The sequence below is a fragment of the Paenibacillus cymbidii genome (assembly GCF_004764705.1).
In the GTDB taxonomy this organism is placed as follows: Bacteria; Bacillota; Bacilli; order Paenibacillales; family NBRC-103111; genus Paenibacillus_AN; species Paenibacillus_AN cymbidii.
Window position 1 is genome coordinate 1 of sequence record NZ_SHLX01000026.1, and the last position, 115,343, is coordinate 115,343.

The following is a 115,343-nucleotide window of genomic DNA, read 5'->3' on the forward strand; positions in this document are numbered from 1 at the left end:
TCGCCTTTTTTAGGATCGCGAGTTCCTCCTGCAGATCTTGATTCTGTTTTTCCAGTTTCTTCAGCTTCTCGTGGTCCACATATAATTGGGACTTTTCACCGACGTCTGTGAACTGTTTTCGCCATCCGCGAATACTACTCACAGGAATATCCAGCTCTTTGGAAACTTCGGCTGGTGTTTTCCCGGTTTCTTGCATGTGTTTGATCGTTTGGCGTTTGAACTCCTCATCAAAATGTTGGCGGATATTTCCCATGACACACCTCGACCTTTCGTTTGTTTGTATTGTATCAGGTCGCTGTTACAGTGTGTCTACTTTCTAGTCTAAATTCATTACTACCGAATTAACCTAAGAAATTAAATGTACTTTTGCAGTTAAGCAGCCCCAATCATCTGTTTGGGGTGATTTTAAGTGCATTAATGCAGCTGGAGTAGTCTGCGGGGTGCGGTTGCGGGGTGCGGTTGCGGGTTCCGGGTTCCGGGTTGCGGGGTTCCGGGTGCGGTTCTGCTTCCAGCTATGTCCACGAACAAAACATGCGGAAAACCCCCGGGCGGTATCCCACCCGGGGCTTGCATGGCGCCGCAACGCGGCAACCTCATGATTTGCCGGCGAGCGGCAGCCAGTTCAGCACTTTGACGATTTGCCGGTCCCAGTAGCCCCATTCGTGCACGGCCGGCTCTTCCTCATAGTAATAGTCGAACGGCAGCGTCCGCACATAGTCGCGGAACCGCACGTTGTCGGCATACAGGAAATCTTCCGTCCCGCAGCTCTGGTAAAGCTTCGGCATCGGACCGCCGGAAGCGGCGACCGTCTTCGCCAGGTGGAACAAATCGTTCATGCTTCCTTCCAGTTTCTTCCTGCCCTCGACGCCATAAATGATGTCGAACTCGTAGGGAGCTTCCTTCTCCCGGGTGACGATATCGAGCGCGCCGGACAAGCTTGCCGCCGCGGCAAAACGGTCGGGCCGATTGAGCGCGAATTTGAACGCGCCGTACCCGCCCATCGACAGCCCGGCGACGAACCGGTCCTCGCGCCGCTTCGAGAGCGGGAACAATCCTTCGACAACAGCCGGCAGTTCTTCCGCTATGTACGTGTAATGCTTGTAGCCGTGTGCCATATCGGCGTAAAAGCTGCGCATGCCGAACGGCATGATCACCGCAATATTGTGCGCATCCGCGTAACGTTCGATCGACGTGCGGCGCTGCCAGATCGAATCGTCGTCCGACAGGCCGTGCAGCAAGTACAATGTCGGGAACGGTCCTTCGCCTTTGGGCACCAGCGCATGGATGGAAGCGACCATCCCGAGCGTATCGGAATTGAACCGGGCTTGCATGGAAATCATGGGAATCCTCCTGCTTGGGTATGAATAATCGATGCTCCTATTGTACCCGATTCCGGCCGCTTTTGCCTATTCCGCCAACCCGTTCTTGAACGCGTAAATCGCCGCTTGCGTACGATCCTCGACGCCAAGCTTGGCGAGAATGTTCGTCACATGGAACTTGACCGTTTTGACGCCGATGTACAGCTCGTCCGCCACTTCCTGGTTCGAGCGGCCGCCGGCGATCAGCCGCAGCACTTCCATCTCCCGGTCCGTCAGCTCATGATGCGGCGCGGCCGCGGGCTTCGGCTGGCGGAAGCGGTTCATGATCTTCGACGCCACCTGCGATTCGAGAATCGACTGGCCGTTGGCAGCGGCACGAATCGCCTGGGCGATTTCGCTTGCGCGAGACGTTTTGAGCAAGTAGCTGAAGGCGCCCGCTTCGATGACGGGGTACATCTTTTCGTCGTCGAGGAAGCTGGTCAGCACGATTACTTTGCAATCCGGCAATTGGGCGAGCAGCCGGCGCGTCGTTTCGATGCCGTCCATGCCTTCCATGACGAGATCCATCAGCACAACGTCGGGCTTGTACTCCAGCGCAAGCCGGATGCCCTCCTTGCCGTTGCCGGCTTCGCCGACGACTTCGATGCCGTCTTCGGTGCCGAGCACGGCGGCAAGGCCGATGCGCACCATTTCGTGATCGTCGACGAGCAGCACTTTAATCGGGTTGTCCATCGTTTGCTTCTCCTCCTCCTTCGCCCAGGGCGACCGCCGCCATGACCGGGACGCGAATATCGATGCGGGTTCCTTTGCCGGGGGCGGTAATGATGTTCAGCGAACCGCCGATTTCGTTCACGCGCTCCTTCATCGACAGCAGCCCGTACGAGGCGTGCTTCTGCGCGTCCATTTCGAAGCCGATGCCGTTGTCGCGAATCGTCAGCCGGATCGTTTCCGTCGGCCGCTGCAGCCGGATTTCCATCTTCGACGCTTTGGCGTGCCGCAGCGTATTGGACAATGCCTCCTGCACGATGCGAAACAGGTGATCTTCGATCCCTTTGGACAACTGAATGTCCTCGTCCATGTCGAAGGCGATGTCCATCGGCACCTTCGCCTGCAGCTCCAGCAGCAGCTCGCGCAGCCCTTGCGAAAGCCGTTTGCCTTCGAGGTGCACCGGGCGCAAGTGCAGCAGCAGCGCACGCATCTCCGATTGCGCGACGGACGACATTTCCTCGATCAGGTAAATTTGCCGCTTCGCTTTCTCGAAATCTTTGTCCAGCGTGCGGCCAACCGCCGTCGCCGTCATCGAAATCGCAAACAACTGCTGGCTGACGGCGTCGTGCAAGTCGCGGGCCAGCCGCTGGCGCTCTTCGACGACGGCCGTCAGCCGAGCCTTTTCGGTCAGCTGCGCATTGTTCGTGGACAGCCGCTGCAGCGACGATACTTGTTCTTCCCATTTCTTCGTTATCCGGTTCAACTGCTCGCCGAGGCGGGCGATTTCGTCTTCACCGAGCGGCGGCACCGTACGCGCGAAGCTGCCTTTCTCGAGAAACAGCATCGTCTCGCGCAGTTGCTCGAGCCGGCTGTTGATCCGGCTGCCGCTCCAGTACCCGAACGCCGCGCACAACACGACTACGACGCCGATCAGCAGCAGGCTGACGCCGACGCCGGCGCTCCATGACGGGAACGGACGAATGTAGTCGTAAAAATTCAACGTATAAATGATCGCCGCGAACAGCAACAGTCCGAGCACAATCGCTTCGCCCGTGCTTCGCCAGATCATGCTGGTCAGCCGTTTGCCCACGATGGTTGTTCCTCCCCGCGCCGGTTACACGACGGTAATGTCAACATCTCCTACGACGTAGGAAATGATCAGTTTCACTTTTGTATCGCTGGTCTCGAAGCCGGGCGATTGCCAGACGATTTTGTTGATCATGCCGGTCTCGCGCCTGTCTTCCACATCGAGCTGGCCGAACAGCACCGAGCTTTCAACCGCGATGCCCAGCTCCTCGGGTACAATCAGGTCGATGTTGCCGACGATGCCTTGCAGCATGATCGTCGTTTCCTTGTTTTCGATGATGGCCAGCGACAGGTCCATATGCACCTCGCCGACCACGAACCAGAGGCTCATGTCGCGCATAACCCACGGCGAGTCGTCCCAGCGAATGTTTTCGAGCAGCTTCTGTTTCTGGATGTACCGGTCGTTTTTGTGCATTTGTTTCGATTTGATGTAAAAGAAGCCGAGCGAAATGAGGATGAGCGATAAAATGAGCAGCAAATGATGGCCGAGCAGCACCAAAATGCCGACCACGAGCAGGAACAGCCCTTTTTTCCGGAACCCGTATGCATAAAACACGTACAACCCGAGCAGTACAAGCAAGACGGCCATCAGCGTCGCAAGGCCGAGGAGCTTGAACAGCAGCAAATACACGCCGGCGCCGATCAGAATCGCATAGGTGCCGCGGTGACGGTTTTGTTTGGAATTGTCCATGCTGCTCGCCCCCTCTCCCGCTGTGCCGGTCGCAGATCGAAAAGCCATACGGGCGTAATCACCCTATGGCTTTTCCCACAATAGCATATCACACATGGCTTTCTTGCTTCAAAGCTAATTTTACGCCTCGTTCTGCGCTTCGCCTTGCGGCGCTTCCGCCGCCGGTGCTGCCGCGGCCGGCTGTGATATGCCCAGCTTGTTCTTCAGCAGGCGCAGCTGTTCGCCCACTTTGTCCTGCTTCGCCTGATCGGCCGCCGATGTCGGCGATACCGCTCCGGCAAGGCCCGTTCCCGGAATATAAGGACGACGGCTTACTTCGGCTTCGACTTCCATTTGAATGATTTTTTCTTCCATCCGGTGGAAGCCGCGGACGGCGCTGCCGCCTTCGATGACATTGACCGACGTAACTTGCGCCATTTGCTTCTTCGCTTTGGCCAGTTGGGCGCGGGATACGAGTTCGCTCCGCTTGTTGCGCAGCTTGTAGAACTCGTCTTTCATGCCGTGCAGTTGGGCAACCAATTCTTCGGCCTGCGCCTTGGCGCTTGCGTGCAGCTCCGTGTATTCGGCGATACGGCCGTCGTAGTACAGCTTCTCTTCCAGCGCCTGGCGAGCCGCCGCTTCCTGGCCGGCGCGCAGCGCGTTCGCCGCTTGCTCCTCGCGGGTTGCGGCGATGCGGATCGCTTCGCGCAGCCGCTCCTCCAGCTTGCGTTCGCTGGCGATTTGGCGGGCTACCGTTACCTCCGCCCGGGCGATTTCCTCTTCCATGTCGCGGATGTACTGGTTGAGCATAATGATCGGATCTTCCACCTTGTCAAGCACCTCGTGGATCGATGCCTTCGTCATATCTTTGATGCGTGTGAATACTCCCATTTTATTCGTCTCCCTTCTCGTATTTGGCCAATTTGGCGCGAAGTTCTTCCAGTTCTTTCTGCATCGCTTTCTTCTCGATGTCTTTCATCATCTCGTCGATCGGATGATGGGCGGCCGGCGCCGGCGCTTGCGGACGCTGCGGTGCCGGGCCGTACATGCTGCCGGCGCTGCCGCGGAATCCCGGCGACGGCGGCGTTGACGGCGGAGGCGGCATGTGGCCGTACATCGCGAACCCGTCGTAGCCCGGTTCTTTCGGAATGACCATGCTGGCGACAATGTAAATCAGGATAACCGAACCGCCGGTAAAAACAGTTACGATGACGACGACCAGCCGCAGCAGCGTGGCGTCGAGATTCAGCATTTCCGCCAGTCCGCCGCACAGGCCAAACAGCTTCTTGTCTCGGCTCGAGCGGTACAGCTTTGTCATCGGTTCGTCCAACCTTCCTGCTCCAGTTTGCGACGCAGCTTGCCGAGTTCGGTGTCGAGCGCCTGCTGAATTGTGCTGCCGGCGTGATACAGCGCCTCCCGACCGAACATCCGCACGTCGCGGAGCGATCTTGCTTCAGCTTCCATATCGGATACGCGTTCTTCGAGCCGCCCGAACATGCGCGGATTGTGACGGCCTGCGTTCGTCATGTTCAAATGCTCGTTCATCCGCTGCTGCAGCCGGACAGTCTCCATCCGCGCCATGTAATACTGGCGTTTCGCCGCGACTTCGTCGAAGTCGCTCTTGAGCTGCCGCAGTTGGTCCTCAAGCTCGATGATCGACTGCTTGCTTTGCTCGTACAGCTCGCGGTATTGCGCGCTCTTCTCCTCGTGCAGCAGCTTCTCCTGCAGCGCCAGCCGCGCCACTTCGTCTTCGCCCGCCTTGAGCGCGGTGATCGCTTGCTGCTCGCGTTTCTCCTTGTACTGCTCGGCGGATAAGTATTGTTGGCGCAGCGACTGCGCGTGGCTCATGCACTGGGCGTACAGTCGTTCGGTTTGGCCGATCTGCTCCCGCTGGTCGTGCAGGAAGCGGTCGATCATGCGAACCGGGTCTTCCGCTTGCTCCAGCTTGTCGTTGATAGTCGCGACCGTCATGTCGCGCACTCTTCTTGCGATGCTCATTCGCGTTTCCTCCATTCGTCTTCATGGTTGCCGGTGTGGCTGCGGTTGCTTGCGCCGTCCGCTTCAGGCGGATTTGTTTCTCAGCATCGAAAATCCGAATACGATCAGCCCGATGGCGATTGCGATGCCGATCAGACTCGACAGCTTGCCGAGCAGCAAAACCGCGCCGAGCACGATCAGCACCCATCCGATCAGCGACTTGCCGTTTTTGACGCCGATATAACCGAACCCGATAAGTGCGATCGGGATAATGTAGGCGAACAGGCCGCCGAAGTGGATGCCGATCTTGCTGAGCAGCATGAGCGCGCCGAACGCGATCAGCAGCAGCGCGAAGCCGGTCCCTTTGTTCAGTTTCATATTATCACCGCCTTTCGGTTGTTTCTCTCGCTTTCATGTCTTTATTCTAGGCGAATCCGGATTCCGGCAAAACGGACCTGCGATGGTTTTTGCGACTGGACCAAGGTCGGGGAGGCGTTCGGTCCGAAGGGGCAATTCCGGCTCAGACCATACGCGGCGCGGGAAGTGGGGAAACTGCAAGCGCTCCGCCACCCTCGCTTCTCCGCTCCAGTTAGACCATCGCAAAGCAGACACGTTGCCCAAAGCGCAGTATTCTCCCCTTCGCCAACTAACTAATTTGCTTTTTGTACCTCTCCTCCAATGTAGCCTCTTGTAAAATAGGCCATATTTTATTGCCTATTTCGCCAGAAACGGGTCATCTCGCAAAAATAGCCAGCGAAATCACTGGCTATTTCATCTAAAAGGCCCGATTTGGGGGCCTGACCGAGCGAATAAGCCATGTTTTCACTGGCTATTTCCTCCGAGGCACCTCAAATTGGGCAAATAAGCCATTTTTCATCGGCTATTTTCGCTGCAAATCCAGATGCGACAACAAAAAGCGGCCGCCGCCGATTAACCGGCAGCAACCGCCCTGTTCCCGCATCAGAAATAGTCGGGCAAATACGTCGTGCGCCGCGGCAGCGCCGCTTCGAGCAAAGCCACGGCCGCTTCGCTCGCGGCAAGCCGCCCGATCCGCGCCAGCTCGGCCGGGCGCTTGTAGCCCATTAACAGCGACGCAAGCGTCTGGATGTCGCACGCCGCCGCGTCATCGCCGGAGCCGGCCGCCTCCGCATCCGCAGCCGCCGGCCGCGTGACGCGGGCCTCGCCGCCGGGACCGGCGCCGAACGCAACCTCATAAGCGCCGTCGTTCCACAGCGCAAACTCGTCGCGCAGCCGCAAGCGCAGCGTGCCGCCCGCAGCCGCCGGCGCAAACGGAAACAACCGCAACAGCGCCTCCGCATCAACGACGCGGGCCATGAAGTACGGCTCGACCTCCTGCTTGATGCGCGGATCGGCGAGCAGGAACGGCAAGTCGTCGTCGCTCGGCGCCTTCAGCTCGACCTTGCGCAGCATCGAGTCGTGGTTGGCGATAAACCGCCACAGCCCGCGCCGCGCCTCTTCGTCGAGATGCACAAGCTCGTGTACGGTCATGACGGAATCGCGCACAAGATAACGCACGTACCCGCGCGCTTGTCCGGCCTCGTTGTCGTAAACGGCGGAAAATCCTTTTTTCCGGGCAAAAATACGATCCGTCCACCAACGCTCGTCGCGGGCAATCGCGCCGTTGTAATCGGCGGCATACGCCGCATAAACCTCGCGCAGCTCCCGCCAATCGTCCGTCCGCCGCATCTTGCCCGGCACAGCCGCAAATGTCGGCAACTGGGCAGCTTCGATCGTATACGATTTGATGTCGACGTACGTCTCCCAGCCGTATTTGCGATAAAAACCAAACTCGAACGGATGCAGAAACGACAGCGTCTGCCCGCCCGCTTTCATGCGCTCGAGCGCCAGCTTCAGCAAACGCGCAACCAACCCTTGGCGGCGGAATTCCGGCCATGTCGCGACGCTGGCCACGCCCCCCAGCGCAAACGGCTTGCCGTGCAGCCACGTGTGCAGCGGCAGCAGCGACAGTTTGGCGGCAAGCGCGCCATCGACAAAACAGGCCCACACCTGCTCCGGATTCGTCGTCTCCACTCGTCGCGCGCGTTCCTCGTCGGTCAGTTCATATTGGAAGGCAAATTCGCTGAGCCGCAGCGCTTCCGCCACTTCCTCGCGCCGCAGCTGCCGAATGTCGATCATCGCTTCTCCTCCTCCGCCCCAAGGCGGCCAGCCTGTTTCAACTTTCGCGCACGGTCACTTTCACCGGCGACCACTCGCCGGCAATCACCTGGCCATGCACGGACACGCTGCCTTCCGGCGTAATGTCCTTCTCCGTCATGATCCCGAGCGCGATGCGGAACTGGTTGAATTTGACCGGCACGCCCGTCTCGCGGCGCACCTCGCGGCCGTTCAGCTCGAAGACGACTTCGTCGTTCCGACGGTTATACGTGATTCGGTACGTGTTGAACTCGCGCTGCCGGAAATCCTGCCCCTCGCGGAAAATGCAAAAATATTTCGGCTTGTCCGTCTCCGGCACCGTTACCCCCGGGAACTGCAGCACCGCATACACGCTGGCATACGTATCGTTGCCGACAAAAAAGTCGAGCGCGCCGCCCGTCGTAAAATCAAGCAGGTTGAGCGACACGAAGCCGTCGTACAAATCGTTCGGCGCGGTGTTTTGCGTGCGGGCGCGGATGTCCAGCTCGAAGCTGATCTCGCCGTCCTCCGGCACTTCCACCGGCTGGGCCGAATAATACATATGCTTCGCGTTGTCGAGAATTTGCACCTTGTCGTGGCTCCGCGACAGCGGCGCGCGCACATATAGAATGCCGTTTCGCACAATAATGACCGCATTGGGCTCGCGATAACGCCAGAAGCTGCCGTCCTGCAGCGGGAAGCCGCCGGTTTGCCACACGTCGCCTTCCGCCAGAATCGTATGGAAATCGCCGACGAGCCACTCTTTTTCCTTTTCCATGTCGAATCCTCTCCCCGGTTGCAAAATAGGTGCTAAAGCTGCAGCAGCCCGTATACGAAAAGACTGGCGATCATCACCGCGCCGCAGCGCATGACCGACTTGACCGCGGCGCCCATCAGCGGCAAATAGGCGGCCGAAGGATTGGTAGCGCCGAAGGAGCGGTACAGCCGGATGAACGGCAGGCCGACCAAGAGGCCAAGCAGCGCATACCACGGCAAAGCGCCGACCGTCACCGCCACGACAAGCGATACCAGCGCCAGCAGCAGCAGGCTGACGGAAAACCGCAGCGCCAGCGCTTCGCCGAACACGACCACGAGCGTACGTTTGCCCGCGGCGCGATCGGCTTGCCAGTGCAGGAAATGGTGGTTGAACAGCACCAGCGTCGTCAGCAGCCCGACCGGCAGCGAAATGAGCAGCGCCCGCATATCGAGATGCGACGTCTGGGCATAATAACTGCCGGCGACGGGCAATACTCCGAACGACAGCAGGATGGCGATTTCGCTGTAGCCTTTGCCGCGATAGCCGAAGCGCAGCGGCGGCGCCACGTAGAAATACGCCAGCAGCCCGCCCAGCACGGCGTACACGAGCACTTCCCAGCCGCTGATGAGCGCAAGCGCGATGCCGCAGACGGCAGCCAGCGCAAACAAGCCCCAGGTGAGCGCGGCGAACGTGCGCTCCGGCATTTCGCCTTTGGCGAGCAGGCCGGAATTGGTCGGGATCGCGCCGGCCGTATCTTTGGCTGCCGTATCGACGCCGCTGCGATAGTCCCACAAATCGTTGATCATATTCGAAAACAGGTGCGCGCTGGCCGCCCCGAGCAGCGTAATCAGCAGCACCAGCGGATGAAACGTCCCTTCCCACGCATAAGCGCCGGCAGCGCCGAGCAGCACCGGAACAAGCATAACCGGCAGCACGCGACTGCGCGACGCCTTGCGGAAGCGCGCAAAAGTTGTCATCGTTTCCCCTCCCAAAACGACAGTACCAATCCCATTTAAGCACACGCCATCGCCAGTGTCTACACGATTCGACGCTTTCCAACAAGATCACTTTGGCGGGAAAAAACAGCGGCCAACGTCCCTCGCAGCGATAACCCGGCCAAGTCTTCCGAAGCGGACGGCGGACTTGTCTTCGGATCGCGATGAAACAGGCGTTCAAAACAAAAAAGCCTCGTCTCCGTTTGCGGCGGAGCAAGAGGCCTATCCATTTGGACAACGGTCGAATTTGATTTCACGCTACGTGTCAGCGGGAATCCCCGCCGCGGTATTCCTTCGGCGTCAACCCGGTCATTTTTTTGAACAGCTTGTTGAAATACATCACATCCGGATAGCCTACCGTCCGCGCAATTTCATAGATTTTCAAATCCGGGTAATCCTGCAAAAATTCCTTCGCTTTTCCGATACGCAGCCGGTTCAGGTAATCGGTGATCGTTTCGCCCGTCTTCTGGCTGTATTGATGGCTGAGATAGCTCGGACTCAGGCCCACCAGCGCGGATAAACGCTTCAGGTCGAATGGCGCGCCATACTCCTTGTCCAGCAGTTGATGAACTTTGGCCACCACGCCTCCGTTATCGCCGCTTTCGGGTTGCGCCGCCGCTTTCGCCGTTCCGTCCTCGCCGCTTTCGCGATCCTTCGCCTTGCGGAATGTCTCCAGCAAGCGGAACAGCTCAACCTTCTCGACCGGTTTGAGCAAATAATCGGTTATGCCGAGCCGCAGCGCCTCGCGCGCATATTCGAATTCGCTGTAACCGCTAAGCGCAATGACGTACAGCTGCGGAAGCTTCTTCCTCAGCTCCCGGACCAATACCAGGCCGTTCATCACCGGCATCTCGATATCGGTAATCAGCACATCCGGCTTGCCCTGTGCGGGCGACAGCGACCCGATCATCGCATCCATGCCGTTTGCGTAGGAACCGACGATCGTCTGCTGTGTCGGACACTTGGCGAGGATGCGCTCGAGCCCGGTGCGAATGCGCTCCTCGTCGTCAACGATCGCCACGCGCAGCGTCATGGCCATCCCCTCCCGTTTCCGCATGCCTTGCCCGTTCCTCGACGGTTCCGATACCCGGCGCTTCGTCCTTGACGGGCAGGCGTATCAGGACGACGGTTCCGCCGCCTTCCGCACTCGACACCGACAAGCCGTAGGCGGCTCCGTAATGCAGCTTGATTCTGTCGTTTACATTGCCGATTCCAATGCCGCGGCCGCTGCCGTTTTGTTCGCCGCCGCCTCCGCTCAACTTGACATTCAGCCGCTTTACCGCTTCCGGACTCATGCCGCTGCCGTCGTCGGCGACCCGAAGCAGCAGATCCTCGAACGCGATTTCCGCGGATATCCGGATCGTGCCGGGGCCGCGCTTCGATTTGAACGCGTGGTGGATCGCATTTTCCACGAGCGGCTGGAACAGCAATTTGATGCACCGATACTGCAGCAGCCGGTCCGAAATATCCGTTTCCAGCACGAATCGGTTGGAGAACCGCAGATTTTGCAGCTCCAAATAGCGGTTCAGATGCCCAAGCTCATCGCCGATCGTCACGAGAGCGTTGCCTTGCTCGATGCCGTAGCGAAGCAGCTTGCCGAGCACGAAGATCATGTCGCCGATCTCCTCGTCGTCCTTTGCCTCCGCCGTCATCCGGATCATCTCCAGCGTGTTGTAGATGAAATGCGGGTTGATCTGATGCTGGAGCGACTGCAGCTCGGCCTCCCGCTTGCGCTCCTGCGTCCACTTCACCTCCTCGATCAGCCTTTCGATGCGAACTAGCATAATATTGAAGTGAGTGCCAAGCGAGCCGATTTCGTCGCTGTACTTGACCTGGAAGCGGACGCCGAGATTGCCCCGCTGCACCTCCCGCATCAGCTGGCGAAGCTTGCGCAGCGGACGGGTAAGCGCGTATGTCAACACGATTGAAATGAACAGCGCGAAGGCGATTATCGTCAGCGTGCTGGCGTTCGTAAAGTTGCGAATCGCCGCCGCCTGGCGCGTAATTTCGGCGATCGGCACATAAACGTACATCTTCCACCCGGTCAGCGCGGATGTATCGTACATGACGATATAATCGACGCCGTTCCAGTTGATCGAAACCGTACCGCGTTGGCCGCGGGCCCCGCTCAAATCGATGACCTCGCCCAATTCCCTGGCGATCAGCTTTTGATCGCTGTCGTACACGATATAACCGTTCTCGTCGACCAATGTCGTTTTGCCCTTGGTCAGCTTGTCCATGTCCGCCATCCACCGCTCGATGCCGCCAAGCCTGGTATCGAACGCAATGAATCCGACAGGCAGCCGGCTGTCGAGGTCTTTCAGCTGTCGAACGACAGTGAAGGCATAGTAGGCGTAATTGCCTGCCGTCAGTTCTCCGACCGGTACGCCCTGGGTGCTGATGAGCCGGGGCGACCCGTCGCCCGCGGCCGCCGCCTTGGCCCATTTCTGCCGCATGTCGTTCAAGTCGCTGCGCTTGCTGTGCGATTTGACATTGTAGAATACATTGTCGTAATTGTCGAAGGCGTATACCGAGACGGTATCGGGTTTGATTTTGTTCAAATAAAGCAGGTATCGGTCCATGAAGTAGCTTTTGTCCACGCTCATGAGCGGGCTGCCCAGATACTTCATGAAATCCTCGTTCGATTGCCGGCTGGACATGTACAGCGGCATGGCAGACATATTGAACAGATCCGTCACGTAATCGTCGAGACGATTCAAATTGTTGGCCGCGATGTACGCGACATAATCCGTCGTCAAGCCTTGGCTTGCATGGGAATAGTTGCGATAGGACACATAACCGACCATCAGGATTGGCAGTGAAATCAGAAACACGAAAATGACGATCATCTTGCTTTGCATCGAAAGATTGGCGAACGAGGCTTTCCATCTTGCCGTCCGGTTCGCGCCGCGCGGAAAGCCGGCTGTTACGTTTCCGTTTCGCCCGTTTCCCGTCATGCCGTCTCCTCCTTGCCGGAGTTTGTTTGCAGGTACGGTTATTTTACCGCTCCGGCGACAATTCCGGCAAATACATATCGCTGCGCCAGAAGGAATCCTGCGACAAGCGGGAGCATGATGAGCAGCACGGCCGCGGAAACGTACTGCCACTCCGTTGTCCGGTCCGACACGAAGCGCATCAGGCTGGTCGACACGACGCCGAGTTCGCGAGCCGGCATGTACAGATAGGGGATATACATGTCATTGTAGATGTTGATGGCCTTGATAATCATCATCGTCACAATCGCCGGCGTCATCAGCGGCAGTACGATCGTCCAGTAAATCCGGAGCAGGCTTGCGCCTTCCATCATCGCGTTTTCATCCAGCTCGTACGGAATGGCGCGAATAAATTGCAGATAAACGTAAAGCTGCATGATATCGGCCCCCACGTACAGTGCTACAGGCGCATACAGCGTATTGAAAAGCCCGAGATGTTTAATTACCGTAAAGGTCGCCACCTGCGTCGTAATCATCGGAATAAACGACATCGCGATGTAGACGCCCATAATGAAGGATTTGGCCCTGAATTGAAACCGGCCGAGCGCATAAGCGGCCATCGTGCTGACAAGCAGGTTGCCGATCAGCGACAGCGCGATAATCGAGAGCGTATTGCCAAAGGCATGGAACAGTTCGCCCTTGCTCAGCACGAAGCGGAAATTGTCCAGGTTCAGGAAGCTTGCCGGCCAGGAGAACGCAGGCGAATGGGCAAATTCCTGCTTACCCTTGAAGGAGCTGAGCACCAGCACATAAGGCGGAAAAAAGATGGCAAGGGCGGCCAGCCAGAGCGCCCCGTGCTTCAGCGCGCTGCCGGTCCAATGAGGCTTCATGCTCATTCGTCCCACCTCCGCATGATCATTCGCTGCAGCGAAAGCACCAATACCACCAGCACGATCAGGATGACGCTCATGGCGGATGCCAGACCGAAATGGCTGAATTTGAAGGCGGTGGCGACCGTATGCGTCACGAACGTTTCGCTGGCGCCAAGCGGCCCGCCTCCCGTCAGCAGAAACGGCAACTCGAACGCTTCCAGGGCCCCGATAATCGTCAGGAACAAATTCAGCTCGATGATGCGCACGATGCTCGGCAGCGTAATATGCCGCAGCATTTGCAGCCGGCTGGCGCCGTCGATGCGCGCGGCTTCCGTCATATCCGTCGGGATCGACTGCAGCGCCGCCAAATAAACGACCATATTGAAGCCCATGAATTTCCATAATCCGACAAATCCTAGCGCGTGATTGACAATGGCGGGGTTGCCCAGCCAGCTGATCGACACGTCGCGGAACGAGATGGCCGACAGCAGGGCGTTAAGCGAGCCGATCTCCGTCTGGTACATATACTTGAACATGAACGCGACCGCCGTTCCGTTCAGAATGTACGGCAGGAACAGGATGACCCGGTACGCGTTGCGACCGCGCAGCCGCGAGCCGAGCACAATGGCGAACATCAGCCCGGCCGCGTTCTGCATCAGCCCCCACAGCAGGTAGACGGCGTTGTGGCCGAAAATCTTGAACAGCTCCGGTGACTGCAACACTTCCCGGTAATTGTCCAGGCCTACCCACTTCAGGTCCGCCGTAAATCCGTTCCAGGAAGCGAAGCTGAGCCGGATCAGCTCAAGCGCGGGATACACGCCGAATGCGGCCAGCAGCGCCAAAGGCACGAGCAGGAATCCGATCACGATGGCCGTCTTTTGCTGCTTGTAGCTGAGATTGAACATGGCGCGTTTCCTTTCCGAAGAATCGGCAGCCAAACGAATTGGCGGCTCCTGCCGGTTGTTCGTTTGGCTGCCCGCTGCCGCTTGCGCGGCTTCCCGCGGCGAATAGGCGGGGAGTTATTTTCCTGCCGCCTTCTTCGTGTCGGCGTACAGCTTGTTATATTTGTCGAACACGGTCTGCATGTCCTTGGCCACTACCGCTTCCTGCAGCATCTTGGTCGGATCGAACTGCATCTTCTGCTCAATCTCGATCGAAGGCTGCAGCTGCGCGCCGGACGTTACGTAAGTCGGCTTCCAGGAGTTGAACTCGGTCAGCTGCGGGATGCCGGAAGCCCGGTCCTTGAGCGCCGGAAGCAAGCCGGCGTCGTCGGCGTAGGCGCTTTCTTCGATGATGAACTTCAGCCATGCCTTGGCCGTCGGCAGGTTTTTGCTCTTGGCGCTGACGGCGATGCTGTAGTCGCTGGCGATCAATGCCTTGTAGGTGCCGCTGTTGTCGTACGGGAACGGCACGAAACCAAAATCCTTCGGATTGCCGCCGCCGGTCGACGCCATTTGCGGGAGCAGCCATTGGCCGATGTAATACATGCCCGCCTTGCCCGTAGCGATTTCCTTTATGCTGTTCTCCCAATCGGTCGAATAAATATCCGGCTCAACCCACTTGTTGTCGATCATCTTCTTCAGAATGCCGAATCCTTTCCCGAACGGACCGTCAGACGTAAACGGGTTGGCGGTATTGAAGATGTAGTTGTGGTAATTGTCCGAGCCGGCATAATAGCTGACCGCATCGAAGTAATACCCGAGCGTCCAGGCGTCCTTGAAATCGGTGGCCATCGGGGTGATGCCGGCCGCCTTCAGTTTTGCCGCCGCGGCGTACAGCTCATCCAGCGTTTTCGGCGGACCGGACAGGCCGGCTTTGGCGAAGGCCGCCTTGTTGTAGATCAGGCCGCCGGTCACGCCGCCCGTCGTTACGTAATACAGATGGTTGTTGTAGGTCCCGTTCTGCTCGAGAATGATTTTGCCTTTCAGCCCCAGGTCGTCCAGCGGCGCGTACAGCGAAGCGTAATTTTCCTGAACGGTATCGACGGGGGAAAAGACGTCCGGCGCCTCATTGCCCGCAAGCCGTACCTTGATCGTTTGTCCGTAGTCCTTGAGCCCTTCGATCTTGACATTGGTGACGCCCGGATATTTGGCTTTGAATTTGGCGACGTAAGCGTCGAACGTGCCATTGTCGACCAAGTCCGTCCGGTGCGTCGCCCACGTAATGGTGCCCTTGACGTCGGCATTGCCGCCGCTGCCGGCATCCGACGGTTTGGGCGACGCCGAAGCCGATGCCGCTGCGGACGGCGATGCGGACGACGATGTCTTCGGCGAAGCGCCATTTTCTCCATTTTCTTTCCCGCTGCAAGCCGCCAGGATGCCTGCCACCATCATGCTGGCGACAAGCGCCGACCCGATCCCTTTTTTGTTCAAGCTATTCTCCTCCTTCGCTTGGTCGCTTCGGAAAAGCCGCCATGCCCGCTTCCCGAAGGTCACCTTAATCTTAACGAAATGACAGCGCTTCAAAAATGGTTGTAATTTCGCTTTCTTGTCTTTTGTTTCGGTGCGGCCTTGCGGTTGGCTTGCGGAGAACGTCCATCTTCCATTTTGCCCTGTATTTATCGCATGCCGCATTCCCGGACAAAAAACGGGCTGTCTCCCGTCGCATTGCGCGACAAGGAGACAGCCCCTAATGCGGCTCGCGCCGCACATATTTTTGCGGCGTGACGCCTTTGTACTTTTTGAACAAGGTGCAAAAGTATTTTTCGCTCTGGATGCCGACCGCTTCCGCCAGCTCGGCGTTGCTGTACTCGCGCGCGCGCAGCAGCTCGGCCGCCTTGTCGATGCGCCGCCGGCCGACGTATTCCGAGAAGCCTTCGCCGACCTCGCGTTTGAACAGCTCGCTGAAATACGTCGGGTTCATGCACACATGCTCCGCCACCTGTTCGAGATAGAGCCGCTCCGTCAGCCGGTCTTCGATGTAGCGCCGCGACTTGCGAATTTCGTCGCGCTCGCGTCCGCCTCCCCGTTCGGTCGTTAAAGCGGCCCGGCACGCGGCGGCAAGCGCCGCCAGCCATTCGCCGCAGTCGCGATCGTCCGGCGACGCGGCGGCGGCGAACTCAAACGCCGCCCAGGCCCCGGGCGGCAGCTTGCGGCGCATGCGCTCCGCCCATTCCTTTCCCGCGGCAAGCAGCGCCGCCGGCTCGGGAGGAGCGGCGGCGAGCGCCGCACGAAGCCGGGCAAGCGCCGCTTCGGCTTCCTCTGCGAAGCCGCCGTCCAGCGCCCGTTCCAGCGCGGCCAACAACGTTTGCGCTTCCGCCGCCGCGCCGTAACCCGGCCGGAACGACGATGCGACAACACTACCGCCATCCGCGTAGAACGCGCCGTCCAGCCGGGCGCTCGTTTCGCGCAGCGCCTCCGGCAGTTGACGCAGCTGGCGGAAGGTGTCGCCGGGGGCGACGGTCGCGGGCAGCTTCAAATAGGAACGAATGCTGTCCGCCATCGTGCGCGCCATATGCGAGGCCGTATCGGCTAGCAGCCGGTCGACGCCTGCCTGCGGCCGGAACAGCACGGCCGCGAACCGGCTCGCCCCCAGCTCGCAGCAGAAGCCGCCGAGTCGTTCGTCTTTCATAATCTCTTCCATAATGTTGAGGATGGCGAACCGGTACAGCTTCTGGTCCGGAATGGCCCAGGAGCGCTGGAATGCGGCAAAACTGTCCAGCTTGAGCAACACACAGCCGTAAGTTCCCGCCGCCGCAAGCGGCTCGCCCAGCAGCAGCGCGTCGCGCATGCCGACCAGCGTTTCGGGCGGCGTCGCGCCCGCCGCGATCTCCTCCAGCACGGTCCGGCGCAGCCGGTACACGTGTTCCCGCCGCTCCCGGCCGAGCCGGGCCAGCTCGCTGCGGTCGCGCTCGTGCGCCTCCGCCTTGTCGCGCGCCTTGCACAACGCCGCGTACAAGTCGCGCTCGCTGAGCGGCACCTTGACCAAATATTCGAGCACATCCATCGAAATCGCCTGTTTGGCATAAGCAAAATCGGAATAGGCGCTAAGCAGCAGGAAGGCCGTATGCGGCAACTTCGGCTTCAGCGCGGCAATCAGATCGATCCCGCTGCGGCCGGGCATGACGATATCGGTGATGACGATATCCGGCGACAGCCGGAGCGCCATCTGTTCCGCCTCGTTCGCCGACGTCGCCGCGCCAGCCAAACGAAACGCCGCGCCCGAAGCCGCCCAGCCGGCGAACATTTTCTCCAGCCGGCGCAAGAGCAGCGGCTCGTCGTCCACGATCAAACACGAATAAGTCCTCATGCCGATTGCCCCCTGCGCATCGTTTCGTCCGGCACGCGCAGCCGAATCGTCGTGCCCGTTCCCGGCCTGCTTTCGATCGTTGCGCCGAACGGCTCGCCGTAATCGAGCCGGATGCGTTTGTGAATGTTGTACAAGCCGATGCGCTGCCGCCCCGCCGTCTCTTCCTCCGTCCGGCCGCGTTCGAGCACGCTGGCGGCCGTCTCCTCGTCCATGCCGACGCCGGAATCGACGATGTCGATTTCGATCGACGCGTCGCCGCAGCGGGCGCGAATCGCGATTTCGCCTTCGACGAGCCCGCCGCAATAGCCGTGGAACAGGCTGTTTTCGACAAGCGGCTGCAGGATCATCCGCGGCACTTTGCGCACGAGCAGCTCGTCCGGAATGTCGACGACGAGGCGGAAACGCCGCTCGTAGCGAATATTTTGAATGTACATGTAGTTCTGCACGTTGGCGAGCTCCTCTTGCAGCGCGACCTTGGACGGCGAGCGTTCCACCCCGTACTCGAGAATGGCGATCAGCGCCGCCACGATGCCGTCCACTTCCTCGTACCGCTCCAGATCGACCACGTTGCAGATCGCGCCGAGCGTATTGTACAGAAAATGCGGGTTGATCTGCGCTTGCAGCACCTGGATTTCCAGCTTGCGCTTCATTTGTTCGCTGGCGTTCAGGCCGGCGATCAGCTCGCGAATCCGCTGCAGCATGTCGTCGAACGACGCGGCCAGCTCGCCGAATTCGTCCGTGCGCCGGTTCGCTACCCGCACGTCGAGATTGCCGCCGCGCACGAGGCGCATCTTCTGCGTCAAATACCCGACCGGCAGCCGGATATACCGCGTCACCAGCGCCGACACGACGAGGCTGAGCAGCAGGCCGATCGCAAGCAGGCCGGCATAGTACGTCTGCAGCTTCGCCAGCGACGCCTGCATGCGCGTTTCGTCCAGCACCGCAAACACCGTCCAGTCGAAGCGGGTCAACCGTCGTTTGACGACGGTCAGCGGCGCGCCGGCGTCAAGCCGCGTCGTCAGCACTTCGTCCTTCGGCGTCGTCAGCGCCTTGGTCGTCAACTCGCCGACCGTCAGCATGTAGTTCGTCTCGCGGAAAGCGGCGTTCGACTGCGGCGACCGCGCCACCTTGTAGCCTGACGCGGTGACGATGCCAAGCTGGTAGTCGTCGCTGCGGCTGATTTTGAGCAGACGGTCCTCGAGCCCGCCGAGGTTCAGATCGACCGCCGCCACAAGCGGCTGCCCTTGCCACGGAATCGACTTGGCGATCGTCACGGTCCAGCCGACGTAACGCGAAGCGTAAGGCTCGCTTACATAATACGGCGAGCGTTGCGCCTGTTCGTACACCGGAATCCGCTCCGGCCGGGCTTCGTCAAACACCTTGGTCACCGGATTGCCGCCAACGATCGAGCCGTCCGGCTTGATCAAATAAATGTCGCTGACATAAGCGAGGTTGTCGACGTACTGCTTCTCGAGCTGGAGCTGCCCGGTTTCCAGGCTGCCGTTCCAGGCGACGGACGAGCTGCCGACGGCGTTGAGCGTATTTTGCAGCAGCTGAAAATACAGATCGAGAAACTGTTCGACCTTGGCCAGCATCTGGTTGGCATATTCGATCCGGTTCGCCTTGATGTCGTTCTGGATGTAGCGGTAAGACAGCGTGCTGACAAGCAGAATCGAGCCGAGCACGAACACGAAGCAGACCAGGAACAGCTTGAGCGATATGCCTCTCAACCCCTTCATTCGCTTCCCCTCCGCCCCCAAGCAACCGCCAAAGAGGAACCCGCATCCGGTTCCTCTTCGGTTTCGCGCTATTTGAGAATGCCTTGCTCCTTAAGCTGCCGGGCGTAATTCGCCAGCAAGCCGTCCAGCTTGAATTTGTCCTGCAGCGTCTTCACGTAGCTGTCCCAGTTAGCAAGCGGCTCCTTGCCGGTGACGAATTTGAGCAGCATTTCGTTCATGTATTTGTCCCGGTCGGCCGTCAGCGTGTCGTTCGGATCGGGCACGAGGAACGGTTTGACGTTGTTCGGATGCATGTACTTCTTGTTCAGGCTCCAGTATTCGAGCGTTTTCGGATTCGTCGCCGCAAAATAGACCGGGTCGTCGCCGCGCCGGACGAACGCCCAGTGCTTCACCCACCAAATTTCCTGCGCGTCGAATTTGTCCGTCTGCACCGGCTTGCCGTTCACTTCTTTCCAGCCGATATCCTTGATCCCCCACGCCATCAGCGGATAAATGTCCTTGTCCGTGTACATGTACTCCAGCATTTCGACGATGCGCTGCGCCTTCTCCGGATCGGCCGCCGCCTTTTTCGACACGGACCAGATGTTGCTCTGGAACACGTCGAGGTCAAGCCACTGGTCGCCGCGCGGCCCTTTAGGCGGATCGATCGTGACCCAGTCGGGCACGGAGCCGCCCATTTGCTTCATCTTCTCCTGGTAAGCCGGCTCCATCCGCCGCCAGTCGTGAATGATGATGCCGGACTTTCCCTGGAACATTTTGTCATCGTGCGTGGAGAAAATGTTGTCCGTCACCCAGTCGGGATCGATGTATTTTTCGCTGATAATGGTATTGACGTATGCCAGCGCTTCTTTCATCCGCGGGTCGGTGTTGTGGAACACGATCTGGTTGTTCTGCACGTCGACCATGCCCGGATAAACGCCGAACAACCAGAACAGCTTGTCGAGCCCGAGCGCAAACAGGCCGTCCTTGGTCAAACCGCCGATGAAGCCGTACGTGTCGTTTTTGCCGTTGCCGTCCGGATCGTTCAGCGTAAACGCCTTCATCACGTTCAGCAGCTCGCCGGTCGTCGTCGGCGGCTTCAGGTTCAGCTTTTGCAGCCAGTCGTTCCGAATCCAATAGCCGTTTTTGCCGGTTACGTCCTCGATGTTGGGCACGCCGATCGTTTTGCCTTTGTACGTCATCTGCAACCAACGATCCTTGCTGTAGTAGTTCATCAGCGTCGGCGTTTTCTTCAAGTAGTCGTCGAGCGTTGCGATCGAGCCCTGTTCGTAATACTTGATCGCCGAGCCCCTCGTCGTGCTGATCAGATCGGGCGTGTCGCCGCTGGCGATCAGCGCGTTCAGCTTCGCTTCGGTCTGCTCCGGCGCAAAAATAAGCTCGATATCGACGTTCAGCTTCTTTTCGATCATTTGCATGATCGGGTCCTTCTCCTTCGGCACATGCGGCGCATCGGGCCGCAGGCCGGGATTGAAGATGCTGATTTTGATCTTTTTCCGTTCCGTTTCCTTCGGCTGCACGCTGGCGGAAGCCGCCGCCGAGCCGGAAGGCGCAACCGTTGCAGCCGAGCCGGACGGCTTGCCCGAACCGGACGAGCACGCGGCAAGCGCGGATGACGCCAGAAGCAGCAGCGAAACGAGGACCCCGAACTTTTTTGGACTCATGCCTGTCTCCCCTTCATAAAATCAGTATATATCACGGACGATGTCCGATGATACCTTGCCATCATTTGGCCTAGCCTTTGACCGAACCGAGCAGCATGCCTTTGGCGAAGTGCTTCTGCAGGAAGGGGTACACGACGAGCACCGGCAGCACCGTTGCCATCACCGCCGCCATCTGCACGGACAGCGGGCTTACCGCCTGTGCGTCTTCCGCCGACGCTTCCGCCGAAACGTTCGTTCGACCGAGCAGAATGCCCCGCAGCACGACCTGCAGCGGAAACTTGGTCGAATCATTCAAATACAGAATCGCGTCGAAAAAGCTGTTCCAGTGCCCCACCGCAAAAAACAGCGACAGCGACACGATCACCGGCAGCGACAGCGGTACGACGAAACGGACGAGGATGAACCATTCGCCGGCGCCGTCCAGGCGCACCGATTCGAACAATTCCTCCGGCAGCTGCTCGATGAACCCCTTCATCACGATCAAATAAAACGCGCTTACCAGCCCCGGCACGATGAGTGCCCAGACGGTGTTGACGAGCCCCAGGCTCTTGACCAGCAAATAATGCGGGATCATGCCGCCGCTGAACACGATCGTGAAAATGATGTAAAGCAGAAACGCGCTGCGCAGCGGCAAGGTCCGACGGGCAAGCGGATAAGCGGTCAGCGTCGTAAACAACATGTTGAGCGCCGTGCCGACCAGCGTGATAAACAGCGTAATCTTGTAGGCGCTCACCACGACGGTGCCGGCGAGCAGCTCGCGGTAAGCGGCCAACGTCGGATGAAGCGGCAGCAGCACAATGCCCCGTTGCAGCACCTCTTCGATCGGCGTTAACGACACGCTGACCACATACAGGAAAGGCAGCGTGCAAACGAGCGCAAACACGGCGAGCAGCGAGGCGCTGGCGATGCCGAACGTTCGTTCCGCGGCGGTCAAGTTTCGCATTCGTTGTTCCTCCCGAACGGAAGCGGCGTTGCGCTACCAGATTTGCGAATCGAGCTTCTTGGCGAATTGGTTGGCGGCGAGCACCAGCACAAGGCCGATGGCCGACTTGAACAGCCCGACGGCGGAGGCAAGGCCGATTTGCATTTCCTGCAGGCCGACGCGGTATACCCAGGTGTCGATGATGTCCGCTTTCTCCGAATTGAAGGCATTCGCCATCATGAACACTTGATCGAAGCCGACATCGAGAATGTGGCTGAGCCGCAGCACCAGCATGACGACCACAATGTTGCGGATGCCGGGCAGCGTCACGTGCCAGATCAGCCGCAGCGGCGAGGCGCCGTCCACCCGCGCGGCCTCGTACAGATGCGGATCGATCGCGGCCAGCGCGGCCAAATAAATAATCGCGCCCCAGCCGGCTCCCTGCCAAATATCCGAACCGACGAGCAGCGGCCGAATCCACGACGGCTCCGTCAGGAACGAAACGGCCGGCAGTCCCGCGTGTTTCAGCAGCTGGTTGATCAGGCCGTCGCCCGGCGCCATCAGCGCCATCATGATGCCGTAAATGATGACCCACGACATGAAATGCGGCACGTAGGTCATCGTTTGGATAACCCGCTTGAACCACGCCCGCCTCACCTGGTCGAGCAGCAGCGCCAGCAAGATCGGCGCGGGGAAGCCGAACACCAGCTTGTACAGGGAGATGACGACGGTGTTGCCGATGATTTGTGCTGCATAGACGCCGTTAAAGAAGCGGGTAAAATTGCCCCAACCGATCCAGTCGCTGCCCCAAATGCCGGCTTCGAGGTTGTACTTCTGGAAGGCGATGGCGATGCCGCCCATCGGCACGTATTTGAACAAGGTAAAATAGACGAGGCCGGGTATCAGCATCACCAGCAGCGTGCGATGTTTCGCCAGCCGTTTGGCCAGCCGGTTGGCGTTCGGTCCGGCACCGGCCGTGGCGGCGCTGCGTGAAGAATCGGACGGTGGCTGCATCGCGGCTTCGGCGGCCGGGCTCACGGTGCTTGCGGGACTTGATCGGTTCATCCGGCGGTTGCTCCTCTCTTGCGGTGTAAGCCAAGTGTATCAGGCCAAATTTGCGCAAAGTCCCAATTTTTTCGGCGATTGCTCCAATAAATTCGGCATCGGCTGCCGGTGCGTCGCGGTGGCGGCGGCAGTTCCCGAAAGTTTTGGAGCATTTGCCGAAAATCGTGGAAACCGCGGCGGCGATGCCCTGCTATCGTAAAATGGACGGCGCCCGGGAGGCGCCAACTTGCGACAATCAGGGAGGCTGGAAGCATGGAAGCAAGGCAAACTGCGCTGCCGCACGATGCGGCAGCGCTGGCGGTTGACCGCGCGCATGAAGAAATTTGGCGGCGGTTCGTCCACTGGCCGGACGATCACGATTGCGGCATCGTGCTCGATTACGCCGATCTCGACGGCAGCGTGCCGCTGCCGACGCCGGAAGAATGCCGGCTTGGCAAACCTAACGCGCTCGCTTGGTGGAGCCCGCCGGAGAACGGCGCTTTTTTTAATGGACTGTACTTGGATGGGCTGCTTAATCGCTGGCAAACGACCGGCGACGAACAGGCGCGGCTTCGGGCCAAGCAAATCGCCCGCGGACTGGTTCGGCTGGCCGAAGTGGGCAACACGCCGGGATTTATTGCCCGGGGAATAGGTGCGGACGGGGCCGGCCATCACTTGATCGGCTCCGACGATCAGACGATTCCCTGGTTCTACGGAATGTGGAAATACGTCAACAGCGGGTTGTGCGACGAGGAGGAGCGGGGGCGTATTGTCAAGCTGTACGCGGGGACGGCGGAAGCGATTCGCGCCGGCGGCTGGCGCATGCCGTGCGACCGCCAAGGCTATGCGTATCGCGGCACTTTCGAGGAGCCGAGCTTCCGCGACGCGGCGCGGCTGCTGTTTATGCTGAAGTCGACAGCTGTGCTTACCGGCGACGCCAAGTGGCAGGAGCTGTACTTGGCGGCTGGCGAGGAAAAGGCTGACGGATCGGACAAGACGCGCTTCGAATGGTGCGCGGGCGGTATTGTCGACGAGCCGGGCTCCTATTACGAAAGCGATCTTCTCACGCCGGCCGTGTGTGCGAGCGGCGTTCACCCGCCGGCGCCGGACCGGCGGTGGCCTTACTGGATTACCGCAAGCTCGCAAGCTGCGCTGCGGGAATTGATGCTGCTGGAGGACGATCCGCAGCGGAAAGCGATGTTTCGGAGCGGCTTGGCCGCCAATGCGCGGCGGGCGTTTGCCTACATTGCAAACGAAGCTTACGTCGCATATGACAACGACAATACGATCCCGTTCGATCCGGACTGGCGTTTCCTTAACGAATGGTGGGAGCCGCAGGAAAGTGTGGCCGACGCGCTGCGGGTGGCGGGCGTGCAGATCCGCGAGTGGAACAAACGTTCACCGCGCAAGCTGTATGAGGGCCAATACATGCGCGAGCCGCTGTTTGCGGCGTGGTTCGTCACGCTGGCCGGCGATCCGGCGCTTGTTGCCGAAGCGCGCGACGCGATCCGCCGGCTGCTGACGCAGTACGAGTGGAGCGGATTGTACTATTCGCTTTTCTTTATCGCGGAGTGTGTCTATTTCGAAGGGTTGCGTCTGGGGTTGTAAGTCGGCTCGGGCACGAGTCGGCGCTGAGCGGACAGAGCAGTTCCGCCAAAAACAATCAAAGAGCACTAACGCTAACCATAAAACAGCCCATACTGTGCGGAACGTCTCCCAACCGCCCTTAACACTTTCATGCCTTTTGTTCCGCTCCATATTGCGAACGGTACAATCAAGCTCTGATTACTCAAGTGCTCCATTGGGAGAGTTGCCAAGTGCAATAGCGGCAGTCTTGCACGAGGGGGGAAGGAGGCGAGGAAACCGGGACGAAGCATATTACGCCGAACAAGTCCCCTTCGCGACCCGCTAGGATGCGGTATGGTGCGAAGACATGGCGTGGAATTGCACAAACTTGCCATTTTCGCATCTCAAGAAGGCACATGCACCGATGCGTAGCGAAATAAGCCATGTTTTATTGCTTATTTCATCAAATATAGGGGAGTGCGACAAAATAGCCAGTGATTTCACTGGCTATTTTGGTTGAAAGGCCCGATTTTAGGGGAGTTGGCGGGAATAGCCAGTGTTTTCACTGGCTATTTTCGCTGCAGCGCTCGAAAAGAGTCAAATAAGCCATTTTCCATTGGCTATTTCGCGGCCCCGCCACCGGAGCGGACCCGCAGCGCATGTTTCATGCGCTATTCCGCCTCCGCCGCCACCGGTGCGGCCCGCTACTCCTGCTCTTGCAGCCAGTCGACGAAGTGTACGGTCAGCCGCGGATCGAACTGCGAGCCGGCGCAGGCGATCAGTTCGTTCAGCGCCTCGTCCTTCGTCAGCGCCGCCTTGTAAATGCGCTCGTGCATCATCGTATCGTAGCTGTCGACGATCGTAAACAGCCGCGACAGGAACGGGATCTCCTCCCCGCCCAGGCGGTATGGATAACCGGTTCCGTCCCAACGCTCATGCAGCGCCAGTATCGCTTCCGCCACCGCCGGCTCGCCAAGCGATTGCGCCAGCCGGTAGCCGGTTTCGCTGTGGCTGCGGATCAGCTCCCACTCCGCTTCGGTCAGCGGCTCGGCTTTGCGCAGCAGCGCTTCCGGCACCAGCACGTTGCCGATATCGTGCAGCGCGGCGAGCAGGCGCAGCGTCTCCATGTCCGCGCTCTTAGGCGACACGCCGACCACTTCGGCGAAGCGCATCGACAGCGCCGTCACCCGTTCGATATGCGCCGACACGTCCGGACCGTCGCTCGGAATCCCGGCCGTCAATTCGCGCAGGAACTGGCGGCGCACCTGCTTGCTTTCAATCAGCTTATGCTTGTACATCTGCTGCTCGGCGAGCATGAAGAGCGAGTCGAACGACATCCGGTCGACGCCCGACGTGGACGCTCCGATCGCCATGCTGATGCGAATCGGATCGGGCATCGTCGCCGCTCCGCTCGCGATAATATCCTGCACCATCTCCGCGCAGGCTGCTTCGTCCGTGCCGGGCAGCAGCATGACGAACTCGTCGCCGCCCCAGCGAATGACGATATCGAGCTCCTTGCTCCGCTGCTGCAAAATTTGCGCGGCGTTTCGCAGCAGCTTGTCGCCCACCTGATGGCCGAATACGTCGTTGGTCAGCTTCAGGCCGTTCATATCGATCACGAGCACGCTCAGCGGCAGCGCGCACGAACGGAACCATTCGCCCATGCGCGTTTCGAGAAAGGTCCGGTTGTAAACGCCGGTAAGTGGATCGTGATAGCTCAAATAGTCGATGCGTTCCCGCGAATGCAGCTGTTCGGTGACGTCGGTCAGCACGCCGATCAGCCGCTCGTCTTCGCCGTTCGGCCCGGTCGGCGCGGGCTTGAAGGCGGCCTGGACCGTTTTGTCGTCGATGAGCAGCTGCTGCGGCAACCGCTGCAGGGCGGCATGCTTCTCCGTCTCCGTCTGCGCGTCAAAATAGCGCTGAAACGCCTCTTCATAAATATGCTGGCGCTCCGGATCGCCGGGCGCGAACAGCGCCGGAATCGGCTGACCGCCGATCCGCCCGCCGAAGATGCGTCGGCACTCCTCGCTAAACGACCGGTCGGCAAGCAAATCCGGGCCGAACGACAGGAAGCCTTGTCCCGCATGATCGAACAACAGCCGGATTTCATCCTCGCGCTGTTTCAGCATCATCCCTTGCGCGTCGCTGATGACGAATATTTTGGACGACCACTTCAACAGTTTGATGTATTCCTCGAGCAAACCGGTGAACTGGCTGCGAACCGAGTCCGGCACGCGTTCGTCCCACAAGTCGAGCTGACGGACGTTGTCTTCGACAACGTTCCACTCCTCTTCGAACATTTGGTTCCGGTTCGTCGTTTGGCGCAGTTTCCCTTCATTCATCGTGTTGCCTCCCCGACTTGGACCTGCTTCCGTTTCGGCTGCAGGGCGAGCACGGTAATGTCGTCCCGCTGCTCCTTGCTTCCCGCATGCTCGCGCAATTGTTGCAGCAGCTCGGTCCTGCAGTTTTCCAGTCCGCTTGCGGCTTGCCCGGCCACTATGGCGGCGAATCGCGTGCGGCCGAACGAATAATCGTTAGCGCCGCCATTCTGGTCGTACCAGCCGTCGGTCGACATGAAGAGCACAAGATCGTCCGTCAGTTCAAGCTGCACATTCGCGTATTCGTACTCGAGCGGCGTACGCCGGTAACCGACGCTTTTGCGGTCGCCTTCGATCCATTCGGCTTCCCCGCCGCGGACGACAAGCAGCGGACAGCGAGCGCCGGCATACAGAACGTGGCTATCTCCTATAAAAAGCAGGCCGATATCGAGGCCGTCGTCGGTATCGCCTTGGCGGGTTTCCTGCCGCAGCGTCCGCTTCAAATGGCGATTGAGCAGCGCCAGCAAACGCGCCGGATCGTCTTGGCATTCATGCTCGGCGATGCGGTTCAGCAGCGACTGCGCCAGCAGCGTCATGAACGCGCCCGGCACGCCATGCCCGGTGCAGTCCGCAACGGCGGCAAGCGTGCCGCCGGACACACGCTTCGCCCAGTAGAAATCTCCTCCAACCAGGTCGCGCGGCTGCCGAATGGCAAAATAAACCGGGAACGCTTCGCGCAGCACGTCCTCGGAATGGAGCACCGAATCCTGGATCCGTTTCGCGTAGGCGATGCCGTCGGTCAATTGCTCATGCTTGAGCGACAGCTCGCGCGTCCGTTCCGCCACCTTCAACTCGAGCTCCTCGTTGTGCCGGAGCGCCCGCTTGTACGGATCGGCCAGCTTGCGCGACACGTAAAAGTAAAACGCCACAATGAGCAGCAGCGAAGCCAGCACCGCCAGCAGCGTATTCGTGCGGATCTTGTGCAGGAACGGCACCGACTCGCTGCGGGGAATCGCAAACACGATATCCAGATCCGCCGATTCGATCGGCCGGCTGATTAAATCGATCGTACCCGTCTGCGCCGTACGATACGTAACGACCTGCGTGTTCGCGAACCCGGCAAACAGCTCGTCCGATACGGCGCCGGGCAATATCGTATTTAGCTTCGTGCCGGCCTGCTCGTACCGGTCGGACAAATAAATCGTGCCTTCGCGGTCGACGAGCCACAGATGGCTTTTGTCGCCGTATTTGAACTGCTGGAACTGCTCGGCCGATTGCTTCAGGCTCAGCCCGACGCCGGTTTCGCCCAGCGCACGTTCGGCGCCGCCGATCAGCGCGTTGACGAACACGAACGTGTCGCCTCGCGCTATGGCGTAATCGAGCACGATTTCAATCGGCTTGCGGTTGTCGACATTGGCGTAGAACCAGGCGTCCTCCGGATCGCTGCGCGACATCGTGCGCAGCACGGTGCCGCCTTCGCCCCAGTAACGGTTGCTCACGGCGCTGACAAGGAACGAGTTGTCGTAGCCGTGTTCGCTCGTAAGCAGCGTCAGCTTGCGCCCCACGACCGCTCCCAGCGCCTCGTCGCGCTCGCCGCCGGCGACCCAGTTGATGACGTTCGGGTCCTCCGCCATAAGCAGCGACGTTTCTTTGGCTTTGCGGATTTGACCGTCTACTTTGGCGGCGATCGAATCGGCCAAATGAAGCAAATCTTTCGTCTTCAGCTTGTCGACCGCCTCGCGCTGCGTTACGGTGTAAACGAGCCAGCCGACGAGCAAAATGGCGAACACGATGACCGCGCCGCCAAACAGCGTTACTTTCGTTACGCTCCGGTCCGGCATCTCCGCAAGCGCCGGCAGCCTGGCCGGCTGTTCGGCGGGAAGCGGAGGCGCCTGTTTCGTTACCCTTTCCATGCGACGCTCCTGGTCCATAGCTTCACGATTCTTCAACCGGAATCAACTCGAACGGCAACTGCAAATCTTCCTTGAATTCTTCCGCGCATTCCAGTTCCCGCTCGTTGTCCGGGTTGTAATACCAGCGAACCGTAACCTGCATGCCGCCGCGATAGGCGTCGTCAAGCTTCTCGAGCAAGATCATGAAACACTTGGTGCTGCTGGTATTCATATAAGGCAGCCGAAGCTCGAAATCGACGGTAAACTGCGCGCTGTTCTCCGCAAGAAAGAGATCCAGCCATTGCAGGATCGGCTCAAAAAATTTGAACGCATTTTCCGGGTAGGCATGGCCGCTGATCAGCAGCTTGCCCGTCGACGGATCGAAATGAATTTTCGGCGTGCTCTTGGATGGTTCGATCATCAGCGTTTCCATAAAGCCTTCCTCCTTCTTGATGCCTGAACGGGCGAAGGTCCGCCCGCGTCGACGGTAGGTTGCATACCCGAGCAGTCCACGAAGTGGACGACCAGGGCTGTTATACGACGGCCTTGAGCATGATGAACGACAAGCCGTCGTTCATCTCGTCAACCGAAAATTCCAGCGGCCGGTTCGCCTTGCGCGCCATATCGATCAGACCGAGTCCGGCGCTGATCGCGCCTTCCGGCAATTCGCGCCGCAGCGATTCCTTGTACAGCTTCTTCAGGCCTGCCTTGTCCAGTCCCGCCATCTCGCGGAGCCGGTTCACGATCGGCGCCAAATCGTCCTGTTCGACCACATTGCCTGCCCAAATGTAGTAGCCTTCCTCGTTGCGGCCGATCGTCACGATGCACGATTGCGAAATTTGCTCGAAGCGGTCGCTTTCGCGTTTGCGGGTGCAGTAGTTTTTGATATTCTGGGTTTGTTCGATAAAGATCGAAAACACATTATATACTTCGTCGTGCGGCCTCTCTTCGCCTTCCATATACGTTTTCACCGCTTGGCCGTATTCTTCGATCAAGCCTTGCGAGAGCTTCCCGGAAAAGCTGATCAGAATGCCTTCCCGCTGCAGCAGCTGCTGCAGTTCGCCCAAAAATCGAAAGCTGCTCATTATGTACCTCCGTCCATTTGCCGCGCGCGATGCGCTTGCTGAACCGATATGCCTATATTACATTATAGCACGCCGACGGTCGTTTGTTGTCGAAAATGGGAAGTTCCGCGCTTGCCGGGGCATGGGGAACATCGGGGAGAGACGGCCGCTCGCGTAACGAAGAAAAGGCGCGTTATCGCCTTGTTCGCCCGCCGCCGGGGGAGCGCAGCATCAGCCGGCCGATCGCGGCGCCAACGAAATTCAGCATAATATCGTCGACGTCGAAGCTCCCCACCCGCGCGAGCAGCTGGATCGATTCGATCGCCAGCAGCAACAGCAGCACGAATGCGATAAAAGGGATCGTCCGCCGCCAACTGGCATGCAGCAGCGGCCCAAAAATGCCGATCGGAATGAATAGGACGATGTTGCCGAACAAATTTTTGAACCAGGTATCGAAGTTGAAATGGTCGTAATGCTCGATGTAGTTGTTGATCGTGCGCAGCGGCACCAGATTATAGCTGAAATACGTACCCCCGGATGACCCGCGCAGGAACAGCAGTTTTATCATGAACAAGGCATACACCGCCGCAAGAAGAAAAACCGCCGCCCGGGGCGGTTTCCGTCTTGTTGTCGTTTTGGTCTGCAACCTGCTCTCCCCTTCCCGCCAATCCCCTGCAAAAACGGGACTTGTGCGGCGTTACCACATCCGTTCGCCGTGCGCTTGAATCACCTTTGCGATCGTGCGCACTTCTTGCGCGTTCAGCTGCCGATTCGTGCGATAATGCGAAATCGTGTCGACGAGCCGGTCGATGGTGACCGCAAGCGCAGCCGAACTTGCGCCGGTCAGCCGAGCGCCCGGATGCGAGAAGCAGACGACGCCGATCACTTCGGCTTCCAGCTTGTTGCCCCGCAGCAGCTCTTTAAGCACATGCTCGCGCCGTTCCTGCTTCGCCTTGAGCTCTTCGTGGCGACCGTCCGCGCCATGTCCGATTGTGGAGTCTTGAATATGAATGTCGCCGTCCCAATTTTTCGTTTCCAGATGGAAAACGCCGTAAGGGCCGACGACGATATGATCGAATTCGAGCACCCCATCTCGCGCCTTGACGCGCAAGCCGTTCAATACCGCATAATCGCCGCCGAGCTTCTGCAGCGCATGCGCCACGTTGCGTTCCCCGACATAACCGGGCGCTTCCGCGCGTTTGTTGCGACGGCTGCGCCATTTCCACACGATGTAGGCGACGGCCAGCACGACGAGGACGCCGAGAATGATTTTCGTAAACGGGGCTTCTTTGTCGCTGATGTCCTGCCAGTTTTCGCCGAGGCTCTTGCCGATCTGGATGAACAGAATCGACCAGGGAATCATCGCCAGCAGCGTATACAGATGGAAGCGCCACATCGACATGCGCGCCATGCCCGCCGGAATCGAAATCGCCTGGCGCACGACGGGAACGAACCGCGCGGCAAAAATGGTAATCGTGCCATAGCGGCGGAACCAGCTCTCGGCCAAATCGAGATGCTTGCCGCTCAGATGCAGATATTTGCCGTATTTCTCCACGAACGGTCTGCCGCCGTAGCGGCCGATCCAATACAGCAGCGTTTGCGCGATCGCATTGCCGAGAATGGCGAACACAACCGCCTCCACATAACCGATGTCGCCCTTGCCGATCAAATAGCCGGCATACGCGAGCACCACTTCGCTTGGAATAATTTCGACCGCCAACCCGAGCATGATGCCCCAATGGCCAAGCCCCACGATAAAATCAAGCACACGATGAATAATTTCCGACAGCATGAATGCCTCGCTTTCCAAGTAGATGGCCACTTTGGTTCATTATCATCCTATTCTATCACAAACCTGTACATTCGAAAAAAGCCGAAAGTCGGACATCCGTTCATGATTGCCCGCCGGCTCGCATACGCTGAAGTAACGACTTTTCCCAAGCGAGGTGACTGTTCGATGGACGCAGGCACATTCTCCGGCATTACCGTCCTTGCGCTTGCCTTCCTCCTGATGGTGGCAACCGTTTGCCTGACGCTCTGGCGCGCGCTGCGGCACGATTCCATGAAGGAAGATTTGCGCACCTTATGGAACCATTACCCGGAGCAAACCCGTACGGAGCTGACGGCGTCGTTCCGCAAGCCGCGCTCCTGAGCATCCGAAACGGCCCGGCCGCAACAAAAAAGCTCCCCTCGCCTGAACCTTGCGGGTTCGGCAAGCGGGAGCCGATGCCTTGTGCGGTTTAATCGCCTTTGGCCGATTGCAGCGTTGTCTCCGGCGAAGTCAGCTTGTCGTAGAACTCGACGAACTCGTCGCGCGCATCGCTGTCGCGCAGCGCCATCGCAACGCGCGGGTGCTCGTTGAGCACGCCGGAAACCATGTAAGGAATAATGTAGCCCCATTCCCATTTCTCGCGGATGGCGAGCATATGGTTCTGAATGACGTCGAGCACGGGACGCAGCTCGTAACGCGTATTCTTCAGGTAGCTGACGAGCAGCTCCGTCGGGCAGTTGCCGGCCGCGCGGCCCATGCCGTACACGGAAGCGTCAAGGAACGCGGCGCCTTTGCTTACGCCGACGAGCGTGTTCGAGAACGCGAGCTGCATGTTGTTGTGCATGTGAATGCCGATCAGCTTGTTCGGCAGCAGCGAACGGAACTTTTCGGTCAGGTAGCCGATGTCCTTGTTGTCCATGCTGCCGTACGAATCGACGACATAAACAACGTCGACCGGGCTGTTCGCAATGTCGCGGAACGCTTCCGTCAGCTCATGCTCCAGCACGTGCGACAGCGCCATAATGTTGAGCGACGTTTCGTATCCCATGCTGTTGAACTTCCTCACCAGCTCAAGTCCCTTGTCCACGTCCTTGATGTAGCATGCGACGCGGATCAGGTCGAGCAAGCTTTCCTCGCGGGGCAGGATGTCGTTCTCGTCCACGCGGCCGATGTCGACAAGCGCCGACAGCTTCGTCTCGAGCTTCTGCGGGATGACTTCCTTCAGAAACTTCTCGTCGAGAAACCGCCACGGCCCCGAGTCGGCGCCTTTCAGCAGCTTCGGCGAGTTTTTGTACCCGATTTCCATATATTCGACACCGGCTGCGTTCAGGTTGCGGTACAAATCGCGGACGAAGTCCACGCTGAAATCCCAATTGTTGACCAACCCGCCGTCCCGAATCGTACAATCCACAATTTTGCAAACGTCTTGACTCATTGTCGAACGCTCCCGTCACTTAAAATCAAATTGCATCCGTTATACCACGCCGCAGTTGCGATTGTCAAATGCAAGACACCCGCATACATTAGGAAAGAAAAACAACACACGGAAGGTGTCCAGCATGAACAAACCCGGCATCGCCAAACACAATCGCGCGCTTCCGAACATCCGCCAGGTCAGGCGGTCCTGCAACCGCGAGCTGTACCGCACGCTCAAGCGCCTCCCCGGCCATATTCCGGCCGATCGCGTAGCCGAGGCGGAGACGATTTATTTTCGCAAGGTGGCGCTGAATTTGCCCTGGATCGTGGAGAACGGCAGCAACCGCAAGCTGCTCGCAGACTGGTGGGAGCGGGAAGTATGCGACGGCATCGCCGAGCTGTGGCAAGTCGAACCGGCGGTGCTGGCCAAAGCGTTCCGCGACGCGTTCGGCGGGTAACTTCGACCGCTTCAGAACGATACCGGCAGCACGATCTCGACGCTTGTGCCTTTGCCCGGCTCGCTGTTGAAGCGGAGCTCTCCTTTGTGGCTGGCGATAATTTGCTGGCAAATCATCAGCCCAAGACCGGTGCCGCCCGGCTTGTTGGTAAAAAAAGGCTCTCCCAGCCGTTTCAACTGGTCCTCCGCCATGCCGCAGCCCTGATCGACAATGCGGATGCGAATGCAATCCGCCGACGCCCGATCGGCCCGAATCGTCACACTGCCCCCTTCCGTCATCGATTCCACAGCGTTTTTGACCAGATTGATCAGCACTTGCTTCAATTGATTGCATTCGCACTTGATCTTCGGCAACCGCTCGTCGATCCGGGCGACGAGCGCGATGCCGCTCATATTCGCCTGCGGCTCGAGCAGATTGACGACGTCGCGCACGATCGCCCCCGAATCGTGAAGTTGAAACTTGATGTTCTGCGGCTTCGACAGGATGAGAAACTCGCTGACGATAAAGTTGATCCGATCCAGCTCGGCCAGCATGATTTCGAGCTGTTCGGGACTGCTTTCCTTCCTCGTCCGCTGCAATTGGACGAATCCGCGCAGCGTCGTCAGCGGATTGCGGATTTCGTGCGCAACGCCGGCCGCCAACTGGCCGATCACGGCAAGCTTCTCCGAGCGCCGCAGCATTTCCTCCGTCTGCGCCAGAAGCTCCCGTTGCTCCATATTGTCGCGAGACAGCCGCCGGACGCGCGAATCGAGCCGGTACAGCATAAGGACGGCGGGCAGAAGCAAAATCAGCATAACGAATCCGGCGTAATCGAAAGGGAGTTTCTCGGCCTTTCCGCAGGCTAAAGCAGCCAGGCACAACGCAACGCCGGTAATCAACACGGCGATCGTTGCCGAACGTTTGAACGTAACCGACATCGGATTATCTCCTGCTTGCATCGTTGGTGCGGATGTACAGAACACCCAATAATCTACATTATTCAACAAAAATCAACAAAGTCCTTTTGCGATCGACCCGGCTGTTGAAAAATATTCATTGCATATTTATTCATTTTTACGTATAATGATGAACGATTGATCAACTAAATAACGAAACAGGTGCATGAGAGCAGGAAATGCTCATGCTTAAAAGGGAAGCCGGTTGCAAATCCGGCGCGGTCCCGCCACTGTAACAGCGGAGTCGCACGCAAGACAGCCACTGGTTCTTCGGAATCGGGAAGGCGGCGGGCGATGTCGATGCTGAAAGCCAGGAGACCTGCCTGTTTCAAGAACACTGCCGGACCTACGGACGATGGGGAGGTGTTATGCGTTTTTGTCGCTTGGACAAAGGCATTTTTCCCGATTTCGTGAAGGAGCGAGCGGGAGGAGTGTCTTTTTTGGCGTTGTTTTGGCGTTGCAAGGAACTCAAACGGACACGATTCAACCTATTTGACAAGGAGGCTTTTCGATGAAATTGAAGCTTGGCAATTTGGGCTACCCGCGCATCGGCGCAAGTCGGGAATGGAAAAAAACGCTGGAGCAGTTCTGGTCCGGCGGCATTGCGGAAGAAGCGTTCGAACAGGAGATGAAACGGCAGCGGCTCGCGATATTGGCCAAGCAGCGCGATGCCGGCGTACAATTCGTGCCGGTCGGCGATTTCAGTTACTACGACAGCATGCTTGACACTTCCGCCATGTTCGGCGTCGTGCCGGAGCGGTTCGGCTATGCGGGCGGCGAAGTGAAGCCGGAGCTTTATTTCGCCATGGCACGGGGCAACCGGACGGCAACCGCCTGCGAAATGACGAAATGGTTCGACACGAACTACCATTATATCGTGCCGGAGCTGACCAAGGATACAGCGTTTGCGCTGGCGGCGAACCGGCCGCTGCAGCTGTTTCTGGAAGCGAAGCAAGAGCTCGGTCTGACCGGCAAACCGGTCATCATCGGGCCGTACACCTACCTGAAGCTGGCCAAAGGGTATGCCAAAGCGGATTTTGCCGTGCTGCTGGAGCGGCTCGTTCCGGTATATGCGCAGGTGCTGCAGGAGCTGCAGGAAGCCGGCGCCGACTGGGTGCAGCTTGACGAACCGGCGCTCGTGACGCTGCAGGACACAAGCGAGCTGGCGTTGTTCGCCGCGGCGTACCGCCGTTTGCTGGAAGCTGCGCCGTCGCTGCGCGTCATGCTGCAAACGTATTTCGGCGCGCTGGACGCCGACGTGCTGGCAGCGGTTGTCTCGTTGCCCGTGCACGGCATCGGGCTCGACTTCGTCCGCGGCCGCGACGCCCATCTCGCCGCGCTGCGCGCAGGCGGCTGGCCGCAGCTGCTCACGCTCGGCGCCGGCGTCATCGACGGCCGCAACATCTGGCGCGCCGATCTGGCGGACGCGCTGGCGCTCGTGCGCGACATCGCCGCCATCGTGCCGGCGGACCGGCTGATCGTACAGCCGTCGTGCAGCCTGCTGCACGTGCCGATTTCGCGCGCCGGGGAAGCGTTGCTGCCGGCTGCGCTGGCGCAAGCGCTCAGCTTCGCCGACGAGAAGCTGCAGGAGCTGGCGCTGCTTGCCGCCGCGTTCGAAGGCGACGAAGCGGCGAACGCCGGCTTGGCGGCCAGCGGCGAAGCGCTCGCGGCGCTGGCGCAATTGCGCGCCGCAAGCCGGGTGGCGGCGGACGTCACCGGGGCGGCGGATGCCGTGACGCGGCGCAGCCCGGGTTTTGCCGCGCGGCAGGAGCTGCAGCAGCGCAAGTGGCAGCTGCCGCCGCTGCCGACGACGACGATCGGCAGCTTCCCGCAGACGCCGGACATTCGCAAGGCGCGCCAGAGCTGGCGCAAGGGCGACTGGACGAAGGAGCAGTACGACGCGTTCATCCAGGGCCACATCCGCAAGTGGATATCCCTGCAGGAGGACATCGGGCTTGACGTGCTCGTTCACGGCGAATTCGAAAGGACCGACATGGTCGAATTTTTTGGCGAGAAGCTTGGCGGCTTCGCCTTTACGGCGAACGGCTGGGTGCAATCGTACGGCTCGCGCTGCGTCAAACCGCCGGTCATTTACGCCGACGTCCGGTTCACCGGGCCGATGACGGTGGCGGAGAGCGCCTTCGCCCAGACGCTGACCCCCAAACCGGTCAAAGGCATGCTGACGGGGCCGGTGACGATTCTGAACTGGTCGTTCGTGCGCGATGACATTCCGCGGCGCGAAACGACGTACCAGATCGCGGCGGCGCTGCGGCAGGAAATCGAGGCGCTGGAAGCGGCAGGCGTGCGCATGATCCAGGTCGACGAGCCGGCGCTGCGCGAAGGCTTGCCGCTCAAGCCAAGCGAGCGCGACGCCTATCTCGGCTGGGCGGTCGAAGCGTTCCGCCGGGCAACGTCGTCCGTGCGCCCGGACACGCAAATTCACACGCACATGTGCTATTGCGAGTTCCACGATATGATCGACGCGATTTCGGCGCTGGACGCCGACGTCATTTCGATCGAAACGTCGCGCAGCCACGGCGAGTTGATCGGCGCGTTCGAATCGAACACGTATGACAAAGGCATCGGGCTCGGCGTCTACGACATCCACAGCCCGCGCGTGCCGGACGCGGAAGAGATGCTGAAGATGATCGAACGCGCGCTGCGGGTGCTGCCGGACCGGCTGTTCTGGATCAACCCGGACTGCGGCCTGAAAACGCGCGGCGAAACGGAAACGGTCGCGGCGCTGCGCAACATGGTGCAAGCGGCGCAGACGGCGCGCGAACAACTCGGCGCTGGCGTGTAAACGGCTTATGATTTGCCAGACCCTCGCCTTTCGTTTGCAGACGAACCTTGACGGTTCGACTGCTTTCGAAGGGAGCGGGTCTTTTTCCGCTCGCAGGGCGCGGGCGGCCAACCCGCCGTCCGGATGACGCCCTCTTTTCAAGACAATTAATAGTCGCTCCCGCAAGCCCGGATTTACCATTCATTCCTTGACATTCCCGGAGGCCTGTCATTATGATACAACCAAACGAGGCAGCCGCTGTCGGTGCGGCCCGGAACGATGAAAGCGATTACATGAAATCGGGTGATGGCGTGGCAATGTTGCGGCAAATTTGGAATAAACGGCAAAGCATCCGGTTCGCCTGGCTGATCTCCTACTGCATCATCCTTCTTCTGCCCATCTGCATCAGCTACGTCGTATACCGCCAATTCAGCGCCACGCTGGAATAGGAAATTCAGCAGGCCAACAACGTGCTGCTGACCCAACTGCGGGATACGATGGACAATCAGGTGTCGGATATCAAGCGCCTCAGCACCGAGCTGATGTGGAATCCGCGCATACAGGAGCTGTTCTACAGCAGCAAATACGTGCGCAAGGATTATTTGTACGACCTGTACAAAGCGACGCAGGACTTGTTCGTCAATCAATCCACTTACCCTTCGATAAGCGACTTTTATATTTATTGGAACACGGCGCAAACGGCGATTTTGCCCAAACGTTATTTGGAAGGGGACGGCGTTTATGACGATTTTTACGGCAATGCCGACTTTTCCGTCTCGGAGTGGCAAGCGCTCGTCCGGCGCACCGACTTGCGCGATTTCATCACCATCGGCCAAACCGGCAAAGACAATCGGCGCAAAGCCTATTTGACGTTTTTCAATTCTTATCCGGTATCTTCGGACGGCCAGCCCGTCGCCACCAACGTCATCATGGTAGATGCCGCCAAAGTGCTGAATCTGCTCGAACGGACGCAGCTGTTCCGTGACGGTACGATCATGATATTGGACAAATCGAACAACGTGCTGATGTCGAGCGCCGACAAACCCGATCTGTCGTTCACCGCAAACGGCGAATTTGCCGCAGACAGCCTGTACTTCCACGGCACTTACAACGGCGAGGATTCCTTGTTTTTCTCCGCCCGCTCGACCAATTCCGATCTGCGGTACGTTTCCGTCATCCCCACGCGCGTCATTTTCAAACGGATGATTACGACGCGCAATACAACCGTGCTCGGCCTGACGTTCAGCCTGATGGCCGGGCTTGTTCTGGTCTGGCTGTTCATCCGGCGCAACTATTCGCCGATTCGTTCGCTGATCGGTTCGCTGCGCGTCGAGCCGAACGCGGCGGCGGCCAAAGAAACGAACGAATACAGGCTCATCCAGGGTGTCATCAGCCACACGCTGAGCGAGCAGGAAAAAATGAACTTCCGCCTGCAGCAGCAAAACACGATGCTGCGCTCGAACTTTCTCGGCAAGCTGCTGCGCGGCAAGCTGGATGAACAGCCGGCGCTGGACGATGCGCTCGCCTCTTACGGCATGAGCTTCAGCGGCGATCAATTTGCGGTTATCCTGTTCTATCTGGAAGATTACGCCGCCTACTTCGCAAGTCTCGGCGATATGCGGGAAGGCGATAAGGAGAAGCTGCTGGCGCTGGTCGTCTTCAACGTGACGGAGGAGCTGGCCAACCGCAATAGCCGGTCGTACATGACCGAAACGGGCGATATGTTCGCCTGTCTCGTCAATGTTGGCGGAGACGATCGCGAGAAGGGAGCGATGCGGCGCATTGCCGAAGAAGCCCGCAGCTTCCTGCGCAAGCATTACCAAATTGAAATGACCGTCTCCGTAAGCCGCATCCACAGCACCGTGCTCGGCATCGCCCAGGCATACCGGGAAGCGCTCGACGCGATGGAATACAAAATGATTACGGGCGACGGCAGCGTCATCGCCTTCGAGGACATCCGGGCGGCATCCGGACAAATGCCGCATGCGAGCTTCTACTACCCCGTTCAGGTGGAGCAAACGCTCATCAACTACGTGAAAATCGGCGAATACGAAAAAGCGAAGATAACGCTCGACGAGGTCATCGCGCGCAACATCGGCGCCCCGGCGGTATCGGTGCCTCTCGCCAAGTGCCTCATGTTCAATGTCATCAACACGATGATCCGGGCGGTAAGCGAGCTCGGCGGCATGGACCACGAGCGGCTCAGCACGAATGCGGTCGCCGTCGAGTCGCTGCTGCATTGCCAGACGATTCCGGAAATGCAGACAAGCATCAACCGCTTTCTGCAGGAAGTATGCGACTTTACGAATGAAAAGAAACGGCTTCAGCAGCAGACGGTCAGACAGCAGCAGCTGCACAAGCTCAGCGAGGACATCAAAACGTTCGTCGAACGGCGTTACGACGATCCGAATATGAACATTACGATGGTCGGCGAGCATTTCCGGATGAAATACACCTATTTGTCCAAACTGTTCAAGGACGAAACCGGCATCGGGCTGCTCGACTACATGAACCGGGTCCGCATCGACAAGGCGAAGGAGCATTTGCTGAGGGAGGGCGTCGCCGTTCACGAAGCGGCGTCCAGAGTCGGTTACAACGACGTGAACGTATTCATTCGCGCATTCAAAAAACAGACCGGGCTGACGCCGGGGCAATTCAAGGAAGCCGATCGCGGATGATCGGCTTTTGTTGTCGATTTTATCGATGCGCTTGGCGGTTTGATCGATGCCTTGGCGGTTTTATCGATGCCGTTGTAGCTTTGCGGGATTTCGCCGTCAACCCGTTTATGGGTTAATGAACACAGGAGACCAACGTCTTCGCCAATCTATTATCGAGGGGGTATTCAACTTGTTTCGAAGCAAACGGTTTCAACCGGACAAAACCCGGACCGCGAGCGCCGCTTTATGCGCCGTTCTCACCGGAACGCTCGTGCTGTCCGCATGCTCGAACAAATCCGCAACGTCGCCTTCCGCATCTCCCGCAGCCGGATCGCCTGCGGCAGTCTCCGGTACGGCATCGTATCCGCTGCAAACGGATACGACGTTGACGTATTGGGTGGAGTCGAATTCGACCGTGCTGCCGATCAAGCCGTCGAACAGCGACGTGCCGTTCTTCCAGGAGCTGCAGAAAAAAACCGGCGTCAAGCTCAAATTTATTCAGGCGCCGGCCAATCAGGCGAAAGAAACGATCAACATCATGTTCGCATCCGGCGATTATGCGGATGTCATGGAGTTCCAGTTCCTTTCCGGCTATCCGGGCGGCCCCGAAAAGGCGATCAAGGACGGCAACATCCTGAAGCTGAACGACGCGATCGACAAATACGCCCCGAATTTGAAAAAGTATTTGAAGGAACATCCGGAAGTCGACAAGCTGGTGAAAACCGACAGCGGCAGCTACTACGGCTTCCCGTTCATTACAAGCGATCCTTATCTGGACGTGTATCAGGGACCGATTTTCCGCAAAGACTGGCTCGACGATCTTGGACTGCCCGTGCCGACGACGATCGACGAGTGGTATACGACGCTGAAAGCGTTCAAAGAGAAGAAGGGCGCCGAAGCGCCGCTTACGTTCCTCGGCACGCCGCGAAGTCTGGAGCATCTGTACAACGGCGCGATTATCGGCGCGTTCGGCGTCAATCGCACGTTCTATCTCGACAACGGGCAGGTCAAATTCGGGCCCGCGCAGCCGGGGTACAAACAGTTCCTGGAAACGATGCGCAAATGGTATGCCGAAGGGCTGCTCGATAAAAATATTGCCACTGTCGACTCCAAAATTCTCGATGCGCAGATGACGTCCGGCAAATCCGGCGCGGCGATCGGCAATGCCGGCGGCCAGGTCGGCAAATGGCTGACGACGATGAAAGACAAGGATCCCAAATACAATCTTGTCGGCGCCCCCTATCCTACCCTCAAAAAGGGCGATCGCGCGAAATTCGGACAAAAAGATTCGGCTGCGCCGATCGGCGGGTACGTCGCCATTTCGCCTAAAAGCAAAAACATCGAAACCGCCGTGCGCATGCTCGATTACGGCTACTCGCCGGAAGGCGCGATGTTCTACAATTTCGGCACGGAAGGCGTCACGTACAAGATGGACAACGGCTATCCGAAATACACGGATCTGATCATGAACAACCCCGACAAATATCCGATTTATACCGCAATGTCGCTGTACATCCGGGGGCAAACATACGGTCCTTACATTCAGGATAAACGGTATGCCGAGCAATATTTCGCCGTGAAGCAGCAGCGCGATGCGATCGACGCGTGGAAAAACACGGACAACGAAAAATATGCGCTGCCTCCCGTCACGCCAAGCGCGGAAGAAAATGCGGAATATACGAAAATCATGACCGAAGTAAACACGCTCATCGACGAATATACGCTCAAGGTCATTCTCGGCTCCGACTCGCTGGACAACTACGACAAATTTCTCGAGAAGCTGAAAGCGCTCAAGGTGGACCGCGCCGTAGAAATTCAGGCAGGCGCCTACAAACGGTTCCAAACCAGATAATGCCCGCACGCGCGGCCGGGTCGGCCGATTCCTTTCGGTTGCCCCCGCTGCGCGCCTGCGGTTACTCCCAGCAGCAGCACCGGAAAGAAGGGCCGCGAATGAAACCGTCCGCGACAATGCCGCCCGCAGCGAAGCCGCCACGGAAAAGGCCGCATGCGCTGGCGAAGGATTTTGCCGTAAACAAGATGCTTTATGCGATGATTCTGCCCGTGCTCGTTTATTACTTCGTCTTTCATTATGCGCCGTTGTACGGCGCCGTCATCGCCTTCAAGGATTATTCGCCGGCTCAAGGCGTTTGGCAGAGCGACTGGGTGGGGCTGCAGCATTTCAAAGACTTTTTCGGCGGTTATTATTTCGGCCGAACCGTCACGAATACAGTGCTGCTAAGCCTGTATACGATTGTATTCGAGTTTCCGGCGCCGATTATCCTGGCACTGCTGCTGAATGAGCTGCACAATCGCAGGTTCAAAAAATGGGTGCAGTCGATCACGTACATGCCTTACTTCATTTCGCTCATCGTCATTTGCGGGATCGTCAGGGATTTTACGAACAGCGGCGGACTTGTCAACGAAGCTGTCGCCTTCTTCACCGGCGATGACACGGCGATGCTGCAGCATCCGGAATATTTCCGCCCGATCTATGTGCTGTCGGAAATTTGGCAGCGGGTCGGCTGGGAATCGATCATTTATTTGGCTGCGCTGTCGGCCGTCGATCCGGAGCAATACGACGCCGCCAAAATCGACGGTGCCGGCCGCTTCAAGCAGTTGCTGCACATCACGATTCCCGGCATCATGCCGACCATCGTGATCATGTTCATTCTGCGAATGGGCAATCTGCTCAACGTCGGCTTCGAAAAAATTATCTTGCTGTACAATCCGGCCATCTATGAAACGTCGGACGTCATCTCCACCTACGTGTACCGCAAAGGGCTGATCGAATTCGACTGGAGCTTCGGCGCCGCCGTCGGCCTGTTCAATTCGGCGCTCAACTTGGCGCTTCTGGTCGCGGCCAATTATGCCAGCCGCAAAATCAACAACCACAGCCTGTGGTAAGTCATTCGTGAAGGAGCCGACGACATGAACAACCGATACGGCTGGCCGGACCGTACGATCGACACGGTCATTTACGCCCTGCTCGGCGTGCTGGCGGCAGCCGCCTTGTACCCGATGGTGTACATCGCTCTCGCTTCCGTCAGCGACGCGAACGAACTGATCTCGCATAGCGGCTTGCTGCTGCACTCGTTCGGCTTCCATCTTGACGCCTACCGGTCCGTCTTCTCCAACCGCAACATCATGACGGGATACGGCAACACGCTGTTCATTCTGGTTTTCGGCGTCGCCGTCAACATCGTGCTGACTACCGTCGCCGCGTATGTCTTGTCGCGCAAAAACGTATACTGGAACCGTTATTTTCTGTTCTTCATCGTCTTGACGATGTTTTTCAACGGCGGATTGATTCCGTATTATTTGACGGTCAAGAGTGTCGGTTTGCTTGACTCGTTGTGGGCGCTCATCATCCCCGCCTCGGTCAACACCTTCAACCTGATCATCATGCGCACCTCGTTCCAGGCGATCCCGGACAGCATGGAGGAGTCGGCAAAAATGGACGGCGCGGGCCATTTTACCATTTTGCTGCGCATCATCGTCCCGCTGTCGCTTCCCGTGCTTGCCGTGATGATTTTGTACTATGCGGTGGAGAAATGGAACGCTTGGTTCTACGCCTCCCTGTTCCTGCGCGACCGCAGCTTGTTTCCGCTGCAGCTCATTCTGCGGGAAATTCTGATCGCGAATACGACGGGATCGATGAAAACCGGCGGCGGCATGGACGACAGCATTCAAATTATCGAAACGATCAAATACGCGACGATTATCGTGGCGACGCTGCCGATTCTGCTCGTCTATCCGTTCCTGCAAAAATATTTTGTCAAAGGCGTCATGGTTGGAGCGCTCAAAGGGTGACTGGAATCCCCAATTCAAGCAGAATGGAGGAAGGAACAATCCATGAATGTAAACGACGGATCGGCGAATACGCCTCGTCTTGCCATCCTGCAGACGTGGTGGGGAATGATCGGCGTCGGCGATCGCGACCGGGAATGGACGATGGAAGAAAAGTTCGCCCGTATCGCCAAAGCCGGATTTGCCGGCATTATGGGCCGGATCCAGCCCCTGGAAACGGCCGGCGTATGGCGCAAGCTGCTGGACGAATACAAGTTTCGCTTCGGCGTGCATACGTTTCCGGCCACGCGGGAAGAGCTGCGGGCCGCTCTCGGGCAAGCCGCCGATTTTGGCGTCGATTTTGTCAATGCGCATATTATGGATAGCTTCGTTACCGGAGAAGCGGCGGAAACGCTGATCCGCGGCATGATCGAAGAAGCCGCCCGATTCCGAATCCCGTTCTTCGTCGAAACGCACCGCGGACGGGTGACGCAGGATGCGCAACGAACGGCCGGTTACGTCGAGGCGATTCCGGATTTGCGGCTGACGATCGATTTGTCGCACTATGCGATTGCCGGCGAGATGGAGCAATTCGACGCGCGAGCGCTCGCCCTGTTCGATCGGCTGCTGCGGCGCACCTCGTGCATCCACGGCAGAGTGTCGAGCGGTCAGCAAGTGCAAATCGACATCGGTCCGAACGGCGAGCATCCGCTGGTTCCGGCTTACGAGCAGCTGTGGAGCAAAGGCATGGCTTATTGGCTGGAGCAAGCCGGACCGGGCGATATATTGCCGGTACTGCCCGAACTGGGGCCTCCGCCCTACTCGATGACGAGCGACGGATCGACCGACCGGCAGCGCGAATTGTCCGACCGCTGGCAGCAGGCGCTTGTGTTCAAGCGATTGTTCGAGCGGGCTTGGGAAGCGGCCGGAGGCGAACGCGGCTGAGGCGGCAATAGCAGGAGCAATACGATAAACGATGAGGAGCGTGGCGGCTATGGCAAATGCAATACCGGTGTATGCGGATAATCAGGCTGCGAAAGGATTCGGAATCGGCAAAACGGTGGAGCTGTTCCGTCGTTTCGCTTATGTCGAGCAAAGCTGCGTTCGTGCGCTTGCGGGATGGTTTCTACGCGTCCCGGCCTGGGAAGCGAAAATCAAGCTTGGCTACTATTTGTACGCGCACGCGGAACGGGCCCATGAGCTGACCGGCCGGCTCGAAGAGATGCGCGGCGGCCATCGCGACGCCAACATCGAACCCGCGCTCGACCGCGCCGGCGAAGAGATCGTTCACGCCCCGGACGAACGGGGCTTCATGTCCGGCCTCGCCGTTGTGCTGCGCAGGCAAGCCGACGTTTACCGCGCTTACCTCGCAGCGGCCAACCCCGCGGCGAATGCGACGGAAATTCGTCTGTTGCACCGATTGCTGGCGGACGTAGAGCGGGAAATCGCCGACATCGCCGCATTCGGCAGCGTCAATCCGGCTTCCGCCGAGGAGCCGGGCAACGCGTGGGGCTTGTACCTCGGCAGTCTGTTCGATGCCGCCGGCGGTATTGCCTGCAGCGAAAGCAGAAGCGGCGCCCTGCTGCCCCGTCCCGGAAACGAGCGCTTCGACTGGACGGTGCCGATGACATTCGACGAACGAATCCGCGGCGACGAGTTCGGCAGCTACGAATCGAAGCTGGCATTGCCGCTCAGGGAGCGGTGCATCGGCGAGTTTGAGGTGTATTTCAACGAGCTGTATGCGGCGGCCATTGCGGCCAGCGTCATTGCCGACTCCTGGCGGATTTCGGCACCCAGGCAATATTTTATGGACATCGCGCATCATTTCTGGGACGAAGTGCGCCATTCCGAGTTCGGCGCGATTCGTCTGCTGGAGCACGGCGTCGTGCCGGACAAAGCGAACATGATGCTGTTCGAGCAATCGCGCAACATGCCGCTGCTGCACCGCTACTGTTATTTGACGCTCGGGCTCGAAATCTTCTTCATGCCGCGCAAGTCGGTGCGGACACGCTACTATGAAGAGCAAGGCGACGTGTTGTCTACGCTGTTCGCCGACGTCGACTGGTCGGATGAAATGAATCATGTCCGGTACGGCAAAAAGTGGGTCGACCATTTCCTGCAGGACGACCATCGTACGGTCGAGGATGTGCAGGCGGAAATTTCGCAATATTTAGAAAATTTAAACAAACATCTGCCCGAAGGCAAAAAAGCTCCCTGGTAAACAGCCGCAAGCCAATTTGATCGGGTGGTGAACTTGATGAAAGTGCTCCGGATCAGCCTTTATGTGCTGCCCATGCGCGCACGAATGCCGTTTCGATACGGCATCGCCGAACTGACTTCACTGCCGCATGTATTCGTTCGCGCCGACATCGAGTCGAACGGGAAGCGGCAAACCGGCGTCGCTGCTGACGGACTGCCGCCCAAATGGTTTACCAAACACCCGCAGACCACGTTTCGCGACGACTTGGCAGACATGCTTCGCGTCATTCGCCAAGCCGCCCATTTCGCGCAGCAAGTGGAAGCCGAATCCGTTTATGGCTGGTGGCGCGAAGTCGCCGCCTTGCAGACGAGGTGGGCGGAGGAGCGGCACGGCTATCCTCCCTTGTTGTCGGGATTCGGCGTCAGCCTCGTGGAACGTGCGGTGATCGACGCCTTCTGCAGGATGAAGCAACTCACGTTCGGCCAAGCGCTGCGAACGAACGAATTCGGCATTCGGCTTGGCGACTTGTACGACGAACTGAAGGGGCTGCAGCCGGCGGAGCTGCTTCCGGAACAACCGCTGACGGAAGCGGCGGTCCGCCATACCGTCGGCTTGACCGACCCGCTCGGCGAAGACGATATACCGGATGCGGAACGGGTAACGGACGGGCTGCCCCAATCGCTCGAATCGTGCATCGCCCGGTACGGCTTGTCTTATTTCAAAATCAAACTGTGCGGCGACGGCGAACGCGATCTCGCCCGGCTTGCCCAAATCGCCGCCCTGTTCGCGCGGATCGGGCTTGAATCGTTCGCCTTTACGCTCGACGGCAACGAACAATATGCCGCCATCGAACCGTTCCGCATGTTCTGGGAGCAATTGAGCCGCCGGCAGGAGCTCGCCGCGTTCATGAAGCGGCTGCTGTTCGTCGAGCAGCCTGTCCGGCGCGATGCGGCATTGCAGGCGGCTGCGGGCGAAGCGCTGCGGGATTGGCGCGGCCGGCCGCCGGTCATTATCGACGAATCCGGCGGAACGCTGGGCGATTTGACGACCGCGCTTGCGCTCGGGTATGCCGGCGCCAGTCACAAAAATTGCAAAGGCATCATCAAAGGAATCGCCGGCGCCTGCTTGCTCGCCCGGCGCAACAATCTCGAAGCGGGCACGAGATTCGTGCTCAGCGGCGAAGATCTCGGCAACGTCGGCCCGGTGGCGCTGCTGCAGGATTTGACCGTGATGGCGAACCTCGGCATCCGTCATGTCGAACGCAACGGGCATCATTATTTTGCCGGCCTGAGCATGTTCCCGCCCGATATAAAGGCGCAGACGCTCGAGCATCACGGCGATTTGTACCGGCTGCACGAAGCCGGCTTTCCCACGCTCGACATCCGGGAAGGCCGCATCCGGCTGTCCAGCTTGCTTGCCGCACCGTTCGGCGTTGCCGCACTGCCGCCATTCGGCCAGCTATCGCCGGTTCGTTCGCCGGACGATCTTCTGCAAGACAACATAATCATCACGGGAGGTACACAATGAGACAAGTCGGAATCGGCGTTGTCGGCACCGGCGTCATCGGACGCAAGCATTTGCAGTCTGCCGCCGCATTGCTATCCATTCGTACGGTCGGAACGACCGATCTGCGGGAAGATCAGGCGCGGGATGCTGCGGCGCTGTATGGAGCGGATAAGGTATATGCAACCGCGGACGAGATGTTCGCCGATCCCGAGGTAGAAGCCGTCGTGCTCGCCGTACCGGCCGCAGGCAAAACGGAGCTGGCGCTCAAAGCGATTGCGGCTGGCAAACATGCGCTGATCGAAAAGCCGGCCGGCATGAACGCCCGTGAGGTGCAACAGTTAATCGACGCCCAAAAAGCGCATCCGTCGCTCATTGTCGGCTGCTGCTCCTCGCGGTTCCGCTACTACGAATCGGGCGAGCTGCTGCGGAGGCGGATCGCTTCCGGAGAGCTCGGGGAACTGCGTATGCTGCGCACCCGCGGCGTATGGCCCGCGGGCAAAGCGCCCGAAACCGCCCCGCCCTTCTGGCGGTTGAACAAATCGGTCAACGGCGGCGGCATTATGATGAACTGGGGCAGCTACGACCTCGACTATATGCTCGGCCTGACCGGCTGGCGGCTGAAGCCGGTGCGGGTATTGGCCCAGACGTGGCAGGTCGCCCCGCATCTGAATGCAAGGGTCGCGCCGGAAACGGACGCGGAGACGCATGTGACGGCATTCATCTCCTGCGAAGGCGGGGAAACGATTGTGCTGGAGCGCGGCGAATTTACGTCCGCATCGCGCGACGAAACGAGCGAAATTATCGGTACGCACGGCTCCCTGCTCTTCCGCATGATGCCGGGCGAAGGCAAAAAAATCGTGTACAACGAAACGAATCCGCTGGACGGCGTACGCTCTTCGGTCATCTGGAGCGGAGACGAGGATTTTGAAGTGCTGCATACGGGGGTGCTTTGGGATTTCGCCGACGCCGTGATCAACAACCGGCCGCCTGCCACGACGCTGGAGCAAGCGCTGCTCATCCAGCAAATTACCGACGCCATCTACTTGTCGGCGGCGAATCGCCGCTGCGCGGATATCGGATAATGGAGCATCGTGCGACCCCAAGCGAATGGAGCGAGGCCCTTTGAACAGGAAACTGAAGTATGCCTTCATGAGCTTCTCCAGCCCGGAATTGTCGCTGCCTGACATGCTGGCCGCAGCAAGGAGCTTCGGATACGCCGGAATCGAGCCGCGGGTGAATGTCGGACATCGCCACGGCATCGAATATGCGGCCAATTCCGCAGAGCGCCGTACCTTCCGGCAAGCGGCCGAAACCAGCGGCATCCGAATATGCTGCCTCGCAACCGGCTGCAAATTCGCCGATCCGGCGAAAGCGGCGGACAACGTCAGCGAGACGATCCGGGCCATAACGCTTGCCGCCGATATCGGCTGCCCGCGCATCCGGGTATTCGGCGGCGACTTGCCGCCCGGCGTGACGCACGACGAAACGATGCCGCTCATCGTCGATTCGCTGGCCGCATGCGCATCCGAAGCGGAAGCGTGCGGCGTAACGATCTGCCTGGAAACCCACGACGCCTGGTCGGACCCGCGGCTTGCCGCGCAAGTAGCCGCCGCCGTCAACCATCCTGCGGTCGGCATCAACTGGGACATCGCTCACCCGGTTCGTTATGCCGGCGTTTCGGTCGAAGACAGCTTTCACATCGTCCGTCCCTGGCTGCGGCATGTGCATGTGCATGACGGCATTCATCATCCCGATACGAATCAACTCGAGTTCAAAGCGATGGGGCAAGGAACGTTCGACCATCTGACGCTCATTCGGCTGCTGCAAGCCGCGTCGTACGACGGTTATGTGAGCGGAGAATGGATCGGTTTCGAGCCGTTCGACGTTCATCTTCCGCGGGAGATCGAGGTTTTGCGGGAATACGAACAAGCGAAGTAATCGAAAGGCCCTTCCTGGCCGGATGCAGCCGAAACAGATCGTTTCGACTGAAATCCGCGAGGGAGGGCCTTTGACTTCGCCCCTCCGTCTACGACACCAGTACTTCGAGCGCCGCCAGCACTTCGTCCATCTCCGCATCGGTGCCGATGCTGATGCGCAGCATGTCGGCGAGCCGGGGCGCGTCGAAATGGCGCACGTATATGCCGCGCGCAGCCAACTCGGCGCAGATGGCGGTTGCTCGTCCTCCCGGCGGACGGCACAGCAGGAAATTCGTTTGCGACGGGCCGACCACGTCGAATCCGAGCCGGCACAGCTGCGCGGCAAACCGAATCCGCGTGCGCCTTACGGCGTCGGCCGAACGCAGCATGTGCGACCGATCGCGGCATGCAGCCAGCGCGAGCTGTTGGCTGACGGTGTTGACGTTGTAGCTGCCCCTGCACTTGTGCATCGCGGCAATCAGTGTTTCGCCGCCGATTCCGTAACCGACGCGGGCGCCGCACAACGCGTACGACTTGGAAAACGTGCGCAGCACCAGCAGATTATGGTGCCTGTTGAGAAGCTCGGTAACCGACCACGCCTCTTCGCCGTCTTCCCCGGCAAAATCGAGATACGCTTCGTCCACAACGACCAGTCCGGCGAACCGCGCCACAATGTCCGCCATGGCAGACGGCGGCAGCAGCAGCCCGGTCGGCGCGTTCGGATTGACGAGCACCAGCGCTTTGGCGCCGCTCGCCAGCAGCGCTTCCGCATCGACGCTATAATCGTCCCGCGTCGGCACGTACCGGCAACGTACGCCGTGCATCGCAGCCACCGACTCGTACCGGGTGAATGTCGGATACGGCATGGCAACCGTATCGCCGGCGGACAAGAACGCGCCGAACAACAGCGCGATCAGTTCATCCGAGCCGCTGCCGATCAGCACGTTCCGCTCGTCGACGCCGTGCAACGCGGCAAGCTCCCGGCGCAGCTCGGCGCAGTCCGCGTCCGGATACAGCCGCAGCTCCCGTTCGGTAATGCCGCGCAGCGCATCCATCACGAGCGGCGACGGCGGATACGGATTTTCGTTCGCGTTCAGCTTCAGCGTCCGTTGTCCGGCCGGCGGCTGAAAGCCCGGCTCGTAAGCTGCCATCGCAGCAATATGCGGATTGATCATCGTTCGTCCCTCCAATCGATTCTCCCCGAAACGATTACGTCTCCGGTTCCCTTCACAATCGTGCCGATCGGCCAGGCACGGCAATCGCCATCCGCGAGTTCGCGTATCCACTCGGCGGCAAGCTCCGGCGCAACAACGGCGGCGATGCCGACACCCATGTTGAATGTGCGCAGCATGTCCGCTTCGGCCAACTGTCCGGCGTCGCGCAGCAGCCGGAACAGCGCCGGCGGCTGCAGGCGGGCGCCATCTACGGCGGCGTCGAGCCCCGCCGGGAGGATGCGTCGCAAGTTTCCGGCAATGCCGCCGCCGGTAATATGCGCAAGCCCGTGCAGACGGCGGTCGCCGAACTTGCCCTGCAGCAGCGGGAAATAGCTGCGGTGCGGACGCAGCAGCGCCTCGAGCAGCGGCTCGCCGTCCACTTCCCGCTCCAGCAACTGCGGCTGCGCGGCAAGCAGCGCCCGAACGAGCGAGTAGCCGTTCGTGTGCAGGCCGTTCGCGGCGAGCGCGAGCACCGTATCGCCGGCGCGAATCGCGGAGCCGTCGATCACTTCGTCCCGCTCCGCAACGCCAACGGCGCTGGCCGTCAGCATATAGGCGCCTGCCGCCAGCACGCCGGGCTGCTCTGACGTTTCGCCGCCGGTCAGCGCGCAGCCATGCTCCAGGCAGCTGGCGGCGATCGCCGCCACCAGCGCGGACACCGCGCCGGGCTCGAGCTTGCCGCACAGGATCGCGTCCTGCACATAGAGCGGCCGGGCGCCCATGACGGCAATGTCGTTCAGCAGATGGTGCACGAGATCTTGGGCAATCGATTCCAGTCGCCCATGCTGCAAGGCGAGCGCCTGCTTGGAGCCGGGTTCTTCCGTTTTCATCACCAGCACCGGCTCGCGATAGCCCGCAAAGTCGGCGGCCAGCACGCTGGCGAAGGCGCCGTGCCGGTTCAGCACCAGCGGGTGCTGCAGCTCGCCGGCCGCCATGCTCCGCTTCGCCGCGTCGGCCGCATCGATGTCGACGCCGGCGGCGGCGTAAGACCAATGGTTCATGCCGTTCCCTCCCCTTTTCAAAAACGAATTCCTTTGTTAGCATTACGGTAATGCATCATTGACTTTTTACAAATAACCAGATTGGCAATATTCCAAATGTCAGTTTGACCAATAAGATTCACTTCTTCCGCGACTTGCAACTGCGACGATTCGCAGGGCCCCTTTCCGGCGGCTCAATGGAGGTACGACCATGGAATTGACGCCCGTTCTGGACGAACGGTCCGGCACGCCGCTGTACGAACAAATTTACGCCTACATCCGCGCGGAAATCGTTGCCGGCCGCATCGCGCCGGATGCCAAACTGCCTTCCATCCGCCGGCTGTCGGTATACCTCGGCTTGAGCCGGACGCCGGTGGAGCTCGCTTACCAGCAGCTGCTGGCCGAAGGCTATCTGACCAGCAAGCCGCGCAGCGGGCTGTTCGTGGCGCCGCTGGGGCAGCCTGCCTGGAGCCCGCGCTCGCCGCGGCAGGAACCGACCGCGATCGAAGGCGCCGCCGCAGGCGCAAGCCCCGGCGCAGCCAGCTGCAACGCGCCGCCCGTCCGCCTTGATTTCGGCTACGGTCATACCGATCTCGAGCATTTCCCGTTCGCCAAGTGGCGCCGGCTTATGAACGAAAGCTTCCTCGCCTCGAACCGCCGCCTGTTCCGCTACGGCGACTTGCAAGGCGAACCCGAGCTGCGCGCCGAAATCGCCGCCTATCTGCACCAGGTGCGCGGCGTCCGCTGCACGCCCGAGCAGATCGTCGTCGGCGCCGGCACCTACCATTCGCTCGACCTGTTGTGCCAGCTGCTGAAGCCGGCCGTGAGCCGCATCGCCTCCGAAGCGGCGGTCAACGACGGCGTGCGCGCGGCGTTCGAGCAGCATCGATTCGCGATGGCGCCGATTCCGCTCGCTTCGGACGGCATCGAAACGGCCCGACTTGCCGATACCGATGCGCAGGCCGTCTACGTTACGCCATCGCACCAATTCCCGTACGGCATGGTGCTTTCCATCGGCAAACGGTACGAGCTGCTCAATTGGGCGGCGCGAACGGGCGGCATCGTTATCGAAAACGACTATGACGGCGAATTCCGCTACTACGGCAAACCGGTGCCGTCGCTGCAGGGACTCGATCCGAGCGGCGAACGGGTCGTCTACGTCGGTACGTTCTCCAAGGCGCTGACGCCATCGTTCCGCATCAGCTACCTCGTGCTGCCCGCGCCGTTGCTCGCCCGCTTTTGCGATGGCCGCCACAGCTACGATCAGCTGGCGTCGCCAATTTTGCAGCATACGCTGCACCTGTTCATGCGCTCCGGCGGCTTCGAGCGGCACATGCGCAAAATGCGCACCCTGTACGAAAAAAAACACGGCCTGCTGCTGCACGCCGTCAAAACGCATCTGGGAAGCCGGGCAACCGTCATCGGCGACGGGTCGGGGCTGCACATCCTGCTGCGGATCAGCGGTCCGCTGTGCGAAGGGCAACTCATCGAACGGGCGGCGGCGATCGGCATCCGCGTTTATCCGGTGTCGACTTACGAGCTGGAGGCGGAGAAAGCTCCTTCCTCCACCGTCATGCTCGGCTTTGGCGGCGTCGCCTCGGAGCAAATCGACAGCGGCATAGCGGAGCTGAGCCGGGTTTGGCCGGGAATGGCGAAATAGGCCATCTTTTATGACCTATTTCGCCAAAAAGGGGCTCTCGCCAAGAAATAGCCAGTGATTTCGCTGGCTATTCGTGAACATTTGCCCGGATTGAGGCCGTTTGGTTCAAATAGCCAGTGTTTTCGCTGGTTATTTTCGATGAGGGGGCCCAAAGGAAGCAAATAAGCCACTCTCCATGGCCTATTTCTCCTTGGGTATGCGATCCAACGCCACGCCGCCGCTACCGCCCGCCTTTTGCCGGAAAAGCGCCGCAAGTCTATAATAAGGACAACGCGTTATCGCCAGGAGAGTGGCCGCATTGACGAAGGAACTGGAGCCGGACCTCGCCGCGCTCGCCCCGCAGGAGACGATCGAACGGCTGCGGGACTACCATTTTGCCCCGTATATTACGCTTGCCCATATTTTCAACGCGCCGCGCGGCTGGGGCTTCGACAACCGGGTGCTGAAGCAATACGCGCTGAATTACGTGCTGGACGGCGAAGGCGAGTTCGTCGTCGAAGGCCGGTCTTACCGCTGCGCCAAAGGCGACATCGTGCTGTACCGCCCTTACGAACGGCATTCGATCCGCACGATCGAGGACCGCGACTTCCTGTCGATCACCGTCGTGTTTCATTTTACCGATACGCAGGTGCCGCTGGAGGAGCTGTTCGCGGGGGCGCATCACTTCGGCAATTATGCGAACCATGCCGTTTCGCATCGGCTGGCCGAGCTTGTCGCCAAGTATCACTTGCCCGGGCTGCGCAACCAGCTCGCCTGCCAGGGGCTGCTGCTGCACATTTTGTCGGAGCTGGCAAGCCGCACAGCGCCGGAATCGGCGCCGGCCGCAAGCCAATCGAAAACGATCGCCCGCATCGTGCAAATTCGCAACCATTTGCTCGCCAATCCGCAGCGGGAGCTCGTTCCCGCTGAACTGGAGCGCATGTCCGGACTTTCGTGGAACTACATCATTGCCCGGTTCAAGTCGACGTTCGACCTGACGCCGCACCAGTTCCTGATTCACGCCCGGATTACCAAAGCGAAGGAGCTGGCGCTGCAATCGAACTTGTCGTTCGGCGAAATAGCGGCCCGGGTCGGCTACGGCGACGTGCATGCGTTCGGCAAAATGTTCAAGAAAAAAACGGGCATGAGCCTGACCCAGTTCTGCGCGTCGGTTTACGAGATCTGAACGCGGACAAGGGGCCGAGCGGAACATCGCCGCCAGGCCCCTTGCCTTTCCTTGCCGTCACAGCTTCTGCAGCTTCGACGGGTTGTTGATTTTGTACGGTACGGGATGGTTCGTCAGCTTCTTGGCGGCAATTTTCGCTTCGAACGCGAGCTTGTCGCCGACCGCCAGCTCCAGCTTCTTCAGCGTGGCGCTGTGGCTTGACCAGGCGGCGCCGACGTCCGTTTCCGGTTCCTCGATGCGCACCGCTTCGTAAATCACGACTTCGTCGTCCGTTTCCGTAAAATGATTCGGCACCATCGCAAACCCTTGCACGGTGGCGGTCATTTTCACTTTGTCCTCGGGCAGTTGAAGCTTCGTCTTCTTCGGCTTGCCTTTCGTTTTGCCCGCGTCCGCATCCGCTGCCGACGAAGTCGGAGCCGCCGCGGAAGGCTTCCGCAACTCGACCTCGTCCGCCGCTGCAGCCGGCAACGCCGCTTCCTCGGCCTGTTCCGAAGCCGCGTCCGCATTGTCCTCGGCAATCGCCTCGGCCAGCGCCTCCGCCTGTTCGGCTTGTTCGCTCTGCGCTCCGGGCCGCTCCGCTTCCGCTTCCTCGGCATCCGCCGGCTTCTCGGCCGCCGACGCAAGCCGCTGGCTGTACCCCGCCGCCTGCATTTCCCTCAGAAACGACGGATGGATGCAATGCTTCTGGTCATTGTCGAACGCGATGACCGCCGTAATCGCGTCCACGTAGCCAACCACCTGGCAAGCCAGATTCAAGCCGCCGCCTTTATAGGCGAACGATTTCGTTTTGACCGCTTTCTCCGACAGCAGTCCCCATGCCTTGCATTTGTCGAGCTGCTCCGTTTCGTTTTCGAAAGGGACGTATTCGCTCGGTTCGATTACGAACGCATGTGCCATCGCTTCCCCGCCTTTCTTGTCCTACGCACCATTTTATCACTTCTTGCGGTGCGTTGCGACAGCGGGCTATCGGGCGGAGGAACCGGTCGGATCAACGCGGCCGTTTCCCTTCGACGAACGTTTCGCCGTAGTGATCGGAAATGCGCAGGTAGCTTTCGGCCGCCGCTCCGTTGCCCCAGTCGAAAATCGTAAACTCGCCCATGTAGTCGTCTTCTGCGCGCGTCCTGCCGCCATGGCCGTAATTTTCCATCATGAAGCCGTAGTCCCGTTCGCCGAAAAACGGCCACGCCGCTTCCCAGCGCGTCTTGACCGCCGCGTTCTCCGGGCAATACATCAGGGCAAACGAAGCGTACAACGCCGCAAGCCCGCGCTGCACGTACTCCTCTTCGCCAAGCTCCTGTCCGTAACGGATAATCGTTTCGGCGAACAGGCTTTGCCGCGCGTCGTTCCATTCGCCGTCGGCGTTCATGACGCCGAAGCCGCCAAGCGCCGGCACGAATATATATGGCGGCTGCCACGACGCCTGTGTCATCAGCAGTTCGTCCAGCACGCGCCTGCCAAGCTGCAGCCAAGCCGCATCGCCCGTCTCGCGATAACATTCGAGCAGCGCCTCCGTCGTCCAGAACATGGAGAAATTGCACTGTTTGTACATGTTGTTGCGTTCCGCCTTGCGCCCGAGCAGCAAGTCGTGGCCATACCGGCAGCACGAATAATACGTTTCAAAATCTTCCCAGCGGCCGGTCGGCACGACGAACGCGGCAACCGCCGCCATCGCGCGCAGCGCGGCATCCCGGTAGCGCGTTTCGCCGGTCAGGCCGTGCAGCATGAGCAGAAACGTAACCGACATCGACGTTTCCGGCGAATCGTCGAGATCGCCTTTCGGAGCCAATGTGTCAGGATCGAGCCAGCCGGGGAAAAAGCCTTGCTCGTCCTGCACGGCAAGCAGCGATTCCGCATAACGGACCGCGTAGGCAAGCAGCCGTTCGTCCCGCTCCAGCTCCTCGTACCAGCGCAGCATCAACAGGCACGTCCAGCTCATGTCGAGCAGGTGCAGCGGCGCTTTTTTCACGTCCCAGGTGAACGGATTGCGGTTCGAGTTGCCCCAGTAGCGGGTGTCCCAGCCTTTGGATCGGTTGAGCGTACGGCCATCCGTCTCGATCGTTTCCATCTCCGCGGCGATTACCGAAGGAAACAGCCCGTTCGTCTGCGGCGCCGCCAGCGCCAGCTCCTTCGCCATCAGCGCCCGCTGCACGCAAGCGTCGTTGCCGGTGCGTTTGCCGTAGCGGTACAACCCCGAAGCCGAACGCAACGAACTGAACCACGCCTGGTTCCAGATCGAGCGGAATTCCCGCTCGTTGACCGGCCCGGGATAATTCGGGCTTTGCGTCACGTTGACGATGAATACCGGCGCGCCTACCGTACGACCGTCCAGCTCGAATTGCTGCCAGACGGCCTCGCCCCAGCCGTCGAACGCCCAAGTGTACGCATGCCGCGCGTACGCTTCGAGCGGGCCGCGCAGCGGCTCGCCGGCTGCGAACAATGCGCGTCCCCAGCCGTCCCACAGGAACGACAGCACGCGTCGCCACGGATTGGCGATCGCCTTCGCGTCTTCGCCGGCGAACAGGTAGAAGCCGAACGTCAGCCGCCCCGCCGGAAAAATCGCGCCCTCGCGCCGCTCGAACAGCACATGCTCCTTCACCGCGGTTGCGGTCATACCAAGCGTAAGCTCGTTGTTCGGCGCATCCAGGTCCATGTACCAGCGCGGCGCGTCGGCGGCGCCGGACGCGGACTGCGCCGGCATCGCCGCCAGCGCTTCCGGGTCGGGCACAACCGTCAGCAGCCGGCTGCCGTCGTGGACGATCAGCGCTGGCGACCGGAACGCATGCTGGTCGATGACATGGGCGTCGGTCGGCGCCAGATGCGGCGCCCAATGAAACGTCGGCGCAAACGCCGGCCGGATCGCGACGCGCCAGTCGTCCTGCGGCGTATCCGCCGGCAAGTCGAACGACAGCGACACATGCGCCGCGTCCGGCTGCGGGTACGTCACGGCGATGGCCGGTTCCTGCCCGCCGAGACGGCTGCAGCGAATCGAGCCAATATACCGCTGCAGCGGCCGCTCCAGCTTGATCGATAGTTCCATACTTGAATCCCCCTTCGCCTAATCCGTGCCTTGTGACGATCGAGCCGGCAGCTACCGTTCCAGCGTTACGGCGATGCGGCGGCTTCCGCCGGACACCGGGGTTCGCTCCTCCAGCACGATGCGGTACATGCTGTCGCCCCAATTGCGGCGCAGCCGGCTTTCCATCCATTCGACCGGCTCGATCCTCGCCGAAAGCGACTTGCCATCGTAGTGAATTCGCGCAGTGCGATCGGGCGCGTAACGCAGCCGGACGATCCCTTCGCCGGCCAGCTCCGGCATACAAGGCGTCATCAGGCTGTAAAAGACGCCGGCCGGCTCGCCCGCAAGCGTAAACTCGTCGGCTACCTCCACGGCCGCTTCCGGTACGCGCACGAGCCGAACCGTACGCCTCCAGGCGCCGATACCGGCTTCCGCGGGATACGCCGCCGCAATGTCGAACGCGGCTTCGGCCCTTTCTTCGCCGCTGCGGAATTCGGCGCGCTTGGCGCGGAACGACGCTCCCGCCGCCTGCATGACGCCGCGCACCGTCGGCAAATTATGGTACTGCGACTGCATGTACCAGATGCCGTACCGGTCCGCGCCGAACGTTTGGCGGTTGTATTCCTCCGTTCCGAGATCGATCAGCAGCGGCAGCCCGTCGGCGAACACGACGAAGCTTCCGACATCGTTGTGGTTGTGCGACTCGGCGTTGTGGCCGCCTTTGGCCGCCACGAACAGGCCCGCCTCCGTCCCCTCCCGCTCGCGCGCCGTCATCACGTGCGTTTCCCCGAGCCACGCTTCGCGCACATACGGTGCGAGCAGCGCATGCGCCAGCCGCTCGCGCTCATGAAACAAATCGCGCAAGTATCCATACATGCCGAACCAGATATGGATGCGCGGGGGACCGCTTTTGGGCCGGCTGGCGCCGAGCCGCTTCAAGCTTTCGTCATTCGTGCGCACGCCGTATTGATAGACGACGTCGCCCCCCGGATCGGCTTTGGCGTCGCAATCGGCGAACGGCACATAGAAGGGGCCGTGAATATGCACCTTGTACAAATAGGCGCCGATATCCCGCACGATCGGTTCGGCGAACGCGTCGATCCGGCCTTCGGAGGCAAGAAGCAGCAGCTCCAGGCAATCGAGCAGCCCGCCGCCCGAAGAGCTCCAGTAAGACGGTCCTTCGTCGCAGCAGCCGTCGGCCGGGTACGTGCGGACGAACGCGTCCAGGCTGCGCAATATTTTGCGGATGCCGGCTTCCCTGGTCCCGGAGTCCGTCTCCAGCAGCAGAAAAGCGGTCAGCGCCGCCCCGTTGCACCACGGGTTCCAGTTGTTGACGCGCACCCCTTCGAGAAAACCCATCCACCAGTAATCGTCGCGGGCCAAATACGGCAGCAGCAGCCTGCCGCGCACCTCGCGGACGATGCGTTCGCCGATGCGCATGCTGATCGCGTCGAAGCGGCTTCCGAGCAAGTAACGCACCCAAACGAGCAGCTTGGCCGTTTCCGCCGTAATCAGCTCGACCATATGGTCCGACTCGTCCGGCAAACATTCGTCCATGTTCACCTTCCAGTGCAGCCGGTGCAGCGGGGGCGTCCACGTCGTTTCTTCGCAGATGGCGTATACGCCGTTCATGATTGGGTCGAGGAACCGTCCTTCGTTCTCCATGCATTCGGCGATCGTCAGAATGCCGAGCGCGCTGCGCCGCTCGAAGACGGCATTCGAACGTGTGCCGATGTCCCCGGTACGCCAAAAGTCCATGTAGTCGGACACTTTGATTGCCGGCCAGGCAAAATCCTTGTAAGTTTCGGCCAGCTCGATCCAGGTGCGCCGCGATTCGGGCAGCAGCGATTCCCACGCCTGCCGGTCGTCGATTTTCGGAATCGGGGCAAAGGTGTCGACGCCTTGCAGCAGCTCGCCCAGCCGCGGATTCGTTCCGAACCGTTCGTACAGCATGATAAATCGTTCCCTCCTTTCGCCATCGGTCTGCTCAAAATGGCCAGACCTCGAAAATAAGCCATGTTTCATTGGCTATTTCGACAATTGTTGCCGTCTTGAAAAAATAGCCAGTGATTTCACTGGCTATTCGGCAGAAAAGCTCGTTTGAGCAGTTATTTGGTTCAAATAGCCAGCGTATTCGCTGGCTATTTACGTTGAGGCCGTAAAATCCGGCCAATAGGCCATTTTTTACGGGCTATTTTGCTGAACGGCCCAAGAGGCCCGCTCCGCCGGCCCGCTTCAAGTCAGCTGCAGCTCGCGCGCCAGAAAATCGTACGCCACCGCTCCGCTGATGCGGTGATCCCCGGCGAACACGTCGCGCTCCAGCTTCTCCTCCGCGCCGAGCAGCGCATACGCGGAAGCCAGTTGGTCCAATGCGGCCAGCGTCGCGTCGATCGGGAAAATCGGATCCTCCGTGCCGGCTTCGACAAGCAGCGGCCGCGGCGCGATCAGGCAGGCGATGTCCGGCAGTTCGGCATGGCGCTGCAAGCCCGGCACATAGTTGTCGATGCAGTGGTGCATCGCAAGAATGCTGCTTGCGAACGTGTTGATGTAGCCGCTGACGACAGCCGCTCGGACCCGTTCGTCGAGCGCCGCTGCAAACGTGACGACAAGGCCGCCGCCGGAAATGCCCATCGCGCCGATCCGCAGCGCGTCGACGTCTTCGCGCGACGACGCGTAATCGATCGCCCGGATCGTTTCGTACACGCGGTGCCCGGCCATCGTCTGGCCGAACTGCAGCAGGTGCGCGGAAATTTCGTGGCACGAGCTGTACGTATCTTTCCGCTGCGCCTCCTGCAGCCGCCGGTCGCCGAAGCCGAGCAGCTCCGGCACGATGACGACGAAGCCGCGCTTCGCCAGCCGGACGGCAAACTGATGCTGGTAGCCGGGGTCCGTCTGCACGCTTCCATCCTTGTTCAGGCCGACGATTTCCTTGCTGCCGTAGCCGTGCCCGTGACAGGCGACGACCGCGGGACGCCGGGCGTTCTCCCCCGGCTGCCGCTCCGGCTCGAGCACATAAACCGGCATCTCCAGGCCGGGGTAAGTCGTAATGACGACTCTCTTGCGCACGTAGCCGTCGCAAGCGACCGCCTCGATTTCGCGTGCGGCAAGCGGCGCCGGCTCAACCGGGAAGCCGCCGAGGTCGGCGGCGAATTGCGGCAGCAGTTCCTGCCGCCAGGCGCGCCATTCCTCGACGCTGCGCGCGCCGAAACGGAACTTCGGCGTCGTGTGCCGGATCATCGCTTGCAAATAGTTGTCGGGTGCCCACATTACGTTCACCGTTCCTCGCCTGTTGTTTGGTGTTCCCACATCATCCCTTTTCATAATCGGCTATCGCCGCCCCCGATGCAATAGAAGAATAATGACTAGCTTTATCTTTTTATATCCAGTTCCGCATCGAACGCAAGAAGAAACGCCTTGCGGGGCCCAAAACGCAAAAACGCGGGGGCTTTCGCCTCCCGCGTTTCCGCCATGCCGGTTACGGCATGTTATCCACTTTAACGAAGATCGGGCGTTCGCCGACGTTTACCGTCACTTTGCCGCTTGCGATCGTCAGACTCGACGTGACGCCGTCGGTGTCGCCGTCCGCCATCTGCACGAGCGACGCCGTTGTCGGCGAGCCCGCAAGCGTCAGCTGGTAATTGCTCACGCTCGTCTGGTTGCTCGTTGGCGCCCAGAGCACGTAAGCGCCGCCGCTGCCGGTCGTGCTTTTGAACTTGTAAATCGTGACGTTGCCGTTGCCCGAGCTTTGTTCGCCGACGTAGCGCATGCCCGCCAGCGTGTTTTTCAGCGTATAGACGTAGTAGTAGGACGTTTTCGGCACTTCGCCGCTCGGGATCGTCGAAACGAGACCCGACGTATCGAACTTGGTCGTGCTGTTCGGATCCGTATCGGAGAACATGAACAGCTGCGCCCTGTCCACGCCCGCCGCCGCTGCCGCCAAATACGAGCGGACGATCCACTGGCCCTGCACCTCGTTCACGCTGAATGTCCCGATCGGCGGCGCATGCAGCACCGAACCCTGGTTCGTGTCGTAGCCGAACTCGCTGAGCCAGATTTCCTTGCCTTGCAAATAGCGGTTGCGGTAATCGACGAACGTCTCCAGCTGCGCCTTGAGTCCCGCCGCTTCCGGGCTGATGCCGGCGCCGCTCGGGCCGTAGCTGTAGATGTGCACGTTCAGCACGTCTGCCGGGAAGCTGCCGCCGCGGTAATAATCCGACCATACCTTCATCGCCTTGATGTAGTTGACGTCGGGATTGGACAGACCGGCCATGACCAGCTTGGCGTTCGGATCGGCGTTCTTCACGCCGAACGTATTGCCCATGCGCCCCTGGTCGCCGTCATAATCGGCGCTCGACATCGCCGCGAACTGGTACGGCGTAAAATAGCTGTCCACCGAACCCCAGTTGGCGTCGTCCTCGTTCCCGTTCTCGAAGTAGCTCATGTAGCCGAGGCCGGTGCTGCGCGTCTGCCCCGACGCCAGCTTCAGCTTGTTGTCGGCCACAGCCGTGCTGCCGTAGCGGGCGACGGACTGGAACATGTGGTCGGCATGCGCCGCGTAGGAAGCCGGAAGCAGCGGATTTGCGCCGGAAGCGAGCGGTTTTTTGCCCGCGCCGTTCAGCCATTGCACGCTGCCCTGAATCGCCGGATGCACGTCGACGCCGGCATTGTGCAGCGTCTGGTAGTAGGCGTCGAAATTCCAGCCGCCGCCCGCCCAGCTCGGATTGAATTTGTTCTGGTTGTTCGGGTATCCCGGATAGGAGATCGGCGAACCGTCATACGCATCGCCTTCGTCCCAGAACCAGTTGTGATACTCGCGGACGTTGCCGACCGCCTGCATTTTCGTCGTCGAGTTCGTAATCAGCGCGTTGACGCCGATCAGCTTATCCATCGCGGGCAACGTTTGCGGCACCGGCGACGGGACGACGTCGATGTTCGTGCCCAGGCTTTTGCCGTACACGACGATCTCCGGCACGTAAATATTGCCGTTCGTGATTTCCACCCGCAAGTAATGCGTCGACGGCACGCTCACGGCGTGATTCGTCCAGCTGTTGCCCGGGGAAGCGAGCATCGGATCCTGGAACAGCTGCGTCCAGTTGAACGGCGAACCGGCGGATACGGTAAAATTGACGCCGGCGGGACCGCCGAATTTGTCATAGACGAAAATGTTGTCGATTTCGTAATCCTGGCCGAGGTTGATGATCGCCGCGCTCGGGATGCCATAAGAGAACCCGCCGCCCGGATACCAGGCGTTGATCGGCGTGCCCCCCGTGCCGCCCAGCGGATCGCCCGCCAGCGTTTGTTCGTCCAGCAGCAATCCCGGCTGTCCTTGCCCGGTTTCGCTGAGCGCCATCGACGGGTCGAGCGGAATTTTGCCGAAGACGCCGTTCGTGCCGGTGAGCGTCGTCAGTGTGGCCACGTTGGACAGCGCCGACGTATTGCCCACTTCATCGCTTGTTTTCATCGCAAAATAGTATGTCGTCGACGGCGACAACCCGCTCACCGTCATGTTCTGGCTCGCGCCCGCCGCAGCCGGCGCCGGTTCGCCCGTCACCTGCGTTGCGCTCGCCCAGTTGCCGCTCGTGATCGTCGACGAGCTGTAGCGGATGTCGTACGACGTCGCCGTGCCCGTATTGCCGTCGTCGCCGGGCGCCGTCCACGTCAGCTTTGCCGACACGGTTGTCGCGTTCGACGCCGCCAGATTGGCGACCGCCGCCGGCGCCGTCGTATCCGGCGTTCCGGTCGTGGCCGCGGACACGACGTTCGACAGCAGCGACGTATTCGCATACGTGCTCGTCGGGCTCGTGTAATTCAGGTCGCTTGCCTTCATCGCGACGTAATACGTCGTGCCCGGCGACAGGCCGGTCACGGTCATCGATTGGCTCGTGCCCGCCTCGGTCGGCGTCGGCTCGCCGGTTGCCTGCGTGGCGGCGGCCCAGTTCGCTTCAGTAATCGGCGACAGGCTGTAGCGCACGTCATAGCTGCTCGCGTAGCCGAACGGGTCGTCGTCGTCGCCCGGCGCCGTCCAGGAAATCGCGATCGAGCTGTTGGATGTCGACGTCACGGCAAGATTCGTTACGGCGCCGGGAGCGGTCGTGTCCGCCGGCGCGCCGGCGGCGGTGAACTGGATTTCCGCCAGCTTGGCGTTGCCTGCCGGCGACGTCAGCACGAAACGGACGTCGGAGGCGAGGAGGTTGACCGTGTGCGTCAGCCAACCGGCCGTGCCCGTGAGCGTATCGGTATACAGCAGGCTCCACTCGCCCGGGCGGCCGGCATAAACGGCCAATGTCCCCGTTCCGCCGGTCGTATACGCCTTGATCTGGTTGATCGAACGCGTCGTGCCGTACGTGTAGCCGAAGTTGACGTTCATCGCCGCCGGGTAGCCGGCCGGGTCCCACGTCGTTGCCGTGTTGCCGTCGATCAGCTTCGTCAGGTCGCCGCCGCCCGCTTCGCTCACCAGCTTCGAAGCGTCGAGCGTGGCGCCCCAGGCGACGTTCGTCGCTTTGCTGCCGACGTTCGACAACGCCGATACGTTGCCGGCGTCGTCCGTCGCCTTCAGCGCAAAATAATACGTCGTGTTCGGCGAAAGCCCGCGCACGATTTTGCTTTGCGTTGTACCGGCGGCCGTTGGCACCGGAACCGTCGCGACCGGCGTCGCGCTCGCCCAGTTGGCGCTCGTGATCGTCGCCGTGCTGTAGCGAATTTCGTACGACGTCGCCGTGCCCGAATTGCCGTCGTCGCCCGGCGCCGTCCAGCTCAGCTTGAGCGACACCGCCGAGCACAGCCAGTAATCGCACGTGGCCGGGTTGCTGTCGTTGTCGTCGTTGTCGACGGTCAAGTTCGCCACCGTCGCCGGAGCCGTCGTGTCGGTCGTCGTCGTGGCGGCGCTCGCCACGTTCGACAGACCGGATTCGTTCGACACTTCGTCGCGCGTCTTCATCGCAAAATAGTAAGTCGTCCCGGACGCCAACCCGCTCACCGTCATCGATTGGCTCGTGCCCGCCGCGGCCGGAGCAGGTTCGCCGCCGACCTGCGTCGCGCTCGCCCAGTTGCCGCCGGTAATCGTCGCCGTGCTGTAGCGGATGTCGTACGCCGCCGCCGTGCCGGTTGCGCCGTCGTCGCCCGGCGCCGTCCACGTCAGTTGGATCGACGAGGTCGTTGCGCCGCCCGCCGCGAGGTTCGTCACCGCCGCAGGCGCCGTCGTGTCGCCGAGCGACGTCGTCGCCGCGCTCGCCACGTTGGAGATCGCCGACGTATTGGCGTAAGTGACGGTCGGGCTTGTGTAATTCAGATCGCTTGATTTGATTGCAAAATAGTACGTGGTGCCCGCCGTCAGTCCGCTCACGGTCAGCGACTGGCTGGTGCCCGCCTCGCCAGGCGTCGGTTCGCCCGTCGCCTGCGTGGCGCTCGCCCAGTTCGCCTCGGTAATCGGCGCCGTGCTGTACCGGACGTCGTAGCTGCTTGCGAAGCCAGCCGGATCGTCGTCATTGCCCGGCGCCGTCCATGTCAGCCCGATCGCGCTTGACGATTGGGCGGTCGCCGCCAGCGACGTCACCGCTCCCGGCGGCGTGTTGTCCGGCCCCGCTCCCGCTCCGACGAACTGGATTTCGCCAAGCTTGGCGTCGCCGGAAGGCGAAGAAAGCACGAAGCGGTAGTCGGCGCCAAGCACGTTCACCGTATGCGTCAGCCAGCCGGCCGTGCCGGTCAGCGTGTCCGTGTACAGCAGGCTCCAGGCGCCGGGGCGTCCGACGTACACGGACAATGTGCCGGTTCCGCCGGTTGTGTACGCCTTGATCTGATTGATCGACCGGATCGTACCGTACGTATACCCGTAATTGACGTTCATGGCGGCCGGGTAGGAGGCCGGGTCCCAAGTTGTCGCCGTGTCGCCGTCGATCAGCTTCGTCAGCACGCCTCCGCCCGCTTCGGCGATCAGCTTCGACGCGTCAAGCGTCAAGCCCCAGGCGACGTTCGTTTTTTTGCTGCCGACGTTCGACAGGCCCGAAACGTTGCCGGCATCGTCCGTCGCCTTCAGCGCAAAATAATACGTCGTGTTCGGCGTCAAGCCGCGCACGATTTTGATTTGCGTGGTGCCGGCGGCAGTTGGCACCGGCACCGTTGCGACCGGCGTTGCGCTCGCCCAGTTGGCGCTCGTGATCGTCGCTGTGCTGTAGCGGATCTCGTACGACGTCGCCGTTCCGGCGCTGCCGTCGTCGCCGGGAGCCGTCCAGCTCAGCTTGAGCGACGTGGACGAACAATGCCAGAAATCGCACGTCCCGGGGTCGCTGTCGTTGTCGTCCTGATCGGCGGTCAAATTCGTCACCGCAGCCGGCGCCGTCGTGTCCGGGTCGGCGTATGATCGCCCGCCCGGAGCCAGATTCGCCGCCAGCATCGTTACGGCCAGCATGATGACCGTAAGCCATGTCGTTCCCTTGTTGCCCGTCATTCGTTTCCTCATTCGCGAGTCTCCTCCATGAGTACGAATAGTAAAATCAATGAAATCTCTTCAAACCAATCTCCTTCCCGGCATCAAACCGTTGCTTCCGGTTATGCAGCGTCGCTCCTCGCCGTCCACTCCCCCTTTCCGCCCGCCGCGGAAAACAAAAACGCCGCCTCGCAACCCCATCATCCCGGAATGTTCGGCAACGTTTTTCAATCCGCACACCTCTATCATCCCGGAGGCGGCGCAAGTTCGCAATCGGACTCTGATGCGTTCCGTTATCTTTCGATATCCTTTTTTTTGGCGGCTCGGCACCATCCCCTGCGGGGCCGCCGCTCTTCCTACTCCTTGACGCTGCCGAGCACAATGCCGCTCATGAAGAACCGCTGCAGGAACGGGTACACGCACAGCACCGGCAGCATGCCGAGAAAAATTTGCGCCGCGCGAATCGCCCGGTCGTTCAGCTCGGACAAGAAGCGCAGCATCGTCGGGTCATTGATCTGCGTCATGTCGAGCCGCACGACGATCGTCTGCAAATAGCTCGCCAGCGGATAATGAATCGGGTCGTTCATATAGATGAGCCCACCGAACCATTCGTTCCAGTGGCCGACGATGGTGAACAGCGAAACGGTGGCGATCGACGGCATCGACAGCGGCACAATAATGCGCCACAACGTCTGCCAGTGGCCGGCGCCGTCGATGAACGCCGACTCGGACAGCTCCTTCGGCAAGTTGCGGAAGAAGTTGAGCATCAGCACGACGTTAAAAATCGGCACCGCGCCAGGCAGCACAAGCGCCCAGATGGAATCGAGCATGCCGAGCTGGCGAATGACCATATAAGTCGGAATGAGGCCGCCCGAGAACAGCATCGTAAACACGAACACCCACGCGTACCCGGTGCGGAACTTCAGCTGGACGACATCCTTGGACAGCGGATAAGCGGTCAAAATCGTCAGCGTCATGTTGATGAGCACGCCGAGCAGCACTCTTTTGCCGGAAATGCCGATGGAAGTGAGAAATTCTTTCTTCTCCGCCACGAACGTATACGCCCGCGCGGTAAAATCGACCGGCCACAGCGTCACCCGGCCCGCTTCGATCGCCGCCGCCGAGCTGAAGGAGACCGACAGCACGTTCAGCAGCGGCAGCAGGCAGGCAAGCGACATGACGGCAAGAAACGTATAGTTGAAAGCGATAAACAGCTTGCGGCTCGCGGAGCGGTGTTCGACCACGCGCGCCCCTCCTCTCCTCGTTGCGCCTTCGGACAAACCCAACGCGCCGGGCTAAAAAATGCGGTAATTGGCGAAACGATAAGCCAGCATATAGGAAACCGAAATGAGCAGCAGCGAAATGACCGACTTGAACAGTCCCACCGCCGTGGCGACGCCGAACTGGCCGTTGCCGAGCCCGATCCGGAACACGTACGTGTCAAGGATGTCGCCGGTCGAATACACCGACGGATTGTACAGGTTAAACACCTGGTCGAAACCGGCGTTCAGCACGTTGCCGAGGCTCAGCGTCAGCATCAGCACAACGATCGGCACGATGCTGGGCAGCGTGATGTAGAGCGTCATTTTCCAGCGGCCGGCGCCGTCGATCACCGCCGCTTCGTAAAGCGCCGGGTTGATGCCGGCGATGGCGGCCAAATAAACGATCGTGCCGAAGCCGAACTCCTTGAGCACGTCCGTTGCCACCAGCACGTATGGAAACAGGTGCGAATTGCCGAGAAACAGCACCTTCGGGAAGCCGAGCCAGCCGAGAAACTGGTTGACGATGCCCGCCGATGGCGACAGCACGTCGATCAGAATGCCCGCCATAATGACCCACGACAGGAAGTGCGGCATGTACAGCACGGTTTGTACGGTTCGTTTGAACAGCCGTTTGCCGACTTCGTTCAGCAGCAGCGCCGTGGCGATCGGCGCCACCAGGCCGGCGGCGATTTTCATCAAGCTGATGAACACGGTGTTGCGAATGACGGCCATCGTGTCCGGGAGCCCGTAGATGTAGCGGAAATGCTCCCAGCCCACCCATTCGGAGCCGAGCAGCCCGTTCATCGGGTTGAAGTTTTGGAACGCAATCGCAATGCCGACCATCGGTCCGTAACAGAACAGCAGCACCAAGGCAAGGCCCGGCAACAGCATCAGATGCAGCGGCAGTTCCAGCTTCCAGTTTCTGCGGGCCATGAGATGCGCCCCCTTTCGTCGTTGTCGGGAATCAGTCGCGTGACAGACGAAAGGGATAGAGGCAGCCCCCTATCCCCAACGCTTCGCCGCTTATTGGATTTGACCGCTGGCGTTCACTTCGTCGAGGATGTCTTTGCCGCCGGAATCCATCCACTTCTTGACCCATTCGTCGAACGATTCGAGCGGCTTCGTGCCCATGATGATTTCCGTAAACGCTTTGACCTGGCCGTCCCGCAGCGTCGGCCCTTTGGCGACCATCGTCGGCGTCGGCGATCCGGTGTAGGCGGATTGCAGGATGCGTTTGTTCTTCTTGTACTGGCCGAGCACATCGAACACGCTGCCCGTATCCCACAGTTTGGCTGCCGCCCATTGCGTTAAGTCGCCGGCCTTGTATTTCTGCACCTGATCGTACGCGTCCTTCTGGGTGGCGTCGAGCTTGGCCGGGCTGTTCGCTTTCAGCGCCTCCTGCACGGCGTAGAACGTATTCTGGTTCGTGTCGGCGAAGCCGCCGCCGATCGGCGGATACATATGCAATCCGTACGATACGCCGTTGGCGGTAACCGTATGGTGCGTCATGTCCTTTTTGTTGAACAGCGTATCCATCACGTAATTGAGCAGGATGAACGGCGCTTCCGGGTATTTCGACTTCTTGCTGACGACGTAAAATTGCGACGGCATCCCGCCCGTGCTTTGCGCGAGCACCGGCTTGTCGTCCGCGGACGGAATCGGGTAAATGCCCCAGTCGGCGTTCGGATTGTCTTTCTTCATGTTGTTGATCGGCCAGGTCGGCACCCAGAAGGCGCCGAATGTCATGCCGACTTTGTTCGACGTCGCCAGTTCGGCCGACTTGTTGCCGTCGATGACGCTGAATTCCGGATAAATCGCGCCCGCCTTGAACAGCTCCTGCAGCTTGCCGAGCGCCGTTTTCACTTCCGGCTGCGTATCGGCCCATACCGCCTTGCCATCCGCGCCTTTCAGGAAGATCAGGTTCGTTCCGGAGCCTTTGGTCGGGTTGAACGGATACGCGTGATAGCCGTTGAAGAAGCCGTCCAGACCGGACCAGCCGTTCCACAGGTTGTAGTCGAGGCTGAGGCCGTACGTGTCGTTTTTGCCGTTGCCGTCCGGATCGTTCTTCGTGAAGGCGATAGCGATCTTGATGACGTCGTCCATCGTTTTCGGCGGCTCCAGGTTCAGCTTCTTCAGCCAGTCGGTGCGGATGAACAGGCTGTGCGCGTCGTCCATGCCGCCGCCGTTGGCGGGAATGCCCATGATTTTGCCGCCTACGGTAGCCGCCTTCAGCCGCAGGCCGGTGCCTTCCTCAATGCTCGATTTGGTAAAATCGCTGGCGAACTTCTTGTACGTGTCGGTCAAATCGGCGATCGCGCCGGCTTGCACCAGCACCTGGAACTGCTGCGAATCGACCAGCATAAAATCGGGCAAATCGCCGGACGCCATCGTAACCGCCATTTTGTTCTGGTATTGCTGGTCGCTCACCTTCCATTTGTTGACGACCTTGATGCCGAACATGCTTTCGAAATCCTTGGTCCAAATGTTCGTGTCGAGCGAATCGCCGTTCTGGAATTTGACGCCCGCGTTGACGGCGCGCACCGTCGTCAATTCGATCGGCGGATCGTACTTGCCCGTCGGCCCGGTCGGCGCGGACGGTCCTTTGGCCGTCGCTGCCGGCGACGCGCTTGCCGCTGTCGACGCCGATGCCGCCGGAGACGAGCTGGCGTCGCCTGATTTGCTGCCGCCGTCGCTGCATGCGGCCGCCGTCGTCATGACGAGCGACAGCGCGATAAGCGCCAGCGCCTTGCCTTGTTTTCGTGCCATTTGGCAACCTCCCCTGATTGTCGCATTCGGAAATCCCTTGCAAGCTTCATTATGCGGGTGGAAGGTGTCTCATAAAATAGTAAAGGTATGGCTTCCTTTATCCTTCTATATCTTCTTGAGCGAATCGCGGTACTCTTGCGGCGTCAGTTTGGTCGCTTTCTTGAAGAAGCGGGTAAAATACGGCGCCGAATCGTAGCCGACGCTCATCCCGACCTCATGGATTTTCAGGTGCGATTCCGCCAGCAGCCGTTTGGCCAGCTCGACCCGTTCGGACGTGATGTAGTCGCTGATGCTCTGGCCCGACTTCGCCTTGAACAGGCGAGACAAATAGAATGGCGTCAAATACACATGATCGGACAACCGGTTCAGCGACAGATCGCCGGCGATATTGTCCTGCACGTACTGGTACACCCGGTCGACGACTTCGTTCGTTTCGGTTTCGCTTTCGTCGCTCATCCGCTCGAACAGCCGCTCCGCCGTCTGGCGGAAATAAGCGGCCGCTTCCGCCCAGGAAGCATGCTCGTGAATGGCATACAGCTTCGACGGTTGCCCGCCGGCGCCCAGCGCGGCGAATGCGTCCAGCCGGTTCATGTGCGAGACGAAGATCGCCGTCAGCTCGAAGAAGGCTTCCAGCGGCAGCCCGCTGTGCAGCGACGGCGCCCCTTCGACAGAAGCGGCGATATCGTCGAACAGGCGAAAAAACTTCTCCCGATCCTTCTGCGCCAAATATTGGTCGAGCAGCCGGATCCGCTTAACTTTGGCCCGCGCCTGGCGGTCGCTGCCCTCCGCGAACCGCTCGTCGGACAGCAGCATTTCGCTGCCGAGTCCGAGCCCGCGCTCGAACAGCGCGCTCAAACTGTCGTATTTGGCCGGAAGCGCTTCCCAGGAGCAAGGCCCGCTGGCGACGACGAACGAAAGTGCGAGCTGCAAATATTGGCTGCAGGCCGATTGCACCGATTCCAGCATGCCGAGCATATAGGCCTGCAGCCCGTCTCCCTCCGCACCGGGGGCGAAAGCGGCGGCGAACTTGCCGTCTCCCGGCTGCATCAGCCAGACGAGTCGTTCATGTTCGCCGGGCAATTGGAACAGCACGAAGTCGCGGGAAAAAAATTCGCGGAAAATGTTGTCCACCGAATAGCGGAACAACGCCTTGTCGCCGCCGGCGATATCGTCCCGCCACTTGTCGATGCGGCCGATCGCCGCCAGCACGGGACGGTCGGCTTCGAACGGAAGGCCAAGCTCGGCGAACTGCGCCCGGCGCGACCCTGCCGAGGGAGGATCGCCCGCCAGCAGCGAGCTCATGTACTCCTTGCGCAGCACGGGCAGCGCCGCCTTCATCTGCTCGCGGGCGCCGACGATCAGGCGGTCGTACGTCATTTCTTCGTCGATGAGCGCAATCGATTTGGCCAGCGCCGCCAGAATCGGTTCGTCGCCTTCCGTCTTCAATACGTAATCGACCGCCCCGCCGCGAATCGACGACTGGATATACGAAAAATCGTTGTACCCGGTCAAAAAAATAACTTTGCAGCGCGGCCACAGCCGCACGATTTCGCGCTGCAGCCGGGTGCCGTCCATCTCCGGCATCTGGATGTCGGTCAGCACGATGTCGATGCGCAGCTTGCGCGCGATGTCGAGCGCTTCTTCCCCGTCGTACGCCTGATGCAGCTCCAGCGGATAATCCGACTGGGCAATCGTTTCGGTGAGCCCTTCGACGATAATCGCTTCGTCGTCGACGATCAGCATGCGGTACATTCGTCTGTCCCCTTTCGGTTACGCCGTGTCGAGCGGCAGCCGAATCGTCACCTTCAGCCCGCCCAGCTCGCCTCGTGCCACGGAAATGCCGTAGCCGTCGCCGAAGCGGATTTGCAGCCGCCGATGCACGTTCAGCATGCCGGTGTATTCCATCTCCTTGCTGCGGGAGGCGAGCCGATCGCCCAGCCGACGCAAGTCCTCGTCGCTCAGTTGATCGCCGTTGTCGGCGACGGCAATGAGCAAATCGCCGTCCCGGCGTTCGAACGATACGTCGATGCGGCCGTTTTTGCGCTTCTCCTCGAGCCCGTATTTGTACGCGTTTTCGATGATCGGCTGGAGGAACAGGCGCGGCACGCGTTGCCCGGCGCAGTCGTCCGGCAGCTCGCCGAAATCGACGCGGATGCGGCTTTTGGCGAAACGGATGTTCTGGATTTCCGCATACGTGCGGGAATGTTTGCACTCCGCGGCCAGCGTCGCTTCCTCCGCCGCATTGCGCGTGATGTATTGAAAGTATTCGCCCAGATGCTGGCTGAACCTGACGACGCTTTCGTTGTCGTTCATTTTGGCAAGGCGGTACAGGATGAAGTATGTATTGTACAAAAAATGCGGATTGATCTGCGACTGCAGCTGCTTCAGCTCCGAGCTTTTGGCGCGGATGTTCTGTTCGTACACTTCGTGAATGAGCACCTTCAGCTTCTCCGTCATCATGTTGAACCGCTCGAACAAGTACAGGAACTCGTTGTTCGGCCGAGGCAGCGGCACCGGCTCGAGATTGCCCGCCTCCACCTTGCGGAAGGCGGCGATCATTCGCTGCAGCGGCTTGTGGATCAGCCGGTAAATCCAGTAAGAGTGCACCAGCACGACGAAAAAGGAAAGGATCGACAGCAGCCACAGCATCGTCCGGTATTTGGCGAGCGGGCCGAGCATCTTCTCCTGCGGCACGAAGGCGATCAGCGTATAGCCAAGCATCCCCGACCGTTGGCAGGCGGCCATGAAGACGCCGTTGTCAAGCTGCAGCTTGCTGTCGCTGCCTGAGGAGGCGGGTTCTTCCGGCGCGCTGCCCGCTGCGTCGACCGCCTCCGGGTCCGGGAGCGGGGAATGCAGGCGCACGTAGTTCTGCAGTCTTGCGGTGTCGCCGGCCGATTGAATGGCGGCCACGACCCAGCCCTGCTCCGTCTGCACAAGCGCCGCCCCCGCGCCGGCCTGGCCGAAAAACGACTGCAGCGCCGTCTTCATCACATCGAGATTCAGCTCGATTGACAGCAGGAACGTTTGCTTCATCCCGGGCAGGTCGGAGCCCGGATAAGCGACGGCGAGAAACAGCCGGCCCTCCCAATAATACGTGCGCGGCCCTTTTAGCTTGAATACCGGCTCGACCGCCTTGAAATCGTCGTCGAGCAAGTCGCTGATCGTCTTCTCCGTGGACAGCGTCCGACCGATCGTGGCGATGTGGGCGCTGACGCTTTTTACATACAGGCTGGAGCTTTTGATAATTTGCAGCTTGTTCTGGATTTGCGTCACCGTGTCCGCCCATTCGGCGATCGACATCGTATGGCTGACGAAGGCGAGCCGCTGCAAGTCCTTGTCGACGATATATTGCTGCAGCAGGCTGAACAGGTGTACATTCTCCGTATCGAGCGATTGCAAATAAAAATCGACGCGCGTCTGCAGCGACGTGGACAACTCCTCGCGCACGCTCGTTTCGCCGAGCTTGTTCATTTCGAGCCCGATGCCGTACAGCGGGGCAATCACCATCAGCAGCGCGATGACCAGTCTGGGAAAAATCGTGCTCGTCGGGCGCCGCCAAGCGAGAAGGGCCATATCCGATCGCTCCTTGTCCCGGAAGCGAGCGACCTTGCGCCGTAGCCGGGGAATATGCAAGCCGGGAAATCCCCACTACTTTCGCCGGGCAGGAAGGAATTTCCTTCCGCTATCGTCGCCACACCCCAAGGAACACGCCCGGGAACCTCCTCCCGCGGCGGACGTTACCCTAAATCTACCCCGCGCCGACAGGGGAAGGAATAGCCGAACGATATCTTCCGTTATCCTTTTATATCCACTTCGATTTGGCGCTAGGCAAGCGGCATACCGGCCGAGCCTATAACGACACGTTAGCTTGGCTCGCCTGCCGCTGCCGCAACCAACAGCCATCATCACGCCTGCCGCTGCCGCAACCAACAGCCACCATCGCGCCTGCCGCACTTCTACCCGTCGCTCTTGAACACGATACGCTTGTCCCGGGCCGCTGCTCCAGCCGCCAACTTGTCCGATCCGCCGCTGCAACCGGCCGTCCCTCCGCAAACATGTTGTCAGTCAGGTATCCCCTTGACTCAGACTGGAACAGGGATGTCCACTCTGGAGCTTCCTTTCTGCCCGTTATCCCCTCGACTCAATCTCAAGCGTCAACAAGTTACCGTCGCTTATTCTTACAACCTTGCATACTCCTCCCCAACGGCCGCCACAAGGAAAATAGGCCCTATTTTCCGGCTTATTCGCCTCATTTGGCCCCCCATAACGAAAATAGCCAGCGAAATCGCTGGCTATTTTCTCGAATGGGCTGTTTTTCCGCCGCCGCCGGGTGAATAGCCAGCGAAATCGCTGGCTATTTTCGCAAGCAACCCGCCATAACGCGAAATAAGCCATTTTTCATTGGCTATTTCCGGCGCGCGTGCGCGCAAGCTACAAAAACAACCGCCTCCCGGCGTCGTCCAGTTCGTACGCGCGAATGCGTTCGCTGCCGCCCGCCCCGCGCAGCAGCCGCTTGTGGCACAACCCCTGCAGCGACTGCCTCGCATTTTCCGCATGCACGCCCAAATGCTCGGCCTGCAGCTTCGGCGTAATCGGCCGCATCGCCATCGCGATGTAGCGCAGCACCTCCTTCTCCTTCAAGCTCAGCTCCGCCTGAGCGGCAGCATCGCCGTAGCAGCGCCCCATCACGTGCAGCAAAAATTGCTGGCAGCGGCGCGGCTTGTGCTCGATATCGTCGGAGGAGAACCGGTATACTTGCCAGCCGTCCAGAATCAAATGATTCTGGCGCATGAGGCCGTCGCCGAATTTCCAGCGGTCGACGTCCCGCAGATGCGGGCCGAAGCCGTCCAGCGCAAACTTGATTTTGTACGGCGCCCGCAAATAGGCAAAATCGAGATAACGAACGCCATCGGCAAAATCCTGCACCTCATACTCCGGGTGCAAATGCTGAAAATTGCCGATCGCCAGCCACCAGACGCGCTGCAAAAACAGTTTCTCCAGAAAGCCGAGCCCTTCCCGCAATCTTCTCCTCCTTTCCCCGTCGCTGCTCTCGCGATGATGCCGTATGAACGCTTCATACGCCTCCTCAAAGCTCAATTTGACCCCTCCTTCGTTTGACACGAACGCCGCCTCCAAAACAAAACGCCACCTTTCCCGGTTTCGGAAAAGATGGCGTATGCTTTACGCGCTCGTTGCTCCTATTGTACCACACAAGCCGGCGTCACCGCTGAAAAAATTCCAGCTTTTCCCCGTCCGGCCCGTAAAAAAACGCGATCCGCGCGTTCAGCGCAGGCAGCTCGCGCGACTTCTCGTCGATCAGCTTGACGCCGCGGGCGCGCAGCTTCTCCACTTCGGCGTCGATATCGGTGACGGTGAACGCGATATGATCGACCTTGCCTGCCGCCGGAATGCCGTCGTGGCCGCGGCTGATCAGCTCGATCTGGACATTCTCCGATCCCGGCAGCGACAGCAGGCCGAGCTCCAGCTTCTCGTCCACGCGAACGCGTTCCACGAGCCGCAAGCCGAGCACCTCCGTGTAAAAAGCTACCGACACGTCCATATCTTTCACCATAACGCCGATATGCTCGAGCTTCGAAATCATCTTCCTCTTCCTTTCCTGTCCGGATGTGCCTTCTTCTTGGACAATAGCACCTTTGTCCGGGAAAGGCAATGGGGGCATGAGCGTTCCGCGTCCCGACCGTTCGGCCCGAAGCGAAATAGGCCATGAAAAATGGCCTATTTCGCCGAATACCATCCCCGGAATCAATATGCTATAGTGATTTTATTGATCGCTGCCAACTGCCAATAAAGCGCCTGCGCGGCGGGAATGCGAATCGAAGCGCTGCAGCAGGCAAGGCGCCGACGGGAGGAATTTATTGCGATGTATATCGTATCCGCTCAACAGATGCGGGCATTGGACGCGCACACGATCGAAACGATCGGCATCCCGTCCGCGGTGCTGATGGAGAATGCCGCGCAAGCGCTGGCGGCGGAAGTTGCCGCCGTCGCCGAACGGCTGCGCCTGGCAGGCGAGCGCCGCAACGGGCGCTGGCTCGTGCTCGCCGGCAAAGGCAACAACGGCGGCGACGGCCTTGCCGCGGCGCGTATTCTCCAAGGGCGCGGCATCGCCGCCGACGTGCTGCTGGCCGAACCGCCGAACCGGCTCGGCGAAGACGCCGCGCTGCAGTACGGCATCGCCGTGCGGCTCGGCATCGTCGCGCGCGTCTTCGCCGACAGCGGCTCCGGCGTTGCCGGCGCCGGGTCCGGCGGCTGGGACGCGTACGACGGCATCGTCGACGCCCTGCTCGGCACCGGCACGCGCGGCGCGCCGAGGGAGCCGTACGCGGCGATGATCCGCCGCGCCAACGCCAGCGGCCGCCCGATCGTGGCGGCCGACATCCCGAGCGGTCTCGACGCCGATACCGGCGAGACACACGAGCCGTGCATCCGCGCCGAACGCACGGTGACGTTCGCTTTCCTCAAGCGCGGCTTGACGCAGTATCCGGGCGCTGCCGCGGCCGGCGCCGTATCCGTGCGGCCGATCGGCGTGCCGGAGCCGCTTGCCGCCGCGCACGGCGTAAACGTGCTGGCGCTGACCGAACGCACGCTGCGCGAACGGCTCGGCGTCGACGTCAGCCGCTCGCGCGCCGCCGACGCGCACAAGGGCACCTACGGCCACGCGCTCGTCGCCGCCGGCACGCCGGCCATGAGCGGCGCCGGGCTGCTGTGCAGCCGCGCGGCGCTGCGGGCCGGCTGCGGCCTCGCCACGTGGGCGCTGCCCGCCGGCTTGGCGCCGCTGATGCCCGGCGCGCTGCCGGAGGCGATGCTCGCGGCCGTGCCGGACGACGGCGCCGGCGGCTGGACCGCTTCGTCGGCGGCGGCGCTGCTCGCGCTAGCCGAAAGCCGCGACGCACTGGCCGTCGGCCCCGGCATGGGCCGCTTCGCCGGCGACACGGCGTGGCTGCACGCCGTCTGGACAGGCTGGCGCGGGCCGCTCGCGCTCGACGCCGACGCGCTGAACATGCTTGCGGACGCGCCGGATTTCGCGTCCTGGCCGCGCCGCGCGGCGGCGACCGTGCTGACGCCGCACCCGGGCGAAATGGCGCGGCTTGCCGGCATCGCGACGCGCGACGTGCAGCGCGACCGGATCGGCCTGGCCGCGCGCTATGCCTCCGAGCACGGCGTCACGCTCGTGCTCAAGGGCGCCGGCACCGTCGTCGCCGCAGCGGACGGTTCCGCCGCGTACGTAAACGGCAACGGCAACGCCGGCATGGCGACCGGCGGCAGCGGCGACGTGCTGACCGGCATCATCGTCGGCCTGCTGGCGCAAGGCATGAGCGCCGTGCAGGCGGCCTGCTTCGGCGTCTGGCTGCACGGCGCCGCCGGCGACCGGGCCGCGGCCAAACGTGCCGCCCCCGCTTCGCTGCTGGCCAGCGACATCATTGAAGAATTGTAGCCGCTGCAGCCGGCTGCAGAATAAGGCTGATTTCAGTTACTACTTAGGTCTCGCTCTTTAAGGGGAGATTTTTTCTTGCAGCCCGTAACGTTTGTGATCTCCATTGTGGACGTTCGATCTTCCCACGAGCGGGTACCATGGCTGAATGCTCGAGCGAACGGAAGCGGAACACAGCGCTGTTATTTTCGCATGTTTCGTCTCATGGGGTGTTTTTTCATCCATCAGCGGCTGTGAGTTCCGTTAACCTCGATAAAAACGGCTCCAGGAGACAAATAAGGGCTGTGTGTTCCGTTACATGTTCCAAGGCATCGATCCGGCCTACCTTGGTAGCCGCTCGAGGCCGGAGAGTACCTGAGTAGCAACTGATTTCAGCCTTACAGCAGCGCAAATTCCCCATCGCGCGGCCCACGTAGCCCCTGTTGCGCATGAAACATGCGCTAATTCCCCAATGTGTGGCCCATGCAGTCCCTGCAGCGCATGAAACATGCGCTAATTCAATCAATGCGTGGCCTGCATAGCCCTTGCAGCGCATGAAACATGCGCTAAACGCCCTGTTCAAGCCCACACTACCCCTGCAGCGCATGAGAAATGTGCTAGTTCTTCCGCGAGAGACCCGCATCGACCCTTCAGCGCATGTGCACACCGGCGAAAAAGCCGCTCCCGATCCAATAAACGTAATATTCCCTCACACAAAACTCATTCACTCACACGTTTCCCGTAACTATTTTCACATTTTTCTGACAACTGTTGCATAAGTCATGGGTTTTATGTTACTTTAACGTCATATATGGTGACATGAACCCAGACAAACAGCCGCAACGTCACTTCCGATAAGCCCTTAGTCGCATAATGACCCGACGCTTTTACGAACTCTTCACTTGTCGTCACAAAAACCAGTCCATAGAATGGGAATGTAGCCCCACCTCCTGCAAACCGACAACGAAAACAAGGGAGACGAGATTCATGCGAACCATTCACGTAATGGAAGCCAAAGCCGGCATGATCGTCACAAAAGACATTTACAATTCGGACGGCAAGGTGCTCGTTGCCAAAGGGGTCAAGCTAACCGAACGATATATCGACCGTTTGCTCGATTTTCGCGTTCGTTTGATAGAAGTTCACGACGAAACCGCGCCGCGGCACGAAGAGAAGCTCGACCTCCCGCTCGATCCGCTCGCGTTGACCAAGGAAGAAGTCGAGCTGTTCGTCAACCGCTCGATTCGCAAGCTGATCAAAACCGACGCGAAGAAACAGGATTTGATGCTGCTGGTGGAGGAATTGTTCGAGGTCATCACAAACGATAGTCTGGTGCTGGAGTATTTGTTCAAGATGAAAGTAATCGGGGATCGGACGTTTTTCCATACCGTGCAGGTGGCGGTGCTGTCCGTCGCAACCGGCCTGCAGCTGGAGCTGGGCAAACAAGAGCTGATCAGTCTGGGCAAAGCGGCCCTTCTGTACGACATCGGCAAAATTTTCCTCCCCCGCGACATCTTGACCGCTTCGGACAAATATACCGACAAGCAGCAAACGATCATGCGCGAGCATACGATTTCCGGTTACATGCTGCTGCAGACGAAATTCGACGAAACGATCGCCGCCGTCGCCTTGCAGCACCACGAGCGTTTCGACGGCTCCGGTTATCCGCGCCGTGTCGGCAACGACCAGATCCACCTGTTCGCCCGCATCGTGGCGGTCGCCGACGTCTACATGGCGCTGAAGAGCTACCGCTCCTACCGTCCGGCCTACCAGCCTTATGAAGCGATCGAATACATCCTCGGCGCCGGCGGCTACCTGTTCGACTCTCGCGTCGTCAGCGCTTTTACCGAAGTGTGCGCGATTTATTCGCTCGGCAGCGTCGTGCAGTTGAACGACGGTCGGGCCGGCATCGTCTCCGGAATCAACCGCAGCTTCAGCCAGCGCCCCGAAGTGACGCTGATGTTCGACAAACAAATGCTGCCGACCCCGCCCGAAACCGTCGACCTGTCGCACAAGCCGACATCGTTTATCAGCCGTGTTCTGCATGATTAGGGCGGTGAGCCGCCTTGAATGAATACCAAAAACAATTATTCCCATCCTTCACTGCTTCCCAACGCTTTTATAAAGTCAAAAAATGCTCGTCTTTTAGTTCATGAACGCCCCAAACATTTAATTGATTGTCGCTCTCTCCGACATAACCCGATGCCCCATTACTGTATTAAAGAAATGCAATAAACTCATCGGGAAAATTTATCGCCAGCTCTTCTTCTGCCTTCCTGATCATCCGAGGAACTGCCGGTAGGTTTAAATCTAAAGTATTGATCAGCTTTTTAAGCTCCGGATCCATATGGTCCCTCCAGTGTCGTCAGAGTGACTCGGAACAACAAAGGAATGGCGAAATAAGCCATCTTTTATGGTCTATTTCGTCAAAAATGGGTAGTCGCCTTAAAATAGCCAGTGAAATCATTGGCTATTCGTGTCAATCTGCCCGAATTGAGGCTGTCTGGCCAAAATAACCAGTGTTTTCGCTGGCTATTTTTGATGATAGAAGCGAAATAGAGCAAATAAGCCATCTTTCATGGCCTATTTCGCCCGCGACTGAACGATAAGACAGGAAGAACCAACCTGTGACACCTGTGACACAAACGGGAGTTCGAAATGGCATGCAACGTCGTCGCTTTTGATTACTGAATCGAAACAAAATACATGGCAAATAAGATACACATTAATATAAAGCAAAAAAGATTCGACTCATCGTATCTTTACCTAAACTAACGATAACAACAAAAACAGAGAAATAAAAAAACAACTTGTATTTGTTGTTGCTCATTCACACACCCGCCAATACCTCGGTTTTATCCGATTTTCGCCAGTCCTATTTATCTTACGTTGCTTCATGCGCGCCATTCCCCCATTCCCCCATTCCCCCATTCCCCCATTCGCCAAGTAACCCCTTGCAAAATAAGCCATGTTTTCTTGCCTATTTCGCCAAAAACGGGCAGCCTCTGCAAAATAACCAGCGAAATCACTGGCTATTTCGCTTGAAATGCCGATTTGAAGGCGATCTAGGGCAAATAACCAGTGTTTTCACTGGCTATTTCCGATGAGCCAGGCGATAGGAGGCAAATAGGCCATTTTTCATGGGCTATTTTGGTTGTTTGCCTTTCTGCAGCGTGAAGCTTGGTTGCGCTTCCCACCGCCAGCCCCCTACAAATCCTGACCCCACCCCGAAAAGATATAAATTCATCATATTAAAAAACTGAAGGCGTCAACATCCCGCCTCCAGCCCCAAACCGACCCCAAACTTTAAAAAAATCAAAATAATTGATATTTACATAAAACGACATCATTAGCTAAAAAAGTTGAAAAAAACTGGAATACTAATATACATTCTCTTTTTCATTTGGTAGAATTAGGTGTGTCAAGTAATCCAATCACGAGTCAATTCAGCTTCTTCGCTTACTACATTTTCATAATTGGCCAGTATCGTTTCTTCCGCATTTGATAAACGATAACAAGCTTTTGTTGCTTTCTTCATCAAGAGATCGTAAACGGCCGAACGTAAGTCAAGGGAAATCGTTAGCGCTTGCATGTGATTACCTCCCTATAATATATTTCCACTCTCATTTCCATAATATCAATTTTATTCTAAAAAGCGAGGGTTACTGTTGAAAAAAAAATATCGTTGGGTGTTATTTGCCCTATTTTTTTTGGCGATGCAGGTATGGTTTGTGAATATCGCCCTCCAATATCCTTATTATGGAATAAATGTGCAGAAAAACGAAAACCTTGAGTGGGAGATCACGGAGCTTGAACCCACCATACCCGGCAGCTCTGAGATCCTTCAAATCGGCGATATCGTCAAATCAGTCGACGGACAAAATCCTGAATTGTACGATACCGTCATTCGCAATGAAGCATTGGAAAAATTCCATTCGCTTGTTGTGATTCGAAATGGAGCAGAACTAACCGTACGAATGCAAGATTTCCCGAAATTCAGCAAAATCGATATTTTATCTTTTTTAGGAGAAATATGTTGTTTGACCATAGCTGCGTTAATTCTAATCAAAATTCGTAATGCGAAGTCGCCTTTACTGCTCGCACTCGTATTCATTTCCGGCGCCATTACTTTTATGAGTTTAGGTGCCAATGCCCGCAGAGACCCATTTGCCATATACATAACAACCATAATGGTAACGCTTGTCCCTTATACACTTTATCACTTTTTATCGACATTCTTTAAAGAACGCAATTTCACATCATTTACATCCATAACCGCCCGCTACCTGTACTTGCTACCACTAGTAAGAGGATTTCTTGCTATTCCGACCATTTTCAGCGCTACCTACGCCAGATTTGAACACAATCTTTCAGCAATTTCGAGTTCCATTTTTCTAATTGGAATCGTACTCAACTTTATCCTGCTGTCGAATGCTTACTGGAAACATCGCAACGAACGATCGTATCATTCCTCATTGGTGAAAATCATTTGGATTTCACTTTTCATTTCTTTTATGCCGTTTGCTTGTTTAACGATAATTCCGATAATAATAGGGGCGTTTCTTCCATTCGGCTTCGTGAACAGCATTTATACCGGCAGTTTTCTGCTATTTTTTCCCGCTTCGTTCGCTTATTTGATGGTTACCAAGCAGCTGTTCGACCTCCATATCGTGGCGAGGCGCGTCCTTATCGCCGCAGCCATGGCCCTGATTCCGAGTGCAGTGCTTGTATTGGTTACTCTGCTGTTTGGCTCTAAGAAACCGGTTGACTCCTATCTGCTTTTGTTCGTGTTGTTCGAAGCGGTAATCGCCGCCCTTCTCTACTCCATGGAATATTTCACCACGAAGCTCGAACCGATCGTGTTCCCGCGCAAGCATCAGCTGCGCGAAGCGATCGGGAATGTGGCGAACAAGCTCGGCTCGATCACCAGCTTCCGCGAGCTGAAGGACATCATTCTCATCGACATCGTCGACACGATGCAAGTGCATGGCGGCGCCATTGTGTTCCGATCCGGCCGGGAGCTGGAGACGATTGCCGCGGGCCATATCGATACGGCCGAAGTGGAGCGCCTGATCGGAGCAACCGATACGCCCGAGCACCCGGCATACATTTGCCTTCCTGTCAGCCGCAACGAAGAATACGCCAGCTTCCTGATCCTGACGCTGAAAACGACGAACACCCGGCTCAGCCGCGAAGAGATCGAATGGCTGAACCTGATTGTCTCCTACCTCTCCATCAGCCTGGAGAACGTTTACCTGATCCGCAAGCTGCTGTCGCGGCTGCAAAGTCTGGCGTCGCTCCTGCCCGACGAACAGGAGGCAACCGAAGTCAATTGGTTCCGCAAGCTCATGTTCGAGCTGCAGGAGAAGGAACGCGCGCGCATCGCCGGCGATCTGCACGACACGACGATGCAGGACCTGATCTTCCTGAAATACCGCTTCGAAGGCGTAATGACCAACTATTCGCTGCAGCCCAAGGATGCGCAGGAAATTCGCAACCTGCTCGACTACGTGGAGGTCATCACGACGAATCTCAGGCAAAGCTGCTTCGAGCTCCATCCCTACTTGTTGAAGGATCATGGGCTGGTCGAAACGGTGAAACGTTTCGTCCGGCTGGAAGCGGCCGTCTGCAGCTTCAATCTGAGTTTCGACGCGGACGGCGCCGACGAGATCGAACGCATGGACCTTGACTGGAAGAAACACGTATTCCGCATCTGCCAGGAGTTCATCAGCAACGCCAAAAAACATGCGGAGGCATCGGAGGTGAGATTGACGTTATCGGCTGCGGGAGGCACGACCCGGCTAAGTTATGAAGACGACGGCGTCGGATTCGACCCGAAAGAGCCAACAATGCGGGAAATCGGCGGATCCGGTTTCGGCATGGAGCAGTTGAGAGGCCGCATCTTAATGCTTGGCGGCAATTGGGAGCTGTTAACGGGGAAAGGCGAAGGGGTCCAATTTCGCATCCAGTTTCCGATGAAAGGACAACAATCGGCATGAACGAATCCATCCGCGCGCTCGTCATCGACGATCACCCATTGGTCGCCCGGGCAACAGCCAAAATGCTGGGCTCGATCGAAACAATCGTTCAAACGGATATCGCCTTCAGCGCAAGCGAAGGTTATGAGAAGGCTGAACAGCTGCAGCCGCAGCTTGCCGTTATCGACCATCATCTGCCGGACGAAACGGGCTGCGAGGCGGCGCAGAAGCTGCGACAGCGGTATCCGGCCATGTCGATTGTGCTGATTACGGCGGACGATCTGCTTCCGCATACGGAGTCATTCTTTCGTTCGCGAGCGGACGCCTTTCTTTCCAAAGGCATGAGCGTCGCAACGATGATCAGCATCATCACGTGCGTACTGGATGGGATGTTCGTCGTGCCGGCGGACATCTTCGCCGAACGGTTTGGCAGAATCAAACAGCCCCTGCCCGAAACCGAGCTGCTGACCGCGTACGAGGCCAGCCTGATGGGTATGATTATGCAAGGCGTAACGCAAGACGACATCTCCAGGCGGCTCTACATCAGCAAACGTTCCATCGACAATCATCTGCGCAAAATTTATGGCAAACTCGGCGTCACCAACCGACTGCAAGCGATCGACAAGTGCATCCGGCTCGGGTACAAGCAGACGCAAACCGGCAACTGACCGGTCCGGGCGCCGCTATTCGTCAATTCCGGCAAAAAACAGCTCAAACGCCATGACCAGCTGTTCGGTCAAGCTGTCGTCTCCCATTTCCATGCTCCAGAACGACAGCACGCCAAAAAACGTCTGTACCGCAAGGTACGCCAGTTGTTCCGGCGGAATCCGTTTCGTAAATTCGCCGTTTGCTTGTCCCGCGGCCATAATCGGCGTAATTTGCTCGATCAGCTCGCGGAACATCGTCTGTTGGAAGGCCAGCGACTTGGCGCTGCCGAACGCGCTCTGAAACATCGTTCGCGCCAGCGGCCGGCTGAAATCCAGCTTCGACACGATATCAAGCAGCAGCGCCATCAGCTTCGGCACGAACGGTCCCGTCTTGCCGTACAGCTTCTTGATTTCGCCGACGGCCCAGAAGCTTTGCATGTCGCAGAGAATATCTTCCTTGCTGCCAAAATAGTTAAAGAACGTCCCCTTGGCCACGTTCGCTTGTTTCGTAATTTGCTCCACCGTTGTCGCCTCGTAGCCATGTTCGGCAAAAAGCTTCCTCGCGGCGTCCATGATCCGGTTGTAGGTCTCTTTCTTCTTGTCCTCGCGATTCATCGAACGTCACCTCCTCCCCATCGTATCACACATTCAACTTTCCGCAACTATATTTATGACCGAAAGTTCAATAATTGTTGAAATCGGTTTCATTATGCATGCCCTTTATTGCAATAAAATATAGTAATACAAGCAAATAGAATACAATATAAAAAATGACCAAAGGACTAAATATTTATTGACCTTCGGTCATTTTTAGGGTATAAAAAAATAAAACGACTGGCGAATCGCGGCACGACCATCCCGATAAAAGGATGACCTGCCGCGGAATCGATGGAGGGAAACGGACGATGATCGAAAAGTGGTACAACGGTTTGTCCAAAGCCAGATGGCTTGTCATTGCGCTGTGGCTGGCGGTAACGGTGGCGTCGGTGCTGGCATTGCCCGATCTGCAGCAAATTGTGCGCGGCACGGAGCAGAAGTTCGTGCCGGCCACCTCGGAGTCGGTGCAAGCCCGCAACATTCTCGAGCGGATCGATCCGGCGCAGAAAAGCAAGTCCGGCGCCGTCATCGTGATCGTTCGCGACGGCGGTTTGCAAGATGCGGACCGCAGCTGGTTGAAATCCAAAACCGACGATCTGAAACGGGACAAAGACAAGCTGGAGCTTGCCGGCTTGATGACGGCGTCGGACGATCCGTCGCTGGCGGCCAAGTTTGAAAGCAAGGACGGTACGATGCAGTTGGCGCTTGTCAATTTCGTCAAGGCGGAGAACGACCCGGCTGTGCAGGACAATTTGACGATCATCGAGGATCGGCTGAAAGACGTTCCCGCGGGGGCCGAGGTGTATGTGACCGGCAGCGCGGCGATTTCGAAAGATTTTCAGAAATCGTCCGAAGAAGGGTTGCAGAAGACGGAGCTGCTGACCGTCGGGCTTGTGCTCGTCATCCTGCTCATTGTCTTCCGCTCGCCGATCGCGCCATTCGTGCCGCTGATCAGCATCGCCTTTTCGCTGGTCATCACGCGCGGGCTTGTCGCCTGGGCCGCCGACCGTTTCGGCTTGCCGGTGTCGTCGTTTACGGAATCGTTCCTGATTGCGGTCCTGTTCGGCGCCGGAACCGATTATTGCATTTTGCTCATCCAGCGCTTCCGCGAAGAGCTGAGCGGCGGCTGGAAGCCGGTTGACGCTATCGCCCGGACGATGCGCACGGTCGGCAAGACGGTCGTTTTCTCCGGCAGCACTGTGCTGATCGCCTTCTTCCTGATCGGCTTCGCCAAATTCGGCCTGTACCAGTCGGCCGTCGGGGTATCGATCGGCGTCGCCGTCAGCTTGCTCGCCTGTCTGACGCTGACGCCGGCGATCATGATCATTCTCGGACCGAAGATGTTCTGGCCGGTGAAGGTGAAAGCCGGGCAAGGCCACGGCGACTCGCGGCTGTGGGGTGCGCTTGCGGGGCTTGCATCCAGGCGCCCGGCGCTTGTGCTGATCGTCGCGATTCTCGTGCTGTCGCCGCTGACGCTGCTGTTCCAGGGCAAACGCTCGTTCGACGATATTGCCGAAGTGAAGCCCGATTTCGGTTCGGTCGTCGGCTTCAATAAAGTGAAAGACAAGTTCGGCGCGGGCGACATTTATCCGGTCACCGTGACGCTGACGTCGTCCGGTTCGATGCGGACGCCCGAAGGGCTCGCCGCGCTGGAGAAGATCAGCGCCGACGCGAGCGCCGTCGCCGGTGTTGCCGAAGTGCGCAGCGCGGCGCGGCCGCTCGGCAAGCAGCTGACCGAGCTGACGGTGCCGGACCAGCTCGGCAAAACGGGCGCCGCGCTCGGCGACCTCGGCGGCGGCACCCGGCAGGTTGCCGGCGGGCTGGAGCAAGCGAGCAAGCAGCTGCAGCAAGGTTCCGGCGACGTGAAGCAGCTGCAGGGCGGGCTTGGACAGCTTGCGGCCAGCACGCGTCAGGTCGAAGACGGGCTGCAGCAGCTGGCCGGCGGCCTCGACCAAAGCGCGCAAGCGCTTGGCGGCATTGCCGCCGGCATCGGCAGCGCGCAGGACGCCGTCGGCTCGATGGCCGGCGACCTCGGCGAGCTGCTGGCGCGCAACCCGGCGCTGGCGGACGACGCCGCGTTCCAGGCGCTGCAGGCGAAGCAGCAAGGTGCGGCTCAAGGGCTCGGGCAGGTCGCGCAAGGCGTGGCGCCGGTGCGGCAAGGCATCGCCGCCATGGCGCCGTCGGTGCGGCAAGCCGCCGGCGGGCTGGCGCAGATCGAAGCCGGCCAGACACAAGCAGCCGAAGGCGTAGGCAAGCTGCAAGGCGGGCTTGACGAGCTGACGAAGGGGCTCGGCGAAGGCACGGCGGCGCTGCGTCAAATCGGCGACGGCCTCGATCAGGTGCGCGCGGCGCAGACAAGTATCGCCAGCGGCAGCGGCAAGCAGATCGCCGGCTGGTACGTGCCGGCGGAAGCGCTGCAGAGCGGCGATTTGAAGAAGGCGCTCGACGCGTACATGTCGCCGGACGGCTTGACGACGAAGCTGGAGGTGGTGCTCAGCGACAATCCGTACAGTGCGGAAGCGATGGGCCGCATCGACGGGCTGCGCGACGCGCTGAAGCAAAGCGCGGCAGCGACCGGCATCGCCGCCCCCGATTTGAAGTTGACCGGCACGACGACGCAATCGACCGAGCTGCAAGCCATTTCGCAGCATGACTTCCTGCGCACGGGCGGGCTCGTGATGCTCGGCATCTACATCGTGCTGGCGCTGCTGCTTCGTTCGGCGCTTGCGCCGCTGTACATTTTGCTGTCGCTCGGGTTCAATTACCTGATGACGATGGGCATTCTCGAGTTTATCTTCGTCAAGCTGCTGGGCCATCCCGGCTTGTCGTGGTCGGTTTCGTTCTTCGTCTTCCTGATTATCGTCGCCCTCGGCGTCGATTACAGCATCTTCCTGATGGCCCGCTTCAAGGAGGAATACCGGCCGGGCGGCATTGCCGCCGCGATGCGCAAGGCAATGTCGACAACGGGCGGCGTCATCATGTCGGCGGCGGTCATCATGGGCGGCACGTTCGCCGCGTTGATGCTGTCGGGCGTCGGCACGCTGACGCAGATCGGCGCCGGCATTCTGATCGGGCTGCTGTTCTACTCGATCGTGTTCATGGGCCTGATCGTCCCGGCCGCGGCAAACTTGTTCGGCGAAGCAAACTGGTGGCCGTCGAACCGCAAGCGTGCGGCAGCCTCGGCGGCGGTTGCGACGCCAGCAGGAGCGACGTCGGCGGGGGGAGCAACAGCGGCGGCGGAGTGACGTTAAAGCAGCGATAACTGCGGACCTGGGAGGTCCGCTGTTATTTTATGTTGGCGAAGAGAAAGAATAAGCCATGTTTTGTGGCCTATTTTTCCCAAAAGGGATGGTAGCAACGAAATAGCCAGTGATTTCGCTGGCTATTCGTATCAATCTGCCCTTGATGGGGCTATTTGGTCAGAATAACCAGTGTTTTCACTGGCTATTTCGTCCGGATAAGCGGAAAAAGGGCGAATAGGCCATTTTTTATGGCCTATTTTCAGATGCTGCGTCATCGGAACGATTGCCGACAGCGTAACAGCTCAGCGCTCATGGCGACTGCAGCGACTTCACCGGCCACATCAGCGCGTCCAAGCGCCGGGTATAGGTCACCTCCGCCGGCTCGTCCGGCAATTCGATTCCCATGGCCGCCGTCATCGTGCTCAGCCCAATCGCAACGTCTGCCCGCTGCAGCGCCCATGGCAGATGATGGATGTCCGCGGCCAAAATTTCCCCCGAGCGACCACCGCCGCCGCGTTCCGCGTAAAACCGGTACCTTTCGGTCAGCCAGTGCAGCTTGCTTCCGGGCGGCGCGTGAAACACGCCCTCATCCTTGGCGCTGTAAGCGACTTCCAGTCTCGCCGGCCCACCGCGCTTGTCCTCCCTGACGGCGGCAAAACGCAGCTTGTCCCGTTCGCGCGCCAAACGAATGCCGGCTTTGAGATAGGGTAGCGAAAACAGCCGTGCCGCCTCGACGGCGGGCCGGCTCGATGCATCCAAGCTGAAAAAATAAACCCCGGGAACATTCCCGAAGGTCACATAAGTTCGTACATTAAGTTCGAGCATCGAGCAGACGCCGGGAATCGGCGGCAGCCCTCTGATGCGGTAAGGATCGATGCGAAACGGAATCACGGAAATCCAGGCGCTTCCTTCCCACAACTCCAATTGCAGCCGATGGGGTACAAAGGGCCTTACCTTTGCGGCCGGAACCGGCCAGTGCATACATAACAAGTCGCGCCATACTTGCTTCATGAACCAACCGCCGTTTGGCAGCGGGAATGGCCGATGATCGACGGCGCGTAATAGTTCGGCAGGCTTCATGCCGTCATCCCCCTACTCGCAACAGACCATGACAGGAATAGTATCCCTCTTCATGGGACGCCTATGCGTAAGAGAGGGGCTCTTCTCCCTTTGCTTGCTACGCTGCCGGATGTCGACGCTTGTCCCGGTCCGACGTCAACAATTTACCGCGTCGTCGTTCAGATCGCCGTGCGATTCGAGCATGAACGGTGGAGCAACGATTTGCCGTTTCTGGTTGCTTTTCCATTCCGCTTGCGGGTCGGTGACGACGCACGGGTCGGCTACAGGCCGCAAATCCTCCCATTCGCATGTAACGATGCCGCCTCGCGGCTCTTCCGCTTTCATTTTGCAGCCCGAGCAATAAGTGTTTTGGTGCTCCGTATCGAACGTTACGACTTTGTTGCGCAAGCAGCAGTATATTTGTCCGTCGGCATCGATGACGTTCCGGTGTCGAATGTTGGTCATGAATCTACTCTCCTCTTCCTGACTTTCTGTTTTTCTGGCAAGTCGCGTCGCAGAAACCTGCTATAACACTCAATACCGCAACGAAGCGCTCTTCGCTTCGTTCGGCAATGATATTCACCTCTAGCGCCGGGCCTGCTTCGCTGATTTGCTTCGATCTATAAATATCATTATATGCGCCATATGTTAAAAAAGGTCGGGATCCATGTAACCAATTTGTAAATGGAAGGATCATTTTCATTGGGCGGCATTGTATCTCCTTACCCAGGCGAACGGCAACTGAAACTGGTAACCAACGCGGGTTTCGCCATATATAAGACTCTTTTGTTGTTCCATGAAATCGGGCTATGGGACGGCCGGCATACAGGTGAGGAACGACCAAACGGGCGGAGGCAAGCAGCGGGACGGTTGGGCTGACTGGCGGTCGAGCGGAGGGACGGTCGGGTTGATTGGCGGTGAGCGAGCGGCGGGATATCGGGCTGACGGACACGGGTATGAAGTTTGCGAGGGGCAGCTTTTGGCGCTGAACAGACGACGCCTCAGCACGAGCTGACCGTAGCTCAAATGTATAAATACATTTAAATGTTGCCATACAGACTCGTTTGATACATTTAAGTGCAAAAATGCATTTAAATCCCCTGGAATGACCCGAACTTTGGAATTACATTGAAATTAAATGCATTTTTGCAGTTAGGTTGCCTCAATCAGCCGTTTGGGGCGAGTTTAAGTGTATAAATGCTCTTAAGGATTCTGCTCTGCGTTTTGCTTTGCGTTCCGCTTCCCCGGGAACCTGTACATTGTTTTGCTATCAAATCAACCGCAGCTTCAGGCCGGATCGAACGCCTGACCGATCGCCGAGGCAATCGTGCGCGCCATCCCCATAACGCGGTGCAGCGAAGCCCGCTGAAGCGCCTTATACGGCGCATCTGTCAATTCGCCGACGATGGCGGCGACGGCGTAATCGCCGATCGGCGCGAAGCCGCGCCCCGTCGCCGCGCCCGGCACGAGGCCGCCGACGCCGACCTGATAGCAGCCAACCGAAGCCGGCTTGCCGAGGCAGGCGTCGATCGCCAGCGTCGTCCAGCCGGGCTCGAGCCGTTCAAGCATACGCGGCATCGTATCCGCGTCGCACGGTTCCTCCAGCGCGCCGATCACACGGCGATAGCCCGCTTCGCGCAGCATCGTGCCGACCAGCGGCCCAAGCGCGTCGCCGGTGGAACGATCGGTGCCGATGCAGACGAATGCGAGCCGCTCCGCGGTGACGCCGTTCGCCGCCAACTGCGCAAAATACCGCGGCAGCCGATCGGCCCCGAACAGTTTGCCTTTGCTTACGGTCAAGGTGGTGCCGCTCATGTCGAACTCCCTTCGTTGTTGGCTTGTCTGCCAGCCGGCTTCATCATATACGGGTAAAGCAACGCCAGCCCCGCCACAAATAGCGCAATCGCCGCGTAAGCAGGGAGCAAGTGGATAAAATCGGTGTAGCCGATCGTCAGATGGACGCTGATCCCCGCGGCGAAGCCCGGCAAACCGGCGGCCAGCAAGGTCAGCCAGAGCCAGCGTTCGCCGCGCTGGATGCCCCAGAGGGAGGCCGCGAGGATAGCGACGGCGTCGGAGAACAACGCGCCGCCGAAGCCGGCGCGGTCGTGCGCGATGAGCGGCAGCAGCCGATCGTTGAGCTCGGCCAGCGCTTCGGCCGACGCGCATAAGAACGTCAAGTCGGTCGGCACAAAAACGCGCGTAATGCCGACGCCGGCGATCACCAGCCCGCCGACGGCAAGCGCAAATCCGAGCGACACGAGCATCAACTGGCCCCACATCGCCAGCTGCCAATCGCGATCGTTGCGAAGGCCCGGCGGCTTGCGCGACGGCCGATCCGCCGGCCGCCGCATCGCCAGTACGAACATCGGCAGCAGAATGGCGGCGGCAGCGGCATGCAGCGGATCGAAATAACCGTAGCCGAGGTACAAGAAGAAGCTGGAGAAACCGACGACGCCGGAGGCGAGCAGGGCGGTTTTGGCCCAGTGCAGCTCACGTCGCAAGCCGTGCCTCCCCAGTTGGTAATAGAGAATGCCGATCGACAGCATCGTGCCGGCCAGTGTGATCCGGTCATGCGACATGAACGGGAGCAGCCGCCCGTTCGCTTGCTCCAGCTCGCCCCGCAGCATGTCGAGAAACGCTTCGTCATACGGAAGCACAACGCTGCTGCCGGCAATCAGCCAGGCGATCGCGCCGCCGACGATCATGCCGAGCCCGAGCAGGCACATCCAGCCCCACGACGACCAGAACGAAGGGGCGGGAGGTGGCTCCTCGTCGCGAATTCGCTCGTAAATGACCGCCTCGTTGATCCGCTTCGGCAAGCCCGGCCCCGAAAAGACAAGCCCGCTGTGCAGTTGCACAGCGTTCGCGCCGGCGGCCATCAGCTCGAGCGCGTCCTGCGGCTCGTGCACGCCGCAAGCGGCGATCAGCGCCGGTTCCGCGCCGTATCGCTCGCGGATCAACCGCAGCAGCCGCTCGCCCGGCTCCTTTGCGCTGCGGCCGACGACGGCCGGCTCGCCGGGGACAACGCCGCTGACGGCATCGCCGATGACGACGCCGCTCCAGCGCTTCATATCGACGCCGTCCAACAACTCAAGCAGCCGATCCGCCGTACAATCCGGCGGCACATACAGAAAGAGCCGGCGCCCGCCTTCCGTCAGCTGCGCAAGCACGTTCGCCGTTTGCGCCGGCGTTCGCGCTTCGTCGAAAGCGTCGACGAAGAAGCCCGCCGCGAACGGCTCGAACCGCTCCATCAGCTGCAACAGCTCGGCCGCCGCCGCTTCCGCAGGCAACCCGGGCATCGGCCGGATGCGCACCATCAGCGGCAGCGCATGCCCCGGCCCGCGCTGCAGCCGGGCGACGATCGCGTCAGCCCCGTCGTTCGCGTACGGCTCGGGATACAACAGCGTTTCCTGCCGCAGGTCGCGCCCGATCGCCCGCTCCGGCCGTATAGCCTGCAAGCTGACAGGGCCAATCTCGTAATAGCCGAAGCCGAACGGGGAAAGCGCCTTCTGCGCGACCCCGTGCGGATCGACGCATCCGCTCAGGCCGACCGGATAGCGCAGCGGCACGCCGCCGACCTCATCTTCGAGAATCGGCGACAGCTCCATATGCCCCATCGTTCGTATGACGAACGTACCGCCCGGCAGCCGGCTGAGCGCCCCCATGGCGCCAAGCGTCAGCGCCCGCGCCCGTTCGGCGGACAAACCGGACAGCAGCGGTTGAAACAGCGTGCGATACGACCAGTCGGGCATTCGCCACCTCACCTTGGCATTGCATTCGTTTGCCTCGTTGTATTTCTTATTATAACAGCCGGGGGGGAGACGTTCGAGCCCGTCGCCTTGAAAGAGGACTTCCGCTGCGGCTATGGAATTAAGAAGTCAGGAGAACGTTTCATGAAAGGGTATCGCCAATGGTCCTCATCGTACTGGTTGTTGTTCTGCTGTGCATCTTCTTGTTAGCCATGCAGACGTTATGGGTCAAACGCTCCGTTCATCGTCTTCGGACGGAATCCGAGCCTGCTTTTACCGTGGTGCAATTGTCCGATTTGCATGGCCGCATCCGATTTCTCAACGGTTCGTTAAGCGGCATGGTCAATCGCATAAACCCCGACTATGTCGTTATTACCGGCGACCTGACATCCAGGAAACATCAGTTCGACCGGGTGTTGAATGAAATACGGAACATAAACTGTTCCTCCATTTATTTCGTGCCGGGCAACTATGAGCGGGAAGGCCGGGCAGGAATCAGCAAAAAAAGATATACCGAAGAAGAGTACCAAACGATGATGCGAAGGCTGCAGAAACAGAATGTGGTTGTGTTATCGAACAGCAGTTCAACCATCGCAGGGAACCCGGGGAAATGTTTGCTCTACGGCTTCGACAACTCCATCTACGGAAACGAACGGCTGACCGTCGCGAAGGAAGAAATCGAATCGTACGAGTATTGCATCCTGCTTGCGCACTCTCCCGACATCGTCCGTTACATCCGGGAGAAAGAACTCCCTTACGATTTGCTGTTGGTCGGACATACGCACGGAGGCCAAATCCGGTTGTTCAATCGCACGATCGGCGCTTATAAAAACTGTCACGTCGGGCTCAAGAAAATGGACCATCGCAAACACTTCTACATCAATCGCGGCCTGGGTACGGTGAGGCTGCCGTTCCGCCTGGCATGTCCACCCGAAATCGCGGTGTTTCATTTCGGCGCCGAGCGTCCTTCCCGATCTCGCCGCTGAAACAACAACAGCCCCGGACCAACTTCGTCCAGGGCTGCCGCCGCTTCCGTTCCGGCCAACAAGCGCGCGTCAAATCGCCGCCGGTTGGTTGTATTTGCTTTTCGCCAGCTTCAAGTAGCCGTACACGTTCTGCAGCTCGCTGTCGTCCACGAAACGCAGTTTGATCGGCCCCGCCGCGTCGAGAATGTAAGGCTTGAGCGCCGAAGCGCCGCCGCCGATTACGTAGAAGCATTCGATGTCCTGGTACTTGTTCCACTTCTTCTTGATCAGGTCGACGATCCGCTGCGCGGCGCGCGAAAAATACATGTCGACGATCGGCTTGATGTCCGCTCTGCCTTCCCCAACGCGCTGGATATAGTATTGCCGGTTGCGGATGCGGCCGATCAGCTTCGTCCGGCTCGGGAACCGGTAGCCGTAGCTGTCCTCCACGTCGCGGATGATTGCGTCCAAATAGCTGGCCAACCCCATCTGTTCGCCCGAGCTGAACTGGTTGTCGATGCTCATTCGTTTGATGACGGGAAAGTCGGTCGTCAGCGCCCCCATTTCGCAGATGCCGATGCAGCCGTAGTACAGCTCCTCGTCCTTGACCTGTAAGCTGTCGTACGTCGCCATATGGAACAGCGCGGCGGCACCTTCGATCGACACGAGCGCCCGGCGGATGCTCACCTTCACCCTGCGGCCCCGCAGCTGCGGCGTCGTCAGGAACGTCACCTCATGCTCGCCGATGAGCCGCTCCTCGAACGTGCGATGAAACTTGGAGTAAGTGCGCACCGGCAGCCCGGTGCCGATAATGTATTCCACTTCGTCGGTCGAATTGTAAGAAGGAACGTTCTGCGATTGCCCGGCGACCCCGGCGTAGGCAAGCGTAGTGAGCGCGACGACAAGCGACTGGTCGGACAACGCCTTGTTGTCGGTTTCCTCAAGCTCGACGTTGTCTTCATTCTCGACAGCGAGCGTCCCGACAAAATAACGCTGGTTGTTGCGGGCCAGCTTCGGACTGTAGACCATAACGTCCAGCGCCTTGAGCGGCGAGTCCTCCTCCTGCAGAACTAGCCGCTCGTACCCCGCGGCGACTACGTTCGGCACGATGACCGGTTCGTTTATGCCGTCAACGACCACCTTGATCGTGTCATTACCCACATCGATCCCTGCAAGCCTGATCATGTACAGTTCTCCATCCCTTCATGACGATGCTACCTCAAAATCGCTACCTACTCATTTCGATTTATTCCGCCGAAATCCTCCAGCCTTTAGCACTATTTTTGCCAAAAGAAGTCGAATCCTTTCCATTTCCGTTTGCCGGAGGCTCGTAATTTATACGCCGATGCTTTAAAATTTTTTACGCATCCGATTCGTCGAATAACGTCTGTGGAGGTAGAAATATGGCGAATGAGTATGATATCACGATCCCGGCCCATCCCAATCTGTACACAGGCGACGAGCGGCAGCTCAAAATATATTTCGGCGCACCGGAACAAATCAACGCGGATACGGGAATGGTCCTATTCATTGCCGGTTACGGAGGGCATAGCGGGTCCAAAGTATATACAAAAATGCGGTCCGTGCTGGCAGACACCTTTAACCTTGTTACCGTTCAGTGCGACTACTTCGGCCATGAGTTCATGCAAAAGCCCAAACAGATCGATGCGACGCCGTTTTGCCTGAATGTCCAAAAGAAAACGGGAATCCCGGCGTCTGCGATCAATTCGCAGTTAAACGGGGTTGAGGACATGGTGAGGCTTGCGGAAAAGTACGACATTCCCCTGCTGTTCAAAGAGGCGCTGGGCGAGTCGAAGGGCAACTTCAACGATATGTCGCTGATGCAGTCCATAGACAATATTACAGCCGTATTGGCTGTAATCGCCATTCTCCAGGACAACGACTACCCGTTCAACACGCGCAAAATGGTGACATTTGGCCATTCGCACGGAGCCTATCTGGCGTATTTATGCAATGCGTTCGCCCCGGGCTTGTTTAAGTTGATGATCGACAACTCGTCGTATTTATACCCTATATTCATGAACCCGCTCGAGCGGCGGATCGGCGAGCTTACGTTGGACGGTCTGATACTGCGGGTTTATTTCGATTACATGGCGACCACCATGAACGAGGTTGATCGGAATATCATGGACCTGGAGTGGCTTTACGGGCAAATCGAAAATCGATGCCAATGCATGGTATATCACGGCTCGAAGGATCATATGACAGATACCGGCCGCAAACGGGAGTTTAGCCGCAGCATCGGGGCGCGGTTCGAAGAGGTTGCGGAAGACCGCGTGGACGGGCAATTGTTCGGTTCCGCCGAGCATGGGCTGCATGCCGATTTTTTCAAACTATTCGAGCATGTCATGGAACGGTTTCATTTTGACCGCTCAACGGTTTGGACACCCCCGGACACGCTGATACTGGAGTCGGAAATGGCGGCATATACGTTCGATTATTCGAGCGGTCTGGTAAAAGTAAACAAAAGACTTGTATAATTGCAAGCTTTGGAGCAACTATGCCGTACGGCACCTGAATGTAGGGCTTCCTTCCCATTTGGCCGGATTTTTGCCACAATCCTGTCGAGTGAGGAAGGTTTTTTTCGATTCGTGACGAATACACAACACATATCGAACTTACCTACATATTCCAACTGTCAACGGAGCGGACGCATGAACGGGAAATGGATTCGAAAACGATTTACTTTCATGGTCATCTCCGATGCCAACAGCCATGTGATCCGGTTCCGGATCGCGGGAGTCGTCCTGTATTTCGGCGTCATTGCCGTGCTGTGCGCGCTTGGGGCGGCCTACTATTACTACCAGGTGCACAAGGAATCGGAATTACTGAACGGCCATCTGAAAGCCGAAATGACCGATCAGACGCAAACCTTCGCCGAGTCGCTCCTCGACAAAAACTCGACCATCGAGCAGCTGCAGAGCGAGCTCATCCGTCTGTCCGACCAGGCGGAGGCGATCAAAGCCAAGGTGGAGGAATTCAAGAAGTTCGAGAGCGAAATGAAATCGATCGCCGGGACAGACGGCAAGGGAGGCCCGCTCGCCAGCGCGCCGCCGTCCGGGGAGAAACCCGCTACGGCAGGGATCGGCGGTACGAACGTGCCGGCCAGCGAGAAGGATGTGGACGACCTGGTCGAACAGGCGCGGCATAATTATTCGACCATCGGCGACGAAATCAACGCGTTGACGGGCAGTCTTACGGTGACGAAACAGAAGGTGCTGGAAACGCAGCATCTGCTCCAGGTAACGCCAACGCTTTGGCCGACGATTTCGCATGCGATTACGTCCGGTTTCGGGGTTCGCATCGATCCGTTCACGAAAGCGCCGAGCTACCACAGCGGCATCGATTTTGGCGCCAATCTGGGGGATCCCGCCTATGTCACGGCCGACGGAACGGTCAAATCGACCGGCAGCGACTCCACGCACGGCAACAATATCGTCGTCACGCATGAGAACGGCCTTTCCACCTGGTACATGCACCTGAGCAAAATCGGCGTCAAACCCGGCGAAACCGTCGTCAAAGGCCAGATCATCGGCCGCACCGGCAATACGGGGCGCAGCACGGGGCCACACCTGCATTACGAAGTGCTCTTAAACGGCGTCAGCATCGACCCGAAACCATACTTGCAAGCGGTAAGAAAGGACGATTAGCATGTTCGCGAAGAAGAAACCGCTCAATCCGAACACGACCGATACGTTGATCGGCGAAGGCAGCATGTTCGAAGGAAAAATCAAGTCCGAAGCCGGCATCCGCATCGAAGGCACGATTACCGGCGATGTGGAATGCATGGGCGACGTTACCGTCGGCGAAGCCGGCACGGTGAAGTCGAACATCGCCGCACGCAACGTCATTATCGCCGGCAGCGTGCACGGCAACGTGACGACCAAAGGCAGCTTGCGCATCATGGCGACCGGCAAGCTGTTCGGCAACATCGTATCGCAATCGTTCGTAATCGAAGAAGGCGGCGTATTCCAAGGTTTCAGCAAGCGCGAAGGCGCGGAAGCCGCGGCTGAGGCCGCTGCCGGCACGGAAGGAACGGAGCAGCGGCCGGACAAGGCGGAAGGAGCGGAAGCCCGCGAGCGGCAGGAGCGGGCGGCTGCCGCGTCGGATCCGGAGCGCGAACGCGAACGGGAAAGAGAGCGGGCATGGGAGCGCGAACGCGAACGGGAGCGCGAGAAGGAACGGGAGCGCGACTATAACCAGCCGGTAACGACGCCTTTCGGAGGGTAGACGCAATTGGCTCCGCAGCATGAATAAAGGCCGCTGTCCATTACGGATAGCGGCCTTTATTCGAACCCATTTACCGGCTTCGCGCCAGTTGTTCCTGCGCCAGCTTGACCATTTCGCGGACCATCGAACCGCCGATGCGGCCGCCCACTTTGCCGGCCGATTCCGTCGTCAATTTGCCGTTGTAGCCCGGCGCAAGCGGCACCCCGATCGTGCGGGCCACCTCATACTTGACGTCGTTCGGCCGCTCGGGATCGACGGCAAACCCTTCCTGGCGCATGACCTGCACTTTGAACATATCGACGCTGCGCTCCGCTCCGGGAACAAGCAGTTTCCTGCTTCCCCTGCTTCGGTTTCTGGACAACCGTCTCCCTCCTTTCGCCCTTATTCGGTTGACGGTAGTTTGCCCCGAAGCCGCCGTTCTATGCAGCACGCCGATCGAACGAATGCAGCACGAGTCCGGCGATCACGATGCCGAAGCCGATGAATTGCGCCGCGGACAACGATTCGCCGAGCAGCAGCCAGATGAACAGCAGCGTGAAGAACGGCGTCACGAACGACAGACTGGCGACCAGCGACGGCGGGCATCGTTTGAGCGCGCGAATCCAGAGCAAATTGCCGAGGATCAAGTTGCTGAGGCCCAGCCAAACCAGTCCGGACAACGCGCTGAATCCCGGCATCGCGCCAAGCGACGAAGTAACGAACAGGCTGATGGCGGAAAGCGCAAACGACGACGCGGTATAAATAAAATTCGCCACGATCAGCGACGTCTGGCTGCGCCGGGTCAAATGCGAGAACAGCGCCCACGACATGGCGCCGCCAAGCGCCAACAGATCGCCCGACAGGTTAAAAGAGGCAAGGTCGATCGCTTGTCCGCCAGTGACAATCACGATCATGCCGACAACACCCGCAACAATCGCCGCAAGCTTGGCCAGCGTCGGTTTTTCGCCGAAGAAGGTAATGCCGAGCAAGACGATGAACAGCGGGAACATGTAGTTCAGCATGGACGCTTCCACGACGGGAATCATGCCTAACGATTTGGTATAAAAGAAATAATACAAATACGAGAGCACCCCAAGCAGCGCAAGCTTGCCTGCCTGGGCAAACCGCAGCCGCGCCAGCTCCGCGCGAAGCTCGGGACGGCAAACGACCAGAAGGCCGAGGCCAATGAAGCCAAAGCCGAACATGTAAAACTGCAGCTGATAGCTGTCCAAATCGCCCAAAACGAGCTTGCCGATGGCGGCGAACGACCCCCACAGCACCAAAAGAACGCCCATCAGGGCATACGGATTGTCCGCCAAACGGTTGTTATTGATTGCGCTTCTCTCCTTCTCGCCTTTGCGCCGGATTCGCCAACGATTTCGGTGCCTAGCCGATCCTGGCGACCTCGACTATTATACCATAATCCGGAAACGCTGATGGCGAAAGAAGAGGTAACGCAAAATTCTTATGTGGCGGGAAAACCATGTGGTAGAATGATCGTATCGATCCTACGAAATGGACGGAGGCTGTCCATGAAGCTGGCCATTACCTACGATCACAACATTCCGATCAACGCGTTCCGCTGGACGCCGCGCGACGTCATGGAGCCGCTTCATTCCCATTCGAGTCTGGAAATCGGCTGCTGCGTTTCCGGCCAAGGTTTTTTTTATTTCGGCGACAAACGGTATCCGGTGCGGCCCGGCGACGTTTTCCTGGTAAACAATGAAGAGCTGCATATCGCCCAGTCGGACCGTACGAACCCCAGCTCTTACATCTTCGTGAACTTCGATCCGCATTGGCTGCTGAAGGAAGAGGAGTCGTTGCTGCTCCCTTTCGCCTATCGTTCCGACCGGTTCGAGAACCGGATTCCGGCCGAATCGCCGCTGGCCCGGCAATTGGCGGCATTGCTCGCCCGTTTGCACGAAGAGCTGGAACATAAACAGGAAGGCTACCTGAGCATGGCCAAAAGCGCGCTGCTGGAGCTTTGCGTACTTTTGCTGCGCCATTATGCCGCACAAGTGTCGCATGCGGAGTGGCGGCGGCTGAACGAATCGTTCCGCAAGCTGCGACCGGCGCTCGCGCTGCTGGAGGAGAAGTTCCGCGAGCCGCTGGAACTGCGCGATGTGGCCGAGGTGCTTGGCGTTACCCCTTCGCGCGCCAGCCATCTGCTCCGCGAAGAGCTTGGCCGCGGGTTCAAGGAGCTGCTGCTGCAACAGCGAATGAACGAGGCGAAGCGGCTCTTGATCAGCAGCGATCGCAGCATCGCGGACATCTGCTTCGAAAGCGGATTTCAGAGCGTCGCTTCGTTCTACCGGCTGTTCAAAGCGCATGCTGGCGTGGCGCCGCTCGACTACAGGGCCGCACAATCGCCGATAAACGCAATTATTGAGAACCGCCCTTGAACGCATGAGAAGATCGCCCGGCACCGGTCCCGTATAATACAAGTATGCCGAAAAACGGCGTGAATGAGGATTCGGGAGGGAACGAACGATGGCCGGTTGGGCGCCACTGCGCGATTTGGTGCGGGAAGAAATACAGCAGCGCAGCGAAGAAGGCTGCGATGTGCAAGGCTTTGTCGAACGGGTGGAAGCGGCAGGAAACGATGACCAACAATTGCTTCAGTTGTACGAACAATTGATGGCGTTGCCGGTGCGCGGCGATTTTGCTTATGAGGAGCCGTCCGAGCTGACGGACATTCGCCGGTTGCGCCCGGAAGGCCCGCGGCGGCTTTCCGCCGCACACAGCGAGGAGGTTTGGCGGGATAAATTTTACGGCGCCTGGTTGGGCCGGAGCGTCGGATGCGCGCTGGGCAAACCGGTGGAGAACAGCCATTTCATGCGCGGCTCGTTCGGCAATCCGGGGTGGCGCAACGTGCAGCTCTGGTTCGAAGGCGCCGACGCCTGGCCGATCCGCGGCTATACGCCGGAATTTTCCCGTGCCGAACAGGAAGTCGGCATCAAGGTCAACAAGACACACAGCCTGCGCGAGCGGATCGAGCATATGGAGACGGACGACGATATCCGGTATACCGTGCTTGGACTCCTGATGCTCGAGGAGCGAGGACTCGATTGGGATTCGTGGCATATCGGCAAAATGTGGCATCGGCTGCTGACTTACGGGCAAGTGTGCACGGCCGAAACGCAGGCCTATTTGAATTTCACGCAAGCTACGTCGCATATCCACGGACAGAAGCCGGACGATTGGGAATCGCGCAAAGATTGGGTGCGCACTCATCTGAACCCGTACCGCGAATGGATCGGCGCGCAAATCCGCGCCGACGGCTTCGCTTATGGCGCCGCCGGCAACCCGGAGCTTGCCGCCGATTTGGCTTGGCGCGACGCTTCGTTCTCACACGTGAAGAACGGCATCTACGGCGAAATGTTCGTAGCTGCGATGATCGCCGCCGCTTTCGTCGAGTCCGACCCCGAGCGCATCGTCGCCATCGGCCTGTCGGAAATTCCGCGCGGCTGCCGGCTTGCGCACGATATTGCCCTTGCTGTCGAAATTGCCAAACAGGCCAACGATCAGGTCGAGTTGGTCGACCGGATTTGGGAAGCGTTCAAGCACTATGACCCGGTGCATACGAACAATAATGCCGCGCTGGTAGCGGCGGCGCTCGTGTTTGCCCGCGGCGATTTCGAGCTGGCGGTCACTACGGCCGTGCTCGGCGGCTGGGACACCGACTGCAACGGCGCCACGGTTGGCTCGATCATGGGCGCGGCGCTCGGAGCCGCCGCCTTGCCGGCGAGCTGGACGGAGCCGCTGCACGATACGCTGTATGCGGAAGTGAGCGGCTTCCATCCGATCGCCATCTCCGCCTGCGCCGAACGCAGTTACCAGGTATTCCGCAAGCTGGCGCACTAGCGCTTGTGCAACGGGAGGGGCGGCCCACAATGCTGTCAGGTTAAGGCAAAGCAAGCTTCGTTGTTACGTCAAACTTGCCGCCCCTCTCCCAATGCTTTCAGGTTAATGTGGGACAACAAAGGAATTGTGACATCAGACATCTATTATGGCCAGCAACGTTGTCGCTTGAACCGGGCCTGCATCCCCCTCCTTCCCCTATGCCCCCCCCCTTATGCGCCTGCTTTTTCTGCTCGCTATCCCTTTGACTCAGACCGAAGCGAAAAGTCATCTCCGGGATCCCCTTCTGCCTGCTATCCCCTTCGCTCAGACCGGAACAAGGTTGTCCTCTCCGCAACTTCCTTTCTGCCCGCTATCCCTTTGACTCAATCTCAAGATCCCATTTCAAGAAAAATGCCCCCTACGATGCAGCGACACCATGCAGGGATACCCTTCAGACTTGTTACATCCAAACGCCAACTTGAGCCAACGGGATAATCAACAGATACGAACTGACGCGAATGGCTAACGAATATATGCACGCTCGCCGCCGCTTCCGCCACCCACCGCTGCAGACTATCCGCTTCCACAAATGGGCGGGACCACAGGACATTTGGAAGTAGCGCGTGACGGAGATGGTACCGAGGACGGCATCAGTAGCTTGAGGACGACGGTAGTGTCGGGACAATCAATAGTTGCTTGGGGGCGCCGATGGTACGAGGGCAATCAGAAGTAACTCGGGCGTGGCGGACAATCAGAAGTAGCCTTGAGTGCAGCATTAGTGTCGAGGACAACCAGAAGTAGCTTGGGGTGCGGCGATGGTACCATGCCATTTCGAGCTACTCCCGTGTCGTCGTAGGAGCGTTCCACCTGCCTCATGGTTCGGCTGGGAGCGAAATAGTCCATGAAAAATGGCTTATTGCCTCCATATCGGCCGTCTCTTCAAAAATAACCAGTGAAAACACTGGTTATTTGGGCGAAACGGCCCCAAACCGGGCAAATTCACACAAATAGCCAGTGAAATCACTGGCTATTTAGAAGCGACTGCCCATTTTTAACGAAATAGGCCATAAAAGATGGCCTATTTCGCGCGCTAATCCTCCACTCGCCGCACATCGACGAGCACTTCCAGCCGCTGTTCACCCGTACCGCGGTACACGCCCTTCACCGGCACGATGTCCGGATAGTCGCGGCCGTGACCGAGCTTGACGTAACGCCCGTCGATCGTCGCGTCGTTCGTCGGGTCGAAGCCGCGCCAGCCCGCGCCGGGCACAAACGCCTCGATCCAGGCATGCGACGCCTGCTCGAAGTCGGCGCTGCCCCCTTGCAAATCGCCGACAAAATGATAGCCGCTCACATAACGGGCCGGAATGCCGCGGTACCGGCAAACGGCGAGCATCAAGTGGGCAAAATCCTGGCAAACGCCGCGGCCGAGCCGGAGCATTTCGTCCACCTGCGTACGCACATGCGTCGCTTGCGGGTCGTAAACGAACTCGCCCTTGATGGTCAGCGACAGCTTCCGCAGCCAGGCGTACACCCCGTCGTCCAACGAGCCGATGCCGGCGGCGAATTGCCGCACTTCGGGTGTCGCTGACGTATACGGTGTCGGCAACAAATATTCCGCATAGCGGTTATGCGTCGACTCGTCGTCGATCCAGCGCCGCTCCTCCTCCGGCGTCATCCCGTTGTCCGGCGAAGGACCGCTGTTTTCCGTAACGACGGTGGTCGTCGTGCGGATCATGAGCTGGCGGTGCGGCTTATTGACGGTAAACGCATGCACCCGGTTGCCGAAATAGTCTTCGTACGTGAACAAAGACGCATTCGGCTCAATCGCAATCGCCTGGCTGTAGCAGGACTGGCGGCTGTTCGTCCGCGGCGTCAGCCGAATTTCATTGACACTGTCCGTCACCGGCTCGGCATACGTATACCGGGTCACATGGGAAATTTCGAGCTTCATGCGCTGGCCTCCCGAGCGCGAAAAAACGTCGTCGCAATCGCCACCCCAAGCTGCTGGCAAGATGCCAGCATTCCTTGCAGCAAGCCGTCCAACAGCTCCGGCTGCATATCTTCCCGGTCGAGGCAGGCAAGATCGGCGTTCGCCTTGGCCGCAAGCCGGATCGCCTTGTCGTGCGGCGATTCGGAGGCGCCGTCCGCAAGCGCGATGCCGCGCAAATGGCCGTCCAACTCGCGAAACGCGAACCGCACCGAACGCGGAAACGCCGCGCCGCGGATCAGGAAGTCGACGATCGCCTCGATCGATACGGCATCGGCATAGTACCGGCGAAACGCCTGGTAACCGCTGACCGACTTGAGCACCGCCAGCAAATACGGATAAGCGGAAGCGCCATCCTCCCGCGCCGCCCGGTGGACGGATTGAATGATGCGCACCGTGTTCTCCGCCCGCTCCAGGCAGCGGCCGCATTCGATCAGATGCCATTCGTTCTCGCGCAGCATGACCGACATTTCCATGCCGTAGAACAGCCCGGTCCACTCCTTGATCCGCCTGTAAAACTGATGCGGCGACTCGCCGACGATATCGCCGATCTGCTGCTCTCGCAGCCACAAATAAAACGTGTTAAGCACGTCCCACAGCTCGCTCGGCACTTTTTCGCGGAGCGTGCGGATGTTGTTGCGGGCGTTGCTGATGCACGACAGCATCGAGTTGGCGTTCCCTTTGTCCAGCGTCATGTAGGCAAGCACGTCCCGCTCCGTAAAAGCGGCGCCGTATTGCTGCGTATAATCGGCATGGCTGCCGAGCGCCTCGACAATGCGCGACCATTTGAGATCGGACGGCGAAACGTCGTTTTCCTGCTGGATATGGTAGTGCACATCGATCAGCCGCGCATGATTTTCCGCCCGCTCCGTATAGCGCCCCACCCAAAACAAAGCTTCCGCGTTTCGGTTCAGCATACGTCATCCCCCATTTCAAATGATCGTTCCATTCGCACGGCTCATTTCGCTCCCGGCCTTACCTGGCCATCACCCACGTATCCTTGCAGCCGCCGCCTTGCGACGAATTGACGACGAGCGAACCTTCCTTGAGCGCGACCCTGGTCAGTCCGCCCGGGATCACGTGGGCCCCGTCGCCGTCCGACAGCACGAACGCACGCAGATCGATGTGGCGAGGGACCATGGCGCCGCCAAGCATCACCGGCGCCCGCGACAGCTTCATCGTCGGTTGGGCGATATACCGGCCCGGCTCGCGGCGAATCGCCTCGGCGAACGCGGCGATTTCCAGCTGCGTGGCGGCGGGACCGATCAGCATGCCGTAACCGCCGGAGAGCGACGTCTCCTTGACGACCATACGCGGCAAGTTGGCGAGCACATAATCGCGCTCCTCCTGGCGGGACATAATGTACGTCGGCACGTTGCGCAAAATCGGCTCTTCGCCCAAATAGAAACGGATCATGTCCGGCACGTAAGCGTAGACGGCTTTATCGTCGGCGACACCGGTGCCCGGCGCGTTGGCAATAGCGACATTGCCCGCACGGTAAGCGTTCATCAGGCCGGCGACGCCGAGCAGCGAGTCGGGGCTGAACGCAAGCGGATCGAGGTAATCGTCGTCCAGCCGGCGGTAAATGACGTCCACCTGCTGCAGCCCTTTGATGCCGCGCATGTAAATTTTATGGTCCTTGGCGACAAGATCGCGCCCTTCGACGAGATGGATGCCCATCTGCTGGGCGAGAAACGTATGCTCGAAATAGGCGGAGTTGTAAGGCCCCGGCGTCAGCAGCGCGATGACCGGATCCGGTTTGCCGGACGGCGCCAGCTTGCGGAGCGAACGCAGAAACACGTTCAGGCTGATCTCGACGTCGCGGACCGCGCAGGAAAACATCAGTTCCGGCAGCAGCTGGCTCACCAGCGTTCGGCTTTTGTACAAGTAGGAGAAGCCGGACGGCGTCCGCAAATTGTCCTCCAGCACGTAATAGTCGCCCTGCTCGTCGCGGATCAGATCGATGCCCGCCGTCGTCATGTACACATTGCCCGGCACATGCAGGCCCGCCATCTCCGGGCGGAAATATTTGTTCGCGATAATCATCGCGCGCGGCACGACGCCATCGCGGATAATCCGCTGCTCGTGGTAAATGTCGCGGACGAACCGATTGAGCGCCTCGATGCGCTGCTTCAGCCCTTTCTCCAGCATCTCCCACTCCGCTTTCGGAATGACGCGCGGAATAAAATCGAACGGAATCGTCCGCTCCAGCGGCTCCGATTGATCCGGGCTGTATAGCGTGAACGTGATGCCTTCCTCCAGCATGCGCCGGTCCATCGCCGCCTGACGGGCGGTGAGATCGGCTTCCTTCATCCGGCCAAATCTGCGATACACTTCCTCGTAGTGGACGCGAACCGAGTGATCCCTTTCGAACATTTCGTCGTAAAACGTTGCGGCGTCGTAAGAGAACCATTGCGCTTGTGCCGTAGACATGTGAACGCCTCCCCTCTTTCGAACGCGCGATCGGACTGCTGCCGCCATGCACGAAAGTTATATGTTAATTTATATTACACATAAGTAACAATTCCATTCCTGATCGACCTATTTTCCCGTGAAATATGCAGTTGAATGCCCTATCTTTACCCAATATCATATGCAATTCCGAATTATATGTCAACTATTCTTACATATTATTCGGAACTTTGGCAACTTGTCGCGTGTGGGACAGACAGCAAATAACCCCGCGGTTTGCGCCGCGGGGCGGGAGTTCGCTTTTGACTCCAAAGCAGGCTCGATTACGCAATAATTTGCTGCAAATTCGTTTCGACGCGTTTGATGCTGCCGAGGCTGTTCCGGTTCGTCTGCAGCAGCGACAGCAGCGTGGCGGACAGCTGCTCCAGCGTAGCGGAAGCTTCCTCGCTGACGGAGGCGAGGTGGTTCGTCGAATCGCCGATCGCCGCCGACGATTCGCCTACCTGCGACATCAATACGTTTTGCTTCGCGGCCAGCTCCTGCAGCAAGGAAACGGCGGACGAAATCAATTCGAACGAACGCTGCGTCCGCTGCGTCGTTTCGCTGCTTTCCTGCATGCGCTGCGCCGCTTGCTCGATTTTGCCGCGGGTTACGCTCGTTTGGGTGGTGAAATCGGCAATTTGCCGGGAAATGTGTTCCGCCGAACGTGCCGTCATGTCGGCCAGCTTGCGGATTTCCGCGGCGACGACGGCGAAGCCTTTGCCGTTCTCGCCCGCGCGTGCGGCTTCGATGCCGGCGTTAAGCGACAGCAAGTTCGTCTGTCTGGCGATGCTCTGAATCGTTTCGCTGATCCGGTTCGTTTCGTCTAGCCGTTCGATCAGATGCACGAATTCGGCCGCCATATCGTCCATGTCCCGTTTGAACGCCGCCGTATTGCCGGTCAACTCTATCATCTGGCGTTTGCCTTCCTCGGAGACGCCGGAAGCTTCTTGCGACTTCTGCAGCAGCTCCCGGAACGTAGCCGACATCTCCGCAATCAACGAACCCATCTGGCGGATCGATTCGTTGATCGACAGCGTCGAATCCACCTGAACGCCCGCACCTGCCGCGATCTCCTGGAACGCAACGTTCATTTCCGCGAAGGAGCTGTCATTCTCTTCGCCGGACCGGGTTATGCCGCCGATCAAACCGGTCACCGCCGTCACATTGCCGAGCAGCGCCTCCTTCTGCTCCCGCTGCTGCGCCAGCAGCCGCTCGGTTTCGAGCCTCGCTTGCTCCATACGCTTCATCAATCCGTTGGACACGAAATACAGGCAGAAGAACAAAGTGGAAATGAGCAAATAGTAAATCATATAGGTCGATTGCTGCTGGTCCGTGATGCCGAGCTCGTCCTTCATGCCGAACAGCATGTACAGCATCAAACCGAAGCCATACAAAGAGCCGAGCAGCAAGATGCGCACATTCATGAAGATGAGCGACATGACGACAAGGTAGTAGACGGAAAATACATTGGTTATGTTCGGATCCATCGTGACACTGATCATTGTGGAAATGCCTGTGCCGATAATGGCCAAATAGCCCATGCCGCCGATGAACCGGCGAAAATAATGCAGCAGCGCATAAAGTGCAAGCGAACACGGCTGGACCGTCATGACGGCCACCGTCGAGCCGCTCATGTCCTTCGTGCCGCTTGTCGCCAAACTGACCGCGATCAGCAGCGTCGTAATGAGCATGGCGATCAGCACGACGAAATTGCGCCGGTACATGTCCCGTTCCCTCAATGTAAGCGATTCCAACGACTTCCGGTAAAACGCTTTGTTTCCTGCGGTTTGCACTTCTGCCATGTGCGCCATCTCCTTTAATGTACGGAAGCTGTTGGAATGAATCTTTCGAACGCTATCATTATCATTCACAAGATTCGACTTCATTCGCCGGATTCCTGCATGTTGCGTCAACTAATGATACGTTCCCGCGAGGCACGGTTACTGTTTCGCAACCTGCCGATGCGGTTAAGTACATACCGAGTTCGACAAGCTTGATTCCCACGATCCATACCGCCGCAGAGCGGGAAAGAAAGGTGGTGAACGCCATGCTCGGATGGGCGCTGATGTTTTTCGTCATCGCGATTATTGCCGGTATTTTCGGGTTTTTCGGCATCGCGGCGGCGGCTGCTGGTATCGCCAAAATTTTGTTCGTTGCGTTCCTGGTGCTGTTCGTCATTTTCCTGATTTTGGGCAGAAGAACCCGCGTGAACTGATGCATGCGGCAACATGCCGCACAGCAAACCGAATCGACTGAAACGGAGGAATGTGCCATGAACGAGTACACGGCCGTACACACAGTAAGCAGCGTGATGGAAGCGCGAGAAACGATCAATGAACTGATGAGAAGCGGCTATTCGCTGGAAAATATTTTTGTGCTGACGCATGACAAGGACCGGACCGAACATGTCGCGAAAAGCACGAATGCCGAAACGATCGGCACATCGGAGGAAGGCGTCCTGACAACGATCGCCAACTGGTTTCGTTCCACGGGGGACGAGCTGCGGGCCAAAATGCGGGCGCTCGGCGTCTCCCGGGAGCGCGCCGAATTTCTCGAAAGCGAAATGGACCAAGGGAGAATCGTCATTCTCGCCTGGAGAGGCGGCCGGGAATACCACGGCGAGGAGTTCGACGATACGATTCGTTATTATCCTCCCTACTCGCCGTCGCTCAGACGGTGAGACGAACCGCCGGCTTGCCTTGCCTAACAGAAAGAGGAGGGTTCCCCCTCCTCTTTCTGTTTGCGACATGCCGCCAGCCGGCATCGTCGTTCGCTGCCGCCCGCGCGAATGCGTCACGTTTCGTAAATATGCGCGCATTCCTCGGGAGTCGGCTGGTAGAAGCAATGCTTTTTGAAACGGCCGACGAGCGGTTGGTTGTACCAGGTGTCCGGGCACTCGCCCTCCGGCCGGAAATACCACAGGCTGTATTCGGCAGGCCAGCTTCGTTCTCCATTGACGGAACGCCGGGCCAGCCGCTTCTCTCTGTCTCTGGCGCTCTGGTAGAAGTAACCGTGCTGCACCGCCTCGAACGCATGCTCCTGGTAAATCATTTCGGGAATGGTGCGCAGGTTTTTGAAATCGGAGCAGTTCGAGCGGATCCGGTTGATGCCGACGCTGCCGACGTGCAGCATGCCTTGCTCGCCTTCGCCTTCCGCCTCCGCCCGCAGCAGCCGCGCCAGCATATCGATATCGGATTGGCGCGCTTTGACAACGGCCATCGTTTCACCTCCCCCTCCAGGCTTACGTTAGTATATTAGGCAAACGGCCGATGGGTTCGCGCCCGCGGGCGCGTTTTTTGCACGGGAAAAAGCCGCCCCTTGCGGGACGGCCGCTGTTTCGCCAAACGATCCGGACTATTTGCCGTCCTTCGTTTTGAACATTTCGCCGATGGCGCCGATGCTGCCGAGCGTCTCGATCGCCTTGGTCGGCAGGAACACTTTGTTCGCCGGGCCTTTGGCGATTTCGTCCAGCGCTTCGAGCGAACGGTACGCCAGCACGTTCTCGTCGAGCCCCGCCGCGCGCAGCAGCTCGATCCGAACCTTCTCCGCCTCGGCGACCGCCTGGATCGCCTTCGCCTGGCCGAGCGCCTCCAGCTCCTGCGCCTGGCGCAAGCCTTCCGCTTCGCGGATGCGCGCTTCCTTGTCGCCTTCGGCTTTCAAAATTTTGCTCTGCTTGTCGCCTTCCGCGCGCAGAATCATGTCCTGCTTCGCCGCTTCCGCTTCCAGCACGATGGCGCGCTTGCTGCGCTCCGCCTTCATCTGCTTATCCATCGCGTCCTGAATGTCGGACGGCGGCTTGATGTCGATGACTTCGACGCGTTCGATACGTACGCCCCACTTCTCGGTCGCTTCGTCAAGCGCAAGACGAATTTCGGATGAAATTTTTTCCCGGCCGGACAGCGTTTCGTCCAGCTCCAGCTTGCCGATAATTTGCCGCATCGTCGCCGTACTGATGTTGCGCACCCCGTACACATAGTCGGAAATGCCGTACGTTGCCTGCTCCGGACCAACGACCTGATAGAAGATGATCGTGTCGATCTGCACCTGCACGTTGTCCTTCGTGATGACCGTTTGCGGCGGCACGTTCGCCTGCTGGATGCGCAGGTCGTGGTACGTGCGGACGTGGTCGATGATCGGAACGAGCAGGTTGAGCCCCGGCGTCAACAGCCGGTTGAACTTGCCGAGCCGTTCGACGACGCCGACGCGCTGCTGCGGCACAATTTTGATCGTGAGGGCGATGAAGACGATGACGAGAACCAGGATGATGATGGCAATGGTGTAGCCCATTTGTCATTCTCCTTCCGATTGGTATACTTCGAGTACGGTAGAACTGCGCGAAACGACAATGACGGTTGCTCCGGACGCCAGCGGCTCCGGCGACTTCGCGCTCCACGTTTCGCTGCCGACCTTGACGATGCCCATCCGGTCCGGCCCGATCGCTTCAACGACAACGCCGTGCTTGCCGACCAACTCGTCGATCGCATCGCGGAAACCGCGAGATCCGCGGAAACGGCGCGTCAGCGGCTTCGATAACAGCGTCAGGGCGACTGCCACCGCGCAGCCGACGATCACCTGCACGGCAAAAGCATCGGGCACAATCAGCGCGACAATCGCGGCAACCAGCGCGCCTACTCCAAGCCATAACAAATAAAACGTAAGCGTCAACATTTCCGCTACCAGCAGCACGCCGGCGACGATCAGCCAGATAACCCACAGTTGCATGACCCATGACCGCCTTTCTTCGGAAAATCGTGGATGACTCCGACTCTCTACTACTATTCGCGAAGAACGGACAACTTTCCTTTTCTTTTTCCTAGGGTGTGTCTGAAAACTCCGAGGATAGCAGATTTGGCCGAATTTTCGTCCCATGCAAGGAAGTTTTGTGCAGGCTTACCGGGGGTAAGTCAAACAAAACTGACGCAGCAGGGGGCGAAAAGGCGGTGAAAGATGCCTCCGAGCGGGTTTTCAGACACGCCCAAATTGGCATTTCGGAAAAAAAACGCTACCCGCCGATGCCGAATGCTTCCGCCAGCAGTTCGTAGGAACGCTGTCGGCTGGCGAACCGTTCGGTCATCGTAACGACGGCAAGTTCGTCCGCGCCATGCTCCGCGGCACAGGCGAGCAGCCGCTCCTTGACCGTCGCCGGGCTGCCGATGAACAGCCGGCTGCGGATGGCGGCAATCCGTTCCCGCTCCTCTTCCGTATACGGATAACGCACCGCTTCCGTTTCAGTCGGAACCTGCAGCGAGAAGTCTCCCTGCGTGATGCGCAGAATGCGCAGCAGCAGCGGCGCCGCCAAACGCTCCGCGGCTTCGTCCGTATCCGCGCATAATGCCGACACGCAAACGGCGACGCGCGGTGCACCGCCGAACGGGCCGGCGCGAAATTCGCGGCGATAGCGGGCCGCCGCTTCCGCGCCGCTCTCGCGGCTGATGAACTGCGCGTACGCGAACGATGCGCCGGTTTCCGCAGCGAGCCGTGCGCTCGTATCGCCGGAGCCGAGCAGCCACACCTCGGGGGTGGCTGCGGTAACCGGCGTGGCGCGCAAGCCGTGGAAGCGGTGCTCCGGCGGCAGGCTGTCGTACAGGAAGCCGGCGAGATCGTCCAGCAGCGCGGGGTAGTCGTCGCCCGGCCGCGTCATCCGGCCGTAACGCAGCGCCCGCGCCGCGCCGGGCATGCCGCCGGGCGCGCGGCCGAGCCCAAGATCGATGCGGCCGGGATAAAGCGCCTCCAGCACGCGGAACGTTTCGGCCACTTTATACGGGCTGTAATGCGGCAGCAGCACGCCGGCCGAACCGACGCGAATGCGCGACGTATGCGCCGCCACCGCGGCGATCAGCACCTCCGGCGCGGAGCCGGCAAGGCCTTGCGTATCGTGGTGCTCGGACAGCCAGTAGCGGCTGTAGCCGAGCCGTTCCGCGCACTTCGCCAGCTCGATCGTCTGGCGGAACGCGTCCGCCGCGCTGCTTCCCGGCGCGATCGGCGATTGATCGAGTATGCTCAGACTGATCATCGGCAGCCCTCCTTTGTGCCCAGCGTACCACGTGACCGACCCCGGCGCTACTTCCCGCTCAAAACGGCCGCTTGCCGGTAGCCGTTCAATTGCGCCGCCGGATTCAACACCGGCCCGCCGTGGCAAACCTCAAGCCGATTCGGCTGCAATTCGCCGACGATGGCGGCGCTCTTCACCGCTTGCTCCATGTCCGGCGTAAACATCGGCCGGCGAAGCCGCCCCTTTCGCGAGTTGAACAGGTCGCCGGCGAGCAGAACGCCGTCCCGCTCATGATAGTACACCACGTGGCCGGGGGAATGCCCGGGCGTCCAATAAGGCGTCAAGCTGCCGATCGGTGCGAGCCGTCCCTCGGCATCCTCCGGAAGCGGCTGCGCCACTCCCTTTGCTACGAAACGAACCGCCTTCTTACGCCGCGGATAAGGCAGTTCGCCTTCCATGTACGGCATTTCCGCGCGATGCGCATACACCGGAACCGGCCGGTCGCGCAAAATTTTGGCGAGCGCCCCGACGTGGTCGCTATGCCCGTGGGTCAGCACGATGCGCCGCAGCGGGCCGGCTTGCAGCCGGTCGACGAGTCCGACAATACCGCCCGCCATTCCGGACAGACCGGCATCTACGAGCGTGAGGCCGTCCTCCTCCCGGACGATCCACACATGAATCGGAATCAGGACCCAGATTCGCAAGCTCCAAATATGCTCCGAAACGCGTTCGATTTTCATTTTCCATCCGCTCCTTTTCCCCTCGTATGGCGCAAGCCGGCCATCACAACGTCGAACGCTTCGTCGAACGTCGCAACGAGCCGCTCCATCAGCCCCTCCGCCGTTTCTTCCGAATGTGCATAAGTCGCAACAATCCCGTGCAGCATAAAAAAATAAATCCGCGCATTCGCCAGCGCCTGCTCTTCGCGCTCCGCCGGCAAACATTGCTGCAGCGCGGTTTGCATCAGCCCGAACAACTGATTGCGCAGCCGGTTGATCGCAAGCTCCGGCTCCTTTTCGTCCACCCGCACCGCTCTGGTCGTAAACAATACGGCATACAGGCTCCGGTGCTGCAAGCAGCAGCGAATAAACTCGCGACCCAGCTCCTGCAGCTTCTGTTCCGCCGACGCGTCTTCCCGTTGCAAGGCCGCTTCGAACTGCCGCTTCACTTCTTCCAGTGGCGGCATGCACAGTTGGTGCAGCAGCGCCTCCTTATCCTTGTAGTACAAATAGATTGTCGTGTGCGAGCAGCCCGCCTCCTTGGCAATTTCGCGCATCGTCACCCCGTCGAAGCCGCGATCGGCGAACAGCCGGCCGGCAGCGGCAACGATCGATCGTTTCGTTTCTTCCGAGCGCTGCTCGTGTTTGGTCGTCATCCGTACCCCTCGCTCCCGCGATTTATAACCTTTGGTTTGTAACCGATGGTTATAATATAACCTATGGTTAGTAATGTTGTCAACGACATTTCCGAGTTGCGCGATTTGTCTCCCATCGGTTACGCTTCATGTACGAATATCCCGTGCGTTACGAGGGGGACCGGTGACATGAAAAAGACGGGCAACGCCTGGAAACATTCGATTTTTCGACGGCTGCTCACCACGTTTATCGCGATCATGATTCCGATTTATGTGTTCGGCCTGTTCATCTACAATTGGGGCATCCATGCCGTCCGCGAAGAAATATCGAATTCGATGGAGTCCCAAGTATCGTCGTATTTAAGCAATCTTGAAGACGAAATAAAGCGCATCCAATCGAGCCAGTACGACGCCCTCGTCGACGAGAACCTGTATACGCTGGCGGCGATCTCCGCGTCCCTGAACGAATACGACCGAAGCAAGGCGGTGCTGCGGCTCCAGCAGCGGCTCGACGCGATCAAGAACAGCAGCAGCTACATCAGCAACGTAACCGCCTATATTCCGCCGATCGGCATCACCGTATCCGCGCTGTACGCGCAGGAGCCGATCTCCGCTCCGCTTCAGGACATGATGGCCGCTCCGGTCGATCTGCAGTCCGCCATTCATTACTGGAACGGCCGGTTGTATATGACCGTCAGGTATCCGTACCCGTCGCCGGCCAGCGACACGCCGCTGCGTTACGCCATCATCGTCGAGCTGTCCGCAGCCGGAATCGAGCGGGCGCTCGCCCGGATCGACCAGTCGAGCAACAGCATGATTCTGATCGATCCCGAGCTGAGGTTTACGCTCTCCGGCAATAGCGACCGCGACATCAACCGCAGTATACGGGACGAAGTGCTGCTCCGGGAACGGGAAGGCGGCGACGCGGCGAAACCGTTCTCCATCCGACTCGGGGACGAGCCTTTTATGGTCATCGCCAAACAATCGGAGGCGCTCCATCTGGTGCTGACCAAGTATGTGCGGGAGGACCAGATTTTTGCCAAAGTAAACAAATATCAATCCTGGTTCTGGGCATACACCGTCATCACCCTTGTCATCATTTCGGTCTATTGCGTATCGACCTACAAATTCATTCACAAACCGCTCGTCAAGCTCGTCCGCTCGTTCAAAAAAATCGAAATCGGCGACTTCAACATCCAGATCGAGCATAGTCATCAGGACGAATTCCGCTATTTATTCACGCGTTTCAATGTGATGGCAAGCAATTTGAACACGTTGATCGACCAGGTGTACAAGCAGCAAATTATGGCCCAGCGCGCGGAGCTGAAACAGCTTCAATCGCAGATCAATCCGCATTTTCTGTACAACAGCTTCTTTATTCTGCATGGCATGGTCGTCTCGGAGGACTACGACACGCTCAAGCTGTTCACCAAACAGCTCGGCAGCTACTTTCAGTTCATTACCCGCAGCTCGGCCAGCGACATCCCGCTGCAACAGGAGGTCGCGCACGCCAGAACGTATGCGCAGATCCAGGCCAAACGGTTCCGCAGCCGCATGCAGGTCGATTTCGGCGAATTGCCGGAAGCGTGCCGGGACGTGCTGGTGCCGAGGCTCGTCGTGCAGCCGATCATCGAGAACGCTTTCGAGCATGGGCTGGAAAATAAAATGGCGGACGGGCTGCTGCGCATCCGGTTTCACTTCGAGGCCCCCCGCCTCTTCATCCACGTCGAGGATAACGGCGAGGAAGCGACGCCGGAGCGGCTGGCGGCGATCGCGGAGCTGCTGGCGCTTCCCGGGGAGCAGGAGCAGCGGGAAATAACGGGCATGATCAACATCGATCGAAGGCTGCGGCTCAAATTCGGCGACAACAGCGGCGTATCCGTAGCGCGGAGCGAGCTTGGCGGGCTGCGGGTAACGACGACAATCGAACTGGGAGAGGATGATGGTTATGTATCGTCTGCTGATCGTTGACGA

The 115,343-nt window shown here is 59.3% G+C and carries 95 protein-coding genes, 2 pseudogenes and 1 riboswitch (1 of these 98 running past the window's edge); of the genes and pseudogenes, 32 read left to right on the forward strand and 65 right to left on the reverse strand.

The annotated features are described in order from the left end of the window. From EXY20_RS28065 to EXY20_RS28170, 22 genes are all read right to left on the reverse strand, one after another. A partial coding sequence (locus EXY20_RS28065) for a transposase (protein ID WP_135547603.1) occupies positions 1-253 on the reverse strand: 253 nt, incomplete at its 3' end. Positions 254-593: 340 nt separating this feature from the next. Continuing rightward, positions 594-1,340, reverse strand: coding sequence for an alpha/beta hydrolase (locus EXY20_RS28070; RefSeq protein WP_135555472.1), 747 nt, complete (start codon positions 1,338-1,340; stop codon positions 594-596). Positions 1,341-1,406: 66 nt separating this feature from the next. Then, complete coding sequence (locus tag EXY20_RS28075; RefSeq protein WP_135555473.1) at positions 1,407-2,051, reverse strand: response regulator; 645 nt, start codon at positions 2,049-2,051, stop codon at positions 1,407-1,409. After that, positions 2,035-3,096, reverse strand: a complete 1,062-nt coding sequence (locus tag EXY20_RS28080) for a sensor histidine kinase (RefSeq protein WP_135555637.1) — start codon at positions 3,094-3,096, stop codon at positions 2,035-2,037. Before EXY20_RS28080 ends, EXY20_RS28075 begins: the two co-directional genes overlap by 17 nt. A 45-nt stretch (positions 3,097-3,141) precedes the next feature. Next, the gene (gene liaF / locus EXY20_RS28085; protein ID WP_135555475.1) at positions 3,142-3,804 is read right to left on the reverse strand and encodes a cell wall-active antibiotics response protein LiaF; all 663 of its coding nucleotides are present in this window, start codon (positions 3,802-3,804) and stop codon (positions 3,142-3,144) included. 120 nt (positions 3,805-3,924) lie between these two features. Beyond that, complete coding sequence (locus EXY20_RS28090) at positions 3,925-4,674, reverse strand: PspA/IM30 family protein (protein WP_135555476.1); 750 nt, start codon at positions 4,672-4,674, stop codon at positions 3,925-3,927. Position 4,675: 1 nt separating this feature from the next. Then, the gene (locus tag EXY20_RS28095) at positions 4,676-5,113 is read right to left on the reverse strand and encodes a PspC domain-containing protein (protein WP_328592602.1); all 438 of its coding nucleotides are present in this window, start codon (positions 5,111-5,113) and stop codon (positions 4,676-4,678) included. Further along, positions 5,098-5,781: a PspA/IM30 family protein gene (locus EXY20_RS28100; protein WP_135555477.1), complete on the reverse strand. Its 684-nt coding sequence runs from the start codon at positions 5,779-5,781 to the stop codon at positions 5,098-5,100. The genes EXY20_RS28095 and EXY20_RS28100 overlap by 16 nt, the downstream gene beginning before the upstream one ends. A gap of 63 nt (positions 5,782-5,844) precedes the next feature. Then, positions 5,845-6,138 carry a LiaF transmembrane domain-containing protein gene (locus EXY20_RS28105; RefSeq protein WP_135555478.1) on the reverse strand — a complete coding sequence of 98 codons (294 nt, stop codon included), beginning with the start codon at positions 6,136-6,138 and terminating at the stop codon, positions 5,845-5,847. A gap of 582 nt (positions 6,139-6,720) precedes the next feature. Further along, complete coding sequence (locus EXY20_RS28110; protein WP_135555480.1) at positions 6,721-7,917, reverse strand: GNAT family N-acetyltransferase; 1,197 nt, start codon at positions 7,915-7,917, stop codon at positions 6,721-6,723. Between the two features lie 37 nt (positions 7,918-7,954). Next, the gene (locus EXY20_RS28115; protein WP_135555482.1) at positions 7,955-8,692 is read right to left on the reverse strand and encodes a DUF6081 family protein; all 738 of its coding nucleotides are present in this window, start codon (positions 8,690-8,692) and stop codon (positions 7,955-7,957) included. 32 nt (positions 8,693-8,724) lie between these two features. Further along, positions 8,725-9,648 carry a prenyltransferase gene (locus EXY20_RS28120; protein WP_135555483.1) on the reverse strand — a complete coding sequence of 308 codons (924 nt, stop codon included), beginning with the start codon at positions 9,646-9,648 and terminating at the stop codon, positions 8,725-8,727. A gap of 283 nt (positions 9,649-9,931) precedes the next feature. Continuing rightward, entirely contained in the window at positions 9,932-10,699 is a 768-nt protein-coding gene (locus tag EXY20_RS28125; protein WP_135555484.1) for a response regulator transcription factor, read from the reverse strand. Next, the gene (locus EXY20_RS28130; protein WP_135555485.1) at positions 10,674-12,623 is read right to left on the reverse strand and encodes a cache domain-containing sensor histidine kinase; all 1,950 of its coding nucleotides are present in this window, start codon (positions 12,621-12,623) and stop codon (positions 10,674-10,676) included. The genes EXY20_RS28125 and EXY20_RS28130 overlap by 26 nt, the downstream gene beginning before the upstream one ends. Positions 12,624-12,661: 38 nt before the next feature. Beyond that, a complete protein-coding gene (locus tag EXY20_RS28135) occupies positions 12,662-13,495 on the reverse strand; it encodes a carbohydrate ABC transporter permease (RefSeq protein WP_235886235.1) in 834 nt (277 codons plus the stop codon). Next, positions 13,492-14,376: a carbohydrate ABC transporter permease gene (locus EXY20_RS28140; RefSeq protein WP_135555487.1), complete on the reverse strand. Its 885-nt coding sequence runs from the start codon at positions 14,374-14,376 to the stop codon at positions 13,492-13,494. Before EXY20_RS28140 ends, EXY20_RS28135 begins: the two co-directional genes overlap by 4 nt. A 114-nt stretch (positions 14,377-14,490) precedes the next feature. Next, the gene (locus EXY20_RS28145; RefSeq protein WP_167859575.1) at positions 14,491-15,843 is read right to left on the reverse strand and encodes an ABC transporter substrate-binding protein; all 1,353 of its coding nucleotides are present in this window, start codon (positions 15,841-15,843) and stop codon (positions 14,491-14,493) included. Between the two features lie 256 nt (positions 15,844-16,099). Next, positions 16,100-17,719: a response regulator transcription factor gene (locus tag EXY20_RS28150; RefSeq protein ID WP_135555490.1), complete on the reverse strand. Its 1,620-nt coding sequence runs from the start codon at positions 17,717-17,719 to the stop codon at positions 16,100-16,102. Beyond that, positions 17,716-19,458: a sensor histidine kinase gene (locus tag EXY20_RS28155; protein WP_135555492.1), complete on the reverse strand. Its 1,743-nt coding sequence runs from the start codon at positions 19,456-19,458 to the stop codon at positions 17,716-17,718. Before EXY20_RS28155 ends, EXY20_RS28150 begins: the two co-directional genes overlap by 4 nt. A 68-nt stretch (positions 19,459-19,526) precedes the next feature. After that, positions 19,527-21,119: a type 2 periplasmic-binding domain-containing protein gene (locus tag EXY20_RS28160; protein WP_135555494.1), complete on the reverse strand. Its 1,593-nt coding sequence runs from the start codon at positions 21,117-21,119 to the stop codon at positions 19,527-19,529. Between the two features lie 70 nt (positions 21,120-21,189). Continuing rightward, on the reverse strand, positions 21,190-22,062 hold the full coding sequence (locus tag EXY20_RS28165) for a carbohydrate ABC transporter permease (RefSeq protein ID WP_135555495.1): 873 nt from the start codon (positions 22,060-22,062) through the stop codon (positions 21,190-21,192). 33 nt (positions 22,063-22,095) lie between these two features. Continuing rightward, positions 22,096-23,106, reverse strand: coding sequence for an ABC transporter permease (locus EXY20_RS28170; protein ID WP_235886236.1), 1,011 nt, complete (start codon positions 23,104-23,106; stop codon positions 22,096-22,098). Positions 23,107-23,140: 34 nt separating this feature from the next. Here EXY20_RS28170 and EXY20_RS39215 point away from each other — a divergent pair, with 34 nt between their 5' ends. Beyond that, positions 23,141-23,305, forward strand: a complete 165-nt coding sequence (locus EXY20_RS39215) for a hypothetical protein (protein WP_167859576.1) — start codon at positions 23,141-23,143, stop codon at positions 23,303-23,305. A 53-nt stretch (positions 23,306-23,358) separates the two neighbouring features. Further along, positions 23,359-24,693: a hypothetical protein gene (locus EXY20_RS28175; RefSeq protein WP_135555497.1), complete on the forward strand. Its 1,335-nt coding sequence runs from the start codon at positions 23,359-23,361 to the stop codon at positions 24,691-24,693. A 662-nt stretch (positions 24,694-25,355) separates the two neighbouring features. Here the strand turns inward: EXY20_RS28175 and EXY20_RS28180 are convergent. From EXY20_RS28180 to EXY20_RS40085, 7 genes and pseudogenes are all read right to left on the reverse strand, one after another. Continuing rightward, complete coding sequence (locus tag EXY20_RS28180; protein ID WP_135555499.1) at positions 25,356-26,993, reverse strand: diguanylate cyclase; 1,638 nt, start codon at positions 26,991-26,993, stop codon at positions 25,356-25,358. After that, positions 26,990-28,882: a SpoIIE family protein phosphatase gene (locus tag EXY20_RS28185; protein WP_167859577.1), complete on the reverse strand. Its 1,893-nt coding sequence runs from the start codon at positions 28,880-28,882 to the stop codon at positions 26,990-26,992. Before EXY20_RS28185 ends, EXY20_RS28180 begins: the two co-directional genes overlap by 4 nt. Before the next feature lie 22 nt (positions 28,883-28,904). Then, positions 28,905-29,294 carry a DUF1987 domain-containing protein gene (locus tag EXY20_RS28190; protein WP_135555503.1) on the reverse strand — a complete coding sequence of 130 codons (390 nt, stop codon included), beginning with the start codon at positions 29,292-29,294 and terminating at the stop codon, positions 28,905-28,907. A gap of 100 nt (positions 29,295-29,394) precedes the next feature. After that, positions 29,395-29,946, reverse strand: coding sequence for a SiaB family protein kinase (locus tag EXY20_RS28195; RefSeq protein ID WP_135555504.1), 552 nt, complete (start codon positions 29,944-29,946; stop codon positions 29,395-29,397). 172 nt (positions 29,947-30,118) lie between these two features. Continuing rightward, on the reverse strand, positions 30,119-30,571 hold the full coding sequence (locus tag EXY20_RS28200; RefSeq protein ID WP_135555506.1) for a VanZ family protein: 453 nt from the start codon (positions 30,569-30,571) through the stop codon (positions 30,119-30,121). A gap of 51 nt (positions 30,572-30,622) precedes the next feature. Next, positions 30,623-31,096: pseudogene (locus EXY20_RS40080) on the reverse strand (nuclease-related domain-containing protein); the annotation flags it as partial. Between the two features lie 21 nt (positions 31,097-31,117). Continuing rightward, a pseudogene (locus tag EXY20_RS40085) lies at positions 31,118-31,717 on the reverse strand (DedA family protein); the annotation flags it as partial. A gap of 165 nt (positions 31,718-31,882) precedes the next feature. Between EXY20_RS40085 and EXY20_RS28210 the strand changes: the two are divergent. After that, a complete protein-coding gene (locus EXY20_RS28210; protein ID WP_135555510.1) occupies positions 31,883-32,077 on the forward strand; it encodes a hypothetical protein in 195 nt (64 codons plus the stop codon). Positions 32,078-32,165: 88 nt separating this feature from the next. Here the strand turns inward: EXY20_RS28210 and EXY20_RS28215 are convergent, their stop codons facing one another. Then, entirely contained in the window at positions 32,166-33,131 is a 966-nt protein-coding gene (locus EXY20_RS28215) for an aldolase catalytic domain-containing protein (protein WP_135555511.1), read from the reverse strand. A gap of 124 nt (positions 33,132-33,255) precedes the next feature. Here EXY20_RS28215 and EXY20_RS28220 point away from each other — a divergent pair, with 124 nt between their 5' ends. Beyond that, positions 33,256-33,570 (forward strand): dehydrogenase, encoded by a 315-nt coding sequence (locus tag EXY20_RS28220; RefSeq protein ID WP_135555513.1) that lies wholly within the window; start codon positions 33,256-33,258, stop codon positions 33,568-33,570. A gap of 11 nt (positions 33,571-33,581) precedes the next feature. Here EXY20_RS28220 and EXY20_RS28225 read toward each other — a convergent pair whose 3' ends face one another. Beyond that, complete coding sequence (locus tag EXY20_RS28225; RefSeq protein ID WP_167859578.1) at positions 33,582-34,487, reverse strand: ATP-binding protein; 906 nt, start codon at positions 34,485-34,487, stop codon at positions 33,582-33,584. Between the two features lie 161 nt (positions 34,488-34,648). After that, positions 34,649-34,846, forward strand: a riboswitch (cobalamin riboswitch). Between the two features lie 170 nt (positions 34,847-35,016). On the opposite strand from EXY20_RS28225, the gene metE reads away from it, so the two are divergent. The 11 genes from metE (at position 35,017) to EXY20_RS28280 (ending at position 49,374) form a co-directional block, all read left to right on the forward strand. After that, entirely contained in the window at positions 35,017-37,308 is a 2,292-nt protein-coding gene (gene metE / locus EXY20_RS28230) for a 5-methyltetrahydropteroyltriglutamate--homocysteine S-methyltransferase (protein WP_135555516.1), read from the forward strand. Between the two features lie 212 nt (positions 37,309-37,520). Further along, a complete protein-coding gene (locus EXY20_RS28235) occupies positions 37,521-37,736 on the forward strand; it encodes a hypothetical protein (protein ID WP_135555518.1) in 216 nt (71 codons plus the stop codon). A gap of 21 nt (positions 37,737-37,757) precedes the next feature. Then, a complete protein-coding gene (locus EXY20_RS28240; protein ID WP_135555519.1) occupies positions 37,758-39,965 on the forward strand; it encodes a helix-turn-helix domain-containing protein in 2,208 nt (735 codons plus the stop codon). Between the two features lie 169 nt (positions 39,966-40,134). Beyond that, positions 40,135-41,796 (forward strand): extracellular solute-binding protein, encoded by a 1,662-nt coding sequence (locus EXY20_RS28245; RefSeq protein WP_235886237.1) that lies wholly within the window; start codon positions 40,135-40,137, stop codon positions 41,794-41,796. Positions 41,797-41,894: 98 nt separating this feature from the next. Next, positions 41,895-42,848 carry an ABC transporter permease gene (locus EXY20_RS28250; RefSeq protein WP_135555523.1) on the forward strand — a complete coding sequence of 318 codons (954 nt, stop codon included), beginning with the start codon at positions 41,895-41,897 and terminating at the stop codon, positions 42,846-42,848. Positions 42,849-42,872: 24 nt separating this feature from the next. After that, a complete protein-coding gene (locus EXY20_RS28255; protein WP_135555525.1) occupies positions 42,873-43,754 on the forward strand; it encodes a carbohydrate ABC transporter permease in 882 nt (293 codons plus the stop codon). A 42-nt stretch (positions 43,755-43,796) separates the two neighbouring features. Then, positions 43,797-44,675, forward strand: a complete 879-nt coding sequence (locus EXY20_RS28260; RefSeq protein ID WP_135555526.1) for a TIM barrel protein — start codon at positions 43,797-43,799, stop codon at positions 44,673-44,675. A 49-nt stretch (positions 44,676-44,724) separates the two neighbouring features. After that, positions 44,725-45,951, forward strand: a complete 1,227-nt coding sequence (locus EXY20_RS28265; protein ID WP_135555528.1) for a hypothetical protein — start codon at positions 44,725-44,727, stop codon at positions 45,949-45,951. Positions 45,952-45,987: 36 nt separating this feature from the next. Beyond that, positions 45,988-47,457 carry an enolase-like domain-containing protein gene (locus EXY20_RS28270; protein WP_135555530.1) on the forward strand — a complete coding sequence of 490 codons (1,470 nt, stop codon included), beginning with the start codon at positions 45,988-45,990 and terminating at the stop codon, positions 47,455-47,457. Continuing rightward, positions 47,454-48,518, forward strand: a complete 1,065-nt coding sequence (locus tag EXY20_RS28275; protein ID WP_135555531.1) for a Gfo/Idh/MocA family protein — start codon at positions 47,454-47,456, stop codon at positions 48,516-48,518. The genes EXY20_RS28270 and EXY20_RS28275 overlap by 4 nt, the downstream gene beginning before the upstream one ends. A 40-nt stretch (positions 48,519-48,558) precedes the next feature. Further along, positions 48,559-49,374 carry a sugar phosphate isomerase/epimerase family protein gene (locus tag EXY20_RS28280; protein ID WP_167859579.1) on the forward strand — a complete coding sequence of 272 codons (816 nt, stop codon included), beginning with the start codon at positions 48,559-48,561 and terminating at the stop codon, positions 49,372-49,374. An 88-nt stretch (positions 49,375-49,462) separates the two neighbouring features. On the opposite strand, the gene hisC is transcribed toward EXY20_RS28280, so the two are convergent. Both hisC and purM read right to left on the reverse strand, forming a co-directional pair. Next, on the reverse strand, positions 49,463-50,527 hold the full coding sequence (gene hisC, locus EXY20_RS28285; RefSeq protein ID WP_135555535.1) for a histidinol-phosphate transaminase: 1,065 nt from the start codon (positions 50,525-50,527) through the stop codon (positions 49,463-49,465). Continuing rightward, positions 50,524-51,567: a phosphoribosylformylglycinamidine cyclo-ligase gene (gene purM, locus EXY20_RS28290; RefSeq protein ID WP_135555537.1), complete on the reverse strand. Its 1,044-nt coding sequence runs from the start codon at positions 51,565-51,567 to the stop codon at positions 50,524-50,526. Before purM ends, hisC begins: the two co-directional genes overlap by 4 nt. Before the next feature lie 190 nt (positions 51,568-51,757). Between purM and pdxR the strand changes: the two genes are divergently transcribed. Next, positions 51,758-53,206, forward strand: coding sequence for a MocR-like pyridoxine biosynthesis transcription factor PdxR (gene pdxR, locus EXY20_RS28295; protein WP_135555538.1), 1,449 nt, complete (start codon positions 51,758-51,760; stop codon positions 53,204-53,206). Between the two features lie 298 nt (positions 53,207-53,504). Next, positions 53,505-54,371 (forward strand): helix-turn-helix domain-containing protein, encoded by an 867-nt coding sequence (locus EXY20_RS28300; protein WP_135555540.1) that lies wholly within the window; start codon positions 53,505-53,507, stop codon positions 54,369-54,371. Between the two features lie 57 nt (positions 54,372-54,428). On the opposite strand, the gene EXY20_RS28305 is transcribed toward EXY20_RS28300, so the two are convergent. The 12 genes from EXY20_RS28305 to EXY20_RS28360 all read right to left on the reverse strand — a co-directional run bounded on the left by EXY20_RS28305 (position 54,429) and on the right by EXY20_RS28360 (position 75,439). Beyond that, positions 54,429-55,268 carry a hypothetical protein gene (locus EXY20_RS28305; protein WP_135555541.1) on the reverse strand — a complete coding sequence of 280 codons (840 nt, stop codon included), beginning with the start codon at positions 55,266-55,268 and terminating at the stop codon, positions 54,429-54,431. 91 nt (positions 55,269-55,359) lie between these two features. After that, positions 55,360-57,408 (reverse strand): hypothetical protein, encoded by a 2,049-nt coding sequence (locus tag EXY20_RS28310; RefSeq protein WP_207671348.1) that lies wholly within the window; start codon positions 57,406-57,408, stop codon positions 55,360-55,362. Between the two features lie 51 nt (positions 57,409-57,459). Then, positions 57,460-59,340, reverse strand: a complete 1,881-nt coding sequence (locus EXY20_RS28315) for a heparinase II/III domain-containing protein (protein ID WP_167859580.1) — start codon at positions 59,338-59,340, stop codon at positions 57,460-57,462. Between the two features lie 282 nt (positions 59,341-59,622). Continuing rightward, complete coding sequence (locus EXY20_RS28320) at positions 59,623-60,654, reverse strand: dienelactone hydrolase family protein (RefSeq protein WP_135555643.1); 1,032 nt, start codon at positions 60,652-60,654, stop codon at positions 59,623-59,625. A gap of 208 nt (positions 60,655-60,862) precedes the next feature. Continuing rightward, positions 60,863-65,842 (reverse strand): fibronectin type III domain-containing protein, encoded by a 4,980-nt coding sequence (locus EXY20_RS28325; RefSeq protein ID WP_135555545.1) that lies wholly within the window; start codon positions 65,840-65,842, stop codon positions 60,863-60,865. Between the two features lie 323 nt (positions 65,843-66,165). Continuing rightward, positions 66,166-67,053, reverse strand: coding sequence for a carbohydrate ABC transporter permease (locus EXY20_RS28330; protein ID WP_135555546.1), 888 nt, complete (start codon positions 67,051-67,053; stop codon positions 66,166-66,168). Positions 67,054-67,104: 51 nt separating this feature from the next. Next, positions 67,105-68,004 carry an ABC transporter permease gene (locus EXY20_RS28335; RefSeq protein ID WP_135555548.1) on the reverse strand — a complete coding sequence of 300 codons (900 nt, stop codon included), beginning with the start codon at positions 68,002-68,004 and terminating at the stop codon, positions 67,105-67,107. A 90-nt stretch (positions 68,005-68,094) separates the two neighbouring features. Continuing rightward, positions 68,095-69,837 (reverse strand): extracellular solute-binding protein, encoded by a 1,743-nt coding sequence (locus EXY20_RS28340; protein ID WP_135555549.1) that lies wholly within the window; start codon positions 69,835-69,837, stop codon positions 68,095-68,097. A 105-nt stretch (positions 69,838-69,942) separates the two neighbouring features. Beyond that, positions 69,943-71,589, reverse strand: a complete 1,647-nt coding sequence (locus EXY20_RS28345; RefSeq protein WP_135555551.1) for a response regulator — start codon at positions 71,587-71,589, stop codon at positions 69,943-69,945. A gap of 18 nt (positions 71,590-71,607) precedes the next feature. After that, positions 71,608-73,410 carry a sensor histidine kinase gene (locus tag EXY20_RS28350; RefSeq protein ID WP_135555552.1) on the reverse strand — a complete coding sequence of 601 codons (1,803 nt, stop codon included), beginning with the start codon at positions 73,408-73,410 and terminating at the stop codon, positions 71,608-71,610. 858 nt (positions 73,411-74,268) lie between these two features. Further along, positions 74,269-74,934 carry a DNA-binding response regulator gene (locus EXY20_RS28355; protein WP_135555554.1) on the reverse strand — a complete coding sequence of 222 codons (666 nt, stop codon included), beginning with the start codon at positions 74,932-74,934 and terminating at the stop codon, positions 74,269-74,271. Between the two features lie 124 nt (positions 74,935-75,058). Beyond that, a complete protein-coding gene (locus tag EXY20_RS28360) occupies positions 75,059-75,439 on the reverse strand; it encodes a VOC family protein (protein ID WP_135555556.1) in 381 nt (126 codons plus the stop codon). 279 nt (positions 75,440-75,718) lie between these two features. Here EXY20_RS28360 and EXY20_RS28365 point away from each other — a divergent pair, with 279 nt between their 5' ends. Together EXY20_RS28365 and EXY20_RS28370 are read left to right on the forward strand one after the other, a co-directional pair. After that, a complete protein-coding gene (locus EXY20_RS28365) occupies positions 75,719-77,293 on the forward strand; it encodes an NAD(P)H-hydrate dehydratase (RefSeq protein WP_135555557.1) in 1,575 nt (524 codons plus the stop codon). 963 nt (positions 77,294-78,256) lie between these two features. Next, on the forward strand, positions 78,257-79,321 hold the full coding sequence (locus EXY20_RS28370) for an HD-GYP domain-containing protein (protein ID WP_167859581.1): 1,065 nt from the start codon (positions 78,257-78,259) through the stop codon (positions 79,319-79,321). Between the two features lie 166 nt (positions 79,322-79,487). Here the strand turns inward: EXY20_RS28370 and EXY20_RS40090 are convergent, their stop codons facing one another. Both EXY20_RS40090 and EXY20_RS39225 read right to left on the reverse strand, forming a co-directional pair. Beyond that, positions 79,488-79,616, reverse strand: coding sequence for an SMI1/KNR4 family protein (locus tag EXY20_RS40090; protein ID WP_167859582.1), 129 nt, complete (start codon positions 79,614-79,616; stop codon positions 79,488-79,490). Positions 79,617-80,690: 1,074 nt separating this feature from the next. Beyond that, positions 80,691-80,861, reverse strand: coding sequence for a hypothetical protein (locus EXY20_RS39225; RefSeq protein ID WP_167859583.1), 171 nt, complete (start codon positions 80,859-80,861; stop codon positions 80,691-80,693). Positions 80,862-80,937: 76 nt separating this feature from the next. Between EXY20_RS39225 and EXY20_RS28375 the strand changes: the two genes are divergently transcribed. Beyond that, positions 80,938-83,268, forward strand: coding sequence for a GAF domain-containing sensor histidine kinase (locus EXY20_RS28375; protein ID WP_135555560.1), 2,331 nt, complete (start codon positions 80,938-80,940; stop codon positions 83,266-83,268). Beyond that, positions 83,265-83,915, forward strand: coding sequence for a response regulator transcription factor (locus EXY20_RS28380; protein WP_135555562.1), 651 nt, complete (start codon positions 83,265-83,267; stop codon positions 83,913-83,915). The genes EXY20_RS28375 and EXY20_RS28380 overlap by 4 nt, the downstream gene beginning before the upstream one ends. A gap of 15 nt (positions 83,916-83,930) precedes the next feature. On the opposite strand, the gene EXY20_RS28385 is transcribed toward EXY20_RS28380, so the two are convergent. Beyond that, complete coding sequence (locus EXY20_RS28385) at positions 83,931-84,509, reverse strand: TetR/AcrR family transcriptional regulator (protein WP_135555564.1); 579 nt, start codon at positions 84,507-84,509, stop codon at positions 83,931-83,933. A gap of 290 nt (positions 84,510-84,799) precedes the next feature. Between EXY20_RS28385 and EXY20_RS28390 the strand changes: the two genes are divergently transcribed. Continuing rightward, positions 84,800-87,736, forward strand: coding sequence for an MMPL family transporter (locus EXY20_RS28390; protein ID WP_167859584.1), 2,937 nt, complete (start codon positions 84,800-84,802; stop codon positions 87,734-87,736). A gap of 306 nt (positions 87,737-88,042) precedes the next feature. Here the strand turns inward: EXY20_RS28390 and EXY20_RS28395 are convergent, their stop codons facing one another. The 4 genes from EXY20_RS28395 to EXY20_RS28410 all read right to left on the reverse strand — a co-directional run bounded on the left by EXY20_RS28395 (position 88,043) and on the right by EXY20_RS28410 (position 92,544). Next, a complete protein-coding gene (locus EXY20_RS28395) occupies positions 88,043-88,813 on the reverse strand; it encodes a YqjF family protein (protein WP_135555567.1) in 771 nt (256 codons plus the stop codon). A gap of 135 nt (positions 88,814-88,948) precedes the next feature. Beyond that, on the reverse strand, positions 88,949-89,257 hold the full coding sequence (locus EXY20_RS28400; protein ID WP_135555568.1) for a hypothetical protein: 309 nt from the start codon (positions 89,255-89,257) through the stop codon (positions 88,949-88,951). Positions 89,258-90,079: 822 nt separating this feature from the next. Then, positions 90,080-90,607, reverse strand: a complete 528-nt coding sequence (gene yyaC / locus EXY20_RS28405; protein ID WP_135555570.1) for a spore protease YyaC — start codon at positions 90,605-90,607, stop codon at positions 90,080-90,082. Next, positions 90,604-92,544: a dihydroorotate dehydrogenase gene (locus tag EXY20_RS28410; RefSeq protein WP_135555572.1), complete on the reverse strand. Its 1,941-nt coding sequence runs from the start codon at positions 92,542-92,544 to the stop codon at positions 90,604-90,606. The genes yyaC and EXY20_RS28410 overlap by 4 nt, the downstream gene beginning before the upstream one ends. A 158-nt stretch (positions 92,545-92,702) precedes the next feature. On the opposite strand from EXY20_RS28410, the gene EXY20_RS28415 reads away from it, so the two are divergent. Further along, positions 92,703-93,527, forward strand: a complete 825-nt coding sequence (locus EXY20_RS28415; RefSeq protein WP_135555574.1) for a metallophosphoesterase — start codon at positions 92,703-92,705, stop codon at positions 93,525-93,527. 69 nt (positions 93,528-93,596) lie between these two features. On the opposite strand, the gene EXY20_RS28420 is transcribed toward EXY20_RS28415, so the two are convergent. After that, positions 93,597-94,691 carry a ParM/StbA family protein gene (locus EXY20_RS28420; protein WP_135555575.1) on the reverse strand — a complete coding sequence of 365 codons (1,095 nt, stop codon included), beginning with the start codon at positions 94,689-94,691 and terminating at the stop codon, positions 93,597-93,599. A gap of 218 nt (positions 94,692-94,909) precedes the next feature. Here EXY20_RS28420 and EXY20_RS28425 point away from each other — a divergent pair, with 218 nt between their 5' ends. The 3 genes from EXY20_RS28425 to EXY20_RS28435 all read left to right on the forward strand — a co-directional run bounded on the left by EXY20_RS28425 (position 94,910) and on the right by EXY20_RS28435 (position 97,757). Then, complete coding sequence (locus tag EXY20_RS28425) at positions 94,910-96,007, forward strand: DUF2920 family protein (RefSeq protein WP_135555577.1); 1,098 nt, start codon at positions 94,910-94,912, stop codon at positions 96,005-96,007. 174 nt (positions 96,008-96,181) lie between these two features. Beyond that, positions 96,182-97,177, forward strand: coding sequence for a peptidoglycan DD-metalloendopeptidase family protein (locus EXY20_RS28430; protein ID WP_135555579.1), 996 nt, complete (start codon positions 96,182-96,184; stop codon positions 97,175-97,177). Position 97,178: 1 nt separating this feature from the next. Next, complete coding sequence (locus tag EXY20_RS28435) at positions 97,179-97,757, forward strand: bactofilin family protein (protein ID WP_135555581.1); 579 nt, start codon at positions 97,179-97,181, stop codon at positions 97,755-97,757. A 70-nt stretch (positions 97,758-97,827) separates the two neighbouring features. Here EXY20_RS28435 and EXY20_RS28440 read toward each other — a convergent pair whose 3' ends face one another. Both EXY20_RS28440 and EXY20_RS28445 read right to left on the reverse strand, forming a co-directional pair. After that, complete coding sequence (locus EXY20_RS28440) at positions 97,828-98,118, reverse strand: alpha/beta-type small acid-soluble spore protein (protein WP_135555583.1); 291 nt, start codon at positions 98,116-98,118, stop codon at positions 97,828-97,830. Positions 98,119-98,176: 58 nt separating this feature from the next. After that, positions 98,177-99,031, reverse strand: a complete 855-nt coding sequence (locus EXY20_RS28445; protein ID WP_135555585.1) for a DMT family transporter — start codon at positions 99,029-99,031, stop codon at positions 98,177-98,179. A 237-nt stretch (positions 99,032-99,268) separates the two neighbouring features. Here EXY20_RS28445 and EXY20_RS28450 point away from each other — a divergent pair, with 237 nt between their 5' ends. After that, positions 99,269-100,138, forward strand: coding sequence for an AraC family transcriptional regulator (locus EXY20_RS28450; RefSeq protein ID WP_167859586.1), 870 nt, complete (start codon positions 99,269-99,271; stop codon positions 100,136-100,138). Between the two features lie 88 nt (positions 100,139-100,226). Continuing rightward, positions 100,227-101,600, forward strand: a complete 1,374-nt coding sequence (locus tag EXY20_RS28455) for an ADP-ribosylglycohydrolase family protein (RefSeq protein WP_135555589.1) — start codon at positions 100,227-100,229, stop codon at positions 101,598-101,600. Between the two features lie 1,069 nt (positions 101,601-102,669). On the opposite strand, the gene EXY20_RS28460 is transcribed toward EXY20_RS28455, so the two are convergent. The 4 genes from EXY20_RS28460 to EXY20_RS28475 form a co-directional block, all read right to left on the reverse strand. After that, positions 102,670-103,533 carry a transglutaminase family protein gene (locus EXY20_RS28460; protein WP_135555590.1) on the reverse strand — a complete coding sequence of 288 codons (864 nt, stop codon included), beginning with the start codon at positions 103,531-103,533 and terminating at the stop codon, positions 102,670-102,672. After that, a complete protein-coding gene (locus EXY20_RS28465; RefSeq protein WP_135555592.1) occupies positions 103,530-104,486 on the reverse strand; it encodes an alpha-E domain-containing protein in 957 nt (318 codons plus the stop codon). The genes EXY20_RS28460 and EXY20_RS28465 overlap by 4 nt, the downstream gene beginning before the upstream one ends. A gap of 58 nt (positions 104,487-104,544) precedes the next feature. Continuing rightward, positions 104,545-106,002, reverse strand: coding sequence for a circularly permuted type 2 ATP-grasp protein (locus EXY20_RS28470; RefSeq protein WP_135555594.1), 1,458 nt, complete (start codon positions 106,000-106,002; stop codon positions 104,545-104,547). A 302-nt stretch (positions 106,003-106,304) separates the two neighbouring features. Further along, complete coding sequence (locus tag EXY20_RS28475) at positions 106,305-107,825, reverse strand: methyl-accepting chemotaxis protein (protein WP_167859587.1); 1,521 nt, start codon at positions 107,823-107,825, stop codon at positions 106,305-106,307. Positions 107,826-108,070: 245 nt separating this feature from the next. On the opposite strand from EXY20_RS28475, the gene EXY20_RS28480 reads away from it, so the two are divergent. Further along, positions 108,071-108,238 carry a DUF1328 family protein gene (locus tag EXY20_RS28480; RefSeq protein ID WP_135555597.1) on the forward strand — a complete coding sequence of 56 codons (168 nt, stop codon included), beginning with the start codon at positions 108,071-108,073 and terminating at the stop codon, positions 108,236-108,238. A gap of 57 nt (positions 108,239-108,295) precedes the next feature. Further along, a complete protein-coding gene (locus tag EXY20_RS28485; RefSeq protein WP_135555598.1) occupies positions 108,296-108,703 on the forward strand; it encodes a general stress protein in 408 nt (135 codons plus the stop codon). Between the two features lie 113 nt (positions 108,704-108,816). Here the strand turns inward: EXY20_RS28485 and EXY20_RS28490 are convergent, their stop codons facing one another. The 6 genes from EXY20_RS28490 to EXY20_RS28515 form a co-directional block, all read right to left on the reverse strand. Continuing rightward, positions 108,817-109,242 (reverse strand): cell wall hydrolase, encoded by a 426-nt coding sequence (locus EXY20_RS28490; protein ID WP_135555600.1) that lies wholly within the window; start codon positions 109,240-109,242, stop codon positions 108,817-108,819. 135 nt (positions 109,243-109,377) lie between these two features. Then, a complete protein-coding gene (locus EXY20_RS28495; protein ID WP_135555602.1) occupies positions 109,378-110,310 on the reverse strand; it encodes an SPFH domain-containing protein in 933 nt (310 codons plus the stop codon). 3 nt (positions 110,311-110,313) lie between these two features. Next, positions 110,314-110,745: an NfeD family protein gene (locus tag EXY20_RS28500; RefSeq protein ID WP_135555604.1), complete on the reverse strand. Its 432-nt coding sequence runs from the start codon at positions 110,743-110,745 to the stop codon at positions 110,314-110,316. 280 nt (positions 110,746-111,025) lie between these two features. Further along, entirely contained in the window at positions 111,026-112,036 is a 1,011-nt protein-coding gene (locus tag EXY20_RS28505; protein ID WP_135555606.1) for an LLM class flavin-dependent oxidoreductase, read from the reverse strand. A 47-nt stretch (positions 112,037-112,083) separates the two neighbouring features. After that, the gene (locus EXY20_RS28510; RefSeq protein ID WP_135555607.1) at positions 112,084-112,755 is read right to left on the reverse strand and encodes an MBL fold metallo-hydrolase; all 672 of its coding nucleotides are present in this window, start codon (positions 112,753-112,755) and stop codon (positions 112,084-112,086) included. After that, on the reverse strand, positions 112,752-113,390 hold the full coding sequence (locus EXY20_RS28515) for a TetR/AcrR family transcriptional regulator (RefSeq protein WP_135555609.1): 639 nt from the start codon (positions 113,388-113,390) through the stop codon (positions 112,752-112,754). Before EXY20_RS28515 ends, EXY20_RS28510 begins: the two co-directional genes overlap by 4 nt. A gap of 168 nt (positions 113,391-113,558) precedes the next feature. On the opposite strand from EXY20_RS28515, the gene EXY20_RS28520 reads away from it, so the two are divergent. Both EXY20_RS28520 and EXY20_RS28525 read left to right on the forward strand, forming a co-directional pair. Further along, positions 113,559-115,340, forward strand: coding sequence for a sensor histidine kinase (locus EXY20_RS28520; RefSeq protein WP_167859588.1), 1,782 nt, complete (start codon positions 113,559-113,561; stop codon positions 115,338-115,340). Further along, on the forward strand, positions 115,312-115,343 hold the 5' portion of the coding sequence (locus EXY20_RS28525; RefSeq protein WP_167859589.1) for a response regulator. The gene runs 1,654 nt beyond the window's last position; 32 of the gene's 1,686 nt are visible here — the first part of the coding sequence; it begins with the start codon at positions 115,312-115,314; its stop codon lies beyond the right edge, outside the window. The genes EXY20_RS28520 and EXY20_RS28525 overlap by 29 nt, the downstream gene beginning before the upstream one ends.

Excerpts from the sequence above, each read along its gene's own strand:
- EXY20_RS28160 (WP_135555494.1), bottom strand. The coding sequence starts at position 21,119 with ATGAGTCCAAAAAAGTTCGGGGTCCTCGTTTCGCTGCTGCTTCTGGCG.
- EXY20_RS28435 (WP_135555581.1), top strand. The coding sequence starts at position 97,179 with ATGTTCGCGAAGAAGAAACCGCTCAATCCGAACACGACCGATACGTTG.
- EXY20_RS28305 (WP_135555541.1), bottom strand. The coding sequence starts at position 55,268 with ATGGCACATGCGTTCGTAATCGAACCGAGCGAATACGTCCCTTTCGAA.
- EXY20_RS28410 (WP_135555572.1), bottom strand. The coding sequence starts at position 92,544 with ATGCCCGACTGGTCGTATCGCACGCTGTTTCAACCGCTGCTGTCCGGT.
- liaF (WP_135555475.1), bottom strand. The coding sequence starts at position 3,804 with ATGGACAATTCCAAACAAAACCGTCACCGCGGCACCTATGCGATTCTG.
- EXY20_RS28220 (WP_135555513.1), top strand. The coding sequence starts at position 33,256 with ATGAACAAACCCGGCATCGCCAAACACAATCGCGCGCTTCCGAACATC.
- EXY20_RS28265 (WP_135555528.1), top strand. The coding sequence starts at position 44,725 with ATGGCAAATGCAATACCGGTGTATGCGGATAATCAGGCTGCGAAAGGA.
- EXY20_RS28445 (WP_135555585.1), bottom strand. The coding sequence starts at position 99,031 with ATGGGCGTTCTTTTGGTGCTGTGGGGGTCGTTCGCCGCCATCGGCAAG.
- EXY20_RS28385 (WP_135555564.1), bottom strand. The coding sequence starts at position 84,509 with ATGAATCGCGAGGACAAGAAGAAAGAGACCTACAACCGGATCATGGAC.
- EXY20_RS28175 (WP_135555497.1), top strand. The coding sequence starts at position 23,359 with ATGGAAGCAAGGCAAACTGCGCTGCCGCACGATGCGGCAGCGCTGGCG.
- EXY20_RS28415 (WP_135555574.1), top strand. The coding sequence starts at position 92,703 with ATGGTCCTCATCGTACTGGTTGTTGTTCTGCTGTGCATCTTCTTGTTA.
- EXY20_RS28100 (WP_135555477.1), bottom strand. The coding sequence starts at position 5,781 with ATGAGCATCGCAAGAAGAGTGCGCGACATGACGGTCGCGACTATCAAC.
- EXY20_RS28190 (WP_135555503.1), bottom strand. The coding sequence starts at position 29,294 with ATGGAAACGCTGATGATCGAACCATCCAAGAGCACGCCGAAAATTCAT.
- EXY20_RS28350 (WP_135555552.1), bottom strand. The coding sequence starts at position 73,410 with ATGGCCCTTCTCGCTTGGCGGCGCCCGACGAGCACGATTTTTCCCAGA.
- EXY20_RS28455 (WP_135555589.1), top strand. The coding sequence starts at position 100,227 with ATGGCCGGTTGGGCGCCACTGCGCGATTTGGTGCGGGAAGAAATACAG.
- purM (WP_135555537.1), bottom strand. The coding sequence starts at position 51,567 with ATGAACCATTGGTCTTACGCCGCCGCCGGCGTCGACATCGATGCGGCC.
- EXY20_RS28505 (WP_135555606.1), bottom strand. The coding sequence starts at position 112,036 with ATGATCAGTCTGAGCATACTCGATCAATCGCCGATCGCGCCGGGAAGC.
- EXY20_RS28475 (WP_167859587.1), bottom strand. The coding sequence starts at position 107,825 with ATGGCAGAAGTGCAAACCGCAGGAAACAAAGCGTTTTACCGGAAGTCG.
- EXY20_RS28105 (WP_135555478.1), bottom strand. The coding sequence starts at position 6,138 with ATGAAACTGAACAAAGGGACCGGCTTCGCGCTGCTGCTGATCGCGTTC.
- yyaC (WP_135555570.1), bottom strand. The coding sequence starts at position 90,607 with ATGAGCGGCACCACCTTGACCGTAAGCAAAGGCAAACTGTTCGGGGCC.
- EXY20_RS28425 (WP_135555577.1), top strand. The coding sequence starts at position 94,910 with ATGGCGAATGAGTATGATATCACGATCCCGGCCCATCCCAATCTGTAC.
- EXY20_RS28390 (WP_167859584.1), top strand. The coding sequence starts at position 84,800 with ATGATCGAAAAGTGGTACAACGGTTTGTCCAAAGCCAGATGGCTTGTC.
- EXY20_RS28275 (WP_135555531.1), top strand. The coding sequence starts at position 47,454 with ATGAGACAAGTCGGAATCGGCGTTGTCGGCACCGGCGTCATCGGACGC.
- pdxR (WP_135555538.1), top strand. The coding sequence starts at position 51,758 with ATGGAATTGACGCCCGTTCTGGACGAACGGTCCGGCACGCCGCTGTAC.
- EXY20_RS28135 (WP_235886235.1), bottom strand. The coding sequence starts at position 13,495 with ATGAGCATGAAGCCTCATTGGACCGGCAGCGCGCTGAAGCACGGGGCG.
- EXY20_RS28500 (WP_135555604.1), bottom strand. The coding sequence starts at position 110,745 with ATGCAACTGTGGGTTATCTGGCTGATCGTCGCCGGCGTGCTGCTGGTA.
- EXY20_RS28080 (WP_135555637.1), bottom strand. The coding sequence starts at position 3,096 with ATGATCTGGCGAAGCACGGGCGAAGCGATTGTGCTCGGACTGTTGCTG.
- EXY20_RS28170 (WP_235886236.1), bottom strand. The coding sequence starts at position 23,106 with ATGAACCGATCAAGTCCCGCAAGCACCGTGAGCCCGGCCGCCGAAGCC.
- EXY20_RS28130 (WP_135555485.1), bottom strand. The coding sequence starts at position 12,623 with ATGACGGGAAACGGGCGAAACGGAAACGTAACAGCCGGCTTTCCGCGC.
- EXY20_RS28335 (WP_135555548.1), bottom strand. The coding sequence starts at position 68,004 with ATGGCCCGCAGAAACTGGAAGCTGGAACTGCCGCTGCATCTGATGCTG.
- EXY20_RS28515 (WP_135555609.1), bottom strand. The coding sequence starts at position 113,390 with ATGACGACCAAACACGAGCAGCGCTCGGAAGAAACGAAACGATCGATC.
- EXY20_RS28215 (WP_135555511.1), bottom strand. The coding sequence starts at position 33,131 with ATGAGTCAAGACGTTTGCAAAATTGTGGATTGTACGATTCGGGACGGC.
- EXY20_RS28185 (WP_167859577.1), bottom strand. The coding sequence starts at position 28,882 with ATGGAAAGGGTAACGAAACAGGCGCCTCCGCTTCCCGCCGAACAGCCG.
- EXY20_RS28370 (WP_167859581.1), top strand. The coding sequence starts at position 78,257 with ATGCGAACCATTCACGTAATGGAAGCCAAAGCCGGCATGATCGTCACA.
- EXY20_RS28165 (WP_135555495.1), bottom strand. The coding sequence starts at position 22,062 with ATGCGAAACTTGACCGCCGCGGAACGAACGTTCGGCATCGCCAGCGCC.
- EXY20_RS28315 (WP_167859580.1), bottom strand. The coding sequence starts at position 59,340 with ATGCTGTACGAACGGTTCGGAACGAATCCGCGGCTGGGCGAGCTGCTG.
- EXY20_RS28450 (WP_167859586.1), top strand. The coding sequence starts at position 99,269 with ATGAAGCTGGCCATTACCTACGATCACAACATTCCGATCAACGCGTTC.
- EXY20_RS28340 (WP_135555549.1), bottom strand. The coding sequence starts at position 69,837 with ATGGCACGAAAACAAGGCAAGGCGCTGGCGCTTATCGCGCTGTCGCTC.
- EXY20_RS28090 (WP_135555476.1), bottom strand. The coding sequence starts at position 4,674 with ATGGGAGTATTCACACGCATCAAAGATATGACGAAGGCATCGATCCAC.
- EXY20_RS28480 (WP_135555597.1), top strand. The coding sequence starts at position 108,071 with ATGCTCGGATGGGCGCTGATGTTTTTCGTCATCGCGATTATTGCCGGT.
- EXY20_RS28520 (WP_167859588.1), top strand. The coding sequence starts at position 113,559 with ATGAAAAAGACGGGCAACGCCTGGAAACATTCGATTTTTCGACGGCTG.
- EXY20_RS28210 (WP_135555510.1), top strand. The coding sequence starts at position 31,883 with ATGGACGCAGGCACATTCTCCGGCATTACCGTCCTTGCGCTTGCCTTC.
- EXY20_RS40090 (WP_167859582.1), bottom strand. The coding sequence starts at position 79,616 with ATGGATCCGGAGCTTAAAAAGCTGATCAATACTTTAGATTTAAACCTA.
- EXY20_RS28485 (WP_135555598.1), top strand. The coding sequence starts at position 108,296 with ATGAACGAGTACACGGCCGTACACACAGTAAGCAGCGTGATGGAAGCG.
- EXY20_RS28380 (WP_135555562.1), top strand. The coding sequence starts at position 83,265 with ATGAACGAATCCATCCGCGCGCTCGTCATCGACGATCACCCATTGGTC.
- EXY20_RS28430 (WP_135555579.1), top strand. The coding sequence starts at position 96,182 with ATGAACGGGAAATGGATTCGAAAACGATTTACTTTCATGGTCATCTCC.
- EXY20_RS39225 (WP_167859583.1), bottom strand. The coding sequence starts at position 80,861 with ATGCAAGCGCTAACGATTTCCCTTGACTTACGTTCGGCCGTTTACGAT.
- EXY20_RS28400 (WP_135555568.1), bottom strand. The coding sequence starts at position 89,257 with ATGACCAACATTCGACACCGGAACGTCATCGATGCCGACGGACAAATA.
- EXY20_RS28155 (WP_135555492.1), bottom strand. The coding sequence starts at position 19,458 with ATGAAGGGGTTGAGAGGCATATCGCTCAAGCTGTTCCTGGTCTGCTTC.
- EXY20_RS28325 (WP_135555545.1), bottom strand. The coding sequence starts at position 65,842 with ATGAGGAAACGAATGACGGGCAACAAGGGAACGACATGGCTTACGGTC.
- EXY20_RS28150 (WP_135555490.1), bottom strand. The coding sequence starts at position 17,719 with ATGAGGACTTATTCGTGTTTGATCGTGGACGACGAGCCGCTGCTCTTG.
- EXY20_RS28180 (WP_135555499.1), bottom strand. The coding sequence starts at position 26,993 with ATGAATGAAGGGAAACTGCGCCAAACGACGAACCGGAACCAAATGTTC.
- metE (WP_135555516.1), top strand. The coding sequence starts at position 35,017 with ATGAAATTGAAGCTTGGCAATTTGGGCTACCCGCGCATCGGCGCAAGT.
- EXY20_RS28395 (WP_135555567.1), bottom strand. The coding sequence starts at position 88,813 with ATGAAGCCTGCCGAACTATTACGCGCCGTCGATCATCGGCCATTCCCG.
- EXY20_RS28195 (WP_135555504.1), bottom strand. The coding sequence starts at position 29,946 with ATGAGCAGCTTTCGATTTTTGGGCGAACTGCAGCAGCTGCTGCAGCGG.
- EXY20_RS28110 (WP_135555480.1), bottom strand. The coding sequence starts at position 7,917 with ATGATCGACATTCGGCAGCTGCGGCGCGAGGAAGTGGCGGAAGCGCTG.
- EXY20_RS28120 (WP_135555483.1), bottom strand. The coding sequence starts at position 9,648 with ATGACAACTTTTGCGCGCTTCCGCAAGGCGTCGCGCAGTCGCGTGCTG.
- EXY20_RS28270 (WP_135555530.1), top strand. The coding sequence starts at position 45,988 with ATGAAAGTGCTCCGGATCAGCCTTTATGTGCTGCCCATGCGCGCACGA.
- hisC (WP_135555535.1), bottom strand. The coding sequence starts at position 50,527 with ATGATCAATCCGCATATTGCTGCGATGGCAGCTTACGAGCCGGGCTTT.
- EXY20_RS28070 (WP_135555472.1), bottom strand. The coding sequence starts at position 1,340 with ATGATTTCCATGCAAGCCCGGTTCAATTCCGATACGCTCGGGATGGTC.
- EXY20_RS28345 (WP_135555551.1), bottom strand. The coding sequence starts at position 71,589 with ATGTACCGCATGCTGATCGTCGACGACGAAGCGATTATCGTCGAAGGG.
- EXY20_RS28510 (WP_135555607.1), bottom strand. The coding sequence starts at position 112,755 with ATGAAAATCGAACGCGTTTCGGAGCATATTTGGAGCTTGCGAATCTGG.
- EXY20_RS28310 (WP_207671348.1), bottom strand. The coding sequence starts at position 57,408 with ATGGAACTATCGATCAAGCTGGAGCGGCCGCTGCAGCGGTATATTGGC.
- EXY20_RS28250 (WP_135555523.1), top strand. The coding sequence starts at position 41,895 with ATGAAACCGTCCGCGACAATGCCGCCCGCAGCGAAGCCGCCACGGAAA.
- EXY20_RS28075 (WP_135555473.1), bottom strand. The coding sequence starts at position 2,051 with ATGGACAACCCGATTAAAGTGCTGCTCGTCGACGATCACGAAATGGTG.
- EXY20_RS28460 (WP_135555590.1), bottom strand. The coding sequence starts at position 103,533 with ATGAAGCTCGAAATTTCCCATGTGACCCGGTATACGTATGCCGAGCCG.
- EXY20_RS28420 (WP_135555575.1), bottom strand. The coding sequence starts at position 94,691 with ATGATCAGGCTTGCAGGGATCGATGTGGGTAATGACACGATCAAGGTG.
- EXY20_RS28465 (WP_135555592.1), bottom strand. The coding sequence starts at position 104,486 with ATGCTGAACCGAAACGCGGAAGCTTTGTTTTGGGTGGGGCGCTATACG.
- EXY20_RS28115 (WP_135555482.1), bottom strand. The coding sequence starts at position 8,692 with ATGGAAAAGGAAAAAGAGTGGCTCGTCGGCGATTTCCATACGATTCTG.
- EXY20_RS28470 (WP_135555594.1), bottom strand. The coding sequence starts at position 106,002 with ATGTCTACGGCACAAGCGCAATGGTTCTCTTACGACGCCGCAACGTTT.
- EXY20_RS28365 (WP_135555557.1), top strand. The coding sequence starts at position 75,719 with ATGTATATCGTATCCGCTCAACAGATGCGGGCATTGGACGCGCACACG.
- EXY20_RS28225 (WP_167859578.1), bottom strand. The coding sequence starts at position 34,487 with ATGTCGGTTACGTTCAAACGTTCGGCAACGATCGCCGTGTTGATTACC.
- EXY20_RS28495 (WP_135555602.1), bottom strand. The coding sequence starts at position 110,310 with ATGGGCTACACCATTGCCATCATCATCCTGGTTCTCGTCATCGTCTTC.
- EXY20_RS28255 (WP_135555525.1), top strand. The coding sequence starts at position 42,873 with ATGAACAACCGATACGGCTGGCCGGACCGTACGATCGACACGGTCATT.
- EXY20_RS28360 (WP_135555556.1), bottom strand. The coding sequence starts at position 75,439 with ATGATTTCGAAGCTCGAGCATATCGGCGTTATGGTGAAAGATATGGAC.
- EXY20_RS28320 (WP_135555643.1), bottom strand. The coding sequence starts at position 60,654 with ATGTGGGCACCCGACAACTATTTGCAAGCGATGATCCGGCACACGACG.
- EXY20_RS28125 (WP_135555484.1), bottom strand. The coding sequence starts at position 10,699 with ATGACGCTGCGCGTGGCGATCGTTGACGACGAGGAGCGCATTCGCACC.
- EXY20_RS28260 (WP_135555526.1), top strand. The coding sequence starts at position 43,797 with ATGAATGTAAACGACGGATCGGCGAATACGCCTCGTCTTGCCATCCTG.
- EXY20_RS28235 (WP_135555518.1), top strand. The coding sequence starts at position 37,521 with ATGATACAACCAAACGAGGCAGCCGCTGTCGGTGCGGCCCGGAACGAT.
- EXY20_RS28140 (WP_135555487.1), bottom strand. The coding sequence starts at position 14,376 with ATGTTCAATCTCAGCTACAAGCAGCAAAAGACGGCCATCGTGATCGGA.
- EXY20_RS28490 (WP_135555600.1), bottom strand. The coding sequence starts at position 109,242 with ATGGCCGTTGTCAAAGCGCGCCAATCCGATATCGATATGCTGGCGCGG.